This is a genomic window from Burkholderia contaminans (genome assembly GCF_029633825.1).
GTDB lineage: Bacteria > Pseudomonadota > Gammaproteobacteria > Burkholderiales > Burkholderiaceae > Burkholderia > Burkholderia contaminans.
Window position 1 is genome coordinate 275,056 of record NZ_CP090643.1, and the last position, 112,800, is coordinate 387,855.

The 112,800-nt window shown below is 60.2% G+C and carries 112 protein-coding genes and 5 pseudogenes (1 of these 117 only partly in view); 77 read left to right on the forward strand and 40 right to left on the reverse strand.

Features of this window, described 5'->3' with window-relative positions; translation table 11 throughout:
• Positions 1 to 2: 2 nt before the first annotated feature.
• From LXE91_RS40530 to LXE91_RS40540, 3 genes are all read right to left on the reverse strand, one after another.
• Entirely contained in the window at positions 3 to 1,403 is a 1,401-nt protein-coding gene (locus tag LXE91_RS40530; protein WP_052760131.1) for a TraB/TrbI/VirB10 family type IV secretion system protein, read from the reverse strand.
• Positions 1,404 to 1,411: 8 nt separating this feature from the next.
• Positions 1,412 to 2,182: a TrbG/VirB9 family P-type conjugative transfer protein gene (locus LXE91_RS40535; RefSeq protein ID WP_158077529.1), complete on the reverse strand. Its 771-nt coding sequence runs from the start codon at positions 2,180 to 2,182 to the stop codon at positions 1,412 to 1,414.
• A 121-nt stretch (positions 2,183 to 2,303) separates the two neighbouring features.
• Positions 2,304 to 3,017, reverse strand: coding sequence for a VirB8 family type IV secretion system protein (locus LXE91_RS40540; protein ID WP_158077530.1), 714 nt, complete (start codon positions 3,015 to 3,017; stop codon positions 2,304 to 2,306).
• 340 nt (positions 3,018 to 3,357) lie between these two features.
• Between LXE91_RS40540 and LXE91_RS40545 the strand changes: the two genes are divergently transcribed.
• Positions 3,358 to 4,083: a hypothetical protein gene (locus LXE91_RS40545; protein WP_122173891.1), complete on the forward strand. Its 726-nt coding sequence runs from the start codon at positions 3,358 to 3,360 to the stop codon at positions 4,081 to 4,083.
• Between the two features lie 81 nt (positions 4,084 to 4,164).
• Here LXE91_RS40545 and LXE91_RS40550 read toward each other — a convergent pair whose 3' ends face one another.
• From LXE91_RS40550 to LXE91_RS40595, 10 genes are all read right to left on the reverse strand, one after another.
• Positions 4,165 to 5,574, reverse strand: a complete 1,410-nt coding sequence (locus LXE91_RS40550) for a type IV secretion system protein (RefSeq protein WP_158077531.1) — start codon at positions 5,572 to 5,574, stop codon at positions 4,165 to 4,167.
• Positions 5,575 to 5,620: 46 nt separating this feature from the next.
• Positions 5,621 to 6,430: a TrbJ/VirB5 family protein gene (locus LXE91_RS40555; RefSeq protein WP_122173895.1), complete on the reverse strand. Its 810-nt coding sequence runs from the start codon at positions 6,428 to 6,430 to the stop codon at positions 5,621 to 5,623.
• The gene (locus LXE91_RS40560) at positions 6,381 to 8,927 is read right to left on the reverse strand and encodes a VirB4 family type IV secretion system protein (protein ID WP_077233585.1); all 2,547 of its coding nucleotides are present in this window, start codon (positions 8,925 to 8,927) and stop codon (positions 6,381 to 6,383) included. Before LXE91_RS40560 ends, LXE91_RS40555 begins: the two co-directional genes overlap by 50 nt.
• 26 nt (positions 8,928 to 8,953) lie before the next feature.
• Positions 8,954 to 9,280, reverse strand: coding sequence for a hypothetical protein (locus LXE91_RS40565; protein ID WP_046543860.1), 327 nt, complete (start codon positions 9,278 to 9,280; stop codon positions 8,954 to 8,956).
• A gap of 18 nt (positions 9,281 to 9,298) precedes the next feature.
• Positions 9,299 to 9,640 carry a hypothetical protein gene (locus tag LXE91_RS40570; protein ID WP_135370893.1) on the reverse strand — a complete coding sequence of 114 codons (342 nt, stop codon included), beginning with the start codon at positions 9,638 to 9,640 and terminating at the stop codon, positions 9,299 to 9,301.
• On the reverse strand, positions 9,609 to 10,601 hold the full coding sequence (locus LXE91_RS40575; protein ID WP_046543862.1) for a TadA family conjugal transfer-associated ATPase: 993 nt from the start codon (positions 10,599 to 10,601) through the stop codon (positions 9,609 to 9,611). Before LXE91_RS40575 ends, LXE91_RS40570 begins: the two co-directional genes overlap by 32 nt.
• A 393-nt stretch (positions 10,602 to 10,994) precedes the next feature.
• Entirely contained in the window at positions 10,995 to 11,627 is a 633-nt protein-coding gene (locus LXE91_RS40580) for an IncC plasmid conjugative DNA transfer DtrJ family protein (RefSeq protein WP_046543863.1), read from the reverse strand.
• 1 nt (position 11,628) lies between these two features.
• Entirely contained in the window at positions 11,629 to 12,171 is a 543-nt protein-coding gene (locus tag LXE91_RS40585; protein ID WP_122173897.1) for a hypothetical protein, read from the reverse strand.
• Between the two features lie 23 nt (positions 12,172 to 12,194).
• Positions 12,195 to 14,042: a conjugative transfer system coupling protein TraD gene (traD, locus tag LXE91_RS40590; protein ID WP_278068196.1), complete on the reverse strand. Its 1,848-nt coding sequence runs from the start codon at positions 14,040 to 14,042 to the stop codon at positions 12,195 to 12,197.
• Positions 14,042 to 15,244, reverse strand: coding sequence for a TraI domain-containing protein (locus LXE91_RS40595; RefSeq protein WP_046543866.1), 1,203 nt, complete (start codon positions 15,242 to 15,244; stop codon positions 14,042 to 14,044). The genes traD and LXE91_RS40595 overlap by 1 nt, the downstream gene beginning before the upstream one ends.
• Before the next feature lie 1,729 nt (positions 15,245 to 16,973).
• Here LXE91_RS40595 and LXE91_RS40600 point away from each other — a divergent pair.
• The 17 genes from LXE91_RS40600 (at position 16,974) to LXE91_RS40680 (ending at position 30,469) form a co-directional block, all read left to right on the forward strand.
• On the forward strand, positions 16,974 to 18,056 hold the full coding sequence (locus LXE91_RS40600; protein ID WP_232036323.1) for a replication initiation protein: 1,083 nt from the start codon (positions 16,974 to 16,976) through the stop codon (positions 18,054 to 18,056).
• 999 nt (positions 18,057 to 19,055) lie between these two features.
• A complete protein-coding gene (locus LXE91_RS40605; protein ID WP_135370894.1) occupies positions 19,056 to 19,337 on the forward strand; it encodes a hypothetical protein in 282 nt (93 codons plus the stop codon).
• Positions 19,334 to 20,047 carry a ParA family protein gene (locus LXE91_RS40610; protein ID WP_046543869.1) on the forward strand — a complete coding sequence of 238 codons (714 nt, stop codon included), beginning with the start codon at positions 19,334 to 19,336 and terminating at the stop codon, positions 20,045 to 20,047. Before LXE91_RS40605 ends, LXE91_RS40610 begins: the two co-directional genes overlap by 4 nt.
• Before the next feature lie 12 nt (positions 20,048 to 20,059).
• Positions 20,060 to 21,250, forward strand: coding sequence for a ParB/RepB/Spo0J family partition protein (locus LXE91_RS40615; protein ID WP_052760133.1), 1,191 nt, complete (start codon positions 20,060 to 20,062; stop codon positions 21,248 to 21,250).
• An 872-nt stretch (positions 21,251 to 22,122) separates the two neighbouring features.
• Complete coding sequence (locus LXE91_RS40620) at positions 22,123 to 22,446, forward strand: hypothetical protein (RefSeq protein ID WP_135370895.1); 324 nt, start codon at positions 22,123 to 22,125, stop codon at positions 22,444 to 22,446.
• Positions 22,447 to 23,099: 653 nt separating this feature from the next.
• A complete protein-coding gene (locus LXE91_RS40625) occupies positions 23,100 to 23,642 on the forward strand; it encodes a 1-acyl-sn-glycerol-3-phosphate acyltransferase (protein WP_046543870.1) in 543 nt (180 codons plus the stop codon).
• A gap of 54 nt (positions 23,643 to 23,696) precedes the next feature.
• Complete coding sequence (locus LXE91_RS40630) at positions 23,697 to 23,993, forward strand: H-NS histone family protein (protein WP_076841544.1); 297 nt, start codon at positions 23,697 to 23,699, stop codon at positions 23,991 to 23,993.
• Positions 23,994 to 24,074: 81 nt separating this feature from the next.
• A complete protein-coding gene (locus tag LXE91_RS40635; RefSeq protein ID WP_046543871.1) occupies positions 24,075 to 24,476 on the forward strand; it encodes a hypothetical protein in 402 nt (133 codons plus the stop codon).
• Positions 24,477 to 24,613: 137 nt separating this feature from the next.
• The gene (locus tag LXE91_RS40640; RefSeq protein ID WP_135370896.1) at positions 24,614 to 25,081 is read left to right on the forward strand and encodes a hypothetical protein; all 468 of its coding nucleotides are present in this window, start codon (positions 24,614 to 24,616) and stop codon (positions 25,079 to 25,081) included.
• Positions 25,082 to 25,093: 12 nt separating this feature from the next.
• The gene (locus LXE91_RS40645; protein ID WP_135370897.1) at positions 25,094 to 25,909 is read left to right on the forward strand and encodes a hypothetical protein; all 816 of its coding nucleotides are present in this window, start codon (positions 25,094 to 25,096) and stop codon (positions 25,907 to 25,909) included.
• A complete protein-coding gene (locus LXE91_RS40650) occupies positions 25,906 to 26,370 on the forward strand; it encodes an ASCH domain-containing protein (protein ID WP_046543873.1) in 465 nt (154 codons plus the stop codon). Before LXE91_RS40645 ends, LXE91_RS40650 begins: the two co-directional genes overlap by 4 nt.
• 163 nt (positions 26,371 to 26,533) lie before the next feature.
• Entirely contained in the window at positions 26,534 to 27,829 is a 1,296-nt protein-coding gene (locus LXE91_RS40655) for an O-antigen ligase family protein (RefSeq protein ID WP_046543874.1), read from the forward strand.
• Positions 27,830 to 28,186: 357 nt separating this feature from the next.
• Positions 28,187 to 28,612, forward strand: coding sequence for a hypothetical protein (locus LXE91_RS40660; RefSeq protein WP_076841546.1), 426 nt, complete (start codon positions 28,187 to 28,189; stop codon positions 28,610 to 28,612).
• Between the two features lie 193 nt (positions 28,613 to 28,805).
• Positions 28,806 to 29,267, forward strand: coding sequence for a hypothetical protein (locus tag LXE91_RS40665; protein WP_076841548.1), 462 nt, complete (start codon positions 28,806 to 28,808; stop codon positions 29,265 to 29,267).
• Positions 29,268 to 29,292: 25 nt separating this feature from the next.
• On the forward strand, positions 29,293 to 29,796 hold the full coding sequence (locus tag LXE91_RS40670) for a hypothetical protein (protein WP_046543875.1): 504 nt from the start codon (positions 29,293 to 29,295) through the stop codon (positions 29,794 to 29,796).
• Positions 29,797 to 29,831: 35 nt separating this feature from the next.
• Complete coding sequence (locus LXE91_RS40675) at positions 29,832 to 30,200, forward strand: hypothetical protein (protein ID WP_135370898.1); 369 nt, start codon at positions 29,832 to 29,834, stop codon at positions 30,198 to 30,200.
• 23 nt (positions 30,201 to 30,223) lie between these two features.
• On the forward strand, positions 30,224 to 30,469 hold the full coding sequence (locus LXE91_RS40680) for a hypothetical protein (protein ID WP_046543877.1): 246 nt from the start codon (positions 30,224 to 30,226) through the stop codon (positions 30,467 to 30,469).
• A gap of 126 nt (positions 30,470 to 30,595) precedes the next feature.
• Here LXE91_RS40680 and LXE91_RS40685 read toward each other — a convergent pair whose 3' ends face one another.
• Positions 30,596 to 30,841 carry a hypothetical protein gene (locus LXE91_RS40685; protein ID WP_046543878.1) on the reverse strand — a complete coding sequence of 82 codons (246 nt, stop codon included), beginning with the start codon at positions 30,839 to 30,841 and terminating at the stop codon, positions 30,596 to 30,598.
• A gap of 168 nt (positions 30,842 to 31,009) precedes the next feature.
• Between LXE91_RS40685 and LXE91_RS40690 the strand changes: the two genes are divergently transcribed.
• From LXE91_RS40690 to LXE91_RS40725, 8 genes are all read left to right on the forward strand, one after another.
• Positions 31,010 to 31,219, forward strand: a complete 210-nt coding sequence (locus LXE91_RS40690) for a hypothetical protein (protein WP_046543879.1) — start codon at positions 31,010 to 31,012, stop codon at positions 31,217 to 31,219.
• Positions 31,220 to 31,458: 239 nt separating this feature from the next.
• Entirely contained in the window at positions 31,459 to 31,728 is a 270-nt protein-coding gene (locus LXE91_RS40695) for a hypothetical protein (protein WP_220497474.1), read from the forward strand.
• A gap of 128 nt (positions 31,729 to 31,856) precedes the next feature.
• Complete coding sequence (locus LXE91_RS40700; protein ID WP_135370899.1) at positions 31,857 to 32,270, forward strand: GNAT family N-acetyltransferase; 414 nt, start codon at positions 31,857 to 31,859, stop codon at positions 32,268 to 32,270.
• Positions 32,271 to 32,368: 98 nt separating this feature from the next.
• Positions 32,369 to 32,545: a hypothetical protein gene (locus tag LXE91_RS40705; protein ID WP_158077532.1), complete on the forward strand. Its 177-nt coding sequence runs from the start codon at positions 32,369 to 32,371 to the stop codon at positions 32,543 to 32,545.
• 370 nt (positions 32,546 to 32,915) lie between these two features.
• Positions 32,916 to 33,818 carry a TnsA endonuclease N-terminal domain-containing protein gene (locus LXE91_RS40710; protein WP_223274428.1) on the forward strand — a complete coding sequence of 301 codons (903 nt, stop codon included), beginning with the start codon at positions 32,916 to 32,918 and terminating at the stop codon, positions 33,816 to 33,818.
• 1 nt (position 33,819) lies between these two features.
• Positions 33,820 to 36,024 (forward strand): Mu transposase C-terminal domain-containing protein, encoded by a 2,205-nt coding sequence (locus tag LXE91_RS40715; RefSeq protein WP_027813535.1) that lies wholly within the window; start codon positions 33,820 to 33,822, stop codon positions 36,022 to 36,024.
• Entirely contained in the window at positions 36,021 to 37,511 is a 1,491-nt protein-coding gene (locus LXE91_RS40720) for an ATP-binding protein (RefSeq protein ID WP_046196986.1), read from the forward strand. The genes LXE91_RS40715 and LXE91_RS40720 overlap by 4 nt, the downstream gene beginning before the upstream one ends.
• A gap of 5 nt (positions 37,512 to 37,516) precedes the next feature.
• Positions 37,517 to 39,202 carry a TniQ family protein gene (locus LXE91_RS40725; protein ID WP_027813537.1) on the forward strand — a complete coding sequence of 562 codons (1,686 nt, stop codon included), beginning with the start codon at positions 37,517 to 37,519 and terminating at the stop codon, positions 39,200 to 39,202.
• Positions 39,203 to 39,363: 161 nt separating this feature from the next.
• On the opposite strand, the pseudogene LXE91_RS40730 reads toward LXE91_RS40725, so the two are convergent.
• From LXE91_RS40730 to LXE91_RS40765, 8 genes and pseudogenes are all read right to left on the reverse strand, one after another.
• A pseudogene (locus tag LXE91_RS40730) lies at positions 39,364 to 39,804 on the reverse strand (YncE family protein); the annotation flags it as partial.
• A gap of 98 nt (positions 39,805 to 39,902) precedes the next feature.
• Positions 39,903 to 40,652 (reverse strand): IS21-like element helper ATPase IstB, encoded by a 750-nt coding sequence (gene istB, locus LXE91_RS40735; RefSeq protein ID WP_046543512.1) that lies wholly within the window; start codon positions 40,650 to 40,652, stop codon positions 39,903 to 39,905.
• Positions 40,653 to 40,667: 15 nt separating this feature from the next.
• A pseudogene (gene istA / locus LXE91_RS40740) lies at positions 40,668 to 42,220 on the reverse strand (IS21 family transposase).
• A 303-nt stretch (positions 42,221 to 42,523) separates the two neighbouring features.
• Positions 42,524 to 43,084, reverse strand: a pseudogene (locus LXE91_RS40745) (YncE family protein); the annotation flags it as partial.
• Between the two features lie 44 nt (positions 43,085 to 43,128).
• On the reverse strand, positions 43,129 to 44,370 hold the full coding sequence (locus LXE91_RS40750; RefSeq protein WP_027813539.1) for an MFS transporter: 1,242 nt from the start codon (positions 44,368 to 44,370) through the stop codon (positions 43,129 to 43,131).
• A 49-nt stretch (positions 44,371 to 44,419) separates the two neighbouring features.
• The gene (locus LXE91_RS40755) at positions 44,420 to 45,154 is read right to left on the reverse strand and encodes a superoxide dismutase (protein WP_223274430.1); all 735 of its coding nucleotides are present in this window, start codon (positions 45,152 to 45,154) and stop codon (positions 44,420 to 44,422) included.
• A gap of 34 nt (positions 45,155 to 45,188) precedes the next feature.
• Positions 45,189 to 46,373 carry a chromate transporter gene (locus LXE91_RS40760; RefSeq protein WP_027813541.1) on the reverse strand — a complete coding sequence of 395 codons (1,185 nt, stop codon included), beginning with the start codon at positions 46,371 to 46,373 and terminating at the stop codon, positions 45,189 to 45,191.
• Positions 46,370 to 47,350, reverse strand: coding sequence for a chromate resistance protein ChrB domain-containing protein (locus LXE91_RS40765; RefSeq protein WP_027813542.1), 981 nt, complete (start codon positions 47,348 to 47,350; stop codon positions 46,370 to 46,372). Before LXE91_RS40765 ends, LXE91_RS40760 begins: the two co-directional genes overlap by 4 nt.
• A 253-nt stretch (positions 47,351 to 47,603) precedes the next feature.
• Between LXE91_RS40765 and LXE91_RS40770 the strand changes: the two genes are divergently transcribed.
• The 9 genes from LXE91_RS40770 to LXE91_RS40810 all read left to right on the forward strand — a co-directional run bounded on the left by LXE91_RS40770 (position 47,604) and on the right by LXE91_RS40810 (position 58,307).
• Positions 47,604 to 48,293, forward strand: a complete 690-nt coding sequence (locus tag LXE91_RS40770; protein ID WP_027813543.1) for a response regulator transcription factor — start codon at positions 47,604 to 47,606, stop codon at positions 48,291 to 48,293.
• Complete coding sequence (locus LXE91_RS40775) at positions 48,283 to 49,563, forward strand: sensor histidine kinase (RefSeq protein WP_027813544.1); 1,281 nt, start codon at positions 48,283 to 48,285, stop codon at positions 49,561 to 49,563. Before LXE91_RS40770 ends, LXE91_RS40775 begins: the two co-directional genes overlap by 11 nt.
• Positions 49,564 to 49,687: 124 nt before the next feature.
• Positions 49,688 to 49,969 (forward strand): DUF4148 domain-containing protein, encoded by a 282-nt coding sequence (locus tag LXE91_RS40780; RefSeq protein WP_046543880.1) that lies wholly within the window; start codon positions 49,688 to 49,690, stop codon positions 49,967 to 49,969.
• A gap of 161 nt (positions 49,970 to 50,130) precedes the next feature.
• Entirely contained in the window at positions 50,131 to 51,525 is a 1,395-nt protein-coding gene (locus tag LXE91_RS40785; RefSeq protein WP_027813545.1) for a TolC family protein, read from the forward strand.
• A complete protein-coding gene (locus tag LXE91_RS40790) occupies positions 51,525 to 52,592 on the forward strand; it encodes an efflux RND transporter periplasmic adaptor subunit (RefSeq protein ID WP_027813546.1) in 1,068 nt (355 codons plus the stop codon). The genes LXE91_RS40785 and LXE91_RS40790 overlap by 1 nt, the downstream gene beginning before the upstream one ends.
• 65 nt (positions 52,593 to 52,657) lie before the next feature.
• Positions 52,658 to 55,795, forward strand: coding sequence for an efflux RND transporter permease subunit (locus LXE91_RS40795; RefSeq protein ID WP_027813547.1), 3,138 nt, complete (start codon positions 52,658 to 52,660; stop codon positions 55,793 to 55,795).
• Positions 55,796 to 55,858: 63 nt separating this feature from the next.
• On the forward strand, positions 55,859 to 56,359 hold the full coding sequence (locus LXE91_RS40800; RefSeq protein WP_034176083.1) for a DUF2127 domain-containing protein: 501 nt from the start codon (positions 55,859 to 55,861) through the stop codon (positions 56,357 to 56,359).
• 108 nt (positions 56,360 to 56,467) lie between these two features.
• Positions 56,468 to 57,673, forward strand: coding sequence for an MFS transporter (locus LXE91_RS40805; protein WP_046196988.1), 1,206 nt, complete (start codon positions 56,468 to 56,470; stop codon positions 57,671 to 57,673).
• A 31-nt stretch (positions 57,674 to 57,704) separates the two neighbouring features.
• Positions 57,705 to 58,307 carry an undecaprenyl-diphosphatase gene (locus tag LXE91_RS40810; RefSeq protein WP_027813550.1) on the forward strand — a complete coding sequence of 201 codons (603 nt, stop codon included), beginning with the start codon at positions 57,705 to 57,707 and terminating at the stop codon, positions 58,305 to 58,307.
• Positions 58,308 to 58,873: 566 nt separating this feature from the next.
• Here LXE91_RS40810 and LXE91_RS40815 read toward each other — a convergent pair.
• From LXE91_RS40815 to LXE91_RS40825, 3 genes are all read right to left on the reverse strand, one after another.
• The gene (locus LXE91_RS40815) at positions 58,874 to 59,095 is read right to left on the reverse strand and encodes a hypothetical protein (RefSeq protein WP_027813551.1); all 222 of its coding nucleotides are present in this window, start codon (positions 59,093 to 59,095) and stop codon (positions 58,874 to 58,876) included.
• Between the two features lie 198 nt (positions 59,096 to 59,293).
• Entirely contained in the window at positions 59,294 to 60,952 is a 1,659-nt protein-coding gene (locus LXE91_RS40820; protein WP_027813552.1) for an NRAMP family divalent metal transporter, read from the reverse strand.
• Between the two features lie 113 nt (positions 60,953 to 61,065).
• Positions 61,066 to 61,206 (reverse strand): hypothetical protein, encoded by a 141-nt coding sequence (locus LXE91_RS40825; RefSeq protein WP_164531308.1) that lies wholly within the window; start codon positions 61,204 to 61,206, stop codon positions 61,066 to 61,068.
• Positions 61,207 to 61,914: 708 nt separating this feature from the next.
• On the opposite strand from LXE91_RS40825, the gene LXE91_RS40830 reads away from it, so the two are divergent.
• Genes LXE91_RS40830 through LXE91_RS40840 form a run of 3 tightly spaced genes read left to right on the forward strand, consistent with a single transcriptional unit; the run spans position 61,915 to position 63,732 of the window.
• Positions 61,915 to 62,187 (forward strand): metal/formaldehyde-sensitive transcriptional repressor, encoded by a 273-nt coding sequence (locus LXE91_RS40830; RefSeq protein WP_027813553.1) that lies wholly within the window; start codon positions 61,915 to 61,917, stop codon positions 62,185 to 62,187.
• A gap of 9 nt (positions 62,188 to 62,196) precedes the next feature.
• On the forward strand, positions 62,197 to 63,504 hold the full coding sequence (dmeF, locus tag LXE91_RS40835; protein WP_027813554.1) for a CDF family Co(II)/Ni(II) efflux transporter DmeF: 1,308 nt from the start codon (positions 62,197 to 62,199) through the stop codon (positions 63,502 to 63,504).
• Between the two features lie 3 nt (positions 63,505 to 63,507).
• Positions 63,508 to 63,732 carry a DUF1289 domain-containing protein gene (locus LXE91_RS40840; RefSeq protein ID WP_027813965.1) on the forward strand — a complete coding sequence of 75 codons (225 nt, stop codon included), beginning with the start codon at positions 63,508 to 63,510 and terminating at the stop codon, positions 63,730 to 63,732.
• 492 nt (positions 63,733 to 64,224) lie between these two features.
• Here the strand turns inward: LXE91_RS40840 and merE are convergent, their stop codons facing one another.
• From merE to merT, 6 genes and pseudogenes are all read right to left on the reverse strand, one after another.
• Positions 64,225 to 64,461 (reverse strand): broad-spectrum mercury transporter MerE, encoded by a 237-nt coding sequence (gene merE, locus LXE91_RS40845; protein WP_027813555.1) that lies wholly within the window; start codon positions 64,459 to 64,461, stop codon positions 64,225 to 64,227.
• Positions 64,454 to 65,110 carry an organomercurial lyase MerB gene (merB, locus tag LXE91_RS40850; protein WP_027813556.1) on the reverse strand — a complete coding sequence of 219 codons (657 nt, stop codon included), beginning with the start codon at positions 65,108 to 65,110 and terminating at the stop codon, positions 64,454 to 64,456. Before merB ends, merE begins: the two co-directional genes overlap by 8 nt.
• 17 nt (positions 65,111 to 65,127) lie before the next feature.
• Complete coding sequence (gene merA, locus LXE91_RS40855; RefSeq protein ID WP_027813557.1) at positions 65,128 to 66,807, reverse strand: mercury(II) reductase; 1,680 nt, start codon at positions 66,805 to 66,807, stop codon at positions 65,128 to 65,130.
• Positions 66,808 to 66,852: 45 nt separating this feature from the next.
• Positions 66,853 to 67,286: pseudogene (gene merC, locus LXE91_RS40860) on the reverse strand (organomercurial transporter MerC).
• Positions 67,287 to 67,304: 18 nt separating this feature from the next.
• The gene (gene merP / locus LXE91_RS40865; protein ID WP_027813558.1) at positions 67,305 to 67,580 is read right to left on the reverse strand and encodes a mercury resistance system periplasmic binding protein MerP; all 276 of its coding nucleotides are present in this window, start codon (positions 67,578 to 67,580) and stop codon (positions 67,305 to 67,307) included.
• Between the two features lie 14 nt (positions 67,581 to 67,594).
• Complete coding sequence (merT, locus tag LXE91_RS40870; RefSeq protein WP_027813559.1) at positions 67,595 to 67,945, reverse strand: mercuric ion transporter MerT; 351 nt, start codon at positions 67,943 to 67,945, stop codon at positions 67,595 to 67,597.
• Between the two features lie 70 nt (positions 67,946 to 68,015).
• Here merT and merR point away from each other — a divergent pair, with 70 nt between their 5' ends.
• The 20 genes and pseudogenes from merR (at position 68,016) to LXE91_RS40970 (ending at position 75,396) form a co-directional block, all read left to right on the forward strand.
• Complete coding sequence (gene merR / locus LXE91_RS40875) at positions 68,016 to 68,450, forward strand: Hg(II)-responsive transcriptional regulator (RefSeq protein WP_027813560.1); 435 nt, start codon at positions 68,016 to 68,018, stop codon at positions 68,448 to 68,450.
• 68 nt (positions 68,451 to 68,518) lie between these two features.
• Positions 68,519 to 68,931 (forward strand): annotated as a pseudogene (locus LXE91_RS40880) (EamA family transporter); the annotation flags it as partial.
• Between the two features lie 293 nt (positions 68,932 to 69,224).
• A complete protein-coding gene (locus LXE91_RS40885) occupies positions 69,225 to 69,656 on the forward strand; it encodes a hypothetical protein (protein ID WP_174990798.1) in 432 nt (143 codons plus the stop codon).
• Positions 69,657 to 69,834: 178 nt separating this feature from the next.
• A complete protein-coding gene (locus LXE91_RS40890; RefSeq protein ID WP_046543883.1) occupies positions 69,835 to 70,026 on the forward strand; it encodes a hypothetical protein in 192 nt (63 codons plus the stop codon).
• A 20-nt stretch (positions 70,027 to 70,046) separates the two neighbouring features.
• Complete coding sequence (locus tag LXE91_RS40895) at positions 70,047 to 70,229, forward strand: hypothetical protein (protein WP_046543884.1); 183 nt, start codon at positions 70,047 to 70,049, stop codon at positions 70,227 to 70,229.
• 20 nt (positions 70,230 to 70,249) lie between these two features.
• Complete coding sequence (locus LXE91_RS40900; protein WP_046543885.1) at positions 70,250 to 70,600, forward strand: hypothetical protein; 351 nt, start codon at positions 70,250 to 70,252, stop codon at positions 70,598 to 70,600.
• 20 nt (positions 70,601 to 70,620) lie between these two features.
• The gene (locus LXE91_RS40905; protein WP_069301827.1) at positions 70,621 to 71,091 is read left to right on the forward strand and encodes a hypothetical protein; all 471 of its coding nucleotides are present in this window, start codon (positions 70,621 to 70,623) and stop codon (positions 71,089 to 71,091) included.
• Positions 71,092 to 71,102: 11 nt separating this feature from the next.
• Entirely contained in the window at positions 71,103 to 71,318 is a 216-nt protein-coding gene (locus tag LXE91_RS40910) for a hypothetical protein (protein WP_046543887.1), read from the forward strand.
• A gap of 237 nt (positions 71,319 to 71,555) precedes the next feature.
• On the forward strand, positions 71,556 to 71,771 hold the full coding sequence (locus LXE91_RS40915) for a hypothetical protein (RefSeq protein WP_135370837.1): 216 nt from the start codon (positions 71,556 to 71,558) through the stop codon (positions 71,769 to 71,771).
• Positions 71,772 to 71,783: 12 nt separating this feature from the next.
• Positions 71,784 to 72,035, forward strand: a complete 252-nt coding sequence (locus LXE91_RS40920; RefSeq protein ID WP_046543889.1) for a hypothetical protein — start codon at positions 71,784 to 71,786, stop codon at positions 72,033 to 72,035.
• Positions 72,036 to 72,058: 23 nt separating this feature from the next.
• The gene (locus tag LXE91_RS40925; RefSeq protein ID WP_158077533.1) at positions 72,059 to 72,205 is read left to right on the forward strand and encodes a hypothetical protein; all 147 of its coding nucleotides are present in this window, start codon (positions 72,059 to 72,061) and stop codon (positions 72,203 to 72,205) included.
• 23 nt (positions 72,206 to 72,228) lie between these two features.
• Positions 72,229 to 72,558, forward strand: a complete 330-nt coding sequence (locus tag LXE91_RS40930) for a hypothetical protein (RefSeq protein WP_046543890.1) — start codon at positions 72,229 to 72,231, stop codon at positions 72,556 to 72,558.
• A 219-nt stretch (positions 72,559 to 72,777) separates the two neighbouring features.
• Positions 72,778 to 73,020 (forward strand): hypothetical protein, encoded by a 243-nt coding sequence (locus LXE91_RS40935; protein ID WP_069301826.1) that lies wholly within the window; start codon positions 72,778 to 72,780, stop codon positions 73,018 to 73,020.
• A 36-nt stretch (positions 73,021 to 73,056) separates the two neighbouring features.
• Complete coding sequence (locus LXE91_RS40940) at positions 73,057 to 73,341, forward strand: hypothetical protein (protein WP_046543892.1); 285 nt, start codon at positions 73,057 to 73,059, stop codon at positions 73,339 to 73,341.
• A gap of 13 nt (positions 73,342 to 73,354) precedes the next feature.
• Positions 73,355 to 73,615 carry a hypothetical protein gene (locus LXE91_RS40945; protein ID WP_135370838.1) on the forward strand — a complete coding sequence of 87 codons (261 nt, stop codon included), beginning with the start codon at positions 73,355 to 73,357 and terminating at the stop codon, positions 73,613 to 73,615.
• 263 nt (positions 73,616 to 73,878) lie between these two features.
• Positions 73,879 to 74,202, forward strand: coding sequence for a hypothetical protein (locus LXE91_RS40950; protein ID WP_135370839.1), 324 nt, complete (start codon positions 73,879 to 73,881; stop codon positions 74,200 to 74,202).
• A gap of 11 nt (positions 74,203 to 74,213) precedes the next feature.
• Positions 74,214 to 74,531, forward strand: a complete 318-nt coding sequence (locus LXE91_RS40955) for a hypothetical protein (protein WP_135370840.1) — start codon at positions 74,214 to 74,216, stop codon at positions 74,529 to 74,531.
• Between the two features lie 20 nt (positions 74,532 to 74,551).
• Positions 74,552 to 74,797, forward strand: a complete 246-nt coding sequence (locus tag LXE91_RS40960) for a hypothetical protein (RefSeq protein ID WP_046543894.1) — start codon at positions 74,552 to 74,554, stop codon at positions 74,795 to 74,797.
• A gap of 70 nt (positions 74,798 to 74,867) precedes the next feature.
• Positions 74,868 to 75,170, forward strand: a complete 303-nt coding sequence (locus LXE91_RS40965; protein WP_069301825.1) for a hypothetical protein — start codon at positions 74,868 to 74,870, stop codon at positions 75,168 to 75,170.
• 13 nt (positions 75,171 to 75,183) lie between these two features.
• Positions 75,184 to 75,396 carry a hypothetical protein gene (locus LXE91_RS40970; RefSeq protein ID WP_046543896.1) on the forward strand — a complete coding sequence of 71 codons (213 nt, stop codon included), beginning with the start codon at positions 75,184 to 75,186 and terminating at the stop codon, positions 75,394 to 75,396.
• 348 nt (positions 75,397 to 75,744) lie between these two features.
• Here the strand turns inward: LXE91_RS40970 and LXE91_RS40975 are convergent, their stop codons facing one another.
• From LXE91_RS40975 to LXE91_RS40990, 4 genes are all read right to left on the reverse strand, one after another.
• Positions 75,745 to 78,894 carry an error-prone DNA polymerase gene (locus LXE91_RS40975; RefSeq protein WP_046543897.1) on the reverse strand — a complete coding sequence of 1,050 codons (3,150 nt, stop codon included), beginning with the start codon at positions 78,892 to 78,894 and terminating at the stop codon, positions 75,745 to 75,747.
• A gap of 6 nt (positions 78,895 to 78,900) precedes the next feature.
• Positions 78,901 to 80,379: a Y-family DNA polymerase gene (locus LXE91_RS40980; protein ID WP_046543898.1), complete on the reverse strand. Its 1,479-nt coding sequence runs from the start codon at positions 80,377 to 80,379 to the stop codon at positions 78,901 to 78,903.
• Entirely contained in the window at positions 80,300 to 81,016 is a 717-nt protein-coding gene (gene imuA, locus LXE91_RS40985) for a translesion DNA synthesis-associated protein ImuA (RefSeq protein ID WP_046543899.1), read from the reverse strand. The genes LXE91_RS40980 and imuA overlap by 80 nt, the downstream gene beginning before the upstream one ends.
• A gap of 74 nt (positions 81,017 to 81,090) precedes the next feature.
• On the reverse strand, positions 81,091 to 82,002 hold the full coding sequence (locus LXE91_RS40990; RefSeq protein ID WP_046543900.1) for an SOS response-associated peptidase family protein: 912 nt from the start codon (positions 82,000 to 82,002) through the stop codon (positions 81,091 to 81,093).
• Between the two features lie 923 nt (positions 82,003 to 82,925).
• On the opposite strand from LXE91_RS40990, the gene LXE91_RS40995 reads away from it, so the two are divergent.
• The 9 genes from LXE91_RS40995 (at position 82,926) to LXE91_RS41040 (ending at position 94,785) form a co-directional block, all read left to right on the forward strand.
• Entirely contained in the window at positions 82,926 to 84,965 is a 2,040-nt protein-coding gene (locus LXE91_RS40995) for a hypothetical protein (protein ID WP_046543902.1), read from the forward strand.
• A 1,617-nt stretch (positions 84,966 to 86,582) separates the two neighbouring features.
• Positions 86,583 to 86,771: a hypothetical protein gene (locus LXE91_RS41000; RefSeq protein WP_046543905.1), complete on the forward strand. Its 189-nt coding sequence runs from the start codon at positions 86,583 to 86,585 to the stop codon at positions 86,769 to 86,771.
• A gap of 201 nt (positions 86,772 to 86,972) precedes the next feature.
• The gene (locus LXE91_RS41005) at positions 86,973 to 87,404 is read left to right on the forward strand and encodes a hypothetical protein (protein ID WP_046543906.1); all 432 of its coding nucleotides are present in this window, start codon (positions 86,973 to 86,975) and stop codon (positions 87,402 to 87,404) included.
• An 82-nt stretch (positions 87,405 to 87,486) separates the two neighbouring features.
• Positions 87,487 to 89,331 (forward strand): hypothetical protein, encoded by a 1,845-nt coding sequence (locus LXE91_RS41010; RefSeq protein ID WP_070162823.1) that lies wholly within the window; start codon positions 87,487 to 87,489, stop codon positions 89,329 to 89,331.
• An 84-nt stretch (positions 89,332 to 89,415) separates the two neighbouring features.
• Positions 89,416 to 89,868, forward strand: a complete 453-nt coding sequence (locus tag LXE91_RS41015; protein ID WP_172625629.1) for a hypothetical protein — start codon at positions 89,416 to 89,418, stop codon at positions 89,866 to 89,868.
• A 238-nt stretch (positions 89,869 to 90,106) separates the two neighbouring features.
• Positions 90,107 to 90,304, forward strand: coding sequence for a hypothetical protein (locus LXE91_RS41020; RefSeq protein ID WP_135370842.1), 198 nt, complete (start codon positions 90,107 to 90,109; stop codon positions 90,302 to 90,304).
• A gap of 304 nt (positions 90,305 to 90,608) precedes the next feature.
• Complete coding sequence (locus LXE91_RS41030; protein WP_046543909.1) at positions 90,609 to 91,007, forward strand: hypothetical protein; 399 nt, start codon at positions 90,609 to 90,611, stop codon at positions 91,005 to 91,007.
• Positions 91,008 to 91,015: 8 nt separating this feature from the next.
• The gene (locus LXE91_RS41035) at positions 91,016 to 91,570 is read left to right on the forward strand and encodes a hypothetical protein (protein WP_046543910.1); all 555 of its coding nucleotides are present in this window, start codon (positions 91,016 to 91,018) and stop codon (positions 91,568 to 91,570) included.
• 1,289 nt (positions 91,571 to 92,859) lie between these two features.
• Complete coding sequence (locus tag LXE91_RS41040; protein WP_082139527.1) at positions 92,860 to 94,785, forward strand: acyltransferase family protein; 1,926 nt, start codon at positions 92,860 to 92,862, stop codon at positions 94,783 to 94,785.
• Positions 94,786 to 95,126: 341 nt separating this feature from the next.
• On the opposite strand, the gene LXE91_RS41045 is transcribed toward LXE91_RS41040, so the two are convergent.
• Positions 95,127 to 96,131, reverse strand: a complete 1,005-nt coding sequence (locus LXE91_RS41045; protein ID WP_135370844.1) for a hypothetical protein — start codon at positions 96,129 to 96,131, stop codon at positions 95,127 to 95,129.
• 1,751 nt (positions 96,132 to 97,882) lie between these two features.
• On the opposite strand from LXE91_RS41045, the gene LXE91_RS41050 reads away from it, so the two are divergent.
• The gene (locus LXE91_RS41050; protein WP_046543914.1) at positions 97,883 to 98,260 is read left to right on the forward strand and encodes a DUF3592 domain-containing protein; all 378 of its coding nucleotides are present in this window, start codon (positions 97,883 to 97,885) and stop codon (positions 98,258 to 98,260) included.
• Positions 98,261 to 98,281: 21 nt separating this feature from the next.
• Positions 98,282 to 98,854, forward strand: coding sequence for a hypothetical protein (locus LXE91_RS41055; protein ID WP_046543915.1), 573 nt, complete (start codon positions 98,282 to 98,284; stop codon positions 98,852 to 98,854).
• On the opposite strand, the gene tssF is transcribed toward LXE91_RS41055, so the two are convergent.
• Complete coding sequence (gene tssF, locus LXE91_RS41060; protein WP_046543916.1) at positions 98,855 to 100,732, reverse strand: type VI secretion system baseplate subunit TssF; 1,878 nt, start codon at positions 100,730 to 100,732, stop codon at positions 98,855 to 98,857. It lies immediately after the preceding gene.
• A gap of 133 nt (positions 100,733 to 100,865) precedes the next feature.
• Here tssF and LXE91_RS41065 point away from each other — a divergent pair, with 133 nt between their 5' ends.
• From LXE91_RS41065 to LXE91_RS43860, 5 genes are all read left to right on the forward strand, one after another.
• Entirely contained in the window at positions 100,866 to 103,067 is a 2,202-nt protein-coding gene (locus tag LXE91_RS41065; protein WP_082139532.1) for a type VI secretion system Vgr family protein, read from the forward strand.
• On the forward strand, positions 103,064 to 104,197 hold the full coding sequence (locus tag LXE91_RS41070) for a DUF2169 family type VI secretion system accessory protein (protein WP_046543917.1): 1,134 nt from the start codon (positions 103,064 to 103,066) through the stop codon (positions 104,195 to 104,197). The genes LXE91_RS41065 and LXE91_RS41070 overlap by 4 nt, the downstream gene beginning before the upstream one ends.
• The gene (locus LXE91_RS41075; protein ID WP_052760137.1) at positions 104,194 to 106,119 is read left to right on the forward strand and encodes a polymorphic toxin type 15 domain-containing protein; all 1,926 of its coding nucleotides are present in this window, start codon (positions 104,194 to 104,196) and stop codon (positions 106,117 to 106,119) included. The genes LXE91_RS41070 and LXE91_RS41075 overlap by 4 nt, the downstream gene beginning before the upstream one ends.
• Positions 106,116 to 106,760, forward strand: coding sequence for a GAD-like domain-containing protein (locus tag LXE91_RS41080; protein ID WP_046543918.1), 645 nt, complete (start codon positions 106,116 to 106,118; stop codon positions 106,758 to 106,760). The genes LXE91_RS41075 and LXE91_RS41080 overlap by 4 nt, the downstream gene beginning before the upstream one ends.
• An 81-nt stretch (positions 106,761 to 106,841) precedes the next feature.
• Positions 106,842 to 107,054, forward strand: a complete 213-nt coding sequence (locus LXE91_RS43860; protein ID WP_052760138.1) for a T6SS immunity protein Tdi1 domain-containing protein — start codon at positions 106,842 to 106,844, stop codon at positions 107,052 to 107,054.
• Between the two features lie 208 nt (positions 107,055 to 107,262).
• Here LXE91_RS43860 and LXE91_RS41085 read toward each other — a convergent pair whose 3' ends face one another.
• Positions 107,263 to 108,360: a hypothetical protein gene (locus LXE91_RS41085; protein ID WP_141716931.1), complete on the reverse strand. Its 1,098-nt coding sequence runs from the start codon at positions 108,358 to 108,360 to the stop codon at positions 107,263 to 107,265.
• A 216-nt stretch (positions 108,361 to 108,576) separates the two neighbouring features.
• Here LXE91_RS41085 and LXE91_RS41090 point away from each other — a divergent pair, with 216 nt between their 5' ends.
• Together LXE91_RS41090 and LXE91_RS41095 are read left to right on the forward strand one after the other, a co-directional pair.
• Positions 108,577 to 109,047 (forward strand): papain-like cysteine protease family protein, encoded by a 471-nt coding sequence (locus tag LXE91_RS41090; RefSeq protein WP_158077534.1) that lies wholly within the window; start codon positions 108,577 to 108,579, stop codon positions 109,045 to 109,047.
• Positions 109,048 to 109,057: 10 nt separating this feature from the next.
• On the forward strand, positions 109,058 to 109,603 hold the full coding sequence (locus LXE91_RS41095; protein ID WP_046543919.1) for a hypothetical protein: 546 nt from the start codon (positions 109,058 to 109,060) through the stop codon (positions 109,601 to 109,603).
• 194 nt (positions 109,604 to 109,797) lie between these two features.
• Here LXE91_RS41095 and LXE91_RS41100 read toward each other — a convergent pair whose 3' ends face one another.
• Both LXE91_RS41100 and LXE91_RS41105 read right to left on the reverse strand, forming a co-directional pair.
• On the reverse strand, positions 109,798 to 110,469 hold the full coding sequence (locus LXE91_RS41100) for a hypothetical protein (RefSeq protein WP_046543920.1): 672 nt from the start codon (positions 110,467 to 110,469) through the stop codon (positions 109,798 to 109,800).
• A 200-nt stretch (positions 110,470 to 110,669) separates the two neighbouring features.
• Positions 110,670 to 111,671 carry a DNA-binding protein gene (locus LXE91_RS41105; RefSeq protein WP_076841556.1) on the reverse strand — a complete coding sequence of 334 codons (1,002 nt, stop codon included), beginning with the start codon at positions 111,669 to 111,671 and terminating at the stop codon, positions 110,670 to 110,672.
• A gap of 296 nt (positions 111,672 to 111,967) precedes the next feature.
• Between LXE91_RS41105 and LXE91_RS41110 the strand changes: the two genes are divergently transcribed.
• A protein-coding gene (locus tag LXE91_RS41110) for a site-specific integrase (protein WP_046543923.1) crosses the window boundary here: on the forward strand, positions 111,968 to 112,800 show its 5' portion. 124 nt of this gene lie beyond the right edge of the window; the window shows 833 of its 957 coding nt (coding positions 1–833); the start codon lies at positions 111,968 to 111,970; its stop codon lies beyond the right edge, outside the window.

Below are 112,800 nucleotides of genomic sequence, written 5' to 3' on the forward strand. Positions count from 1 at the left end.
CATTACCTCCTGAAGTACGGCGAAAGCGCCAGGTCTCGACGGACCAGGAATGTGAATTGAGTGCCGCCCGATCGAGTAATCGTGGGCGGGATATCCTTGTTCCGCGAAAGCAAATCCGTCAGCACTTGCTGCAGCGTCTGGGCGAAGATGGTTCCACCCATTTGTGTGGTTCCAAGGCCTTGGCTGACCGTGACGTTCTGCTGTGTTCTATCGAGCAGAAGCGTGGCAGCGCCGATCACCAGCGAGCTTCCAAAAATCTTCCAGAAGTGGTTGTTCACGTTGCCTTCCAGCCCACTCGAGCCGTCCATCTCACCGCCAGAAGCGCCAGACAGATCGATCCATGAGCCGTCCGGCCTGACAAGCCTCGTCATTGCGATCAGCACCCGGTCCTGGCCAACGTGGATCTCGTGGTTGTATGAGCCGTTGAGCCGAGATCCCTTCGGGATCATCAAGGCGCGCCCCGTGAACGTGTCGTACACGTCGCTGGTCACCATTGCAGACACTTGGCCCGGGTTGTCGGTATCCAGGCCAGTCAAGAGGACTGCGCGAACCGGTGTGCCTTCGCTGACAATTGGCATTGCAGGCGCCGCGTTCATCTGCATCGGCCCTTGCCCATCCGCCTTTTGTGACGCAAGCCATTGATCCTGTTGGCCGGAGCGGGTCGCCATCGGCACTGCGGCGCCCCCCTGTCCGGCGCCGCCGTACGCCGCGGACAGCTGCATCACCTTGTCCATTTGCTTTTCGGCGACAGACTGGTTCTCCTTCAGCTGGTTCTTCAGTGTTGCAGCGAGTTCCTCAGCCGGTGACTGGGGTTGAGAATTCCGTCCGCTCTCTTCCTTCAGCGTTTGCACATCGTTCGCTTGCAACGGCGATGCAGCGATCTGTGCCTCCCGCTCCGCCCGGGCCTCCGCCGCATCCTTTGCTGCTTTTGCAGCAGCAGCCGCATCAGAAGCTGGGGTAGCTGCGGCACCATTGCCAACGAGCGCCTGGCCGCCAATTGCCGCGCCTGCGGCGGCATTCGGGTCCACCGCCTTCACGCCGGACGCGCCTTGCATGAGCGCGGCTCTACGTCGATCTTCAGCGGTTTGCGCTGCTGCGTCCTTCGCTTGCCCAACAACCAGCGCGCCCGCCTGCTCCGAAGGGGTATAGGTGGCATTCGTCTTTCGACGTTGCGACGGCTTGTCGGGCTGCCCATAGAGGTAGTACAGCCCTCCACCGAGCGCCAGCAGAATCACGAGGAAGCCAAGGGTCTTTCCACGCTTACGCTTTCCGCGAGTGAGGTCTTCCACCGGCTCTCGATCGGGTGCTTGCACCGAACCGGGAATATCATTCCGATCCACCCGCCGGCGGGCAGGATTCCCGTGCTCAAAGGCCGACTCGTCATCCTGAATTACGTCAGACATCTTCGGCCTCAGTATTGGCTATTGCTTCTGGAACTGGTGTCCCACCAGTGCTTGATGCGATCCGACTCGATAGAGACTTCCTGATCATCAAGCTTCAAGACGAAGCGATCCGAGACACGATCTGCAATTACAAAATTCCCCTGAAGTCGGGTCACGATCAGCGTCAGGCGCTTACTGTCATCCGGTACGAACACAGCCGGCATGTCTTGAACGTTCGGTATCCGGAAGAATGTCTTCGTCCCGTCATCGAAAACGTCGATCGGACGAAATGGTGCATCTCCCTTGATCTTGTACCCGTAGTGAAAGGAGGTTGGGTCAAGGGGTGGTGTCAGAAGCTGAGAGCTCAGCCGTTGCTTTTCCGCGATGAACGACTCAGCCTGCACCTGCGCTTGCAGCTGAACGTCCTTCAGCTCGTCCGGGTAATAGAAGCTGACTTGCTGATAAAACTTGCCGCCGGGCTCCGAGGCTACGAGATAGAACTCGTATGTCCGCTTGTTCGTGACCAGGGTCAGACTGGTCGAAATCCCTGGACGTACCGGTTTCACGTACAGGTTCGTCGGACCACCGCTAATCCGCCATTGGATCGTGTCGCCCAGAACAGGCTTCTCAACGACCCCCTCGCCTCGCTCAAGCTGGATGTGAGTACCCTGTCCTGACTGAGTCAGGAGCGTAAACACGGCGTCCGCCGTGTACGGGAACGTCACAATGCGATTGTCGAGCGGAGACGAGATTGCTGTATCCGCGGCATTGCGGTTTCCGCCCGCCTCGGCGGTGCTCACCGCTACAAATCCTACAAATAGGACTACTGACATCAAGATCGCGTGCGCAACCGAGCGAACCGATTTATTCATTGCGAGAGGCCTTTTCGGGTGTCAACAGCTGCCGATACGGCAGCTGTCTTCATTGTTCCTGGTTGACGTTGAAGCTCTTCACGTAGAGGCCACCCGGGTTGATCTTGACCTGCTCGATTGTCGTCGGGGGAATGCGTGTGTACGTGATGGTCATTGCCCAAGCCGAGACTTTCGGGCTAGAGCCCGGACCCTCACGTTCCGTGAGGTTGAAACGAATAATCACGGTGTCGTCGGTAATGAAGTTCGCAGTCAGACGGTTAAAGGTTCTGCGAAGGGTCGGGACGTCGTGGAGGCGCGCGTACGGGTTCTCTTTATGCAGCAGCGAGTTGAGCTGATCCGTCGCCTCACCCACCGTCATCTTTCCCGCGAGGGCGAGGTTGTTATCGATCGTTGACGCGTTGATGTCGTAGACGTTGTTGATCCATTCGGACAAGAAGTACGCGACCGCATCTCGGTCCGGGACATAGCTCGACGTACCGTTCAGATCGGCGATGAGGCGGCCGCTCTTCTCCTGGTTGATCACGATCGTTTGAATCGTCTTTAGAGGGAGAAACACCACCCACCCGATCGCGTTCACGAGCGTCAAAACTGCTAGAAAGACTGTCGCCAAGAACCACCTGTTCGCCGTGATGCGCTCCATCTCGCCACGAGCAAAGTACTTCCGCGTCGCGGACTCACGAATCGGGCCGGGCGTATACGGTGGAACCGGGGGTCCCTTCGACGAATCGGACCGCGGCGCGGACTTTTGGGCAGATGTCTTCATGGCACACATTTTCCCGACGCCCGTCCGGCATCAGGACCTGAATGCGAGCGGCAATCCAGTAGTTTTCTATGAGTAGCAACCCGAGTGTCCGAACCACTTTTGTTGCCGGCGCGTTGCACCGACCTCGTCGGGTCATGACGTGGACCCCAGCGGAAGAGCTTGTATCTCCGGAAGGTTTTAATTCCCCTCCACTTCGATTGGTCGAGCTCGCCATTCGCGTGAATGACAGACCCTGCAAGCTCGCCCCGTATCGGCCGCTTGCTATCGCTCGATAGACGTTAAGATGGGTAGTAGGTCGGGGCGTCCACCCTGGCAGTCACTAACATTCGCTGAGGTTGCAATGTCGATCGTTACCGTTGTTCCTGAGGATCGTGGCCGAATTCAGCGCTATGCGTATGTTTTCGGCGCCATCAAGGCACTTGTTCGCCCGAACGAAAGCACGATGCGTTACTTTCAGCCTGGCGTGCAGATTCTGAGTATCGAGGACGTAAATGGTGTCATCACGGTCAAATATCGAAGCAAGGCAGCACTGATCCAGTACGCGGGCATCTTCCTGATGGCCTGGAAGCACGTCGCGTCGACCATCAATGCTCCCCTGATTCGACATGTATCCCCAGACGGCGGCGTCGTAGCCGGGGATCCCGCGGCGAATCCCGACAATTTCGAGATGAAGCGCGAACCAAACGCCACGTTCCGCGGAACGGTTTATCCCGAGGACGGCGCACGAACATTGTCTCTCGGGATGGTGATCGGCGCACTGCAGGTACCAGGCCTCCCTAGCCCGCTTGCGACCGACGCCCCACCGCTGATCGGTACACATATCGGCGCGATGGGCTGGGAAAGCGGGATTGTCGTGGTGGAGTGGAACACTCCTGAGGCGTTTCTCGCCTACGCCTATATCGTGATGTACGCCTGGCGGGTCGCTGGTGACTCTCCGGTACCCGGCACAATTCGACACCTCCTTCCGGACGGCAGCTTCGTTGAGTGCAACCTCTGGGACGAAGATCCATGGAACATGGTCGCCAAGATCATCGACTCGCGGCAGAAAGATATTGCCAAGGTCTAGGAATTCGGTAAGTACCGCCCCAAACACAAACGCCCGCATCACAAAGCGGGCGTTTCAATTCAACCGTTACCTGCGTAGCTGTCACCGTACGTCCACCTGCCAGCCTCCACCGACATCCTTCCAGCCGGCACCGCCACCAGCAGGGCCCGAGCCAGGCCCTGCCCCACCGTTCGGGCCGCCGCCGGTGCTCCCACCAGGGCCGCCCAGTTGCGGTCCACCACCGTATGACCCACCATCACCACCACTGGCCGAAGTCAACTGAGGTTGAGCTGCAAACGACCCAGTCTCCGTTGCGACAGATGGTCCCCCGCCAGCTTCCGACCCACCCGAGCCGCTGCCCCCACCTCCACCACCGCCGCCACCGCCCATAACGTCTTTGATCGCCTCGCCGACCGCTGCTGGCAGCCCAGCTGCCGCCGCCGCCATTTGCATACCCGCCTGCGCCATGCTGTTCGCCGCTCGATTGAAACTCGCATGTCCGCTAGCTCCACCGCCGAACAATGAACTCGCGATTCGTGGAATCTCTTTGAAAAGATGGGTAAGAATCCACGTAATGCCAAGTAAGCCGAGAAGCCCAGCAATCGAAAGACCTGACGTCGAATCCGCCGTTGCGGGGTTTACACTCGAAATCTGCGTCTGCGCGGCGGTGAGCAAAGATGACACAAGCGTAAGGACAACGCTAATGATCATCTGGTAGGCCGAGGCGCCTAAGAGGAACTTCAGCCAGCCCTTAAAGAAGTCGCTCGACCAGCGGCACACCGCGCACGCCACGAACAGTGGCCCGACGGCAACACCGATAGCGACCATCAGGATACCCGTCAGCATCACGCCGACTAGCTCGCCGACCGATATCACTGCGAGGATCAGCGCCGCAAGGATAATGATCGAGCCCAGTATCACCTGAGCGATGATGCCGATCGTCCACTTGAGCAGTGGAATGCACCCTAGCGCTTGGAGAAAAGCAACAACCGCAGAGGCTAAGGTGTTGAAAATCTGCTGCATGAAGCTCGCGACCGCCCCCGACTGCCCGGAAGATCCCGTCGCGGCTTGTGTGAAAGACGTGAGCACCCCCTGTATTCCCCCATTCGTTCCAACCAACGCGGAGTACGAGCCGAGAGCGGCTGCCACGATAGTCGCCGGAACGAGCGCGCCAACCACAATGCCCATTATGCTTTCGCCGCTGCCCGCAAATGAATCGAGGATTCCCCATAGGAAGTACGACAAAGCAAGAACGCCGGCCAAAGTCAACGCTATCGGCGTCGCACTGGAAGCCATCGAGTTCGCCTTCGACGAAATCGTCGACTGCGCACTATTGATCGGCGAAAGAATAACATTCGAGATGTTTTTGACCGCGGTCCAGTTTGCCGTGTCGCCGGGGGTCAGGGGGCTACATGCGCCACCACCGAGGGCGCCCGCGAGGTCGCCGCCAATGTCGGCACGGCTTTGCACCGGAATGACGGAAAGTAGCGATATCGCGAGCAGTACGAGCATCCGCTTCCAGTAGTGCCTAACCATGCCTATCCTCGATCACGTTGGCTCAATAGCCCAGAATGTTGTTTGCGGAGGAGACCCCGCTGATGCTGTTCGCTGCCTTTTGCGCCATAGCACTGCCGTTCGAGTTCGCCTCCTGTGCGGACTGGGTGTTTGCCGCCTCCACTGATTGCTTGTAGGCTTCCTGTCGTACAAGCGTCTGAATGCCTTGGAGTGCTGCCTGGTTGATCTCGGCGATGTTGTCGAGGGACGCGTTCGTAATCGCGATCGAGTCGTTCGTGCCAAGGAGGCCCGAGTTCTGGCTCGCGATCGACTGCCGTTGGTTCATCGTCTTCTGCAACTCTTCAGTCATGTTCGTATAGTTCGCGATCAGCGATGTCGCGTTCTGCTTGCCCGCCGCGGATTGGTTAGCAAGGCTCTGAATGAAGGTCGTAAAGCTGCCGTTGGAGGGGTTCGCCGCGTACTGGGCCATCACCCCCTGCACGAAATTCGCCTGACCGCCCAGTTGGCTCATCAACGACTTGTCGACGTTCCACTGGTTGAGCAAGCCGGACAGGGCCTGATCAGCGTCAACGATCGAACGGATCCCCGAAAGGTTCTTGATCGTGTTCCCTGCATTCTTGATCGAATTGCCGAGCATCTGAACCTGACGTACCGCCGACTCAATTTGCAGTTGCTCCTGCGCCAACGTATGTACGGCTGTCTGGATGTTCTGCACCAGGTTGGTCGGGTCGAAGACGATCTTTCCCGCTCCGCCGGCATAAGCCGGAGAAATCGCGAAAGACAGTGCAGCCGCCACTAGGCCGCTATGCAGCTTGAGCGTCGACGGCTTCTTCAGTTTCAGGTTCGTTTTCATAGTCAACTCGCTTGATTGTCGCGGCTTCGGCGAGGTAGTCGTCGAGCCAGTTCGGATTCTCTTTTTCGGTCTCCTTGTGTCGGTTAAACACTGTTTGGAGATGCTTCTCCGACCGCAGATAGTTAAGGACCTCAGGAGTGAAAACCGTCTGTACGACTCTTGTGAAGTTGTCCTGGACAAACATGTACTCGAGCCGCGGTCGCAATCTCCCGACGCGATCGATCTGCGTGTCGCTGAGACCGAAGTTTTTCTTGTAGAACTCGCGATGAGACTCCACCTTGTTGTTGTACATCAGGATCGTCGTCTTGATGTTGTCGATAAGGTCTTCGCGAACAGGCCCATTTATCGCGCCCGGGCTCTGGACGGTTAGCCACACGAAAGCGTTCTTCTTTCTGAAGGTCTTCAACCAGTCGCCAATCTTCTTTGCGAAGGCCTCGATCTGGAGCAAAAATGACGCTTCCTCGAGGTAAATGAAAGTCGGTCTTCCATCCAGCGCCAGGTCGATGCTACGGAACGCGTACTCCATGAACATCTCAAAAAGCCGCGGGATCGCCGCAAGTTCCTTCATCTCGATAGCGGTCCACGCCTCAAGGCTGAAGTCGTTCTCCTCGTTGTCGAAGATTCCGTACGCGCGACCGTTGGTCCATTCTCCGAGCGCCTCTGTCATCTCAGGTGAGCAGAGGGTGCTGAAAGTAGAGATGGTGCGAGGACTTGGGAAAGCCTCGTCATACATGCTCGTGAGAATTTCGTCGATGCTTTCCCGGTCTTTGGGCTTCACCACAAATCCAGACAGATCGAGCATTCGAGTGATGAACTCACGAACCCACACTCGGCCAAACTCCGTGCCGTCGTCAAGTGCGAACGGATTCATTCGCAGCGAGCCCGCCCTGTAGTCGAGGTATTTTCCCCCGTGCAAGAACGTGGTGATTTTGACCGACTGGTCACGGTCAAAGATAAACGTGTTCACGTCTCCGTACTTCTGAAACTGGGACAAGCAGAAGTTGACGAAGGTTGTCTTACCCGACTCGGTCGGCGCGATTAGGATCGCATGGCCGACTTGGCCAACGTGGGGGACCCATCGATACTGGCAGCCATAGCTATCGATGAACATCGCGTGGGGTGGTGTCCGTCCTTTGAGGACCTCCGAGAAGTGCGCGTGGATATTTGGGCCGGGGTTCATCGTGTAGATCGGCGCCAAATCCGCCACATTGTCGACGTGCATCAAGTGGTAGCGAGCCTGCCATGCCCAGTTTCCCGGCAACATCGCCGCATAGCTCGGACCGAGATTCTCTCGTTCGCGTAGCGTCAGCAATCGCTTGAGCGAGAAGAGTCGCTCGATGTTCGCGCACCTGCGTTCAAGCATCTCCCGGTCGCGGTCAAACACCATGACCGACAGGTTGTAGTACGCCGCGTTCGGACCGCCTCCAGTTAGTCGCTTCAGTGCCCCTTCCGCGTCAGCGACCAACTCAGCCTTCCCCGGGGCAGATTCCGCCTTTCTGCCTGTGGCTTTCGACATGACCGTCGCGCCCAAGGAATGTTGGGTCATCTTCAAGAAGTTGCGAACTTCCGTCAGAACCTTCTCACTTGCCTCTTTCCCCATGCACCGGACAATCTGCGACACCACGAGCTCGTTATCGGACCGGAGCAGGTTCTCAAGGAGCATCGGATTGGATTGTGTCGGCCAGCGTTTTGCACCGTAGATCGCCGCGTAGCGATCGCCGCTGTTGCCCGTGAAGCGAAGAACATCGGATCCGACGACGACCGAGTCGGCTGGAATCCAGCTGTCGAGCATTTCGTCGACCGGGCGCTCGACAATATCGTATTCGCTAGCGGGATTGACTAGCTGGAACAGGACTCTGTCCATCTCGCGCTCCGGGAGCCTGCGGAAGGACAGCGCCGGAGTTGCTCCGATGAACGCAGATAGAATTTGCTCGAACGACTTCCAGTTCATCTCGAGCTGGCGACGGTCCCGGGCAAGGCCCGAAGCGGTCGAGACCGAACCGCTCATGGCCTTCATATAGGCGAGCGGGCCGGCGATCTGCTCCTCGGCCTCGATGTGGCGCGCACGGTCCATAACTCCGTCCACGCCTGTGTTTCCGGTGTAGAGAACGAAGAGCCAGTGCTTCATCTCGTAGAAGGCGCCGTTTCGGAAAGGGCGCGCGTATGCCTCGTCGACCCGCCGGGCCACTTCGTTCTTGAAGCCTTGCTTCAGATAGCGGTAAGCCTTCTTCCGCTTCGTTGTGAACCACAACGTAAAGCGTTCATCGAAATTTGCATTGATCGCGCGCTCGAGTTCTTCGACGGCACGGTCAACCCGTTCATCGTCGATGTTGTCAGGGTCGAGGCCATAGAACTCATAGCCGCAGAGGATCGAGCCATCCTTGTTGAGGATGGCGTAGTCCGTGAGGTAGGTCATCCATGGAAGGAGCTCTTGTAGGGGCCGCTCTTCTTCCTTCTGCAAGTAAATTGGTTGCAACGGCTCGGCCGTATTTGCCATGACGAATACCTATTGAGACGACCGAACTAGCCCCGCAGGTCCCGGCCAAAGCCCTTCGGCCGTTGCCCCCGCCCAAGAAGCGTCTCGCGTGGCCACGGGTGGTAGCGGTCGGCCATCTTGTCGTAGTTCTTTCGGATCTCCGTTGAGAAGAGATCGTGGCGAAATTGATTCTTGAAGTAGGCTTGCGCGATGAATGCCCCAAGAATCGGAAAGACCGGAGCCCACCAATGCCACTGGTACGCAAGATATGCCCCGGCGCCTGCCGTCCCATAGATCACCGCGGTATGCGCACCGCTGAGGCCGCCCGACATCTTCGGATTGACGATCGCCTGGATAATTGGGCTGGTACGCATGCCTACTTGCTCGTCACGTTAGATCGAGCACTGGGAGTTCAGGCCCAGCTGCGCGATGATCGTGACCGCAATACTTGCGATCACCGTCGGGACGCCGATCTTCACCGTCAGGTCGGCCATGTCGTTCTTGTTCGTGTAGTGCGCGATCGCCCACAACAGGACCGCCGCGACCGCGACAATCGCGACGATCGCTTTCAGGATCTGCGGGATGATGCAAAGTCCCGATACGTTCACCGACCCCTGGGCCATCACCGACTGGCTGGCCAAGAGGACGGTGACGAATACCGCGGCTTGCACCGACGACATCCGGGACACTTTGCTCAGGCCTTTAGCAAAGCGATTCGAGAAGGTACTTTCCATTTTCAACTCCATTGACACGAACGATTTCATTGACACGACGGACGTAGTAGTACTTACCGTCCTCTCCTTGCTTCACCGACCGCGTGACATGCACGCAAACGTGCACGGCACGGGCGATATACCCACGTACTGCTTCAGGCGAAAGACTTGCGTCCGGAGGAAGACTCATTTGATAGAGCATCTCGATCGCGTACAGCATGTCCGTCGCTGAGCTAGCGTGTACCGTGCTCAACGACCCATCATGGCCAGAGTTGAAAGCGCGAATCAGGTCGAACGTCTCGGCACCGCGCGTCTCACCTACGATCAATCTGTCGGGTCGTGCGCGCAGCGTGTGCTGCACGACAAGCTGAGCGGTTACGCCCTTCGTTGCGTTCGTCAGATAGCGAACGTGATGCTTCAGGTTCGGGTGCAGCTCGATTGAGTCTTCGACCGAGATCACCCGCTCGTATGGAGGAATGCGCATACAAAGCGCATTGGCCAGGGTGGTCTTCCCACTCCCCGTTGGGCCGCCGACCATAACGTTCTTCTTTTCGTGCACAAACAACTGCTCCAGGAGCTCCGCCTGGGCATTGGTCAACATTCCCTTCTCGACCAGCTCTCCCAGATTCGGTCGCGCCCCCTCCTCCTGGTGCTTCCGGATGCAAAGCGACGGCCCGCCGTGAGACGCCGGTGAGAGCGCTCCAGCGATTCGGAGGTTTTCGACCGATGCAGAGATGAAGGTCTTCGGTGTGTTCGCTTCAACCGACTCGTCGACAGACTTCGCCAGCGCTCGAATAGCGCTCGTGATATGCACTTCGGCAAGGCCAGCGTCTTCGATATAGATCATTTCGCCGGCGCGCTCTGCGTAGACGATACCGCCGGGGTTCACCATGACCTCGGTCACGGCTGGATCCTCAAACAGGTCTTTTAGCGGCCCAAGATTCTGCTTGAGTACCTGCATCACGTGGGCCTTCGAGGCCATGCTCTCTCCTAGTAGCTCTAGACATCTTTCCGGGGAGATTGTGGTATCTGGAGTCGCCTGAACCCGAACGAAAAGCTTCGTGAAGGTCCCGCTTTTCAGCTTTCACTCTTGTGCGACTTTCCGAGGTGTAATGGAAAATGGCTGCACGCAACCCGGGCGGGTCTGTGCAGCCATTTGTCTGGGCAAGTTCTACTAGAGTCGATCAGTCAGCGGCAGCTTCCGAATTTTCGGCGGTAAGCTCGGACGAGAGTCTGCGGAAAGGCGCGTCGATGAGGCAGTGGCCAACCGGAGCTATCCACCCTGCTCCCCCGGGAGAATGAGGGACGGCCCCGCGAAGCCCTGGAGGGGCAGGGGCGGCCATTCGCAATGGTGAGGTTTTACGGGAGAGGGGCGTTAAGTCCGGCTTTGGAAAGTTCCTACCGTGAACCACGTCATAAGGCCAAGGCCGAGGAACAGCGCAGAAATGATCCAATGCCCCAACGGCCAAGGGCTGAACGGAACGAAGAAGAGCCATCCGATGAATATCGCCGCTGCCGACCCGCTGAGGGTGAAGCTTATCGGGTTATAGAGGCCGAACTCACTTCGTTTGATCGACCGGACAACAAGCCCATCAATCAGGCATGGAACGAATATTGCGGCGAGACCGACGGCATAGAATGGCCAGAACGCCGCCCACCGCCAGATGACTCGGTACATGTATCGCCACACCCTGCTCATGTAGCCATCCATAACTGAGCCCGCCCAAGCATAGCCCTTGTAACCGGATGCTTCGGCCTTTCGGTAGTCGTTGACTGTCAGATGTACGAGTCCGGTGTGAACGAACCACGACTGAAAAACCTCCGTTGCGCTTTCCGTGATTCCGTCCACGTCTGCCCTGCATCCGGCGACAAACTCGAACTCGGAAGGCGCAATCTTGAAGCTATCCTCCTGCATGAAGATCGGGCAGATCAGTAAGGTAAGGATTGGCGCGATGATCCACCAGAAGTAGACCTTTCCAGCAAACGGATTGTCGCGGATCTTCGCCATTTCAGATACCCGTCTTTTTCGCCTGCGCCAGTACGTGCTGTACGACTCGTCGCGCGATCGCTTCCGGCATCAGACGGGATACAAGCAAGACGATGGACTCGTTGCGATCATTCGTAGCGTCTCCCACGGTCTCCTGTCGCACGACGGAGATAGCGGCGTCAGAATTTCTCGTCACGAACGCTTGCAGGGACTCGCGCAAGGGGTCCCACGAAACGATGCCGTCGGCGACACGAGCCTGAACGACGAGATCGAAGACATCTGTCGCCCGGCGAAGGAGAGCCACGAGGTAAGCGACGAAGGCTTCGGCCTCACCCCTCTTTTCGTTCATGCGGAACGCTGATACAGCGTCGATCAGACAGTCGCGCAGGAGCGGGCCGTCCTGTCCCGGCAACGCGCTGCTCAGATGGGCTGCCAGATTGTCAGATGCCGCTTCGAGCAAAGCGTGCTCGAGCCAGATGTCCCGGGCCTTCGGAAAAAGCATCCCGTCGCGCGCCACCTTCGACATTGCGATCGGCACAACCATGGCTGCTGTGATTTCATTCATTCGTCGATTTCTCCTCCGCCGATTCAGCGGCTTATGATTGGCACGCGCCCCTTGTACAGCCAACTTCCCCCAATGAAAGCGAAGTAGTTCATCGGCGGTAGCCGGGTTAGTAAATCCTCGGACACGAGGGCAATGTCCTTCACACTCATGCTTCGCGAACCGGATCCCGAAAAGTCCGTTGGGTGGCTTGTACTGTTTCGCCCCGAGTTGACCGACCTGGATTCCTCACGGAATCCGGTCTGGCCAAACGACTGCGCGACCCACTTGGCGGTTTCGTAGTCTTTCAGACGAAGAGTGATAACGTTGTTGAGGTTTCCAAGTACCTGCATTGCCTTGTCCCTACTCCCCATCCGAGCAATAAAATCGGAAATGGTTTGGGTTGCGATGTAGCACTGCATTCCGGCCCCGCCCCCCTTGTTCAGAATCTGGATCAGCTGGGCATTCAGTGCCTCCGACGCCTCGTCAACGAACAAGTGGACATCGTTCTTTCCCTCGAAGTTGTAGATCGCACCACAAACCGATGCGAGGTCAGCAAGAATGATCGAGCCGATAGCGGATCCGATTGTTGTGTTGGACAGGGAATCTAGACCCACATAGAGCACCGCACCCTCTGCAATGATCTTCCGCGTGTCCATAATGTCGCGCTCGTCGAAGACGTCGGTTGGGTCGGGCGAAAGCATACGGCCGACTTCTTCCGAGCCGAGCATTTCCAAGAGCGGCTCAAGAACCTGAATCATCTTCGAGTAGTGCTCTTTCGAGTGCTTGACCATTGCGCACAGGGCGTCAATCGTCTCGTCAAACGGGATCTCCTGATCCTGGCAAATCCTCGTATAGAGCGATATCCAAGCAAGAATTGCCGACGGATCGTTTTTGTTGGCGTGGCTCTTTGCGTCCTGCTCCCATGTTGAGCTAGCGTGTTCGTGGAACCACTTACGCAAAATCGACTCGAGAAGGTCTTCCACGCCAACTTGAGCCCATCGCTTCACTGAGCGGATCGTCGGATTTCGACCGTCCATCAGTTCGCCGCGGATAATGCCGTACAGCGTCTTCCACGCGAAGGCCTGAAACGATCCGTTTGCGTCGACTTGTTCGGCAATCCGAGAGGCGAGGTCTGAAATGTTGTTCCAGTTCGCAAGAATGCTTAGGCGAATTGACCGCGATGGGTGAGCTGGGTGGAAGTAGTAGAACCTCCGGCCAGTTCGGGCGCACTCGTCTCGCAATCGGTTCTCGATATCCTTGTCGCCTTTTGGATCGACGAAGATGATCGTCTTCCCCATATGGACAAGTTGCGTTAGCAACATTTCGTAGAACTTTGTTTTTCCAGCGCGAGTCGTTCCGGTAACGAGCGTATGACCGGTTAGGGTTTCCATCCCCGCCCCGATCGGATGCTCGTCGGGATTGATCCCATGTATCCACGGTACCCCGATCTTGCTGTCGTCGACGGGCTTCCAACCCGCTGGCTTCATCGATTCGACTATCCGGTTGGGGAGCCAATTAGGAAGTGGTGGGATGTTTGCCTTTCCTCTGCGCAAGAGGTGCTTACTGATTTCTGCTTGCTCTTGATCCCACTCGAATCCGTTCCCGATGTAGAGCTTGCTGGCGCTCGACATCTCTCGGGAGCGTTCCATCAGTTCGTCGACAGTGATCTCCTCGACGCGATATCCACTGAGAGATAGGCGGAAGCGGAAAAGATCAGCGGCCTGGAGCCAACGTTGGCCCGCAAGGAAAAAAAACAGCACACCGAATGCGGCCCATTCAAGCGGCATTGGCCCGAACACCCAACTGATGATCAGTACGGCTCCGCCGGCGCACCAAGCCACCGCAGCTGGGATCTCGTATGCCGGCTTCTGCTTGAAAAAAAAGGTCTTCATCACGGCGTACTCGGAAAAAGAAGTCCGCGCGCAGCTTTTGTCAGGATGGCGCTTCGGCGACTGTCGGAGATCTGGACCAAAAGCTTGTTATCCGCGAGGATCTGGAGGACCTTTGATGACGGCAGACCGTGCTTTGCAAAGATGGTGACCGGTACCACGATCCCGGACTCCGTCTCGTTGCAAGACTTTTTGAGGTGTTCGTAGTCCTCTTGTGCACAGATGGCCTTGAAGATATCGAGGACGATGGGCGGGTACGAAGACACTGATTCGGCAGGCTTCGTCGGCAACGGTTCCGGGGGCGCCTTTTCGATGGCCGCGGCGCTAGCACCCTGCTCGACATTGGCAGTCGGGTTAACAGGTGAGTCGACGGGCGTTGCCGGCGGTGCGTTTGCGGCGTCCGCCGGTTTCGGTACGGCGATTGAGGGAGCCGTTGGCTTTGCCACGAGCTGCTCGCCAAAGCTTTGGATAGTGGCTGGGGTCACGCCATCCGGTGGCGTCGTCTTCTGATACCGGCCGGTCATAGCTCGGGTTTCAAATTCCCTCGCGGTTCGATAGGCCTGGCGGACACAGGTCGTGACGGGAGATTCCCCGGTTGTTGACTCGATTCGATGAATAGCGTCGTGGGCAAGCAAAGCAACTTCTTCAGCGAGGTTCTGCCACGTTCCAATACCCACGACGTCGGCAGCCCATGCGACAGCATTGGACGGGCTGACTTTCAACTCCTCGAGCCGCCATTCAATGGTGAACTTGCTGGTCTGCTGGGCGCGGACCCAGTTGCAGAGTGCCGGCTGCGAGTGAAACGGGGTCCATGTCTTTCCGCCAGCACGGACGATGAGGCGGGAGTGCATGAGCGCTGGAATGCCGGCGAGCGTCGAGTAAAAGACCGCGAACCGGTACTGAGGAACCAGGAGGCGCCGTTGCTCCGCCCCGTGCTTTCCGGTGAAGAACTGCTGGTTCCCAATCTGGAGCGCGTAATAACCGGACATCAGCGCGTATCGAAGGAGCCCGCCGGGCTCAGAGAAGCAGATTTGCTCGAGGGGGCATTCCTGGACGTAGTCCGCGACGGCATCAATCAGGGGCTGCCAATAGTTCTCGAATACCTCCGGCTTCGCCTCAGATGAACTCCGGATTCGGGTAAGAAGGCCAGTCTCTGCTTCGATCCTGCGCAGGAGGTCCGATGAGGGGCGTAGAGAAAAGTCCATGACGGGATGGTATGAATCTGCCCGGCGGGACCTGACCGAAATGGCCAATGGATACGGTTAGTTTTTGTTCTTGCGGCGGCGACGTCAGTACGGTGGGAGCTCCTTGGTTGGCGGAGACTGTGAAAGTCGGTGTTTGGACGACCTTGTTTTTGCGGAGGTTTCTCATTCGTTCGTCACAGGTTTTCGGGTGGCTTCGTTTGAGCCGAGAATGGGATGGAGCGATGGGAGGGGGTTGCCGGAGGCGAACGCACCGTATCAGGGGTGCTTCGAGTGAGCGGTGCGATTGTGTGCCGAAGAATGCGGGTTTTCGGGTTCGCCGGGGAGCGGGTCCGTTCCGGGGGCGTGTTTTTTCTGTGTGAAGACATCTCTCAGTAACAACAACGCTGTTGTTGTTAACTTTCGTATACACCTATAAACCGTTTACGGATCCCGGAGCCTTATGTAGCAAGGCTTTCCGAGCGATTGGGTCAGGGTTTATGGGGTCATAGGTAAGGGTTAACGGGGCCTTTCGCTGAAATAGGTCATGGTCTATGGGAAAAGTCAGGGTCTATGGGAATTAATCCACAGGTTTGACTTCCGGGCGTAACGTCTTGTTGCGTAACGAGATTTTCCGCTGTTCCAGAGGGGAGGTCGTACTTTGCGGGGGCCGAGGTCAGTGTTTATGGGGGGCGGGCAAGGCTCCCCGACGTCAAGTTCGGGGGCTCTGATTCGGCATAAATTGCTCATTGAGTGAGCGCCCACTAGCGTATAAGCCGGATTTTTGCTACTCCGCAGGTCGAATATCCCCCGAAAACCATGACTTTTCTCCCGCCCTCTGCCCCTTGGGCACCGAAAGGTCAGGATATGTGGGGGCGCAGTACCTCGTGCAGCCTTGGATACTGTCATCACCGGCATTAGACGAGATCGATAGGTCATGGTTTGTGGGCGAGCTCGCCCGGAGATCGGCTCTGGACAAGGCTGGAGGCCAGTTTTCCGGGACATTTTTAGTGTGCAGGTGGGGTTTGGGCAGCAAGCGGGCGGCGGGAATGGCCAAAGGTCATGGTTTATGGGGTGGGCGCCGTAGGAGTGGCCCATTCCCGGCTCAAAGGTCGTTGTTTACGGGGGGGAGTGCCGAATCCATGCCCACAAAACCCGACCTTTCGTTGTTGACATGCTGGAATTGGATGGCCGGTTCTCGCTTTCAAAGGTCATTGTTTGTGGGGCGTTCTGGGGAGGCAAGCCGACATTTCTGTTACGTCCGGGACGGCGTCAGTGCCCTACTTCATTGATCCTGCTCCCGCTTTCGTGAGGAAGTAAGGTCATGGTTTATGGGGGTATGTTGTGAGCGGTTGGCCCATAGGTCATGGTTTGTGGGGGCGATCGACTGAATGAGTTGCGAGAGGTCGTTCTTTGTGGGGGCCAGTCGTGTTCTCAAGGTTCTGCTTGGGGCTGGGTTGGGCGATGCGAAAGCCTCCCCGTAAAACCTGACCTTTCAGCCCCATGGTGGAAATGAAGCTTCGTTCGTGCAAGTTTGGAAGGTCAGGGTTTGTGGGTCTGGATGTGGCCAAAAAGCCAAAGGTCAGGGTTTGGTTCAGCGCCTACATGACGTTTGGCTTTAGAATCTCGGCAACGAATGGAGATCATTGTGTCCTCGAAGAACTCACATCCACTAGCTCCAATCCCAAGCGAACTCCGCAAGCACGTTGCTGCGATTCATACGAGCGGGCAGCTCTCTTTCCTCGAGCGGAAGATGTTCAACGTGTTCCTTGCGAACGCGTTCGATACGTTGCTAAGCCAACGGCGCCACGTGATACCGGTGAATATCCTGGCCGATATGATCGGGTTCAATTCGAAGAACGTTGGTGACCTGAAGGACGCGCTGACGGGCATCATGAAGAAGGTGTTGGAGTACGACCTCCTCGCTGAAACTGGCGACTGGGAAGCGGCTCCGCTACTTGCCTATGCCGCGATCAAGTCAGGTCAATGCCACTACGAATTCAGTAGTTTCCTTGCGGAAAAGCTTGCGGATCCAGAGATCTACACGACGATCAACCTTCATCTGCAAAGAAAGGTTTCGGGTGCATACGCGTTGGCTCTTTACGAGAACTGTGTTCGGTTCCGCTCGGTGGGCTCAACAGGGTGGATCTCCGTGCAGAAGTGGCGAATGCTCTTGGGCGCTGATGCCAGCACGTATGATGAGTTCAAGCACTTCAATGACCAGGTGATCAAGAAGTCCATTATCGACGTCAACAAAAATATGGACATCCAACTTACGGCGGAGTACCGCCGCGAGAACCGACGGGTCGTTGAAATCAAGTTTTTGATCGAGGAGAAGGGCGGCGGAGCTCGAGGAGGAGTGAGTAACGACGCTGAGCTTGAGCGGATCAAGTCGACAGAGGCGTTCCGAAAATTGACCGCGTTGGGTGTTGGACAGTCTCTCGCGGCCACGTGGATTCAGCAGGATCCTGAGCGTGCGTTGGCGGCTGCGAATTACACCGACAAGAAGGTGTCACAAAAGCTTATCAAGTCGAGCCCAGCAGGTTACGTTCGGAAAGTGTTCCTTGGGGATGCTGAGATTCCTTTGCCACAAGAGAATGCCTCTCCGGCTGCGGCGGGCCACGCTGCCTCGTCCTCCGGTGATGAGGAGCGGCTCAATGAAGTTCGCGCTAAGTTGGCCGCGCTCAGCGATGCCGAAAGGGCATCTTACGTTGTGGAGTATGCGAGAGAGGGGGGAGCGGTCACCTCTTATAACCCTGATACGGGTAAATTCCGAATCCTGGCCGAGCGCACCGGGTTTACTGCTTGGTTGTCGAAAAAATTCTCGCAACGGTAAGAGAAGACCTTGATGCTCGTTTTGGCCGAGCAGACCTCTGGTGACCCTAAGATTTCGCTACGCCGGCTGTCAAGCTCCAAATACAGCAATGGTCGCCGCGCGATCGTCGGATAGCCAACTCTATAAGTTGGGTCGCTTTTTTAACACCGATTGAATCTGTTGAGGGCTGGGTAGCGCCTTACCCGCCCAGTTTCTTTTCGTCCCCTTCCGGCTCTTTCCGCCCTCCCCTGCCCTCCTCGCCTTTCCGCGCTCCCCTTGCCGTCCATACTTTGTTCGAACAAACTCTTGGCCGGTCTCGAGGCCCGCCATTTCCGTGCTTCCGCGAAAACAGTGCGCTGCAATGACTGTCTCGACATCGCCCTTCGCCGAAGTTAGCTGGGGCGGTCAAATTTGTTTGAACAAACTTGGCCAAGGATCGTCGATCAGGCAGTCGCTTCGAAGAGATCGTCGAGTGTGCTGTTTGGAATGAGAATGGCGTCCTGGGATCTTTGCTTGAACAAACTCGCCGAACGCGGGTGTTAGATCTGTCGTTGCTTACCGTTGTGAGTATTCAATTAGGTGATTGAGGCGAGCCCATGGCCGAACATCCACTTTCGGATTTCGACTGCGTCATAAGCTCTAGAGATCTCCTGAATCGAACGAAGTTTGTTCGAGCAAACCGCGCTCGATTGATGTGACCCTTTTAATGAAGGAGGCGAGGGCGGGCGGGCGTTGCCGGATCCGTCGTGTTTCCCAATGGCAGAGGAAGGGGCTCGTGCCGTCTAGGGGCTGTTTGTTTGAACAAAGGAAGGCCCCGGCGGACACTCTCGGGGGAATTTTGCGCTCGCTTATTGGTAGGGCGGAGGGTAGATCGCACCAGGAGCCCAAGGGGACGGCGGCGGATCGGTCGCCCTCCCCCTAGGCTTCTGCCGGAGTTTGTTCAAGCAAACTCGAGCGCAAAGGCGCCTTGAACGAATCTTCCGAGGGGGCGGTTGTCAGTGGGCGGAGTAGCGGGCTGCCATGACGCCCCATTCGAGCCCGGACTGGGCACCCTTGGTGGGGATCGACGGTAGCGGGATGAAGAGTTTGTTCAAGCAAAGTCCCCTTCCGCGCCGGAGCGCGAAAAAGATCCAGATAGGCTTGCAACTCGCCGGGTTGAAACCTATTATCTTATCCAATTCGTCGAATTGGGTTTTCAACTTAGAGGTTGCGGTGGCTTCGCGCCTGGAGGCGGCGCCTAAGTTCGGCATTGAGTTTGTTCAAGCAAACTTTCCCATCAGTGTTTCAGCGAGGAACGGATGAGTTCTATTGATGCGAATGGCTCGGAAGCCAAAGTGATCTTTGTGACAAATCAGAAGGGGGGGAGCGGGAAGACGATGACGGCGATGAACATCGCTGCCGGCCTCGACCAACTTGGCGCCCGCGTCATGGTCATTGACATCGACCCGCAGAATACGATCGTTAGTTGGTTTAACAACGGGGACGAAATTCCGTTTCCGTACAGCAACCTCGCTGCGGCAACTGACAAAGCGCCGGCAGAGATCAAGAAGCTCATGGCGGCGTACGACTTCATCATCATCGACGGGCGCCCGCAGGTCGACGTGAGAGTGACCCAGATGTTGATCATCTGCGATCTTGTCGTAATCCCGCTGCGTCCAAACACGATGGACTTTGGTGCAACCGAAGTGCTGATCAATCAAATCCGCAGGGTTCAGCAAGACGACCACCCGGATATCAAATTCTCGTACCTCCTGAACCAAGTGGCGGACGAGCGACGAATGCTCTACACCCTTTGCCACGACGCGATTGTGGAAAAGGGCTACCCGTTGTTCAAGACGAACATTCGTATGCGGGAGTGCTATCCCCAAGCTTTTGCAATTGGTGCTACGGCGTTCGCGAAGGTCCGATCGTTCCGGCCTGCAGCAAAGGAAGTGGCGGAGCTTACCGCTGAAGTCGTGGAACTGCTTGGTGTCGGCGATCAGTTCCGTGCGCAGAAGAAGGCAAAGGCCTGACGAGGAGGAAAGATGTCGAAAAACCCGCTTGCTGCGAAGATGAAAGAGTCAATGAACCGGAGCGCGCAGACTCCTGGGCCTGAGTCGGTGAGTGCCATCGAGGCACCGCTTGCGCTCCGCGATCGATTCGCCAGGGCCGAGGATCTTGCAGCGTCACCGACACCGCGGCCGGCGCTGTCGGGGCGCGATGAACTCGGGCCCATCCAAATGCCGGACGATACAGAGTGGAGTGTCGAGTACCAGCGCTGGTGCATTGAAAACCGCTACACCCCGGGCGCAACGATCGAGGTGAATCTCAGTCAGATAAAGCCTTCGCCGTTCAACCCCCGGCACTTCTATTTGCCCCGACGTCTCGAAGACCTTGTAGCAAGCATCGCTGAGAACGGCCAGCAGCAGCCAATTCACGTGGTTCCCGACTATGAGAATCCGGGCCAATTCTTTCTTCACGATGGTGGGCGCCGCGAGCGAGCACTACGCACACTGCGCCACGCAAAAGCAAAGGCGATAGTTGTCGATGTGCCGGTTGGAATCCAAAGCTACAAGCTTGGTTACGAACTCAACACGCGCCGCGAGAACCAATCGCCATTCGACAATGCGGTGAAGTGGACATATCTGCTGGAAAACAAGCATTTTTCCAGCCAGAAAGAGCTTGCGGAGACCCTTGGGCAAGACGAGTCCATCGTTTCGCAGACCCTCGCGATCGGCAAGCTTCCCGAAGACGTTATGCGAGAGATGCTGGAAAACCAAGAGCGGTTTCCGGTGCGGATAGCGTACGAGGTTTCGAAGTTCTACCAAGATGTCGACGGTGACGTAGAAACCACCCTGAGTCTTATCGAGCTAATCGTGCGGCGGGAAATGTCGGTGCGGAAAGTGGTCGAGTACCGTTCCGCGTATAAGACTTCACGCCGCGAGGGCGGCGCAGCGGCGGCGACCCGGCGAGCCCGTCAACGGCCAGGTCCGACTCCCCCGCAATTGAATGGGCACGCAGTGCATGGGGCCTTCGCTGGTGCAGAGGGGGGGGTGACAGGGAATGCGACGTCGTCGGGTGAGGAGTTTGTCTGGCCCGGCGGGAAAATTCGGGCGGTCCTGAGTGAGCACGTGGGAGGTCTCGTGGTCGATGTTCAGGGCGAAAGTGGTGAAGAATTGGAGGGCCTTGTTCAGGCCGTACGCCACCTTATGCAGACAATGAGCCGTCAACGATAAGCGCCCTCAATGTTGCTCTCCAGCGGAAACTGCAGAAAACCAAAATGGCACAACTGGATCTGAAATTACCGACTGACCGACGTGCATCGAGTAGCAGGTTGATCAGCATATGTCTCGGAGTCGCTGCGACGGTTACCTCGCTTTTCATCACGGCTATTGCCGGTGCGGAGCGAGGCTCGACGACCGCCGAAAAGGGAGTCTGGGTGGCAACAGGCGTCGTAATCCTTCTCGCGGCGCACTTATTGCCGGCCCTGAGCAAGGGGGCTGGCGTTGCGGTCAAGTGCGCGGTCTTGCCGATCTGGCTCGGTGCTTTGCTTGCCACAGGCTATACCCACGCAACCTTCTTTCTGAACGCGCAGGGGAGGGTGGGCGAGCAACGGGCTTTCGCGGTTGCGCAAACGAGCGCTGGGGCGTCGCTCCCGAATGTCCCCGTAACACGCAGTAGGACTCAAATTGCGACGGACGTTGCGGCTACGCGGCGCTGGTTGGCGCTCCTTGATGCCCGGCGGTGTACTACGGATTGTGGGGCCGCGAGTGCACGCCGCACTGCTCTTGCAGCTCGTCTTGAGGCGCTCAAGATTGAAGACGGGGAGGCCATCCGAGCTGAGAGGGCATTAGATGCTCGCGCGGCCGCTGTAGACCGGCACCAGAGGGCACAGGACGAGGCTCGACAAGATCCATTTGTAGCGAAATTGGCATCGGCTGTTCGGCTTGGGGCGGACCAGGTAAGCCTGGTCGTTGCCATCCTACTTGGTTGGCTCGTCGACGCGGTTGCGGTGATCTCATGGGCGTCGGTGGCGAGATCGCAGCGTCATGGCGATGCCCGGCAGTATAGCCAGGGGCGGACTCTCGACGCGGTTCCGCGCCGGGCGGTGGAACTCCCGTCGCGGCCGGAGGTGATTGTAAGAGCGGCCGCGAACGAGCCGCTGCTGTCTGGTCGCGGCGCCGCGATGGCCAGTCGAGCAGTGGACGAGATCACAGAGCCTGCTGCGGTCTCCGCCATCGATGAGTTGCAGGGTGAGGCTGCCGTGGATCTTGCTGATCTTGCTGAGGCGATTCGTGCGGGTCAGACCAAGGCGACGCTGCCGGCGATCCGCGCATTTCTCGGCTGCGCTGACGGTGCGGCGATGGCGCTTCGCCGGCGCTTGGCCGAGGAGCACCCGGATTTGTTCCGGCCGAATGCAAGAGCCGGCTGACGGCGGCAGTTAATATACGGACAGCTGCTTACTAACCCCAAGTACGCGCCCGGTGGGCGCGCACTTGCCGCCAAGACGTCGGGGCGAGGGTACACCAACCTTGGTGCCGTGAAACAATCGCCAAAAAATAATTCTTGCAGCCGAGCCCGTCGTGGCGCCGTTTTCCGACGAAAATCGGACTTTATAGGCTGATTGTTTCACGGGCTTGCGTAGATTATTTGGCGCCCGGAAGCCAATTTTTCGCCTGCCTCACGCCTTGGTGCGGATATTTCTAGATCTGTATTGTTTGATACGTATTTTGTAGTTTTGATTTTTTTTGCGCGGAGGGGGTGAAACCTTCGCCGTCAATGTCGTATAGGAGGGCATGGACTCTCAATCGACACCTCCTTCCATTTGCACAACCCGTAAGCGACTAGACGCCGCTCGTCGTGTCCTCTTTGTGGCTGCGGGCTATCTAGGTCTCCCCGCGAGTTGCGTCCCCGTCGCTCCAATGGCGAGATTCGTCGATCCAGCCACCGAGATCGGTGCTGACGATGACTTTTCCGTGACCTCGCGCCACGGCAGCACTACTGAGGGAAGGGATCCGCCGACCTTCTGTTCGCCCGTTCCCTCAACTGGTCCCGATACCGGATTTGTACCTCAGTGGTGATCGCATGAAGCCCTTCGACTTCAAAGTAACGTTGCGCAGTGCGTTGAGGCTGGTCTTGCTGCGAATGCTGCGCGTTCGAGTTATCTATCAAAGGAAGACCTCGGAAGTACTGAACTCGGGTAGGGCGTGCATCCTCGTCTGCAATCACGTGTCGATGCTAGACGGGGTGATCATCGCACTCGCGTCGCCGGTCCGACTCAGCTTTGCCGTAGACACCGAGTATTCGCGCGGAACCGGGCCGGGAACGTGGGTGATTCGGACTGTCTCTTGGCTAGGGTACGGGAAAATCATCCCTGTCGATTCGACGGCGCCGTTCGGCATGCGGTGCTTACTCACGGAATTGAAGCGCGGCGGTCAGGTGATGGTTTTTCCGGAAGGCCGGATTTCGGATACTGGCCGGCGTGGTGTAGATCAGCCTGGCGTGAGGTGGCTTGCTGATCGCTCAGGAGTCGCGGTGACTGAGTTGGAGATTTGTGGTGCGGAGGATAGCCGCCTCTTTGCAAAGAACGGCTCATCTCTCTGGCCAAGGATCCGTCTTTTTTTCTAAACTGCGTGTCCGGGCTTCTGTGAACCCGTGAATTCTCAATCGACTTAGGTGCCTATGACCACGCAAACATATAAAGGCCTGAAGGCGCAAATTCATGCGCTCGAAAAGCAGGCCGAGGAACTTCGACAGGCAGAACTCCAGACTGTGATCGCTGAGATCCGCGAGAAAGTCCACGAGTACCAGCTGACTCCTGAAGACATCTTCGGCGGCCGGCGCAAGAAGCCAAAAGCAAAAGTCACACTCCCGCCGAAGTATCGAAATCCGAAAACAGGCCAGGAATGGTCGGGACGTGGGCGCGCTCCCCTATGGCTTGCAAACGTGAGGAACCGGGATAAATTCCTTATTGGGTGACTAATGCATTGCGCGGGGTTGGCGCGGTCAGCATGCATCCGCGTTTGTATTCCGCCTGCGCTCAATCTTTCAAGGATGATCATGTTCAAGTACTTTGCTGCAGTCCTCTTCGCGTTGACGCTTGCGGCTTGCGGCGACCGTGCCGCCTCGAGCGATCCGCTTGTCGGCTCCTGGGGTGTTAAGGACGGCGACGTCGTTAAGCCGTTCTTCAAGGTGGAAAAGAATGGCGAGCATTACACCATTTCCGAGTACAAGGATGGCAAGTGGCAGCCTGAGAATGAGCAGGTGGCTGCGATGACTCCGGCGGACTTGGAAAAGGTGTCGGGTCGTAAGGAGTCTGGCGACGTGGTGGGCGTCCAAGGCAACTCGTTCGCTTTCTTCCGGGTGCCGGTTGGTTGGTCCGTCCCAGGCTTTGCTTCGAAAACTGGCTACGTTCTGTTTGTGCCGATCAAACTCGTGGATATGCAGCGAGTTGCATCTTAATGCGTGCGGCGCCAAGAGCTTGATTCATGGCGCCGTTCGTCCATGCTCCTCAAGGACGCCGGGCACGCTCATCTCTCTTTTCGACCACGCGCGGTCGCGGTACCCAGGCGAGACCTCAATCATCCATTCAATTTCACATGAGACATCCGTACATCCAGGCGGCCGGAAGGCTTGAGGTGAAAGCTCGGCACGTCGCTGCTGTCCTCACTGTCATCGTCGTCGGCTTGGCTATTGCATGGACCTGCTCCCGCGAACTCTCCCGCCAATTTATGGCTGCTGAACGGAGCCCGAACATTGTTATCCCACCCGGGTACAAGGTGCAGATCGATGGCCGAGCGGTGGTGGTCTCTGGACACGACCGCTGCCCAACGGATTCGAACCCTTCAGTCAATTTCTGGATTGGCGGACGTCCGGATGGTGACCTGCGGCCGACAACCGGATGTGTTGTTGTCGCGCCGAGCTCAGACAGTGTTCGTGTCCAGGTGGGGGCCCGCGGCGGATTGGCAGATGAAACTTGGCGCATCGAGCACGGCGAACGTGACGGCTTGCAGGTGACGCTGGTGCGTCGTCCGAACGGAGACCTCGTTGTCCCCGCCGCTAACTAAACAGGTGACGTGATGTCGAGAAAGCCGATCGCGCCGACAAGAGCGACCCTTCTTGATCTGGCCTGTCGGTCTGCGCTGTGGAGGATTAGCTGGACGCGTGACGGACGGTTGGAGGCGCCGGCAGTCAGTCACCTTGAGGCGCTTGCCACTGATATGGAGGAGTTGGGGCGCGCAGCGCGTGAAGCAGGCGTGGACGTACGGGACAATCCAATCTGGGAGTCGCTGGAATGTCAGGAGGCATACAGAGCAGCTTTCGACCGCAACAGGCGAATTTCCGTTATGCACCTCACACCGATGGCCATTTACGACGCGCTATGTCGCGGTAGCCAGCTGTGTTACTCAGATTGGGTCATAACGGTGGGCGGGTCACGAGAAGTGACTGGCGACTATGGTGAGTCGGCGTGGGAGGCGAGGGTCTGGCTACGAGTGCCAGGGGCAGAGGCTCTCGAAGAATACAGCGGCATCACGCGCAGCCTAGCGCGGACGCTCTTTAAGCGGATTGTCGGCCGGGATTTCGAGTTCGTCGATACACTCGGTATTGATAGCCCGCACCCCGCGGAAGGCTACTCACTCGTTGAAGTACTCGACCACTTGGAGTGGGAGGGAAGGCTTCCGCTCGTCGCTTCCGAGGAGCAGGGCCCCAGGTGGGAGGCGTTCGCCAAACTATCTGTCGAAGACCCTTCTGCGTGTCTTGCCCTGTTTGATCGGCACGGTAGGTACCGAGAGCTACAGAGTGGATTCTGGGCGTCGCTACGTTGCGAGCGATATGACGGTGCGACCGGCCAGTGGTATAGGAGGGTGGACTTAGTTGATAGGGAGCATTCTTGAAAGCGATCTCGATTTGGCAACCCCATGCGTCGCTGCTCCTCCTCGGAGCGAAGCCCTTCGAAACCCGTAGCTGGCCTGTGCCGAAAGCCTTGATCGGCCAGCGAGTCGCCATTCACGCTGCGAAGGCGGACGGTGACCTTTTTGAGATTGGTCAGTACGTCCTCGATCGGATGTCCGGCAGCCAGCTCGACGAACAAATGGAGGCCTATGTGAGCGCAATTCTGGGTGCCGGATTCCGGAACTGCAGAGAAATGCCGCGTGGTTGCATTTTGGGGTCCGTGATCCTGTCGGAGAGTCTGGCGGCAGAAAGCGCGGAGAACCACCACGGGTTTGGGGACTTCAGGCCGGGAAGGTTTGCGTGGCGAGTCGCTGATTCAATGGTCCTCGCGGATCCCATCCCTTTCCGCGGTATGCAAGGGTTCTTTGATGTGCCGGACGACCTGCTGAACGACGCAGCGTGAAAGATCGTTGGCTGCCACACATACAGCAATTCCGTGCATGCGTTGACGTGGTCAGCGCTCCTAGTGGTGGGAATTGCATCGCGTATACTTCGGCCTCTCTGCAGATCGTTACGTCCGCGTCGACGCATCGATAGCTGCAACAGCCCAACTGCATATTCACTTGATGCTTCCGCTCTCGTTTCCTGTCTCCCGGCGCCTGACTGTGGCGCGCGCGTGTGCCGTGACCGCGCTGTGTATGGTCCCGGTCTCAACCGCGCTAACCAATGTGTTCTGTGCACTCTTCGCGGTTGCTTTGATTGCATCCCCCGAGTTTTGGGGCAATCTCCGGTTGTCAGTGACCAACGGCGCGTCGCTCGCGGCGCTACTGCTGCTTGGTGCCCTTATGCTCAGTATTACCTACTCGATTGCGCCTCGCGAGCAGGCGTGGAGCTGGGTTGGCAAGTACGAAAAGCTGCTTCTCCTACCTTTTGCGGTCATCGCATTCCGCTCGTCAGGATGGGAGTCGATTGTCAGTCGCGCCTGGTTCGCAACGCTCTGCGTGATATTGCTGTTGTCAACGACAAACTACCTAGGGTTGACCGCGATTGGCCCAGCACATGCTTCTGCTCTACCGGTTTCCCGGGCGTGGGTGTTCAAGAATCACATCGCAGCAGGGATGTTCGGAGCGCTGTTGTTCTACCACGCGGCCGATCTCGCTTTGGCGGCGTCCACCCTGCGGTGGCGAGTGTCACTTGCGGCGATTGCAGGCCTTTCTCTGCTAAACGTATTCGTTATGTTGCAGGGGCGTACTGGCCAAATCATCGCGCTGTTGCTTGTGTTCGTTGTGGTTGTGCGCCTGGTGCTCGCGCAGTATCGTCGATCGCCTCTGAGGGCGGGACTGTTGGCTGGTTCGCTGTTGACGCTTGCAGCAGTACTTGTAGCGATCGCGTGCACGATGCATGGAGGACGACTCGTCGAGGTCGCGGCTGAGGTTCGAGAGTATCGGCAGTCTGACGCGGTGACGTCGTCCGGGCTGCGCCTTGAATGGTACAAGAAGAGCCTCGAACTCTTTCGCGCTCGGCCGCTGATTGGCTACGGTGCTGCGGGACTTGAATATGAGTTCTCGAGGCTTGGTCAAGGCAAGACAGCGGTTGAAGCAGCTTTGACAAAGAACCCGCACAATGAGTACCTGCTGATGGCTGTCCAACTGGGCGCGGTCGGAGTACTGCTCTTCCTGAACCTCATCGTTCAGATTGCTCGCGGTTGCCGAAAACTGGATCCGCGATCGCGCCACTTGTTGTTGGCGTGGCTAGCAATTTTCGCTATCGGCAGCCTTGCGAATTCGCTATTGCTTGATTTCGCTGAAGGGCACTTACTCGTATTGCTTGGTGGGATTCTCCTAGGTTGCGGCACTGCCGCAAGCAAGGTGACCGATTCAGACGATGACCGCGGTACTGCTGTAGTCCAGCCATCGCCATAGACTTTGCGGTCTGCTTGAAGTAACGAACGTCGACCAATTTCGCTACAGATCGATGGATCGGCTGCGGATTCAAATGACTGGCGTAAAGCTCACCAATTGCGTGCGCTCGTGCTCGCCGGGCACGCGCTCATTCGCGTTCGCTATATCAGCAAGCAGTGTATTGCCGGCGCCGCAGTGAAGATGAGGACGTGGTCGGGATCGGCCAACGCAATTTTCACGATCGCGGTCGATAGAATAGTGGCGGCCCGACATATGTCGCCAACCGCTATACACCCTTCATCAACCTGGAATTCGGATACACGATTTGTGAAGAAGCAACCGACAAGCCGCCGCACACCCTTACCGAGAACGAAGTCGATGCTACTACCGTTGTCGACGGAAAAGGTGCGTTCGCTCTCGCTGGAGAATCACCTCGCACTAGCAGCGATTCGGTCAGGACGGGGAAATTTGGATCAGGTTTGTTGCCTGCTGAGAGTCGTGTACCTTGCGTTTTACATGCGCAGCGGTTCGGCCGACAGCGCCGAGTTGGAGCCCTATCGGAATGCCGAATGCGCGCTTGATGCGTGTATAGGGCGGATGGAGAGCGGCGGGACTTGCATGCTGCTATCTGCGGAGCAGGAAGGCGTCGAACGCATTCTTGTCTTACACGACGAGCAGCTCGCTACAGTTTCCAGGTCTCGATATCTGGAGGCGTGGGAAAAGTTGCAGCGATTCGTCGGTAGTGGAAGACGCTCACCGATTCCCGCAGGGTCGACCGCTGGCTCTTGTTCTTCAGGACGTTGATGGGCCGGCTCGAAAGCGACTTTCAGACGCGGCATTCGGGGGCGCCAACGCGCAAAACGGAGAACCGAGAGTCGCTGACTGACTGACACCTAGTGGGCGATTCGCTCGGTTAGCGTCGTGGCGTTGTGGGAGTCCAGTAATCGAAACTGGTGGTGTGTAGGCACGCAGAAATTGCGCTCACGGAGAGGGTAGTATGGATGAGAACCACGCGGTTTTGACTTTGTTGGCACAAGCGAAGCTAGTTGCTCGAGACTACTACAAACTAACGGGGAAGCCGCTCGGGATTACCGGAGAAGTGGCGGAATATGAGGCCGCTCGTCTTCTCGGTGTTTCACTCACTCCCGCGAGGCAAGCCGGCTATGATGCGACAGAGATCGTCGACGGAAATTTGCGGATGCTGCAAATCAAAGGGAGATGCCTCCCGAGCGGCAGCAAGTCCAGTCAGCAGCTCGGCTCGATACAACCAGGAAAGGAGTGGGACGCTGTGTTGATGGTTCTGCTCGATTCCGAATTCAATGCCACTGAAATTTGGGAGGCAGATCGAGCTGCGGTCCTTGATGCCCTCGCACGCCCTGGCTCGAAAGCTCGAAACGAACGAGGTGCTTTAGCGGTCGCAGCGGTGAAATCGATCGGGCGTCGTCGATGGCCGACTTGATCAGTAGATTGCAAAGGAAAACGTGATGAAAACCAGAGGGTACGTGGCTGCGGCGGTGCATGTGATAGGGTTCGCCGTTGCCCTGACGTTGCTTTGGCAGGCTGTTCGTTTCTGCAAGGGGAAGGTTGGAGCGCCGTTGGTCGACCAGGCGATCGCTATTGCGGACCTGCTCTTTCCCTCTCTGTCGAACGGGGATCCGTCGCCAGTCGTACTCGTACTCGGCTGGCTTGGCCAAGCCTTCTATTATCTCTACGGCGTTGCGGCGTGGGTCATGATTGCCTTCTTAGTGTCGCGTTGCTTGTATGTGATCGCACGCGTTATAGCGGTCGGACTTCAGCAGTATTGCGCGGAAGTTGCCGCTGCATGGGCGGAAGATGCACGGAGGGAGAGAGTCACATCGGCCCGCAGCCGCCGGCTCGAGCTGCGTAAGCGGCGCGACGAGCCGAGGACTGGTGGTGCACTTTCCGCTGCTGCGATCGGGACACTCTTCGGTTTCGCCATCGCGTTCCTCAGTAGCGGCAGTCGGTAATCAGCTGCACGGAAACCGGAAAATACGGAGAACACATGAGCCTGCCGTTGAAGCCCCAACGAAAGACGAAGCGCATTCATCTTGCATCGGAAAGAGTTGGCCGTTGGAGTTGCCGCTACACGTCACGCTCGAACGCGCAAGTTAGATCGGTTCCGCTTGCTGAGTTTTTACGGTTGCCGGTTGAGTGCCGATGCATGGACTGTTCGAAGGTTGCAGAAGTGGAGACTGGTGAGGTCATCCACACTTTTGAAACCACGTTCTATGATCCGCTGCTGAAGTCGCTTAGAGAATTCTACGAGAGTGACGAAAGCGGAAATCAAGGCTTCGAGGTGGTCAGTGGTGAGGATTACATGAGGCAGCTTACCGCCGACATGAACAAACGTGATGCCGTGAAACCCGGTTGAACCCTAGGAAAATAGGATCGGTCATGGACGAAGAAGACAATCGGACGTTTGAGCAGCGGTGGCTGTCTTTGACAGTCGGGGTCTGGTGTTGGCTAGCACCTGTGGCGGTGGTTGTTTGCGCGGTTGCCAAACTGGCATCGGTCGAGGGCGCAGAGTCGATGCCGTGGGGCGCAATCATCGTTGGTCCTGCGATCGCGGTCGCGCCTGGCATCGCGATATTCTGCGCATGGCTGACGTTCATGACACATCGCTGGGACTGGCACGACTAGGAAAGCGATCACGATCGAGAGGCGTGCTTGTAGGGGGGGTAAGACGGAGCCGTGCCGGATGTCCGATATCGGACATGCGCAAAAGTGCGTTGGCTGCGGTACGCAGGTTCGTGATGACGTGGTCAATCACGGCGCCTTCTGCCCTGCGGTTGGACGCCCCAACGCCGCCGCCCCCAAACTGGCCGCGTCGCCGGCGTCGAACTGATACACGGGAAAAATCGCCGCCACGCACGGCACTGGAAAACCGTTTTGTAAGTGAATGCCCCGCACCGGCCGGTAGCCGATTGGAATTTCAGACATGCTCGAACCACTGAAAAGGTCCGCGAAGCGGATTGCTGTATCGGCCGCCATCTTGACCGGCGGCGGTTTCATTCTTGGCTCGGGAATCTTCCCTGCGCCGCTTTGGTCGCTCAAGCTGGCAGGTGCCGGGGTAATGATCGGCGTCCCTTTACTTGTTCTTGCTGTCGGCTTTCTTATTGCCACGAGTTGGAGCGCGCGTCGCAAGGCTGCCCGATAACCCACGGAAGATTCGGCGAACACATGGGTAAGGCAACGAAATTTGCTCGGCACACCGAGCGGCTACCGCGCTGGAAAGACTGTCTGAGCTTTGCAGTCCTTGGACTATCGGTGTTGCTGGTCATGCTGGTGTCGAAGCGTGCGGACGCTGCGCTTTGGTTTGGCATCCGTTGGGGCGGGATAACATTGTTGTTGCTGGCGGTCACGGCGTTCCGTCAACGCCAGCACGCCTAACACGACGGAAATAGACGGGCCACGAGGCTAACGCTCAGGCGGCGACTGCTGAAGAGATCAAGGCTTTAGTGAGCGCACGTGAACCGCACGTATGGCCGCTCGATCCGCCCGAATTCTCGTAGGCGCGGTATCGACAGGCATCGATGGAACATGCAGAGGATGCACTTCGCGAGCAGCGTGGACGGCAGTGCCCTGCTTGTCGCACGGCGCTGGAAGGCTAGGAGAACTGGAGTAAAACGATGAGCAATCACGGTGAGCCACCGGAATTTCCGTCGCAATGGGCGGAGCAGCAAAGCCTTCGGGTCGTGAGCGACGAAGACGCTAGAAAATACGTGTTGGCGGATCTCAAGGCGATCGTCGCGGAGAAATTTGCTGCCGGCGAAGGGGTCGTCACGATCGGCCCGGACACTCCCGACGAAGTAATCCTTCGAACGATCAAGCAGGCGGTTTCGCTCGGCAAACCCTTCATGGTCGTGCCGCCACATCCGCTCATCCATGAAGACTTCTGAACCCACGGAAAACGAGTCCATCGATGGCCAGCTTGCGAGCGCTGCATCGACTGGGCGAGGCGGCGGATCGACAACAATTACCGACTCGGCGTGAACAAGGTGCCACATAGATAACGGAAAATTGCTCGATGGACTTGACCAAGATCGACTCTACCGGTGGCGCAGTTTCACCGACTGACGTTGACGGACGATGGGTAGTTCTGCAAAGCAGGCTGGACAAAGTTCGTGCCGAGGTGCCTACGCCTCTAGCGTCGGGCACGTCAGCGGGTTGCGACCTGACGTTCTGGTCTGAGGACGCTTCAATCACCGTGTCGGCGACACAAGGCGAAATGCTCGTAGGGTATCTGGTCGTCGTTCGGAAAAGCGATTGGCTTCTTGGCGGTGACGTGGCGGTCAAAAAGGCTTATCGCAGAGCCGGTATCGCAACCGCGATGTACGACTTTGCAGAGGAAGTGATGGGCGCGAAGTTTCGCCCTTGTACGCCGCACTCGGTACACGCGGCGGCGTTTTGGTCGGGTCGGACGCGTAACACTAACGCATAGATATATTCCTGGACGCCTGATCGTTGCCGCTCATGGCGGCAACCGTGAGTCGTCCGACTCAAAACGACAGCCGGCCGCGCCGGCGAAGGAAGCGAGAAATGCTTATCAGGATTGAAGTGTCGGACGCGGACCTCGAAGCAATGGAGTGCGAGTCCATCGAAGAATTCGAGGAACAAATCCGCAATCAGCTGGATAACGGGGTTGTTACGAGCGATGGCGGCGCCGGAGCCGATTGGATGGCCGAGTACGATCTAGAAGTCGTCAAGGTTGATTGAGACGTATCGGAGAACACGACGATGGACGCCAAGACAATGATCGATGACGCGCGTCGCTACCGCGAGCAGGAAGCGCTGGTAGGTAAGGGTGGGGTTGTGGTGTTGTTTCAAGGTGAGGTTCAAGGTTAGGTGAGCCAATTGCGCACCCCTGAGCATTGGCGACCCGGCTGCGTCGCGGTCGATGAGCGAGGTCGCATGTGGACGAGCATCGCGGGTAGCGAGCGTGATGGCGCGCTGATGTGGCTCGCGAATCACGAACTGTAGGAAAACTGGAAAGGCTATGAAACCCACTGCGATGAACTCATTGGTGGTGTGAACCGACAATAGAGCTCGACACAAGACAATAGTTCTTGACACAAAACAATAGAGTTTGACACAAACGAATGCCTCGCTATACTGCACGATTTTGTTCGACCGGGCGGATATGCGAGGGCGACGTTTCAAGACGCAGAACGACATCGACAGGTACGTGGCGCAAGGCTACGGACAGGGTTCCGGTGTGGACTACAAGCCGTGGCTTCGCGTACAGGACGTGCCATCGCGTGGCCGTTCTCGAAAGGTTAAGGGCCTCAAGACTGGGCGCGTCCACCACGTGCTCTCCGATCTCGAATACGCGTACCTTGTGGTACTCGAATTCTCCGAGCGCGTGATCGATATCCGGGAGCAGTTCCCGTTGCTCCCAGTTTCGCCGATCCAGGATGTCGCGACGCAGCGTGGCATTCGATATCCGCGTTATGCTCAAACAACGGTGCCGTTCGTGATGACGACCGATTTCGTCGTCACCGTCAGGACAGACGACGGTTTGGCGCGTGAATACGCTCGTACCGTGAAATACGCGGACGAACTGTCGTCAGGGAACAGGCTCCTGCGCACTCTGGAAAAGCTCGAGCTCGAGAGAGCCTGGTGGTTGCAGCGCGGGGTTGACTGGCAGATCGTCACCGAGCAGAGCGTGGATCCCGTGCTCGCCAGAAATCTCATCTGGCTTCGCGGCAGCGCGCAGATCGAGCGAGACATGCAAAGTGATGAGCTACGCGCCCGGTTCGTTGAGGGCATTGGGGATGCCGGAAGCCATGACCGGACCCTGTCGTCGCTTCTGCGCACGGTCAGCTATCGGCTGCGCATGCCTTATCCGGATGCCGTCAAGCTTTTCAAGTATCTGATCTGGCACAAGGTACTCCTGGTTGATCTCAGGACGCCGATGTTGTTGACATCGCAAGCACCTAAGATTCAGGTCATGGCGAGTGGTGCGGCGCCCATAAAGCGGGCGGCGTGACATGGCCAATACGATTGCATTGCCCAATACGGTTATCGAAGCACTGTCTGATCAGCTACCGTTTGAAGGGATCGCCCGTATTCTCTGGATCGACGAAGCGGCTGCAAAGACCACGTTGATTACGATAGCGGAGACGCCAAGGAAGCCGTGGGTCGTCGCGAGTGAGGATGTTCGCATGTGGTTCCGGCGCGGCGACGTCCGGCCCAGTCAGTTCCGGTTGCCGGCCTATATGCTTCAGGTTGAAGAGGATATCCCGAAGGGCGAACGGGAAATACGGGATCGCAACTGGGAGCGCATTGCTCGTCTGGTCGACACGGCAGTACCGGGTGAAATTTTCGAGGGACGCGCGATGGGCGCGCTCGTCGCGCTGCATGCCGAAGCGACAGGGGCGCAACGCAAGACCCTGTACCGCCTTCTCTATCGATACTGGACGTTCGGGCAAATTCGCAATGCATTGTTGCCGAACTACGAGAACGTCGGAGCACCTGGTAAGGCTCGCGTGTTCGCTGCCGGCAAGCGCCCCGGGCGTCCGCCGAGGCATTCCGCGACGCGCGGCGCACATTGCGGAAAGATTCTTGGCGAGGACGACAAGAGCTTTATCAGGATCGGGTACTCCCTCTTCAAGAACAACGAAGTGGCGTCCGTGACGGACGCTTACCATCGCACCTTGAGACGATTCTACGTCGAGGAACACGTTGTACCCGGCACATCGACGGACGATCTCACGCTCAAGCCGCTAGACCAGTTGCCGAGTCTGCGGCAGTTCAGCTACTGGGGGAAAAAGGCGTTTGACGATCTGACCGTCCAGCGCTCGCGTGCGGGCGAGCGGCGCTGGCAGAAAGATCATCGCGGGCTGACGGGACGCGCTGGCGACGGGGTGTATGGCCCCTGTCACCGCTTCGAAATCGATGCGACGATCGCCGACATTTATCTCGTGAGCCGGTACAACCGGAACTGGGTGATCGGTCGTCCTGTGATTTACGTCGTCGTCGACGTGTTTTCGACCATGATCGTCGGTATCTTTGTTGGCCTGGAAGGACCGGGCTGGAACGGCGCCCGTCACGCGCTGTTTAACGCGTTCACCGACAAGGTCGCGTTTTGCCGCACGTACGGCATCGAGATTGAGTCGTCCGCGTGGCCCTCGCACCATCTTCCGCACGAACTGATGGCCGACCGGGGCGAAATGCTCGGGCAGGCGGCCGAGGGCCTTGTGGCTGGGCTGGGCATTGATATAGCGATCGCGCCACCGTTCCGGCCCGACTGGAAGGCGATCGTGGAGAGCCGGTTTCGCCTGCTGAACAAGACGTCGCAGATCCACTGGATCCCGGGCGCAGTCAGGGAGCGGATTGCCGAGCGCGGCCAGCGCGATTACCGCCTGGATGCCGTCCTCGATCTGGCGGAGTTCACCAACATCATGATCAGCAGCGTGCTGCATTACAACCACCACAGCCGCCGACCGGACCGGCTCACAACGGACATGATTCACGAGGAACTCGAACCATCGCCCATCAATCTGTGGCGTTGGGGGATGGAAAATGGGCTGGCAACTCCCAATACGCAACCTCATGACCTCGTGTATCTGCATCTGCTGCCACGCGAAAGCGCCTCGATCCAGCGCGGTGGGATCTGCTTCAAGGGCATGTACTACACGTGCGCCTACGCGATTGAGCAAAACTGGTTTGCGAGGGCGCGCAGAGACGGGCGCCGCACCGTAACCGTCTGGTACGACCCGAATGATACGACGCACGTGTGGCTCCAGGACAGCAAGCGCAACTTTGTGCGCTGTGACCTGCTCGCTTCGGAGGAGCGGGTCGCACAACGCCGGCTGGAGGAAGTGCTGGACATGCTCAAAATGACTGGATCGCCGACAGGCGAAAGCACATATGCGGCGCTCAACGACAGGATCCGCCTGGACGCGCATATTGGTGCGGTAGTTGGACAGGCCCAGATGGACAAGCGAGCGGCGCAGCCGGTCGCGCCAGTGCCGGTCAGCAACCAGGCAGCGGACATCAAAAGGCATCGGGCGTTCGAAAAGGCAGCCGAGCGGCAACGCCCGGTGACGTTGCCGGGCCCCGATCAGCATGCGGTGGATGTGCCCGTAACCACGCCGGCTTCGTCGAGTGTGGCCGAGGCTTATGCTGGCGAGCGCGGCGGCGAAGTGTTAAGCCTGCTTGGACGACTACGCGACAAGGGGACGAGGTCATGACGCCTGCCGGAATACTCGTTGCCGCCGAATATGCCGATTCGCCCATTGCGCAATATCAGGGCAATCCCCTCATTGAGGCATTGCCGCCGATCCGCTCGGAAGCGGACGCCGCGGCTTGCATGGCGCTGTTTCCCGATGAGCCCGGCGGCGAAACCGGGCTGTCGAAGGAAGTCCGCCTGCACTGTATCGACCGGTTGCTGCACCTGGTTCAGCCACTCCCGATTCATCTGGAACTTGAGTCGGCGTTGTCCGCTTTGATACGCAGCGGCTATGTCGGCCGCAATCCCCTGTCGCAGTCGACGTGGCGGCACGTGTATTCGCTTGCCCTCGGTCAGGCAAAAGAAAGCGGCTTCCGTTCGACGGCTTCCACGCTGAGTGTCGTGGGCTTGAGCGGGATCGGCAAATCGACGGCACTGGAGTCCATCCTGCGACTCTACCCGCAGGCGATTCGCCACCGGCAATACCGGAGGCAGGAACTGGTTCAGGTCCAGATCCCGTGGCTGAAGATCGAATGTCCATTCGACGGTTCGCTTACCGGGTTATGCCACGCGTTCTTTCGCGCTCTCGACCGGGCCATCGGAGAGGAACGGTATGCCAGACGCTATCGTTCGATCCGGGGCATTGTCCAACTCGTCCATCAGATCGAGCAGATCGCGAGTACCCATTTCGTCGGCGTGTTGATCATCGACGAATTGCAGCATCTGCGGGTTGCAAAGACGGGCGGCAAGGAGAACATGCTTAATTTCTTCGTCAACCTCATCAACAGCATCGGCATTCCGGTCGTGTTTGTGGGGACCAATTCCATGATCGAACTATTCTCCGACGTGATGCGTAATGCGCGACGCGCCACAGGTCTGGGGCTGAGCGACTTCCGGCAACCGAAGCGCGATGATCCGGCGTGGGCACTGCTAGTCGATGCCGCGTGGCAATACCAGTGGGTTCGTCATGTCGAACCCCTGACGGACGAGCTTCGGAAGGTGCTGTACGATCTAACTCAAGGGGTGACGGACTTTCTGATCAAACTGCTCGTGCTCGCCCAGCGACACGCGATTCACACGGGTGAAGAGCGGCTGACGCTCAAGCTGTTGCGTACGATTGCCGACACCAGGATGCAGTTGCTTAAGCCGGCGCTCGACGCGTTGCGAAGCGGTGACACGAAGCGCATGTCGAAGTTCGAGGATCTGCTTCCACCCGACAGCCAGATTGCCGCGATGATGGGAGCGATCGATGGGGATGCGCGCGTTTCGTCGCGCCTGGCGATGCTTCAGGACATGCGGCGTCCTCCCGCCGGAAACGCTGAGGCATCCTTGTCCCCCATCGCGGTAACGAGCGGAATTCCATCGACCGGTGTAAAGCAATCGGGAGTTCCGGTTCCTTCCGAAGCCCGGCGCCTCGTTGAATGCGATGCACCGTTTGTCGCCCTGCGCGATGCCGGATGGCTGCAGGCAGACGCGCTGGAATTCTCCACGGCATATGCCGATTGCTAGTGCCGATGCGGAATCTGCTGTTCTTTGTCCCGTCTTTACCTGACGAGACCATCCAGTCGCGCGTTGCCCGACATCATGTGCTGTCGGGCAACCGGGTGGAGAGCGACACCTTTCTTGACCTGTTCGACAGTGCGCCGTTTTCGCTCGAGCAAATCGTACCGCCATCCCTCATGCGGCTTGCGGATCGTGTGAACGACGGCTCGCAGGCAGCCCTGCAAACGCTTCTGGCAGGCAACACCCTGTGGCCGCTTTTCGAGCCGTTTCTGGACGGCGTGTTGCAGCCGCTGACGGCTGACGTTGGAGCGATGATGAGCCGGTTACCACGTCGTGTTGTCGGCCTCTACGGCGAAGCGCATCTCTGCCCGGCCTGCGTTGAAGAGGACATTCATGCGTTCGGGATGGGGTACTGGCACCGGGCGCACCACGTCCCGGGCGTGAGCATGTGTTGGCGGCATGGCGCGCGCCTGCTTTCGAGTTGCCCGCAGTGCCACCGGCCTTTCCAGTTTCGCCAGCGACTACTACGCCAACCGTGGCTAGCTTGCCGCTGTGGCTGGCAGGTGACTGCGGCGGAAGATGATGGCATGGCAGGCTCACCGATCCCGCTGCAATACGCGCGCTTTGCTCGCGATCTGCTTAACCGTCCCCTGGGCCGGGTGGACCCCTTTCGCCTGCGCGTGGCGTACCAGAACCGCATTCGAGAGCTAGGCTTCAAATGGGGGGCAAGGCTACAGGCGAAAGCGTTCCAGGAACACCTGATTGAAGAACTGGGCGAAACGTTCCTCTCTGCAGTGGATCCGGCGTTCGCCGCGAAGCGGATGAGCTTCTGGATACGCTTTGCACCGGGCAACAGCACGGTATGCGATATGCCGATTACGCGGCACCTGTTGCTCGCGATGTATCTGTTTGGTACGCGGGACGAACTTGCATTGAGCCTGCAGCGTGTGTCCCAGGAAGAGACTGCGATTAGACGCACCAGGACAGTTGAGGAAGGCCCGACACTTGAGGGGGCGGCGGTGTCGATGCCGCGTATAGCGCACCGGCGTCGAATACGGGACGAGCTGAGAAGAAACCCGCAAACGACCATCCAGGATCTGTGGCGCAAGGTATATCGTGTCACCTCGTGGCTCTACGAGCATGACCGGGAGTGGATACAGGAGACCCTCTCGATTTCGGCAGCAGATAGAGTGGGCGGTGGTCAGTCCGCAGCGAAAACCGTATCTCCGGACGACGAGCGCTTCGCCGCACTCGTCGACGAGGCCGCCGTTGCGATGCTCGCTAGGCCGGGAAAGCCGCAACAGGTGACAAAGGAGCGATTACTCGCGGTTCTTCCGGTGCGCATTGCCGACACGCCCCGGCAACGCGAGCGATATCCCGACACGCTAACGCGGGTCACGGATAACCGGGAATCCACGTGGCACTTCAGGGCGCGGCGACTGTGGTGGGCATACGCACTGATGAGCGCACGGGGCGACGCCGCGCCGGCGAGAGAAGCCGTGATCTTGTCTGGCGTTGGCCATTACGCGGCCCAGGCAATCATTGAACATTGCGGATGGGAACCTGTGTTGCCACTTGCTGCGAAGTTTGATGCGCTGGCGAAGCTGTCTGAAGCGGGAATTACGCCGAAATGGGAGGGGCCGCCCGCGTGGCAAGGCCGAGCCATTGGAGGGCGTGCCTATCAACGTCGGCCGTAAGGCGATTCGAGAGAAAATCAAGCTCGGCGTCTGGTGATCCTTGGCTGGCGGGGGCGGCTACCGTCGCCACCCAGATCCTCAACGAAAGGTTCCTGCGCCAGGCAAAACTCGATCGCGATGCGCCTCATGCGGCAATCTAAACTGCGCTCCGCGCCTGTCCCTCATCGCGGCGCCATGATCCGTAACACGGGATGTCCATCGACGTCCTTGAGCGCAAACCAGGCATCGTGTGATGCTGCGTCGACACTGACGACGTGGGCATCCGGTCCCACACGGCCATCCCCGATTTTCACCACGTGCGAAGTGTCCACGTGGAACATGGACACCACGCCCGCCTCGCCCGCGACATAGACCGTGCGCAGCGCCGGATCGTACGCCAGCACGTCCGGCGTGCCGCCGACATCGAACGCCGCGATCTCCTTCATTGTGCGCATGTCGAGCACTAGCAGACGATCGTTGTCCTCGCAGGCAATCAATGCCAGACGGAATTCCGGCACGATCAGCAGACCGTGATTGCCCCGCGCGCCAGGCAGCTCAGTGCGGGCGACCACGGTGTCGGTGCGGGGATCGATCTCCACCAGTTGGCGTCGCGACTGCACATTGCGTATTTCGGGGAAGTTGAACGCCCGTTTCGGTGAAGTCGAACAGGCCAGGAGGGAGGTGCTGCGTTGTGCTTAGATTGTACTGCAGGTGTTCGAGATCAGGCTACTTTTTGATCAGGTGCGTTCTTCTTGCGCATCGAGTCGCCCTTCAATGCAAGCTTGTGAGCCTGATGGACGAGGCGGTCGAGGATTGCGTCGGCGAGAGTCGGGTCTTGCAGCCAGGCGTGCCAGTGTTCAAGGGGCAATTGCGATGTGATGATCGTGGATCGCGTGCCGACGCGATCGTCGAGCACTTCGAGCAAGTCGTTGCGCGCGCCCTGGTCGACGTCCTGCAGTCCCCAGTCGTCGAGCAACAGGACGTCCATCTTGGCGAGCTGCGCGAGCCGACGTGTGAAGCTGCCGTCGCCATGGGCGATCTTCAATTCCTCGAACAGCCGGGCGACGCGCACGTACAGCACGGAGAATCCCTGTCGGCAGGCCTGCTGGCCGAAGGCGCAGGCGACCCATGTTTTTCCGGCGCCAGTCGGCCCTGTCAGGATGAGGTTCTGTGCATTGCGGATCCAGTCACAGCCGGCGAGCGTAGCGACGATACCCTTGTCGAGCCCACGGCTCTGCCGGTACTCGATGTCCTCAACGCAGGCCTGGGGATTCTTGAGCTTCGCAGACTTGAGCAATCGCTCGAGCCGCCGGGTATCGCGCCAGGCGATCTCACGATCCACGACCATGCCGAAGCGTTCCTCGAACGACAGGCTCGTGCTGGCCGTCAGCGCCGCCTGTTCCTCGAACGCGCGAGCCATGCCGTCCAGCTTGAGGGCCTTGAGCTGGGAGAGGGTTTGCTGCATCAACATCGCGACCTCCTTGGGTCAGTGGTAATACTTGGGCCCTCGCACGTTCTCGTGCAGGGGCGACTGCCATTCGGTGGCCCCGCTTTGTGGCAGTGGATGCTTGTCGGCGCCGGTTTGCAGGATGGTGCGCACGGACCGCTGGGTCGGCGCGCCAATCACGAGTGCGCGCTGACACGCCGCTTCCAGCCGCTCCTTGCCGTACTTGCGCGACAGCGACAGCAGACCCAGGCAGGCCCGGTATCCCATTTCCGGGTGCGGACGGTTCGTCAGCAAATGCCTGACGATCGCCTCAGCGCTGACGCCGATCGATGTACCCCAGTGCAGCAGCCGGCTCGGGGTCCATTCCATGTGGGCGCGGTAAGCCGCAGGCATATGCTCGGCCACGGTGGTGTACTTCCCCTGAGCCGACTGCGAGCGTGGGCGGCAACGCGCTTGCCGCCGTGCAGGACTTCTACACCGTAACGCGTCACGCGCGCGTGGACTTCCTGACGCACAAGACTGTGCGGTGCGCTGTAGTAGTGACCGTCTACCTCAATGTGCGCGTCAATGTTGACGCGGCACTTCTGGAAGGTGGCGATTTCGTAGCGACGCGTCGGCAACGGGCGCAGCGCCGGTTTGTCGAGCCGCTCGAACCACTCGCGTCGAGTGCCATCGAGCTTCTTGAACGGCCGCGTATTCAGGTCATTGATCAACCCGGCGATCGCCTTGTTCAGTTCGGCCAGACTGTAGAACCGGTAATTCCGGAGGCGGGCGAGAATCCATCGTTCGACGATCTGTACGCCGACCTCAACTTTCGCCTTATCCTTCGGCTTGCGCGGGCGCGCGGGCAGCATCGCGGTACCGTAATGGTTCACGAAGTCCTGCGTGGTCAGGCCGAGCGTGGGTTCGTAGCGGTCGGCGTTCGAGATCAGTGCCCTCGGGTTGTCGGGCACAAGCAGAGCGGGCACGCCGCCGCAGAACTCCATCGCGTCAATGAGGCCACCGATCCAGTCGGGTGTCGCTTCCGATCGCGTAGCGCACGCATACGTGTAATTCGATGCGCCGAGCACGGCGACGAAGATGTGCGCCTTGAACGCAATGCCGCCGGTGCGATCGAGAATCGGCACCGTTTGCCCGGCGTAGTCGGCGAACAACTTCTCGCCGGCGTAATGTTGCTGGGGCATCGAGCGCTTCAACGTCTGGGCCCAGTCCTTGTATCGCTGACAGAACTGCGTGTAGCGCAAGGTCTTCTGGCCGGGGTTCGCGCCGACGTACTCCTCCCACAGCAGTTGCAAGGTTACGCCTTTGCGGCGCAACTCCCGATGAATCCAGGCGCAGTCAGGCTCCATGCGCTTGCCTGCGGCCGTCGTCGGAACGGCGCCGTTGACGAGCAACTGCTCCAGCTCTGCCTCGGACAGCGGCTCGATCTTCGCCCAGTCCAGGCCGGCCGAGGCGGCAAGCTGCAAATATTGGGTAATGGTACCGAGCCCGACGCCGAGCGCGCCGCTCACTTGCCGGTGAGACAGATTACAGGTCCATTTCAGGCGAAGCACATCTTTTATTTTGCGCATGGTCGTCCGGTGAGCCGGCATAGTCGGTTTCTCCCAAAAGGAGCAACCTTAACCGCCGGCCGATTGAGCCATCCGCAGTACCGCCAACCGAAACCGCGCCTTTCGTTTCGGCACGCCGAACACACATTTCGGCGCAGTGAACAGCCGTTTCGGCGGGCTGAACACCGATTTCGGGAAGATGAACACGCGTTTCGGAACGCCGAACACCAATTTCGGAATACCCCGAAACTGTTCGACTTCAAGCGAAACGGCTGTTCACCTTCCTCCGGAAACCCTGTTCGACTTCAACCGAAATCCGTGTTCGGCTTCGCCGAAATACGCATGCACATTGACGAAAACGTGCCGCGATACTGGATCGTACTGCGTGTTCCCCACTTCACCGCCGAGGGACACGGTCGCGACGCGCCGGTTCGTCGAGCCGTCGATCACGGTCTCTGTCTCGCCGGTTTCGTCCGATACGTAAAGCTTCTGAACGTCAGGCACCCAGGCCATCCCATCGGGATAGACGCCACCGGGCGTCCTCGCGACAATCTTCAGCGTGTCCGCGTCGATCGCGACGATCTTGTTCGTGCCGGTGGCCGAGGCGTAGACACGGGACAGCGCCGGAACAGCCAGCACACCATGTACGGCGGACACACCCGGAATGCGCGCGACAACGCGCGAAGCGAGCGTGTCGAAAACGACGACTTCGCCGTCGCCCAGATGAGCGATGAACAGCAGGTGCCGCTGCGGGTCGTAGCTCTCGTAGTCGAACCGCGACGCGCAGCCGGGTAGTGGCACATCGCCGATCAGCTTCAGTGGCAGGGTATCGATGGCCGGGTCATCCGAACCGTGCGCGACGCACCCTGTGCCGCCCCCGGCGATCACCGCGAACCAGACGACCATGGCGACCCTCGCCGCAAGTTGCCCACACAATGAACTGCCGCGAATCATGGCGCGCCTCCATCCGGCCGGATATGGCGGAAGGCGGCAAGCACGGCGAGATCGTAGGCAATCTTGAGCGTCCCGCACGCGATCAGCGGCGCAGCAAGCCATCCGGCTGCGAGCATCGCTGCGGCAATCGACGGCGCCACGGCCGCGGCAAGGCTGCGCGGCACAGCCGTGAAGCTCGCGGCAGCAGGCCGCTCAGCGGGCGTCACGACGGCCATCACGTAGGCGCTACGCGTCGGCACATCCAGCCGGGAAAGTGCACTGCGCAGGAGCAGCAACGTCAGGGTCAGCGGCAGGGATGCCGTCAATGCCGCGGCAATCAGGCACACGCTCGACGGGATGTGGGTGAACACCATCGTGTTGAGTAACCCGATCCTGCGCGCGATCGGCGCCGCGGCAAGCAGCGAGCCGGCACTGAGCAGCCCCGACCAGAAGAAAAACTGCCCGGCCGCAGCCAGCGAAAGTCCGAAGCGCTGGATCAGCCACAGCGTCAGCAGCGAGTTGACAAGCAGGCCGCCGGCGAACGCATCGACGCTGAACAGGAGCGCCAGACGCGTCACAATCGCGCGCGATGGACCCAGTGGCACGTGCGCCTTCGCGGCGTGCACTGTCTCCTTTGGCAAACCCAGATACAGCAGGAAGACCACGCTGCCCGTCAGCGCGTAGACGACGAACATCGCGCGCATGGCGAACAGTCCGGACATGCCGGAGCGCACCGCGAACCATTGCGGCAAAGCTGCGAGCAGCGAGCCGAGCGCCGCCGACAGCCCGCCCACGAGGCTGTAACGCGCGAACAGCGCTGTCCGGGAATCGGGGTGCGACGCTTCGGCGAGGCGTGCGTGTTCCAGCGGCAGAAAAAGACTGACGTCCCCTGAACTGGGATTGAGGGTGCCGATAAAGGCCACCACGAGCAACGGCCACAGGGTTGAGAGGCAGCCGAACGCAAGCCCTGTCGCGCCCATCAAGGCCGCGGCGAACAGCAGCAGCGGGCGGTGCGGGTAGCGGACGCTGGTCACGCCGACCAGGATCGTGGCGAGAGCTGATCCCAGCAATGTGGCCGTGCCAATCAGGCCGACCGTGAGTTGCTCGAAGCCGAGGGCGAGAAGATACGCGGGCAGCAGTACCGCAACGAAACCATCACAGACTCCGCGCAAACCTCGCGCCGCGAGCAACAGCCGCGCGCTGCGATCGATGCCCGGCGGCCGCAGCAGGTCCGACAGGGGTGCACGGACAGGGGGCATCAATGTCTCCACATTCGGGCCTGCATGCGGCCTTGTACCGCCCCCCTTGTCAGGCCAGGGCGTGCGACTGCATTGCGGCCTGCAGTCTCAACGCTGCGTTGTCCCAGTTGAGGATGCTGAACAGCTGGTTGACGTATTCGTTGCGGCGGTTCTGGTACTTCAGGTAGTAGGCATGCTCGAACACGTCGAGCACCAGAATCGGCTGGATGCCCCACGCGGTGAGTTTCTGGTGGTTCTCGCACTGCAGGATCATGAGCTTGCCGGTCGCCGGCAGATAGCCGACGACACCCCAGCCCGAGGCCTCGGTGGCAATGGTCGCAGCGACGAGTTGCGCCTTGAATTTCGCATACGAGCCGAAATGGCGGTCGATCGTTCTGGCGAGCTCGCCTCCCGGCTCACCAACCTTGCCAGAAATGCTCGTCCAGTAGATCGTATGCAGGATATGGCTGGAAAGCTGGAACGCCAGTTCTTTCTCGTGGAATTTCACCAGCGCAAAGTCGCCGGTTTCCCGTGCCCGGGCCAAGCCTTCTTCCGCCTTGTTCGCCGCAGCGGCGGCGGGCTTGTGATGGAAGTTGTAGTGGAGTTCCACCGTGTGGGCGTCGATTACCGGTTCGAGCGCATCGTACGCAAACGGCAGCGGTGCCGCCGCGTAGTTGCCGTCCGCGTTGACCAGTCTGTCGGTAAAGCCCGACGCACTAGCCGCGTGAACCAGCTGCGCCTGGGCCAGCATCATGCCTGCCCCCACTGTGGCGGAATCATGCAGAAACGTGCGACGTGTCTTCATTTGCAATCCTCACAGTTTTCGTGAACGCACCCGATTAATGGGCGTGCAGATGGACAAGCGGATAGAGGGCGAGACCCGTCAGGGCCGCGGCAACCACGATTGCGGGTTCCGGAAGCTTCTTCACACGCCAGAGCAGCAACGCGGTCGCGAGCGCGATGAGCGCGGTCGGCCAGTCGATGACCGAGCGCTTTGCGATCACAATGACCGAGCCGGTAATCGCCCCCACGGCTGCGGCGGTAATGCCGTCGACAAACGCCTTGACGGCGGGGAGCCGCCCATATTTCTTGAAGTACGGCGCAGGCAGCACCGTGAACAGGTAGCACGGGATGAACGTCCCTAGGGCAGCGATGCAGGCGCCAGCCAGCCCGGCGACGAGATACCCAATGAAGCCCACGGTAATGACGACCGGCCCCGGCGTGATCATCGCAACGGCCACCGCATCGACAAACTGTTTCTCGTTCAGCCAGTGGTGTTCCGTCACGACACCGCCGTAGAGGAAAGGCACGATCGCGAGGCCTGAGCCGAACACGAACGCGCCCGCCTTCGTGAAGAAAAGCGCAATCTGACCGAGCAGCGGAAGGTCCAGACCGCTCAGCGGCCCGGCAAGGGCCGGTGCCTGTGTCGCGGCCAGCGCGTTGATCCCGCCTTTGCCCAGCCATTGAGGCGGCGCGCGGCGTAGCCAGTTGACGATGCCACCGGCGATAAAAAGCCAGGCGATTTCAGACTCGGTCACGACGGTCACTGCCGCGAGGATCAGGAAGACCGCCCAGAGCAGCCGGTCCTTTCCGAGCGTCTTCGTCGTGAGCTTGTATGCGCTCATCGCAATGATGCCGACGACCGCCGCGCCGACGCCGTAGAAAACGGCCTGCATCCACGACAGTCCGCCGAAATGCGCGTAGGCCCAGCCCAGCACCACCACCATCAGGAACGACGGCAGCACGAAGGCGAGACCGGCGATGGTCGCGCCCAGCAGCCGGTAGTGCACGAAGCCGAGATAGATGCCGAGTTGCGCCGCAAGCGGGCCCGGCATCATCTGCGCGAGGGCCAGCCCTTCGCGATAGTCTCCCTCGGTAATCCAGCCACGCTGTTCGACCAGATCGCGGCGCATGTAGCCGACCAGCGCGACCGGGCCACCGAATCCGATCGTGCCGAGTTTGAGCATGTAGAGCGCCATCTGGCCCAGGCTGTATCCGGGCGCGTGTGCGGTGGTTGTGCTCATGAACGTTTTCCCGTGTCGCGCGCTTTTTCGACCGCGGCGAAGTGTGTGTACATCGAGTCGAGGACGGGACTCATGTCACTGAGCAACTGGTCGTCGTCAGCTGCACGCTCGCGCGTGCCCGCAATGATCGCTTCGAAGCCGATGGCCTCCGGCACCGGCGTGCCGCCCACGTCGAGCGCATGCACCATTGAGCTAAGCCGCATGAGCGCCGGATCACCTTCGAGTCCGAAGCTCGCCAGCAGCACTTCGAACGTCACACGTTCTCCCACATGCGTGAAGACCGCGCCGTCGAAATCGAAGCCGAGCGCGTCCTTCGGGCAATCGTCCGGCGAGGGCAGCCAGACGAAGCGGGCCTGCACGTCGATAAACCGGCGGATCAGCCAGGCGCTTGCCACGCGATCCACCCACAGCCGTCGGCGGGTTGCCCACGTGCGCCCCTGGTAGTCCAGGACGGACAGCAGGCGGATTGCGCGGTCCGCCGAGTGGGGCTCGCCAGGCGAGAGCACCGTATCGACGTGGGCCACGAAATCCTGCCACGCCACCTCCGCGCGCGTAGTCGCTTCCCCAGGGAAGAAGTCGATCGCGACAATGGTCTCGTAGTCCTTGCGCAGGCGTCGCTGCAGTTTCGTCAGTTCGGTGGCGGACTGCCCGGACACGGTCTTGCGCGCTTCGGCCAGTGTCCGGATGAAGCCATCGTACTCATCGGCCAGGTCGAAGAGTCCGCGGAATTCCGCGTCCTGCGAAGCATCGAGACTGGGGGCGCGCAGAAGGTGCGCTGCGCCACCGCTCTCGCCGATCGCCGCGACCAGCTCGCGCAGCATGTTTTCCCCTTCAGGACTGTAAGGAAGCAGATAGATGCCGTCGCGCAACACCGCGCAGCCTTTCCCCTTCAGGGCGCGCCAGAAGCGCATGCGGGCTGTCGCATTCCCGGTGGGTAGCGTCAGGACAAGGACGGACCAGGTCATCAACGTATTCATGTAGACAATGCTACGTTTATGTAGCGATATCTACAAGTTAACTTTGTGGGCGTGATGCAGAAGACTGACCAGATGCGATGTCATCCGGCCGCGCCAGTCCGCTCGTTACACTGATGAACCACAGGCCACGGATGCCCCAGCGCTGCCACAATAGGGATGTGCCCATCGTCTATCCGGCTTTCCCGACTCCAGTACACGCAGTCTGCGGTAGCATCAAGCTCTCTTCCAGCCGAGACGTGACGAACGCAAGTCCATGAAGGTTCTTATTGTCGAAGACGATTCCGCGATCGCAGCGAACCTCTACGACTATCTCGAAGGTAACGGCTATGAGGTCGACATTGCTTCCAATGGCAAGGCAGGACTGCGGATGGCGATCGCCGACTCGTGGGACGCCATCCTGCTCGATCTGGCGCTGCCCGGCATGGACGGACTCACGCTCTGCCGCAGGTTGCGCGAAGAGGCGCGGCGGGACACACCGGTGCTGATGCTCACGGCCAGGGACGCACTGGACGACAAGCTGGAGGGCTTCGTGCACGGTGCCGATGACTATCTGGTCAAGCCGTTCTCGCTGAAGGAGGTCGGTGCACGTCTTGGGGCCCTGATCAAGCGCTATCGCGGGCAGGTCGCCACCATGGATCTTCTATTCGCCGACGTAAGACTGGATCTGTCGACGATGACCGTCGAACGGGCCGGGCATCCGGTCAAGCTTCCCCCAAAATGTCTTCAGTTGCTGCGCATCCTGCTGCAGTCGCCTGCGCGCATGTTCACTCGCGCCGAGCTTGAATCTGAAGTCTGGGGTGAGGAGCTGCCCGACAGCGACACACTGCGCACGCACATCTACACCCTGCGCAGGGCGCTCAGCGAGCAGGGCGAGGCCGACCTTGTCGAGACCATCCATGGCGTCGGCTACCGGCTCGTTGCACCTGATCAAGATGCGAAATAGCCTGCGCTTCAAGGTCGCGCTTTTCTTCTCGGTGCTGACCATCGCGTTGCTGGTCGCCCAGGCGCTCGGCGTGAGGACACTGGCCGAGGCACAGGAAGAGCGGCTGATCACGGCACTCATCCATGACGACATGACGAATGTGCTCAAGAGTTACGAAGCCAACCCGTCCCTGCTGCCGCCCTTCGATGTCCGAATGAATGGCTATGTTTCGGGCGCGGACAGCCGGACCATTACGCTGCCGGTGACGATCGGGAGTCTGCCTGCCGGCACGCACGAAATCATCATTGACGGACGGGAGATCCACGTCGCGATCGAGCCGCTCGGCGCGGCGCGGCTGTACCGCGTTTACAACTTCAGTATTTACGAAAAGCATTTCAAGGAAGTCATCAATGCCCTGATGGCAGGCACAGGTGTCTTTGCATTGCTCACGATCTGGCTGTCCTTCGGCCTGTCGGGTCTGTTGGTGCGGCAGGTTGCCGGTCTCGCGCGGCAGGTCAAGGAACTGCGGCTCGGCGGGGCGGTACCGATCCAGCCCGGCAGGTACGATGAGACGGAACTCGTCGGGCTCGTGGAGGCTTTCAACGACTACCACCGGCGCATTGCCGACATGATTGCTCGCGAGAAGGAGTTCACGGGGAATGTGAGCCACGAACTGCGAACGCCGCTTACGGCAATCAAGACGAGCTGTGAACTGCTTGAACAGGATCCGGCGATCAGCGGCAAGTCGCGCACACGTCTGCAGCAGATCGAGCGTGCGGCCGACAACATGCGCGAACTCGGCAACGCGCTGCTGACGCTCGCGAGAGAGGATTCGGCACGCGAGGTCGAGCCGATGGCGCTCGCGAACCTGATTGAAACGTCGCTGACGCGTTTCGCCGACCGTTTTGCCCGAAAGGACCTGGCGGTCGTCAATGCTGTGGAACGCGGTGTTTGTGTGCTGGCAAACCGGTCGGCGCTCGCGATCGTGCTGTCCAACCTCATCGACAACGCCGTCCGGCATACCGAACACGGACGCCTTCAGTTTCGCTACGCAGACGGCTGGTTGCACATCGAAGACACCGGGCCAGGCATTCCGGCACACGCACTCCCCCATGTCTTTGACCGGTTCTACCAGGCCGGGTCGCCGCGCACTGCGACGCCTGGCGTCGGAATCGGCCTGTCGATCGTCAAAAAGGTCTGCGATCGCTATGGATGGTCGATCCGGATCGACAGCGAGCCAGGCGTTGGCACCTGCGTCTCGCTGCGCCTGCCGGCGACGAGCCGGACCTGAGTCGACTGCACGCTTGCTGATGCGTTCTTGACGAAAACTTCACAAACCCCTGCGTAGCATGGGCTTATGGGCTGTTCCGTAAGTTACCGGAACAGATATTGACCAGATTGTGAAGGAGTCGCTCATGAAATCGCTAATCGCTGCACTCTTCGTCGCATCCTCTGCGATTGCCCCCTTACTTGCATTTGCCCAGCCAACCCCCGGCCCGACGCGCGCCGCGGTCCGTGCCCAGTTGGCGTGTGCGGAGCAGTCAGGATTGATGCGTCTACCCAGAAATAGCTACCCCGACAAGATGTCCGAAATGAACTGCGACACCTCCGGTTCCGGGGCATCCATGAACGGGAACGCCCAGGCGGGCGCGCCAACGTGGCAGCAATCGAACCCGACCCTGTTCAGGCACCACTGAGAGCGGCACATGTGGCGTTGACAGAGCTGGCGTCAATACCGCATGCCCGCCCCGGCGGCGTCCTGGCCGTTCCTTCTTGACGAAAACTTCACAACCGGTGGCGTAGCATCCGCCCCGGACGCTGCCCGGGTGGGCGGCACACCATCCGATGGGATGCAAGAATGCGCCGCACATTATCGTTTGTCTTTATCGCCTTCGCCGGGATGGCCGGTTGCACGACCTACCATCCCGAGCCGATCGCCCCCGCCCAGCTTGCCCGGCAATTCGAGGAGCGCACGCTGGCGAGCGAGGCGCTGCAGGCCTACGTGGCGCGCGAGACCGGTCACGACGTCACGCCCTGGCCGCCTGCAGTCTGGAATCGTGAGATGCTCACCCTGGCGGCCTTCTACTACAGCCCCGCCCTCGACCTTGCCCGTGCGCAATGGAGCACGGCCAACGCCGGTATCGACGTCGCCAACGCGATTCCCAACCCGGTCCTGCAGTTGCCGTTCCAGTACAACACGCCTAACCCGGGGCCGGGAGCGCCCTTCACCTGGGGGCCGTCGCTCGATATTCCGATCGAGACCGCGCACAAGCGCGGCTATCGCGTCGATCAGGCGAACCACCTCTCGGAAGCGGCCCGGCTGAACATCGTCAACGCAGCGTGGAGCGTTCGCGCTCAGGTCCGGGATGCCATGCTCGCCCTCTACGCCGCCCGCGAACGCATGGCCTTCCTGTCCGCCAAGGCCGACGCCGAGCGGCAGATCACCGTGATGAGCCGCCACCGCCTCGCTGTCGGCCAGTACTCGCAGCCCGACGTCGACGCTGCCGTCCTTGCCGACACCCAGGCCCAGAGCGAGCTGGCCGCCGCGCGAAGCGCCGAACAGGACGCGCTCGCACAACTGGCTGCCGCCATCGGCGTGCCGGTCACCGTGCTCGACCGCGTCACGCTCGACCTGAGCGCCTTCGATACGGTTCCGCCTGCGCCGCCCGCAACGGATGCGCAGCGCGCGGCGATCTTCCATCGCGCCGATCTGCGCGCCTCGCTGGCCGATTACGCCGCGGCCGAATCGGCGCTTCAGCTCGAGGTCGCGAAACAGTATCCGGACATCCACCTCGGCTCCGGCTACACGTACGACACGGGCACCAACAAGATTGGCTTCGGGCTCGCCGGCATTACGTTGCCGATCTTCGATCAGAACCAGGGCGGCATCAGGGAAGCCGAGGCGAAGCGCAAGGAAGCTGCCACGCGTACCGGCGCGTTGCAGGACAGGATTCTCGGCGATCTTGCGCACGCGCTGGCACGCTACCGGGCGAGCCTCGAAGCGCTGCAGCTGTCCGACGCCCATCTGGCAAGTGCCCGCCGGCAACTCGAAAGCCAGGCGGCGGCTTTCGCCAGCGGCAATGCGGACCGGCTGACCTTCACGCAGGCGAAAGCTGACTACCAGACCAGCAAGAGCGCCCACCTCGACGCCGTAGTCGCGGTCCAGCAGGCCGCTGGCGCGCTCGAAGATGCGATGCAGCAACCCCTGGGTCATGAGGCGGTGAGCGATACCCTCAGTGAAGAGACACCATAATGAAACTCCGGCTGATCCTACTTTCCGTCATTTCGCTGGCCCTCGCTGCCGGTGCAGGCTGGTACATCCTGAACCAGGCGTTTGACGACGCCAGTGCATCGACCGCCACGGCAGCCCGGTCGGCTCCGACGCCCGCCGTACAGACGGTCAACGGTGAAACGGTCGTGGTCGTGAGCCCCGAGGCCCAACGGGCCAGCCACATCGAGGTGGCGCCGCTTGCCGCCGTCATGAGCCAGTCCGGCATCAGCGCCGACGCGATGGTCATCGATCTGCAGCCGCTCTTCGATCTGCGCAACCGGCTCGCGAGCGCGCGCGCGGACGTTGACACCTTCACCGCGCAGGCGGCCAGTTCGAGGACGCAGTACCAGGGCAGCCGCACACTGTTTGCCGACGACCGCAATGTTTCGCAGAAGAGCCTGCAGGCTGCACAGTCGACGATGCAGGGCGACGAAGCGAAACTGCAGTCTGCCCGGGTCACGCTGAACGGGCTGGACGGCGCGATGCGGCAGCAGTTCGGCGACGTGCTCGCGAATGCCGCGGCCGCACCGGCCTCGAGGCTGTTCCAGCTCCTTCAGTCGGGCCAGGCTGTCGTGCTGCGCGTCACGTTGCCCACAAGTTTTGGTATGGCGCCACCCGAGCGCATCGCCGTCGATACGGCTGACGGCCGCGTGGTGCCGGCCCAACGGCTTTCCGCCTCGCCACTCGTTGATCCGGCCGTGCAGGGGAGCCCCTGGCTCTACGTCGCCGACGCCACGCTGCCCGCCAATCTGCGCACGAGTGCACGCGTGCCGACGTCAAGCGAGGCCGTATCGGGGCTGCTGATCCCGGCGCAGGCGGTGGTGTGGTACGGCGGCCAGACGTGGGCCTGGGTGCGCACGGCCCCCGAGCGCTTTACGCGACGCTACGTGCCGGCCGGCAACGAGGACGACCGCGGCTTCATGGTCACGTCGGGCTTTCACGCCGGCGACCAGATCGTGACGCAGGGTGCGCAACTGCTGCTCTCCGAAGAGCTCAAGCCTCAGGGCATCGCCACCGCGTGCAAGGATCCGCCCGAATGTGATGACTGATCCTGCGACCGTACCGTGCATGACCTGCCCAGAACAACGCGACTCCACGTCCCATTCCACGCCCCATGCTTGACGCGATCATCCGCTTTTCGCTGCGCTTTCGCGGCGTCATCTTCTCGCTGGCCGTGATGGCGGCCGGCTACGGGCTCTTTACGCTGACGCGCGCCAAGCTCGACGTTTTTCCCGAATTTGCGCCGCCGATGAGCATCGTGCAGACGGCCGCTCCGGGCATGACCAGCGAACAGGTGGAGAGCCTCGTCACCCAGCCGGTTGAAAATGCCCTCGGCGGCATGACGGGCCTGAAGTCGATTCGCTCGCGGTCCATGCAGGGCCTCTCCTCGGTCACGCTTGTGTTCGATGACCACGCCAACGTGATGCAGGTCAGGCAGCTCGTCACCGAGCGCATCGGCGGGCTTGCGGGCTCGCTACCAGTGGGCGTCACCGCACCCCAACTCCTGCCGCTCACCACGACAACGAGCGTCGTGCGCACCATTGGCCTGACGTCGACGACGCGCTCGCTCGCGGACCTCTACGACATCGCCCAGTGGACGGTCAAACCGCAGCTGCTCGGCACTCCCGGCGTGGCCGACGTGATTGTGTTCGGCGGTGAGACGCGCCAGCTGCAGATCCAGGTCGACCCCGCGAAGCTGATGCGCCACGGCCTGTCGATCCCGGACGTGATTGCCGCGGCGCGCCAGGCCACCGGCGTGCGCGGCGCCGGGTTCATCGAGAACAGCAACCAGCGCATCGCCGTCAACGCCGATGGCCAGATCGCGACACCGCAAAAACTGGCCAGTGTCGTGCTGCGTTCCAGCAACGGCGCGGCGGTTCGTGTGGGTGACGTCGCCAACGTGACCTGGGGCAGTGCACCTGCTGTTGGCGCAGCATCGATCATGGGCAAGCCCGGCGTGATGGTGGTGATGGAAAGCCAGTACGGGACCAACACGATGGCCGTGACGCGCGACATCGAAAGGACGCTCGCGGGACTCGGACCCGCGCTCGCCCGGCAAGGTGTGGACGTAAACACCAACGTCTTCCGGCCCGCCAACTTCATCGAGGCCGCCGTCGGCCACCTGCGCACCGCGCTCATCGTCGGCGCCGTGCTGGTCATCGCGGTGCTGTTCCTGTTCCTGCTCAACGTGCGCACCGCCGTGATTTCCGCGGTGGCGATTCCGCTGTCGCTGCTGGTCGCGATCATCGTATTGACGTCGTTCGGCGTCAGCCTGAACACGATGACCCTGGGTGGGCTCGCCATCGCGCTCGGCGAGGTGGTCGACGATGCCATCATCGACGTCGAGAACATCTACCGGCGCCTGCGCGAGAACCGCACGCTGCCCCAGCCGCTGCCCGCTTTCCGGGTCGTGCTGCGTGCTTCGCTCGAAGTTCGCAGCGCCGTGGTGTTCGCCACCTTCATCGTAACGCTGATCTTCCTGCCCGTGCTCACGCTCACGGGTATCGGTGGACGGCTCTTTGCGCCGCTGGGTATCGCCTACATTCTCGCCGTGCTCGCGTCGCTCGGCGTCGCCCTGACGCTCACGCCGGCGATGGCACTCGCACTGCTGGCGAAGGGACCCTTGCCCGAGCGGGAGCCGCGCCTGATCGGGCGCCTCAAGACGCGTTACATCGCGCTGCTGACGAAAGTCGAACAGCATGTGAAGGCGGTCATGGTGATCGTCGCGGTGATGTGCGCCGCGGCGCTCGCGTCACTGCCATTCATGAGCGGGAGTTTTATTCCGCAACTGCGCGAAGGCCACTACACGGTTCACATGGGGCTCGCACCGGGCACCTCGCTCGCCGAATCGCTGCGCATCGGCACGCAGGTCTCGAACGCGCTGATGCAGGTGCCGGGCGTGCGTCTCGTGGCACAGCGTGCGGGCCGCGCGAATGGCGTGGTCGACCCCACCGGCGTGCAGCTCTCCGAGTTCGAAGTCGACCTCAAGCCGATGGGGGCATCGGGCCAGAGCTGGGCGCTCTACCGGATTCGCCAGGCGCTGGCGCGCTTTCCGGGTCTCTCCACCTCGGTCAACACGTTTCTCGAGGAACGGATCGACGAAACCATTTCGGGCACCACGGCCCCGGTGGTCGTGAATGTGTTCGGCAACAATCTCGACGTCATCGATCGCACGGCGCAGCAGATCGCCCAGCTGATCGGCACGATCCACGGCGTCGCCAGCGTGCGGGTGGATTCGCCGCCCGGGATTCCGGAACTGGACGTGCGGCTGAATCCCGACGCCCTGAGCCGCTGGGGCTTCCGGCCCGTCGAGGTGCTCGATGCTCTCCAGGCTGCCTACGCGGGCGTGACCGTATCCCAGATCTACGAGGGTAGCCGCAGCTATGACCTCGCCGTTGTGCTCGACCCGGCCCAGCGTCAGACCGTCGGCGACATTGGCAAGCTCATGGTGCGCAATGGCGACGGCCTTGCCGTGCCGCTGGGCTCGCTCGCGACGATCCGTCAGGTCGCGGGACGCTACCAGATCACACATGACGGTGGCCAGCGCGTGCAGACGGTATCGGTCAATCTCGGCAGCCGGCCCGTCAGCGACTTCGTAAAGGAAGCACAGGCGCGTGTGAATCACGCGATCAGGATGCCGCCGGGCACGTATGCCGTCTTCAGCGGTGAGAGCGAAGCGCGCGCGCAGTCGCAACGCGACCTGCTCGCATACGGCGGGATTGCGCTGGTGGGCATCGCGCTGCTGCTGTTCCTCGCAATGAAGAGCCGTCGCGGCGTGCTGCTGGTCATGATTAACCTGCCCTTCGCGCTCGTGGGCGGGGTTCTGAGCGTCGTGCTGACCGGCGCGAACCTGTCGCTGGGCAGCATGGTGGGATTCGTCACGCTGCTCGGCATCTCGCTGCGCAATTCAATCATGCTGATCAGCCACTACGAGCATCTGGTGCACGTCGACCGGCTGGCCTGGGACATAAATACGGCGGTGCGCGGTGCGTCGGAACGGCTGGTGCCGATCCTGATGACTGCACTGGTGACTGCGCTCGCCCTGCTGCCGCTCGCCGTGACGAGCGGCGCGCCGGGTAACGAAATCGAGGGGCCGATGGCGATTGTCATTCTTGGCGGCCTGCTCACCTCGACCGCACTGAACCTGATCGTACTGCCCACCTTGGCACTGCGTTACGGGCGTTTCGCGCGCGAGGAACTGGTCGAACCCGGACAAGCAGCGGTATCAGGAGAAACGGGCGATGGCCAGTGACGAGGTGTCACGGTAAAGACGAAGCGAACGCGACCCGCATTGCGAACCATTGGAGAGATCCCCGTGATTGGTCTGAACAAGCTGCTTGACGGGAAGAAGCTCCATCTGGTGTTTGAATTGAGCCTGTGGTTCAAGGCGATTTTCGCGCTTTCAGAAATCGCTGCCGGCGTTGTCACATACTTCGTTCCGCAGCGGCTTTTTCTGACTTTTGTGCGTTTGGTCACGCAGGATGAGTTTGCGGAAGATCCCCATGATCTCGTCGCCAACTTTCTCCTTCATACCGTACAGCACCTTTCTGTCGACACCCAGAAATTCGCGGCGATTTATCTGCTCGGACACGGCGTGATCAAGCTGTGGCTGATCATCGGTTTGCTGTGCGAGAGACTTTGGTACTTTCCCATTTCCATGATTGTTTTCGGCCTGTTCATTGGCTACCAGGTCTATCGATTTACATTCACGCACTCAGTCTGGTTGTTGCTCGTCACGGCCTTGGACATCGTCGTTATCGCCCTCACCTGGCACGAATACCGATATCTCCGAAACGGGCAGAAGGCGGTAATGTAGAGCGCCTGGCTGGGATCCCGTGTCGGGCGGAGCTGATACAGTCCGCGGCGCCGCACCGGCCTGATGCCCGGTAGAAAACAGCTTTCTCCCGATTCCAGACAACGAACGATGCTACCTGATACATCTACCATCGACCGCATTCCGATTCCCCGTGCAGTCCGGATGCTGGGGTTTGTCAGCCTCTTCATGGACTTTTCGTCCGAACTGGTTCATGCGTTGCTGCCCATCTTTCTCGTCACCACGATGGGCATGAGCGTGAGCGCGCTGGGTGTGCTCGAAGGGGCAGCCGAAGCGACCGCAATGATCGTCAAGATCTTTTCGGGGCCCGTAAGTGATTGGCTTGGCAAACGCAAGGCGCTGTTGTTGCTCGGCTACGGGCTGGCCGCGCTTTCCAAGCCGCTTTTCCCGCTGGCCGGCACACCCGGGATTGTCGCGGCCGCACGACTTGTCGATCGCGCGGGCAAAGGGATTCGCGGTGCGCCGCGTGACGCCCTCGTCGCAGACGTCTCGCCCCCGGAGATTCGTGGCGCCTGCTTTGGACTGAGGCAGTCGATGGACACGATCGGAGCATTTGCAGGACCCCTTGCCGCAATCGTATTGATGCTCGGGTTTTCCGATCACATTCGCACTGTCCTGTGGTTCGCGGTCGTACCCGCGTTCATCGCGGTCGGCCTGATCCTGTTTGGCATTGAGGAGCCGGTCGGTGAAGGTGCGCCTCGTCGCTTCCGGTCCCCGCTGCACTGGCGGGCATGGCGTGAATTTCCGGAGCGCTACTGGTTCGTGGTCGCGATCGGTGCCACCTTCACGCTTTCGCGCTTCAGCGAGGCCTTCCTTGTCTTGCGCGCGCAGCAGACCGGGTTGAATATCGCGTGGATTCCCGGCGTGATGGTGGTCATGAGTCTCGCCTATTCGCTCTCCGCCTACCCCGCGGGAGCACTTTCGGATCGCATCGATCGCCGGTTTCTACTCGCCTGGGGGCTCGTGCTCCTGATCGCGGCAGATCTTGTGCTGGGCACGAGCGCGTCGATCATCACCGTCCTCCTCGGCGTTGCGCTCTGGGGCCTGCACATGGGTTTCACACAAGGCATTCTCGCGGCGATGGTCGCAGAAACAGCGCCGCAGACACTTCGCGGAAGTTCGTTCGGCCTTTTCAATCTCGCGAGCGGCGTCTGCATGCTGGTCGCGAGCGTCATCGCCGGTTGGCTGTGGGATCGCCATGGCGCGTCGGCGACGTTCTTTGCCGGAGCCGGTCTGGCTGTCGTCCCACTGGTGATGTGCCGTTTCGCGCCACGCCTGGAGAAGCGCAACCGCTGACCGATCCTGATCTTCACGACAAAAGCCTCTTATGGAAACGCTCGAAGCGCTCAATCAAACCATTTTTCTCGTGCTCAACGCCACGCCAGCGACGCCGCATTGGCTCATCGGAATGGGAGTGATCATCGCCAACTATGCTATCTGGGCGGCTCCTGTCATACTTGTCTGCCTGTGGTTGGCGGGCGGCGACGAGAGGCGGGAAATGGCCCTGCGTGCATGTTTTGTTGGCTTCCTGGCACTCGGCATTAACCAGTTGATCGGAATGGTGTGGTACCACCCCCGGCCATTCGCAATCGGAATAGGGCATGCATTCCTCGCGCATGCTCCTGACTCGTCATTTCCGAGCGATCACGCCACATTGCTTTCTGCGATCTCTTTCACACTCTTCTACGCAGGAAAAAGACGACTTGGACTGCTTGCACTGATCGTCGATATCGCCGTTGCGTGGGCCCGCTTGTTTGTTGGCGTGCACTTTCCGTTTGACATGATCGGGGCGGCAATTGTCGCCTGGATCGCCTACATGCTTGGCAGCCCGTTCTGGCGAGTCGGGGGCAGGGTGGTAACCGGGGCTTCGATTGCCTTGTACAGGAAGGTATTGGCTATGCCGATTGGCCGACGATGGCTGCGACCTTAACGGAGCCGTACATGCAGCAAACAGGTCCGCGACATCCCTTGGTTGAAGCAGTCCTATGACGAACTTGCGAGCGGTTTTTGCGGGTGGGCCAGCGCTGCCCTATCACTCAACTCACTTTTCTTGGACGCCATCGACTTCGGCGATCAGATGCTCCGTCTCTCGCGATCGCTATTTCTGTGGGCGCGGACGCCAAGTTGCCGTTGGTACTGTTAGCCATGCCTGAACTCATTGGGGGGCCAGGTTCCTCAAACCCCTGGAGCGAGCGGGCATGTCTTTGCCGAAGGGGGCACAGTCTCCAGAATTCAGTATTGCGAGATACCACGCTCCTTCGACGACAACGAATTTCTTTTACTCACCAATGCGTTAAACCGCTTCTGGCGAAAATTTACGAATCCCGGCCGATCCTCATCACGGCATCAGCCGGGCCGAACTAGAGGGTTGGCCGTGATTCGTTAATACCCGAAGCTTCAGATATTAACGATTACCCGCACCGGGAAATTAGGCGTAGGCGCGTCGCGCACCCTGCGTTCAGGTGCGAGGCCGGGGCATACCCGGCTCGCCACTGCTCAGCCCTGGCTTGCACGTAACGACTCGCCGAGGCAGTACTTCCCGTAAATCAGGCAGTGGGTCGTAACCTGATGCGGTGCAGGCGCTCTCGCACCCGCGCTCGAGGTGTCTCCCAATGTGATATCGCCGGTGTTTCTGGCTGCGAACATGAAAGCCAGGACCACAAACCCGGCCAGAAGCATCGCGATCCACGCTGCATCCCGGTTTTTCAGGTACTTCACGACAATTCCTCCTCAGCAAGATCGGCCACTGCGGTTACCATTTCCTGTCGCGCCCCGCTCAACGGCCATCCGGCCGGCATCTGGCGTCCACCGGGCGTCCCGCTGTATGCTCCGGCGGGATTGAGGTGCGGGTCACAACAAACGCGCCCTGAACTGAGCTGCGTGCAGCTGCACGCGTGAAACGACTGATGCAGCGCGCTATTTCAACAGGGTCATCTGCACGACCTTGAGCACGACGAGCCCCACGGCCAGCAGCAGGTAGCCGCGCAGGACTCCCATCCAGACACGCTTGGCCAGCGTCAGGTTCGGCGCCGGCAGATCGTTCAGCGGCGGCATGCGCCACGTGTCGCGTGCGCCCTCTGGCCATGCCTGGGTTGAGCCCACGGGGTCCCTGCTACCTCTGCGCAGCGCAGCCGTCACGGCATAGCCAGCGATGGCCAGCACGGTTCCGCCCGCGAGTACTACGAGAATCGTCTCACCGCTGATATCCGGGTACATCACCGACGCGGTCAGGATGATCGACAGCATCACCAGCACCCAGATCACCGCCCCTGTGAACAGGTTGAGCTTTCTGGAGTTGACCCATGGTCCGAGCACGGCCTTGTCGTTGCACAGGAGCAGCAGGAACACCGTAGCACTCGGCAGCAACACGCCGGCGAGCGTCTGGACCGCTTCGGTCAGCAGTCCGAGGGGGCTACCGGGAATCAGTACGATTACGGCAGCCAGCGCGACAATGCCGAAGTACACAAGGTAAAAGCCTTTCGCGTCCGTCACGCCCCGATGCAGCGAGTGACGGATCTTGAACACGTCGCCAATCGCATAGGCGGTCGACAGCGAGACTGCCGCTGCGCCGATGATCGCCGCATCGAAGAGCGCAATCGCAAACAGCACGGCCGAGGTACGGCCGGCGTATTTTTCAAGGCCGGTGATGACGCCGCCCGCATCCGTAAAATTGCCAAATTCGGGCTTTCCCGAGAACAGCGCGGCACTGAACGCCATCATGGCCACTGCGCCGATCAGCACCAGTGCGATGCCGATCCACAGGTCGGCTTTCTCGTACTTCATGAAGCGCGGCGTAATGCGCTTGTCGATCACATAGCTCTGCTGGAAGAACAGCTGCCAGGGTGCGATCGTCGTACCAACGATACCAATGACGAGCAGCATCACATCCGAAAGCTTCGAGTGCGCAGGCCAGTTCGGGATGAAGAAGTCGCGCGTCATCTGGCCAACCGGCGGATGTATCGACACCAGCACGGGAACAAGGAGCAGGCTCAGCGCACACAGCACGACGGCGAAGCGCTCGAAGCGCCGGAAATTCCCCGTACTGACAGCGGCCATCGTCAGCGCTGCGGCGATGCAGACGCCCGCGATACGGGAGAGGCCGAAGAAGTCGAGCACAAACGTGATGCCAATGAATTCGGTGACGATCGTGAGCGCGTTGAGCAGGAAGAGATCGATCACGCTGAACGCCCCCCAGAACTTGCCAAAGCGCTCGAAGATCAACCGCGCATGCCCGACGCCGGTGACCGCACCGAGCCGCAGGACCATTTCCTGGTTGACGAAGAGGACGGGCACGAGCAGCAGAAGCGTCCACAGCAGCGTCGTGCCGTAGTTCTGGCCAGCCTGTGTATAGGTGCTGAAGGCGCCCGCGTCGTTGTCGCCGACCATGACGATCAGGCCCGGGCCCAGAATAGCCAGCAACGTTCGAAAGCGCGCCCACCATGTCGTGCGCGGGGCGGTGTCGTGGTGGGCAATGGTGCCGAGCGCTCCCTTGATGTCGCCCAGATGGGCCGAATCGAGGACTGCGGTGCGTTCCCGCCCGAGCGTGGGTGGTGAGAGATCAGTTGGCGTAGACATTTTTATGGTTCCCGGATTGCGCTGGAACAACTCTGTGGCGGTCAAGCATGCGCGAGCGGACCGGTCGCTGGAAAAACGCGTCCGTCGCGCATGCCGAAATGGCTTACGGCCTGTTACGAGATGAGTCGGCTGACGCAGCGCCAGAATGCAGCGAAGCGGTTCGGTGTGCGGGGCTGCAGCGACAGCATGGTGTCGTAGCAGGCACGCGAGTCGTCGATGTGCGGGTTTTGCGACACGAGAAGGCCAAAGTTCATGATGTTCTCCGTGCGTCTGGCAGGACGCGAAACGTGGGGCGCGGGCAGACACGGAGACCGGCGCATCATGGGCGCCGTGAGGTGCGTGCTACCCGTTTGCCCTGATGAAAAGCAGGGATGAGCGGCATATGGGGTAACTGTCACAGTCCGGCATTTCGGCTCCTTTCTGGCGCCAGATGCGCCCGTACAGGTTCACGCGCTGCTCACAGGGAGCAGATGCGCACGCGAGTGGGACTCGCGTCACGATGCCATTGACTTCGCGCAAGCACGCGGGTCGATGGCGCTTTCTGGGGTGCACGGGGCTGCGTTACTGCGGCGCGCACCGTCTGCCTGACGGCAGGACGGCGGCTGATAGGTGAGCGCGGGGACGTCCTGCCAGTCAGGCAGCGAAACGGATCAAAGGTCGACTACTGCAGGTGTCCAAGGCAATTGCCCCGTCCGTGAAGATTGTTGGATTGTAGGGGGTGGGGGTATCCTGAGTCAACCGGATCTAAGCTGGGGGCAAAAAATTCGTGTTGCGTGCCGATCCTGGCCCCATGAATCGCCAATTCAGGCGGTTTTGTGGGTGACGCGGTCATCGCCACGGGTCCAACTCGATCAACGAACGGGCATGATGCCGGAGAATTTCCGGCCAAATAATATACCTATACCCCCTATATCTTTGTAAATGTGCTACAGTCCCGTCCAGTCTTCACGGAGATGCCTTTCATGAGCCACACAATTCGCGAGAAACAGAAGCTGCTCAACCGGGTGCGCCGCATCAAGGGGCAGCTCGAAGCGGTGGAGCGCTCGCTCGAGGAAGAGCGCGGTTGCTCCGAGGTGCTGCAGCAGATTACGAGCTGCCGTGGCGCGATGAATGGTCTTCTGGCAGTGGTGCTGGAGGACCATGTCCGAACTCATCTGGTCGATGCCGATCCGTCGCACGGGCATGTCAGCGGCACAGAGGAGCTGATCGAAGTGATCCACAGCTATTTCAGGTAAGAGGGCAACATGAGCGATTTCCAGAGCGCAGCCTTTGGCGCCGGACACGATCACATCTATCTCGGCGCGGCACACGCGCAGAACGAGCGGCGGACCTGGGCAGTCATTGCGCTTTGCAGTGCGATGATGGTGGCCGAGATTCTTGGCGGCAGTCTGTTCGGCTCACTGGCGCTGGTCGCCGACGGTCTGCACATGTCAACGCACGCGGGTGCCATGCTGATCGCGGCGCTTGCTTACACTTACGCGCGCCGGCACGCGTCGGATCCGCGCTTCGTGTTTGGAACCGGCAAGCTTGGCGATCTGGCGGGGTTCACCAGCGCCATCGTGCTGGCGATGATTGCGCTGCTGATCGCCTATGAGGCGGTATCCCGTTTCTTTTCGCCGGTGCCAATCCATTTCGGGGAAGCGATTCCCATCGCGGTGGTCGGACTGCTGGTCAACCTGGCGAGCGTCTGGCTGCTGAGCGGTGACCATCACGGTCATGGCCACGGGCATGCGCATGGACATGGGCACGGTCACGGTCACGGCCATGGCGACGAAGATCACGGCGACCATGCTCATGACGATGAGGTCCGGCGCATATTCACTCCGTCTGGCGTGTTCGAGGTTTCGGTTTTCGAGGACGGCGTGCCGCCCGTCTTCCGCATAACGCCGGCGACGGAGGATTCGCGCCTGGCCGCAGACGGGGTTTCGGTCACGACGGTACGCCCGGACGGCGCACGTCAAGCGTTCACGTTCGTTGACCGGGGCGGCTACCTGGAGTCAACCGACCAGATTCCGGAGCCGCACGAGTTCAAGGCCGTCGTCCGGTTGAGCGACGGCTTGCACGAACTCGCCTTCGAGGAGCATGAGCACGACCATGACGACGCAGTCACCGCTGCGAACCGGGATCACAATATCCGTTCGGCGTACGTCCACGTGATCGCGGATGCAGCCGTCTCCGTGCTGGCCATCATTGGGCTGGTGCTGGCGCGTACGTTCGGCTGGATGTGGATGGACCCGCTTGCCGGCGTGATTGGCGCACTGGTGATCGCGAACTGGTCGTGGGGTTTGATGCGCGACACGGGCGGGATTTTGCTCGACATGAATCTGGACCGCAAACTGTCTGACAATGTCCGTCGCACGATCGAGGGCCATGGCGACCGGGTAATCGACCTGCACGTATGGCGCCTGGGACCCGGTCACATGGGCGCGGTGGTGTCGGTTGCGACTACCGAGCCGCAACGCAGCCCTGGCTTCTATCACGCAGCACTCAAACGCTTCCGGGGCTTGTCGCACGTGACGGTGGAAGTCAACCCGACGCGTGTCGCAGCCTGAGCGATGGCCGTCAGGTCACCGTGCATCGACGTGTGCGTCATGGATGGTCGGACAGGGTTCTGCACCGGCTGCCTGCGCACACGCGATGAAATCCGCAACTGGAAGACAATGACGGACCATCGGCGGCATCAGGTCATCAACGATCGCGCGCGACAGCAGGCAAAACTTGTACGAGGGCCGGCGCACGGCGATGGCCGGGGCGCCACGGGCTCTGGAACTCCGGAATGACGAAGTGCGGTGTAGCGCCGTGAAACACACTTGCCTGAAGGGCGCCGCAGCCGCCTTGTACGGCCACACTAACACTACCGGCGACGCCCCGTTGCTATAGCAGATGGCGTCAGACCCGGAGCATATCAACCTGACCGGCGACTCCCGGCGGCTTCCGCAGCGCCAGGACTGGCTTGCGCGAATTCAGGCCGTTGCTGCCGCGGCAGCAGGCTTGACGTGCCTTATGTTCTCTGAGGCCGCCGCTGGAGCCAAACCAGCGCGATGGTCACGGCGCAAAAAGCGGCGCCCGCATAGGGGTGCCGTCAAGATTCGGACTTTTTCGTACGTTTAGCGGCGAGATCGTCAGGTTAGGGTCTTCGACACGGAGAAACGTGTGTCCACCAATGAGGAAGTCAACCCTAACGTGACGCGCTTTGGTCGCAGGCCTGACGTCAGGTTGAAGCATGCCTCAGCCTGACACCCGACGCGTGACTGAGCGCACCGATGCGCAGATCACCGGGGCGCCCGGAACGCGCGCAGCGCCCATGTGAGCGACAAGGCAAAAAACGCCAGCAGCACGACCACGGCGATGCCCTGATGCTGGCTGACGAGTGCTCCGGCCGCCGTGCCGGACAGTGCCAGCAGCACGATCGGCAAATGGCATGGGCACGTGAGCGCCGCGAGCGCACCCCAGAGCCAGGCGCGCCAGCGGGCGCTACGAGTTAATCCGGGTGCAGTTGGATCACGCACGGTTTGTGCTCCCCGCGTTTCGCAGGCAGGTGGCCCCCAACAGCCGCTCGGCACACTCGCGGCCCACGGCGAAGGCGTCCCGGACGCTCACAACCTCGATGCCGGGGCGTGTCGCGGCCCACTGCTGACCCGCGGCGGCAGAGGCAAAGAAATGCACATGACAGCAGAACGCAGCGCGGATGTCAGGCGTGTTCTGCGGGAGGATCAGCGACACGGCCGCGCCCGTCGGCTCGATGTCCTCTATCGCGGTGGGCGTGACCGTGAGCGAGACCGGTGTGCCGGTGGCGGCACATCGCGAGACCACGTGGGCCGTCCGGTCGATCAGCGCCGGGAAGAACAGCGTATCGAAGGCACACCACGTGTACAGGCGCCGGCCGTCGACCTCGAAAGTGTGCGGGGTCTCACGCAACGTCAAGCCGTAGCCGACGACGTTGCCATAGTCGTCCCACTCCGTGCTTACCGCCTGTTCGAGTGCCACGCTCACCCGCTCGATGGGCCAGTCCAAGGCCAGGGCCAATGCGGCCGGAGAAACCGGCGCCCCCTTGCTGAGTTCACGCAGCAGCACGACAAAGAGATCTGCAAAGCCTTCCAACTGGTTGGCCATCGCCAGGCGCTCGACCAGTTCGGCCGTATGGCGCGCAAGGTTCATCGTCGTCCCCCCACAGGTTATCCCGCGCAGCATGAGAGCTGCTTCACATCCTTCGAGAAGGTCTGCGCAGCGAGCTTGAGCCCCTCGACCATTGTCAGGTACGGGAACAGCTGGTCGGCGAGGTCCTGCACGGTCATCCTTGCGCGGATCGCGATCGCGGCCGTCTGGATGAGTTCGCCCGCCTCGGGCGCCACCGCCTGCACGCCGATGAGCCGGCCGGTGCCGGCTTCCGCCACCAGCTTGATGAAGCCGTGCGTGTCGAAGTTCACCAGCGCACGTGGGACATTGTCGAGCGTTAGGGTGCGATTGTCGGTCTCGATGCCCGCCCGGTGCGCCTGCGCCTCGCTGTAGCCAACCGTCGCAACCTGTGGCTCAGTGAAGACGACCGTCGGCATCGTATCGAGATTGAGACGTACATCACCTCCGGTCATGTTGATCGCCGCGCGTGTACCGGCAGCCGCCGCGACATAGACGAACTGCGGCTGGTTGGTGCAGTCGCCCGCCGCATAGATATCCGGTGCGCTCGTGCGCATGCCGCCGTCGATCACGATGGCGCCGCGCTCGTCGAGCTGCACGCCGGCGCCCGCCACATTCAGACTACCGGTGTTGGGAGCACGACCTGTTGCCACCAGCAACTGGTCGGCCCGCAGCTCGCCGTGGTTCGTGGTGACGACGAACTTGCCATCGGCGTGCGACACGTGGGTTGCCTGGGTCTGTTCCAGCACCTCGATGCCCTCGGCGCGAAAGGCGGCCGTCACGGCTTCGCCGATCGCCGGGTCCTCCTGGTAGAGCAGCGTGTGACGGGCCAGGACCGTAACATGGCTGCCCAGCCGTGCAAATGCCTGGGCCAGTTCCAGTGCGACTACCGACGAGCCGATCACAGCCAGTCGCTCGGGAATCGCGTCGTTCACCAGCGCTTCGGTCGAGGTCCAGTACGGCGTGTCCTTCAGGCCCGGAATCGGCGGCACTGCGGCAGTTGCACCTGTGGCAATCAGGCAGCGATCGAACGACACCGTACGTTCGCCGCCGGCGGTCAGCGTGATCGTGAGCGAATGGCTTCCCGTGAACCGCGCCTCGCCGTGCAGGACGTTGATGTTCGGGCTCGTGTCGAGAATGTTTTCATATTTGGCGTGGCGCAGCTCGTCCACGCGCGCCTGCTGCTGGGCGAGCATGCGCGGCCGGTCAATGGCCGGTGCCGTCGCGGTAATGCCCGCGTCGAAGGGACTCGTCTGCCGCAGATACGCGATATGGGCGGCACGGATCATGATTTTGGAGGGCACGCAGCCGACGTTCACGCAGGTGCCGCCGATGGTGCCGCGCTCGATCAGCGTCACCTGCGCGCCGTTTTCGGCAGCCTTTAGCGCAGCCGCCATGGCAGCGCCACCACTGCCGATCACGGCGACCCGCAGCGCGCTATCACCGCCGCTACGCTTCCCACCAGTTTCCGCCGAGCCGGGCGTCTTGCCGGGCAGGCCTGCTGAGTGGGGTGGCACGTCAGCCACCCTGGCGTGATAGCCGGCTGTCGTCACCGCGGCAGTCAGCGTGTCGTGACTAACCCCTTCATCGACCGTCAGATCGGCTAGGGCTTTGGAATAGGAGACCGCTGCCGAGCGCACGCCGGGCACCTTTTCCAGCGCCTGCCTGACATGCTCGGCGCAGGAAGCGCAGGTCATCCCGTCAATCTTCAAGGTCATCATCGCCTTGCTCCGTTCTTTCATGGATTTAGTTAGATGCGCCACTACTCAACCCTTGCGCACGCTGCCCGTGCACGAATCACACGTATCGGTGGCACAGACGCGTTGGGCCGGGGAGAACAGGTCCCAGAGCGATGTCGCCACCATAATGGCGAGACCGGGATAGAGCAGCCAGCCGCTGCGCTCGCCATAGGCGCGCATCACAAACACGGCTGCCAGCACCAGCAGCGGCCCGATCAGGCCGGGCACGGTACGGCGCCACTGCCGATGCTTGAGCCAGCCGACCGCATTGGCGAACAGCGCGACGCCGGCGAAGGCCGGTAGCAGGATGCGGATGAACAACCCTTCGTACTGGCTCAGGAAGCCCAGACCAATGGTGGCGCCCAGACTGGCGATCGCGGGAAGCAGCTCGCACAGCCCATCGCCGACACGATGCTGCCAAGCAAACCGGCCTTATCGGCCGCGCGCGTGACGAATGACATTGCAGTACCTCTGTAGTTTCAGGGCTTGACCGACGACGGATAGCCCGCGTCCGCCGTAGCCTTGGTCAGTGCCTGGACGCTCGTCTTGCCATCGTCGAACGTCACGACGGCTTCGCGCTGCTCGAAACGGACATCCGTTTTTTCGACGCCCGTAACTTGGGACAGCGCGTGTTTGACCGTAATGGGGCAGGCGGCACACGTCATGCCGGGCACAGACAGCGTAACCGTCTGCGTCGCGGCCCAGACCGGGACGGCAACAACGGCGAGCGCGAGTGCTGCAAGCAGCTTTTTCATGATGAACTCCAGGTTCAATAGAACAGGGGCAGTACGTAGGGGAAACCAACCGCGATCAGTACCAACGCGACAACGATCCAGAAGATGAGCTTGTACGCGGCGCGCACCTGTGGAATCGCGCACACCTCGCCGGGCCTGCACACCGCAACGGGCCGAAAGATGCGTCGGCCGGCGAAGAACAACGCCACCAGTGCCACGCCGATGAAAGCCGGCCGCCAGGGTTCGAGCAAAGTCAGATTGCCGATCCAGGCGCCGCTCACACCCAGCGCGACGAGCACCAGTGGCCCGAGGCAGCAGGTCGACGCGAGGATAGCGGCCAGTCCGCCGGCGGCAAGTGCGCCGCGCCCATTCTGCTGTTCCGCCATACGCTGCCCTTCCGAATATCCACTGAGTAGCGTAACCTTACTTCCGTACCTATGTACGGAGTCAAGCGGTATGGATAACGGTAGCGAAAGCCTGACCATCGGCGCCTTCGCGAAGGCCGCCGGCGTCAATGTGGAGACGATCCGGTTCTATCAGCGCAAGGGATTGCTGCTGGAACCGGATAAGCCGTATGGCAGCATTCGCCGCTATGGCGAAGGCGATGTGACGAGGGTTCGGTTCGTCAAGTCGGCCCAGCGGCTGGGCTTCAGCCTCGACGAAATAGCGGACCTGTTGAAACTGGAGGATGGGACGCATTGCGACGAGGCGAGCAGCCTCGCGGAGCACAAGCTCCGCGACATTCAGGACAAACTCGCCGATCTCGAACGCATGGAAGCCGTGCTCACCCAGCTCGTGTGCGCGTGCCATTCGCGCAAGGGCAACGTGTCGTGTCCGCTGATTGCCTCATTGCAGCGAGGCGAAGAACCACGTGACGTCGGCGCCGCGTAAGTGCCATTCGCCATTAACGTACGCAAAAGTCCGTTTCTTGAGGGCACCCGTTACCGGGCGCGATCACGGTCGCTGCTGCGATGCTGACCGGGCTTGCCGGCTACGGCGTGAGTCTGGTGTTCTTTGTGATCGCGCTCCGGCACCTCGGTCAGCCCGGGCCGGCGCCTACTTCTCGGTTGCGCCGCTTTTCGGCGTGGCGCTATCGTTGCTTATCTGGCCCGAGTGGCCGTCCGTGTCTTTCTGGATCGCCACCGCCATGATGGCGCTGGGCATTTGGCTGCACGTGCGTGAACGACATGAGCATGAGCATACGCACGAGCCTCTCGAACACACGCATCGCCATCGCCACGACGAACATCACCAGCACGAGCACGATTTCCCATTCGATAGCGATGAACCCCATACCCATCCGCATGTGCACCTGCCCATCACCCATTCGCATGCACACTTCCCGGATGTGCATCACCGGCACAAGCATTAGGTGCGCGAACTGAGCGCGTGCAGAACGGCGAGCAGGCGATATGCCACGGGCAAGACGAAGATTACGAGGTGCCGTTCCCGCTCTGATCAGAGGCTAGAAGCTTCGGCAGTCGGCGCCGGTGTACCCTTGGGGCATTACAACTTGTGTCAAACTCTTTTGTCGCAAAATGCTTCTGCGAATTGTGTTGGATTGCGTTAGTGTCAAGCTCTATTTCATCGGTGCCTAACCCAGTAGATCGCTAAGCATCTGATTTTATTGTGCGCGCTGTGTCAAACTCTATTGTTCGTTCACAGGTGGCACTGGTCGTGTTGAGCGCGCTGAACGGCGCACACGCGGCGTCGTACGTCGTTGATGTTCAGTTCCCCGGCGACGCGAGCGCAAAGCCCGCCACGCTCAATCTGGAAGACCACGGTAAGCCACAAACGGCTAAAGGCCCTGGCGGTCTGTTCGTGGCGGTCGCAGCGCAGCAGGCGCTCGAAAGCAAGCTGCTTGAATCGCGGGTTAACGTGATCGACAACGTAGGCACCGACCGGGCCGTGGGTACAGGCGTGACAACGCAGTATCTGGCGCTGAACCGACCTCTGACGCTGCAAAGCCCCGCTGGGGCCGGTGTTGTGTTAACGCTCAAGCAGATTCGCGAATTACCATCGGAAAAAGCAACATGCGCGACTTCTTTGAGAAATGCCTGGTCTTCGGGGGAATCATTCTCGCGTTCTGGCTGTTGACCTTCGACCGGCGCAGCCCAATGCAAAGGCGCAAGGAGGACGCGCGACAGCGCGCGTGGGATGACGAACGACGACGCAACGACGACGCTGCTGCCGCTTATCAAGCACAGCACAATCGGCACGATCACCACCGGTAGGAAAACGGGGAACATCAATGCCAACTATTCAAGGAAAGCATGTGAGCAAGAAAATCTCGGTCGGACTGACTCCGGTCGTCGCGCTCGCGTTTACGGCATTCGGGTTCGGATTTGCAGTAGAAGCCTCGCTGTCGGTTGGTCCGAAGATGACCGTGCCGCTGCTCTGCTCCATTTTTGCATTCGGCGCGGTGATTGTCGCGGTCGTCCTGAGCGCACGGGAATCCAACGGCTGATGCAACGGAAAGCAGAAAGCATGGATACGAGCAACGAGAAGACCACCGGAACAACGGCAGAGCGGCAAGCGGTTCCTCCACTGAAGGTCTATCTGATTGCGCTCGCGGTTGTCGGCGCGGGGATCATGATCGTCCACGAAGGGCCGATGCACATCGCAGGCAGAGTGATCACGTCGCTGCAAAAGCTGGTTCTTGGCATCTGAGTGTGCATAGGAAAAAGATCATGGCAAGCGAGCGACTGAATTTGGAGCAGGCTGCGAACGCGATTGGCGATGCCATGTACGCAATGCTTCCGGGTGGCGAGGTTCAGGTTGAGCCTGCGAGTGACGGCTTTGGCGTAGAGATTGTGCGCATCATTGCCGGGGTAGAGGGGCGCGGCGATGGCACGCGCTCGATGCTGGCCGCAACTGCACTTGCAGACCGGCTCGGTGTTTGCGTGACGCTGACCCCGGACGGCAGCTACTACGAAGATGCGGATGCGGCAGCAGCGCGGTTGACCGAGTTCTATTCGCGATTCGGATTCCGTCAGCACGCCTTCGGTACGATGCTGCGCGAACCCGTCAACTTCAATTGAACGGAAAACAGGAGCAACAGGTGGACCGCATAATTCTTACACCGGCGATCGTGGCGGACCTCGTTAGCGACTGTCTGGGAACAACAAAGGTCCTTGCGATCGTCGGGGCGTGTCAAACCGGCAAGACGATATCGCTGAAGCAATGGACGGAAGCATGCTGCGCGCAAGGGACCGCTCGGGTGGCCTACGTGGACTGCCACACTCTCCTGGTCAAGGACAAGGTTGAAGTCGCCTTCGAGGGTCAAACGCGAGATGCAGCGGTCGGACACTATCCTTTGTTCGACCTCAACGGCGCCGACATCGTGGTTGTCGATGAGCCGCTACAGAACCGTGAGCTTGTGGGGCGGTTATTCGCGCATGTCGAACCGAGCGGAAGCGCTTTCATGCACCGGCTGTTGGTGTTGCCACTTCAGACGGAGAAGGCCATCGATCGCTTTGCCATTCCGCGCTCGGCGGTCCGTGTGTACTCGGTCGCCGGTTTGCCTCTGTAACCACGGAAAACATGAGCCAAAGCACAGAAGCTGGCAAGCTGCCCGGATGGACGGTGTTGGTGTCGCTGCTCGGGTGCGCAATTGCCCTGATGATCCTGCTGGCGTGCCGACACATCGGCCTGTCGTGGTGGATCGGCGTGCCGGCCGCGATCGCGGTTACGGTTGCCAGCGTCTTTTTGGACCGCGCCATCGAGCGCAGGTGCGCCCCGTCAGGGCGCACGAACTGATCGGAAAATTCGAATGACTCAGATTTGTGCGGTATGCAGGGCGAGGCGTGGTGCTGGGATTCGCATTTTGGCCGCAATCGTCGTGGAGATCGCCAGTTTTGCGGTTGCTCGCCACTTCGATTCGGATCTGATAGCAGCGTTTGGCGCGGCCACCACGATCATGATGCTTTGGTCGCCGTGTCGAGTCCTTTGGCGGCTGAACGAGACGACCTGCAAATAACCACGGAACACACGACGATGAAAGGCAAGTACGTATTGTCATGTGGCGCGCTCGGAGGCCGCAGCCCGAAGACAGGGAAGCGCGTCGGTGAACGGCATCGCTGGAGCGGTGGCGGATGGGGCAAAGGACACTGCGAGTTTTGCTTCAGGACGCTCGATCAGGTTCTCGTCGACGACATACCGAAAGCGGGCTCGACGCAGCACCTTGAACGTGCGCTGGCCTCAGCCAAATGACCAAGGAAAAACATGGACTGCATTGACGAGAGAGCCGTGCCCGAGGGTTGGTCAGTGGAACAGCATTCGGGCTTCCCGCATGTTGTCGTCCTCTCCCGGCCGGCCGGCGGCTGCGTCAGCATCAACATGAAGAAGCGGATCTTCGGGCCCGGTTACGGTTGCCCGCACGTCGCGATGGGCGGTGCACCGACGTATGAGGGACGCGCATGGAAAGCGCGCATTGTGACGGACGCCGTGGCGTGGCTTGATCGCCAGATGGCATGACGCTGCGGAAAACAGGAAACGTGATGACCTTGAACATCATTCGAACCGTTGAAGTCGTCGGCCTGATCGCGGTGAGCGCTTGGGGCATCCGGGTAGGCAAATGGCGACTTACGGTCCTGCCTCTCACGTGCGCCGCTTTGCTGGGTGCGGTGATGGCCGCCGGCTACTAGGAAAACGCAGCGAGAACGCAACCATGGCAAACGGCTATACCGCACTGTACGGGAGTGCTTTCGAGAAGGTCGAGCGGCAGCTACTCGCCGACGGCTACGTTTGCGCATTCGCCTGTACATACGGCGAGCCCGCCGGTCCGGTTCCGAAGGACCTGGGAAGGACCGGTAAGGAGGGCGGTTGGGAGATGCGGCGCAAACTGAAAGATTGGTCTTCGAAGCATGGGGTCCGCGAGTACAAGATCGTCCGCAACACAAGTTATGTCCGCGACTTGCATGGCGACGTCTATGAGCTTTGGGTGAAGCGCTCAGAGATCGACGTGATTGATGCAATCGTGCGAACAGCTAGCAATTAGGAAAAAGTCATGAGTATCGAGACACCCGAGAGCCAGTCCGCTGCAGAGGCTGCGGACGATAAGGCGCTAGTTGATCTAGCCTTGAAAAAGGACTGTCCTGCTAATTGGCTGGCCAAGGCGTGCCGTGTGGGTTGCGTTGCTGCGGGTCGCCGGGAACGTTTGAGGGCCATGCTGTCTCAGCGGCTGGCCGAATCCGCGCCGAACTGATCGGAAAACGCAATGAATCTGCTACAGCCAAACAAACAGTGGATCGAACTCGCCGACGCCGCGATCCGAAAGGTCAATCCGAGTGCCGCCGAAGTCGTACAAGCGACGCGTGGTTTCGCTGTGCTGGGGCGTGAAGGCGTGCTTACCGCGCGTCTCTCCGATGGAACCCAGTGGCGGATCGACGGGCAGGACGTGCGACAGCTTACCGCCGACGAAATCGCCGCTCGAGCTCGGCTCCACGAGTCGTTTCAGTGAGACGACGGAAAATTACTGTAACGAAAGGGCATCCCCATGAGTTCACTGAAAGAAGTCTGCATCACCGCTGCAAAGAAGGTTTTTGACAACCGCGCCGATGTCGAAGAATTCGCGCAAGGTTATCTCGAATCCGCAATTCATCGTTTCGCCAAGGATACTAGCGAAATACCGCCCAACGTCCTGGCAAACATCGCAGAATGCGCAGCATGGTTCATTTACGACGAAAGCATCGAGAAGCAGATTTCGATTCCTCTGCCCGCGCGGCGAGACATGGTCGCAGCGCATCTCCGTGAGCGGTTCCCGCTGTACGCTGCAAGCTAACGCCGGGAAATTCATGGCGACGATTCCACGACCCCGCAAGCCGCGTTATGTCGTTCGCGATAGCGCAGGGCGAGCGTTGCGCGAGACCGATTCGAAGCTGACCGCCTGGTGGGTCTGGTTCAAAAATCGACGCGATGGCGCAATCGCACATGACCGCCTTAGCTGGATCGAGGACGAAAGAAGCTGGTTGCGTTGCGGCGTTGTTACAAGCGATGGCGGCGCCGGAGCCGATTGGATGGCCGAGTACGATCTAGAAGTCGTCAAGGTTGATTGAGACGTATCGGAAAACAATGGAACAGAGCAACTGGCGCGAGTTTGTCGCGGGCGAAGAATGGTTCTCCGGACGGGCGCTGTGGTTATGGGCGCCATCTTGGGAAGCCCCTCGCTTGGCGACAGCGGATCGCGGAGACGATTTCGAGTGGTTCTACGCGAGCGGACCCAAGCTTGAGGACGCTGGGTGGGAGTTTCCCACGCACTGCTGCGACCCAACGCCGCCCGCACCGCCGGCAGCCTGCAAATAGAACGGAAAATTACTCCATGAAGAAACTTGCTGCGCTACTCGCCTGCCTCGCGCCACTTGCGGCAACGGCGCAAGTGCAATGGGCGATCCCTGGCGTCACGGTGCCTGCGCCGGTAGATCGCTCGCCCCCCGCGTCGGCGGTTGACGCAGACGGCGCGTACATCGAATACAAGGCCATGTTGTCGGACGGAAAGGCCGCGACTGAACTAGGGCGTTATTCGAGCGCGTCTGATTGCTTTCATCGGCTTGAACGTGCATCTGCTTCGCCCGAATTTACCAGCGCAATCCGTCAGCATCCAATTCTCGAATTGGTCTGCGTCGCGACGCGCCAGAAGGCTTAGGAAAATAGACGATGACAAATACGGATCAAACTGGCTCAACGCCGCACGACAGCATGTCGCGGAGCGAACTGTTTTCTCGCGCTGTTTGCGTGGTTGCCACAGGCGCTATCTGGATTCTCACGGTGTGCGGCATCGTGATAGTGGGGCTTGCTGTCGCAACGTCGCTGGTCGGCCAACTGAACGTTCTGGCGATGCTCTGTATTGCGCCGGTCGCTGTCTCGACGTGCCTGGGTTTCGGCGTGTTGTCGAACGGCATTCATAGCTGGCTTCTCTCGCTGTTCGGCATGGAGCCGATTCAGCAGGCCGACCGTGTGTTACCTGCGGATTGAATCGGAAAATAGGATCGGTCATGGACGAAGAAGACAATCGGACGTTTAAGCAGCGGTGGCTGTCTTTGACAGTCGGGGTCTGGTGTTGGCTAGCACCGGTGGCGGTGATTGTTTGCGCGGTTGCCAAACTGGCATCGGTCGAGGGCGCAGAGTCGATGCCGTGGGGCGCAATCATCGTTGGCCCTGCGATCGCGGTTGCGCCTAGCATCGCGATATTCTGCGCATGGCTGACGTTCATGACACATCGCTGGGACTGGCACGACTAGGAAAATTCGCCGCCATGCGCGGCACTAGAGAACTTGGTGACGCCTAATTTAGATGGGAACGGGAGGGGCGATGAACACGGACGGAATGAAGCTCCCGCGTGGGGTCAATGCGCGATTCATTTCCGGTATGCTCGAATGCTGGCAATACCAGGACCACGATGCTTCGTACCACGCGCGCTGGGACTCGAACGTCAATGGCATGCGCATGGTGTTCGGCGATTATCCGCCTTCCCTTTTTAGCAAGGATTCCGGTCTGAATCAGCATGGTCATACGATAGAGCAATGGCTGGAGATCGGTCGCAATATCGCCCTTGGCTTCTTCGGAGCCGCCGAAGTGGTTGCGCGCGCACGCGGCGTCACTGGTAAAAAATAGAACGGGCAATTCGATGCCGCACGACCTTGCTATTTGGGTGATCTACGACAGCCCGATCGATCTGCCGGGCCGATTCGTTGCGCGGAAATGGCTGCTTGATCGGCCGACCAGCGAGTTGCTGCAGGGCAAGACACTTACCGAGTTGCGCGGCAAGCTGCCGGCCGGATTGACCCGCCTTCCGCGCGATCCGAGCGACGACGCGAAGATCGTAGAGTCGTGGATCTAACGAGAAAAACACGATGAATCCGCTGTGACCAAACAGACTATGGATCGAACAGGCTGACCTCGCGATCCGAAGGGTCGACCCGACGGCTTCGGAAGGCGCGCCTCGCCGATGGAACCGAGTGGCGGATCGACGGGCAGGACGTGCAGCAACTTACCGCCGACGATATCGCCGCTCGAGCGCGGCTCCGCGAATCGTTTCAGTGAGACGACGGAAATCACGCGAGGGGCTGATCATGGAAAACGGCGAACCCGCGCTCCACGGGAGTGCTTTCGAGAAGGTCGAGCGTCACCTGCTCGCGGACGGCTACGTCGACTTCCACTGGCGATGCTCCAGCGACTGATCAGGGTTTCAACAAAACTCCCGTGACGTTGTCGGAAGCGCACCGAGCAACTCGGTTCTGTCGACGAGTTTGCTCGCGATCAGGTGTCGCACTTTCCCTTCGGCCTGCCATACGCCGTATACCGCCAGCAGCGCAGCGCCGAGCGCCTCCTTCCGAAACTTCTCAAGCAAGCCGGGCCAGAGGATCACGTTCACCTGGCCTGTCTCGTCCTCGAGCGTCATGAAGAGCACGCCGTTCGCCGTTCCCGGTCGCTGTCGTACCGTGACCAATCCGCACGCGCGCGCGAGCTGCCCGCTTCGCAGGGTTGCCAGCTGCTCGGCCGACTGCAGGTGATCCAGCGCGAGGCGATCACGCAGCAGCGCCAGCGGATGCCTGCCGAGCGTGAAGCCCATCGCGCGATAGTCCGTCACGATCTCGTGGCCCTCAGATGCTTGAGGCAACGCCGGCACCGCGTCGTCACGTTCGGTGCCGCGCAGCAGATCTCGATCAGGAACGGCAGCGGCGGCCAGCCAGAGCGCGTCGCGTCGGTTATCGCCGGCGAGCGAGCGAAGTGCGTTCGCGCCCGCGAGCACCTGCAGGTCGTGCCGATCAAGCTGCGCGCGGCGCGCGAGGTCCGAGATATCGACGAATGGCCGCGCTGCGCGTGCGAGCTCGATGCGGCCGGCGACGTCCTCGCGCATGCCGCGCAGCAGCGAGAAGCCGAGGCGCACGGGCGCCGACGTGGTCGGCCCTTCGATCGCAGAATCCCACGTGCTCACGTTGACGTCGACGGGCAGCACTTCAACGCCGCGGCGCTTCGCGTCCTGCAGGAGCTGCGACGGTGTGTAGAAGCCCATCGGTTGGCTGTTGAGCAGTGCGGCTAGGAAGACGGCTGGTTCGTGTCGGCGCAGCCAGGCGCTCGAGTAAACGAGCAGCGCGAAGCTGGCCGCGTGGCTCTCGGGGAAACCGTATTCACCGAAGCCCTTAATCTGCGCGAAGATCGACTCGGCAAACTCGCGATCGTAGCCGCGCTCGAGCATGCCGTTCACGAGGCGTTCGTGGTACGGCTCGAGCCCACCCTTGCGCTTCCATGCGGCCATCGCGCGGCGCAGCTGGTCGGCCTCGCCTGCGGAAAAGCCGGCCGCCAGCATCGCGACCTGCATCACCTGCTCCTGGAAGATCGGCACGCCGAGCGTGCGCGCCAGCGCCCTCTCCATGCCTTCCGACGGAAACGTGACGGGCTCTAGTCCCTGGCGTCGGCGGAGAAACGGGTGCACCATGCCGCCTTGCACCGGGCCCGGCCGCACGATCGCGACTTCGATCACCAGGTCGTAGAAGCACTGCGGCCGCAGACGCGGCAGCATCGACATCTGCGCGCGCGACTCGACTTGGAACACGCCCATGCTGTCGCCGTCGCACAGCATGTCGTAGGTCGCCTTGTCCTCGGCCGGGATGTCCTGCAGCTCGAATGTCTCGCCGCGCTTCTCCGAGATCATGTCGAGCGCGCGGCGCACCATCGAAAGCATGCCGAGCGCCAGGACGTCGATTTTCAGGATGCCGAGCGCCTCGATATCGTCCTTGTCCCACTGGATGATCGAGCGATCTTCCATCGCTGCGTTCTCGACTGGCACGAGGCGCGTGAGCTTGCTGCGGCTGATCACGAAGCCGCCCGAGTGCTGCGACAGGTGCCGTGGATAGCCGAGCAGCTGCGCGGCAAATCCGGCCCACTGCTGATTCAGCGGCGCTTCGGGATCGAGGCCAGCCTCGGCAAATCGCTGCAGCAGATCGGCGCGCGAATCGAACCACCTATGCTGCTTCGCGACGCGGTCCACGATCGCCGGATCCACGCCGAGCGCCTTGCCGGCTTCCCGCAACGCGCTGCGCGGCCGGTACGTCGTGACGGCGGCCGTCAGCGCTGCGCGATCGCGACCGTACTTGCGGTAGATGTACTGCATGACCTCTTCGCGACGCTGATGCTCGAAATCGACGTCGATGTCCGGCGGCTCGTTGCGCTCCTTGGAGATGAATCGTTCGAACAGCATCGATTGCCGCGACGGATCGACTTCGGTCACGCCGAGGCAGTAGCAAACGGACGAGTTCGCAGCCGAGCCGCGTCCCTGGCACAAGATGCCTTGCTCGCGCGCGAACTGCACGATGTCGTAGACGGTCAGAAAATACGCCTCGTACTTCAGGTCGGCGATCAGTTGCAGTTCGTGCTCGATCTGCGCCTGAACGTCGATCGGGATGCCGGCAGGGAAGCGCCGCCGCGCACCGATGTAGGTCTGCTCGCGCAGGTATGTCGTCGCGTCGGTGCCGGCCGGTACCAGTTCGTCGGGATACTCGTACTTCAGGTCGTCGAGGGAAAACGTACAGAGCTGCGCGACGCGTACTGTTTCCTCAAGCGCGCCGGCGGGATAGATGTTGGCGAGCCGCAGCCGCGATCGCAGGTGACGCTCCGCATTCGGTGCGAGCTCATACCCGCACTCCGATACCGGTCGGCCGACCCGGATTCCGGTCAGCACGTCCTGCAGCGGCTTGCGCGACCGGACGTGCATGAGCGGCCAGCTGGTGGCCACCACCGGCACGCCGTGGCGCGCGGCGACGCGCTCGACCACGCCGCGGTGGATGTCATCCATCGCGCGTGCGTGTAGCGTCAGCGCGACCCATGCGCGATCGCCGAACACGCGCGTTAACCATTCGACCTGCGCGTCGAGGCGCCGCTCGTTGGCGGGGAAGTCGGGCGACAGGATCGCCAGGCAATCTGGCAAACCGCGCAGGTGGCTGTGCGGCACTTCCGGGTGTTCGAGATCGAGCCGCCCCAGCCGGTACGTGCCTTTCTTGCCCCGCATGCGGCCGAGCGAAATGAATTCGCAGAGGTTGCCGTAACCGACGCGGTTCGTCGCGAGCGCGGTGAAGGCGAGCGCGGGCAAGCCATCGGCGGCCGTCAGCCGGAAGTGCGAGCCGACGATCAGCGGCACGTTCGCCGCCTTCGCTTCGACGTGCGCGCGCACGACGCCGGCGAGCGAGCATTCGTCGGTGATCGCGATCGCGCTGTAGCCGAGCTGGGCCGCGCGCGCGACGTATTCCTCCGCGCGCGATGCACCGTGCAGGAAGGAGAAGTCGCTTGCGACTTGGAGTTCAGCGTAGGCGGGCAGGGCGCCGAAATTGCCGGCGTTCATGGTGGATCAACCGAACAGGCCGTGCAGGAAGAAGCGCGCTTCGCTCTCGTCGCTGGCCGTCGGCCGCTCCTTGTAAATCCAGTAGCAGATACCGTTGTCGTCCTCGGCGACGAAGTAGTCGCGCGTCACGGTCTGCCCATCCTGCCAGCCGCCTTCGATGCGCTCGCCGGGCGATACCATGCGCAGCGGCGTGCCGTAGAACGGCCGATGCTGGCGCGTGAGCAGCGGCACAGGCTTGGCAAGCAGCCAGGCCGGGCGCGGCAGATCCGCCGGCAGCGGCGAGGGCTTCGGCGCGTCGCGCATCGGCACCCATCGGGCGGCCGGCTCCGGACGGTAGTCGGCCATGGGAGCCGGGACGAGCACGTTCTCGGCGCCGAGCCGTGCGGTCAGCAGTTCGAGCAGCCGCGCGTGATCCTGCGGCGTACCGCCGGGGTCCGGAAACAGCGAGTCGCTCGGCGCGGCCGCTTCCTGCACGCTACGGGCGACCAGGCGCACCGCGATCACGGGCCCGGCGAGCTCGACGTGGCCGAGCCGTTCCTTGACGAGCCGCGTGAGGTGTTCCTCGAAGCGGGTCGGTGCACCTAACGCAATTTCGATCTCGGTCGGCGCGATCGCGTCCCGCCCGCGCTCGTGCTCGAGCAGCAGGGCAAACGCGGCGACGTCCAGATGCTTCGCCGTGAGCCAGCCGGTCAGCTGCAGGATCAACCGGCGCGCGACGAACAGCAGCGCCTCGACGTGCTCGACGCGATCCATCAGTTCGACGCGCGTGTCGAACGACGGCGGCATTTCGAGCCAGTCGTAGGCAGCCGGCGCGGCGCCGGTGACCTGGTCGAGCCAGTCGAGCAGATGCGTGCCGCAGCGCTTTTTCAGCCCTGCGCGCGGCAAGCGCTGCAGATCGGCCAGTGTTTCGCAGCCGAGATCCTCAAACCAGTTCGCGTAGCGCCGAGCGTCCGGCGCCACGACGAGCGGCACGCGCGCGAGTGCGCGGCGCAGCGATCGCGCGGACAGCGCGAGGCCCCCGCGCAGGCCGCGGGCAACCATCCACGCGGCCGGGCCCGACGACGCGACGGATATCGCCGCGGTAACGCCGAACGACGCGCCGACGTCGCGCACGCGCTGGCGCAGCGCACGGATGCCGTGGAAGAGGCGCAGGCTCGCGGTCACGTCGAGGACCACCACGGCTTCGTCGGCGTCGACGACGCTCGGTGTGAACTGGAGAAGTGCATAGGCAACGCCGAGCACGAGCTCGCGCTCGCGCGCGGCGTCGCGCTCGCGGATCTGCGCGTCCGGCGCGAGGGACAGCACGCCACCGCGGCGCATGCCGGCGACCACGCCGAGCGCACGCGCGGCGCGATCGAGCGCCACGACGCGGCCGCCGTCGAGCACGACGAGCCCGCGCCCATCGTCAGGCGACGGCGCCGGCGATCGCGGCCGGAACACTTCGAGGTTGAGGTGCGGCAGATGCACGCCGATCCAAACTTGCATGGCGGTTCAACAAAATCGGCGAGGGTGACAAGGGAACGAACAGCGGCGTATCACGTGCCGGCCCGCGGCGCTTCACGAACGTGACGTCGATGCCGTCGCGCTTGGGCGCCAGCGCGAGCCGCAAGGGTGCCGGCGACGCGTCGCGCGCGGCGGCCGCTGGGCGGAAGAGATAGAAAAGCGCCTGGCCACTCTGCGCAGCCAGATTCAGCCGCCGCAATGCGTCCGCACGGACGTGCTGCTGCCAAAGCAGCACGGCAGCGCACGTGCCGGCACGCAACGCCTGCTCAGCGGCCCACAGCGCGTCGGCCGTGCGCGGCGCCGGCAGCGTTACGAACCCGGACGGGTCGATGCCCCAGTACGCGAGCGCCAGCGGTTGCAGCGCATGCGGTGGCTGGATCAGCATGACCGGCTTGCCGGCCGCGCGCTCGAGCACCGGCGCCAGCAGCCGAAGCTCGCCGATCCCAGGCTGTGGCGCGAGCAATTCGATCAGCGCGCTGGCCGGCCAGCCGCCGCCGGGCAGTTCGGCCGACAGCTCGGGATGACCGGTGTCGACGCCGCGCGTGCTCGATCGGGGCAGGCTCGATGCCTTCCAGAGACTCGGATGTATCGCTTCCGGATGCGCGAGGGCGGGGTTCATGGGGTCAGTTTCTCAAGCACTGTATGTTTATACAGTATATGACAGAGATAACCGCGTCTCCAACCCCCTGCCGTTTACGCCGCCAGCTGGTGCTCGTAGTAGGGCCGCTCGCGATCGGCGAGTATCTCGCGCAGCTGCGCGCGCTGGGACGGGCCCGGAGCGAGCCAAGCGTCCACGTTCGACGACTTGATGGGGACGATGCACCTATCGTGGCCAGCTGCCGCCACTTCCGGCGGTGGGTCGTCGGTGATCGCCGCAAACGACCAGAGGTCGTCTGCGCCCGGGATCTCGGTGCGCGTCCACAAGCACGCCACCTGCATGTGTTGCGGCGGTGTTGGATCGAAGCGAAGCACGACGTTCTGGCCGTCCCGCTTCACGTTTTCGAAGAAAGCGTTGACGAGCACGAGGCCATGCGTGAAGCCGAAAACCTTCCGCCATGCGGTACTGAGCGAGTCCGCCCGCGCGTTATAAGTTGCAGGCTTCTGTTTTTCGTCCGCTTCGGTCCACCCTGGTATGCGGCATCGATACCGCATCGGTACGACCAGGCGCTTGCCTTCATGCTCGATCAGCACGGGTGCATACCAGCCGGGGAAGATCCGCGAATCGCGCTCCTGCAGGTCCTGCCGGCGGAGATCGTCGAGCCCGCGCGTCGCGGCAGTGATCTTGTCGGTCGCGATCCGGACGTCCTCGCTCGCCTTCTTCGTGATCTTCTCGGTCAGCTTCTTCTCAGCGGCCGCCAGCCGCGTCCGCTGCTCGAACAGTTCGGTCTCCAGCTTCTGTGTTCGCTGGTTTCGATACGCGGCGATCGCCGCAGTGATCTCGTCGTCAACACCAGCGAATGCGGCGTCGACCGCTTTCGGGATCTTGATGTCGGCCCCGGACGCGCGCGCGTTGAAGATGCTCCTGAACGTCTCGATGTCCATGTCGGCACCATAGCGCCGCACGTACTCGCGATAGTTGGCTTGGATCTTGGCGGAATAGCACATCTGTGTCTCCGGTGAGCACCAGCATCAACATACAGTACAGCAAGTTCTCGCATCGAGCGAAAAAGCGATGTGCCAACCGTCTCGATGGGATTGCGACAGCCGCCATGGACTCAACGACAACAGTTTCCGTTCCGGATTCGCTGATCACAGCAACAAGCGAGGATGTTGCATTCGGGAAGGCCGCTCATATGGATCCGATTCCTATCGGGAGCATGGACAGTGACAGTCGCATCGCGAGCCACGGTGTAGCGCTCGTCGGAGTCGCGTTCTACAGGAGCGTGAGGTCCGCCGTGGAGCCAATCTAGCAATCGCTTTTCGCAAGCTCCTTGACGATGCGAAGGAGCTTCGGGAGATGAAGGTCGATCTGAACGGCGACTACTGACCTTGCGGAGATGTCGCTGACTCTCCGGCGCGGAGAGCCGCTGTATCAGGAGGTGCTGCGCCGGGTTCGTAACCTGGCGGAGGTAAGCGTTGCGTCACTCGGAACGAAGGAGCGTGAGATAAGCTTCCACGCTACTCCCTTCGTAAAGAGGATGTGAAGAGTCGCTGTAATCGCCCGCTAGTCGCCCCGATGTGCGGGGGCGCAGGCGGGCTTATTTTTTCCAATCACGCAACCCAGAAGTTCGATAGGCACCGACTACTAGGGCGCGAGTTGCGCCGCCATTTCCTTGGCCAATCATAGGGGCGTTTAGTAACGTGCGAGATTGCTGGCGGCGCTCCTTGACCACTGACATAGCGCGCTTTGACTTGCATGCCCCCATGCTACTATCAGCTAGACGGTCCCTCTCGATCGTGCCGCTGGTAATGGCAAAGGCAGTGCCACGAGAGATGCACCACCACATTCCGTTAAACGCACACAACTCACGTAGCGCATAACGGTGAACCAGCCACTGTGTTTTGCCCGCGCTACGGACGGAGTTGATATGCGTATACCTCTGCTCCATGCCGACCTCGAGCATGGTTCCTATACGAAAGTCGCAAAGGCGCTTCGAAAGGCTTGGCCGCTCGGCGAGCTTTCTCTCATGCAGGCTCAGAATACGTTGGCAATCGTGCTGGGCTACAACAGCTTGCACCACGCGCAGAACGAGGCGACCACATCGTTCTCGATACCGGACGGATCGGTGAGTTTGAAGAGCATCTCGAAGGGGGTCGCGTGGCGCATGTTCGTTCGCTACGGCATCGAACTGCTGCTGGCTCGGCGACTTGTCGCAAGGCTACATCTCGACGAACTGGCGGTGGCCGGAATAAGTGTCGAGGCAAAGATGCGACGCACCTTCGAAGACGCCGCGAAGAAGGGCTATATCTACGACGAGGCATCGGATCTCCTGAACCACCGTGAACCCTGGCCGGACGAGACACCACGGCTGCTCGAGAAGGGCGTCCCGGCGTATAAGTGGGCGATCTTTCCTGATCGCCGGGTCTTTCTTTGGTCGAAACTTGTTGCGCAAATCGAAATGCTGCCAGAAGACTTCGCTAAGGATCTTCGGGAAGCACGCAGGTTGCCGATCGATTCAGATGTCGTTGAGTCGTTCATGATCGGTTCGCTTATGCCAGCGGCGTGCCAACCTTTAGCGGAGGCTTTGGCCAGTGGAGATCTGGCCGCATCGAATAATGGGCAGCAGCAATGGCAGGTAAAGTGGATCGTCACTCGGCAGGCCGAGGTGCTAGGTTGTTGCATCGTCGCCGAGAAGCTTGGCGGGATGATTCCGCGAGTATTCGATCCGGACGGGGCGGAGGCCTATGCGGCCCTTGGGAGTCTGCTGTGTGGTGACGTCGTGCCGCTTGTCGAGACTCGGAATGCGGGCGCTCTTGTGTCTGAACGCGTCTGTCTCATCGGACGCAATCGACTCGAGCAGTTGAAAGACGATAGAAATGGCGATCCGCTGGAGACGCAGTGGTTCTACGACCAGTGGCCTGCCACTATCAACCTGTATCGCAATGGGATGGGTTGGCTCCTAGCGGGCACGCGCGAATTCTCGGAGCGAGGTCAGCGGTATCTCGCGACGACGTCGTTTGACGCACGGGAACAGCAACGCTTGCTGCGCGAGGAGCCTCTATTCGAAACTTTCACATTGACCGCGGCGCTGATTGATCAGATCGGCACCGAGGAAGGCGTTCCTGCTCTGGGGAATCGCTGGCATGACGCGGTTGAGTTGATGCTCTCCACTCGGAAGGCTGAAGTCGAAGCGGTAGGAAGAACACAGGCGGGTACGGAAAGGCTGTTGGTAGCGGTACTGGACAACATTGATTCGTCGGCGCTCGACGCGTTTGTCGATCGTGCGATCAGCGATTGCTTGCCGTTGCGATACGACGGGGACACCGAAGATAACGAAGTCTTGGTCAGCGAGAGACGGCACACCGTGAGTCTCACCGAGCATCTCGGCATGGCAGTGATCAAAAATATGCCCGGCTTGAAACCCTACTCGGCGTTGTCGATCGGGTACGTATTGCTCATTGCCAATGGCGAGTATCCCGGAAGTCGGTATCAAGGGATGGTTGATGCACCGACCCAGACAGATTGGGCGGCCCAGTGTCGGTTGCTTGCGGCAATGCTGATTTACGAGCCATTGTCAGATCACCGGGTGTCGCCGCTGGCAATGTCGTGTGCAATTGCGCCAGTTCTCGGTTTGGGTAACGGCACATGGTCAAATGACGAGCTTTGCGTATGGTATCGAAGCGCCTGCGCAGTCGAGCGCCGGTTGAAAGACGCGCAAAAGCTGTTGAAGGCTGTCGACGATTGGCGCGCGACTGAGGTTCAGGTTGAGCACGTTCGCGCTCAGGGTGAATTTCTTCGGGCGGGCGACCCTATTCCAGTGACGAGACCGAAGTCTGCCGTCGAAGCCCTACGCGAGATGTACTCAATGGCGAGAAGCGCCGGCTTCGCAGTTTCCGTTGGGCAACAGGATTTGCCGAGTAAGAAAGAGGTGCTCCGCGAATTTGAAATGCCCCCTCGTGTCGACTGAAAAGGTTCTGTTCGTGGTGACCCAAACTGAAAGAATGCCCGCGGACATTCTGAAGCTGCAGGTCGCCTATCCGTCGACGGTCGGCCTGGCTATCCGAGCGGATGGATCCGCCGTCGCGAGCAATTCCTGCGCGACGTGCCGATGCGCGCTCGCTAGGGAAGTGCGGCGGCAAACGGTGGGGCATTGTCTCGGGTGTGACCAGATACTCCACGAAACCCTGCTTATGGATTGATCGACCTCTTCACGCTCCCTGAGAGGCAGATCTAAAGATCGCATAGAACGCTGCCGATAACTCAGGTGGGCCGAATCTGCGGGCCGAGTGACGGCCGATGGCCGATTCCCTGGCTCTCCCGCTGGGAATTAGCTGAAGATGCCCTGCGTTCATACAATGTGACAACGCGCTGATGTAGCTGCCACTAGCAATGATCCGTTTGACTCCGCTCGTTCGGCAGATAGCATGGCAGTTCACACTATGAGGATACTGTATGAGCGATGACGCTTTTTTTCTGTTTCTGATGTGCCGCGCGCTCGCGCGAAGCGACGCTGAAGTTCGAACCCACCGGGCGGTGTACGAGACGCATGCACGGAGACTAGCTGGACGCATTATTTCGGCGGGCATGGCGGTCCACTGACTGTCATTGCACGAGTTCGCTGTGAACATGCAAGCTGACCTGTAGCTGCCGACCGCGCGCAGGATAAAGACGCCCCGGGGTGACAACTACGGGGAGACGTAGCTACGGAGCGGCTCTACGGGAAGGAAGGGCGATCCCGGGATAGTCCGCGGAATGGGATGACCTTGAGGCGAAGGAGTTGAAATGTTGATTGGATTGCTCGTGTTCCTTGGGCTCGCACCCCAGGAAGCCGTTCAGAACCCTTGCTTTGGTCCAACATGGGCGCTATCTGAGAGCGTCGCGTTGGCTTGCGACTTCCATGATGCCACGGGGGCCTTCACGATACTTCACGAGCCTCGCTATATCGGCCGCAGAACGCACGCCGCTTTTTCTGCGCATCCTTTGTCATATGGACGTGGGGAGGCGATACTCGTCAGCGACAAGGCTGTGAGCGAAGCAGACGCACAGAAGGCCGCGTTGGAGATTGGCGCGAGTGGCGGGTGGGTAGATCAGGCTGGGGTAGCGCGTGGAGCTGGCGGCAGTTGGTCGGTCGACCTCAGTCACGTTGGGGTGACGGCGAAACCTGGGACACTGGTATTGCTATCGGGCGCCGCAGCGAAGTGAAGGTGTGACGGGGCCAGGTAGATCACCTCAATCCTGACCGACGGGTCGCCGGACATATTAGGCAATCGCTGGATCGATTCGGAGGTTGCGAGACGGTCATGCGCGGCGGCGATGGACTGAGTGATGGAGGGGCGCGCGACGTCGTCGGAGTCTGGCACGGCCACTACTGGGTAGAAGGGGCGACTTCGAGTGGCACCCCGTTCCTTGCCGACATTAGCGCTGACCAATTCGGTTGGCCGTCGGTCGTCGTGTTGCCATTGGCCGAGGCCAGGTCGCGATACGTTCCAGGGAATGACAAGCTATGCGGTCAGGCCGTTGAAGACGAGACCCGTCGAATGGTACAAGCGCTTGAGATATAACCAATGATCAACGAGGGTGCGATATGACATTTGGGGAAATCTGCCTTGCTCACCCTGAGCAACGTCGGGTGGCGCACGTGGCCGCCGGCGGTGGAGTCACGTTGTCGTTCGGACTGACGTTGGTCGACTGGCCATCGGATTGGCCGAAAGCAGGGATTGATCGCCAGTTCTTCGAGTCTCGTGGTTTTGAAATCTTGCGCGAGGAAGGTTGAGCGAGCTCGTAGCCAACGTCCAGTTCATGGCCAGAGAACTTGCAGCAATGACTGCAGCGCGGCTGTACCACGATCATAGAACACTAGCGGAGAGACCAAAGTTGAGGGGTATCCGGTTTACGCGGTTGATGAGGCGCAACATCATCCGGACGGGAAACAGCATTTTGCGGTTGATCCCGCATAAACGAACGGGAAAGTGACATGACGAGCGATATCAACATCTTCCGCGATCCACCGACTCAGGCGGAGATTGATGGAGCGTTACGCGCAGACAGCAGGCGTCTCACGACGGGCGAAAGGATTGCGCTTGGCCCTGGCGTGCTCGGTCTTGAAGTCCTAGTCGGTGCGGCCGTCGATGCGTTCAACGGCGAGTCGAATTTCATGACAGGCAAAAGTTCTCCGTGGGAAGTTGCACCGGGGGCCATTGATTGGAACTGGTCGAAGTCGATCTTTACGGAGAGCTACGCCAACAAAGTGCGTGCTATGAAGCGCGATCTGGTGCGCTGCGAGGTCGCTGCGCTGACACGCCAAATTAGCCTCGAAGAAAAGGCTGTGTCGGCCGTGAAGGACGCCGGGGCAATCGCAGGGAACATTGCCGAAACGATCATTTCCAATGTCGTCGGCAAGAAGTAAAGCCGAAGCTGTCAACACAAATGCGGCTGATCGGCAGTAGGCTCAATCAGCCCGAATCAACCGCGTAAACCGGATACCCAAGTTGAGCTCCATTCGTAAATTGGCGCCCCTGATGGCGAACAATTCAAGGCAAGCGGTGCCGTCTTTCAAAGGTTACGATTACCAGATTTGGCGGACCGTTCAGGCGTGGCTCCAGCTGAAGCCAAGCGAAGAGCTGTACGTTGAATGTGCTGAGGACTACGACGTTATTGGGCCGGACGTCGCAACAGTAGTCCAGGTTAAGAGTTCACCGAACAACATCACGCTCGGCTCGAAGGATACGCTAGCTGCGATCGCAAGTTTTTGGGACTTGTCGCAGCGAAACGAGGGCCGCCCACCGATCAAGATGGTCTTTCTAAGCCGCGGGAGCATCGGATGGGAAAGGGACCCCGCGTTTGGCCAGCAGAAAGGCCTGGAAGTCTGGCGAGCAGCTGCGGAAGGGAATTCCGCAGCGATCGATAAACTGCGGACCTACTTCCTCGGGCGCGACGAGGTTCCTTCTTGCCTTAAGGAGTTCTTACGCACTGGGAATTACACGAACCTGAGGCAGGCCTTGTTTTCGAGGATCGACTGGTGTCTCGATCAGCCAAGCTCGGAATCAATAGTCAAGTCGGTCCGAGAAATCGTACTGCGCATCATCTCCGAAAGAAGATGGGACCCTACTGTAGTAGACGCTGCGGTCAATGCGCTTTTTGCGCACTGCTATACCGCTGCGACAAAGTCCGAGATCGAACTTCGGAGGCTGACGGTCGTCGCGTTAGATCTCGTGCTGGCGAATGCGACGTATCGCAAATACCCGCCGATGCTCGAGCATCTGAGCAGTATGCAACTCGCACCAACGACCGCGACCGCTGCCGAAGTGCTGCGGAAGTTCCGTGAGACGTTGGGTGCAGGCATGGCACCCATGCGGACCGTACCTCACAGAGCAGGCCATAAGCCGAGGTCGCCGGCGTTCGCTCAGGCCGTTGAGTCATTGGTTGATGCTTTACACCAAGAAGTCTCGTCGGTTGCCACGGAGCAGTTTGACTATGCTCGCTTCCACGCGTTCTGGCGCCGGATGATAGTGGAAGTCGTCCAGAGGTGGAGGAAGTCATACGGAATCGAAATGACAGATCCAAGGGGCTGCATTTATCACGGTCATCTGCAGTTGGCGGCCCGCGATCCGATTTCTAATGCTCTCAGTGATCGAGCAATCGAGGTGCGAGCTAAGGTGATGGAAAGCATGACGTACACGCCAATCGACGGCGAGCGCATCACGCTGAATGTCACGTCGGAGCCGGACCGTATGAATAGTCTGAGGTGGAACCTAGATGTGCGCATCGACGGAGGAAGCTATACGACGACAAGCACTCTTCACAATCGCTTCTTCTGGTACCCATCGCACACAGATGAGTGGTACGAGCACGAGCAGTTCTTGAGCTACGCCCATATCGTGGACAAGTTGATATTGGGTTGGGAGCCAGTGGGCTATGTCAGCTTCAACGTCGGAGAGGGAGCCCCTACAAACCCGGTACACCCTGAGTTGATTCCTATCGTCTCTCATGTCACCACTGAGGAACTTTTATCGATCCAATCCCGTGTAGCAAAGATCCAAACGGCATACCGTGTCTCTGAGGCAGTGACCTTTCCGCTGGGTTTTTCGGACGAGTACTTTAACCCGGCCCTTAGTGAGGATGCGATCGAAAGAGCGATGCATACGCTGACAGCGAAGTTGCGGGCCGGTCCTGGCCCAGGGTTCGCGACCCGTATCCCTGTCGTCTCGCTGGGCGCCGGGAGAGGCATCTGGCTGACTGATCGAGGATGGTATTTGCAATTTGAGACCGGGCCTCAAATCTGGCCGCCCACCGCGGTCGCCGAATCGATTTGCTTTCCAGAGATTCGGACATAGCATGATCAGGCCTATCATAGTGGTCATCCACAAGACTGGGCAATCCGGCTGCGGTGCTCGCTTATCAATCGATTCGGCGCAACTATGAAGCTTTCCGAGAAGCAGAGAGAGGTCCTCCGGGACGCCAAGACTGGTGGGGGAAAGATTTTTCAGACAGCGGTGTCGACATCTACGAAGGGAAAGCACAGCCTGACCACCCTCGCTAGCCTGGTCAAGCGCGGGTTACTCGAGCGTGCTCCGGTCGGCGTGGTGTGGACCTTGACTGTCGCTGGCCGTGCTGCGATTGATGAAGACGCTATTGGCGCTACTTCGCCGAAACTGACAGCCGCTCAACTTCGTGTCATGCGATGGATGTCTCAGGGTTGGTCGGCTGAGCCAGGCGCGGGCTCAACAGTGATGATCAACGGCTCACGCATCTGCAACGTCGACACGATGCAGGCGCTCTATCGCGAAGGCTTTGTAACTCGCGACCGTCACGGTAGCTGGCGCGCGACAGGCGCGGGGCAAGCGCTCAAGGATCGGCTTGGAAAAGTGTAGTTCATTAAGAGCATTTCAATTTTCTCGATCGCCATCGCCTTTGCTCCGTCAGGCGCGTTGCACGTTGTCGATGCACAACTTCGGTCTGCGTAACCGGTACTTTGCACCGGCGATCACCGCTGGGCAGCGGGGCGACAATGATGTCGTCTTCGCCTAGCCGTTAGATCAGTCCCAATCGACTAGAATTTGATGCGCAGTGTGTACTGCTTGAATGACTGGAATTGTGAGGGAGGCCAAGATGTCTCAGATCAAGAACTTTGCGGTCCGTGCGACGTGCCGCAAGGTTTCAGAGGAAGCCGTTGAGGTTGAGAACGCTTGGAATCGATATGGGCGAGTTGCCGCGTTGATTGCTTGTATTGCTGGGGCGGTGTACTTGGCGCATGGTGATCATGAGGGCTGGGGGTGGTTGATCTTTTTGGCGCTTGTACTCGCCTAAGGTACATCGAACGATGTTGCCGACCATAATCCTCGGGCCCTATTCGAATAGGGAGCGTTTTCTTTACGCCAGACCTGGGAGGCCATGTATGGGAACTCAGAAAGTGGATCCTAGTGGGCACCAACTTACGATTGGTAGGGGTTATCCGTGCTGAGCGACGGCGAATACACTGCCACGTGTCGTGAGTTGACGATTGTTGGTGCCACAGCTCGAGGATATGGCATGGTCTATCCGAGTGCGACGATGACTGTCAAGGACGGATGGGCTACATTTTGGCGCGAGGGGACGGAGGTGTGGAACTGCAATGCGCGATTTGCTGAAGCACACTTCGACATTCGGCCGGCACAGGACGGGGCGCGAGATGCCGATGAGCTTTCCTAATTCACGTGAGCCGTTGGATAGATCGGGAGAGGAACTCGAGAACTTCATTGCCCAGGTCTATCGGGACCGCGACGCTGCGATTGCGGTGATCGACCGTGTTTCGACCCGGACCCGCTGCCGGATCTCGTGGGGCTATCACAAGCTGTTCCCTCTTTCGATGGCGACGCTCTTCTTTGTCGGTCCGGCCGAGTACAGGCGGCGGACCGACCGCTTTCAACGCTTCACCAGGCTCGCCTTGGAGTCACAAGCCCGATTGGGTAGGATCGCGCGCGCCCTGGACACCGAGCAAGTAGACCGTAGCATTGAAGGCAACGACAGATGACAGCACGAATGGACGTACGCGACCTGGTCAACGAGATTGCCAGACCGTTCTACCAGCAGGGGGCGAACTTTGTCCGTTGTGACTACGACGCGCGAACCGATCGAATGTCGGTGAGGCATGCAAGGGCTGAGACGGGTGATTTCGGAGCAGGTTTCTCCGTACCAGGAGAAGTAGCCGTACAAGGCTGTCGATACATGTACAACAATTTCGCGTGCGAGCGGATGTCGCATCCAGTTTTCCGCGAGACCGAGCGCCAAGTTGCTCGCCTCGGAGTTGACACGGACGGGGTACGGGTTGATCTCGAGTTTGTCTCACTTCCACGAGGAAGTGGATTCACGATACTACTCTTTGCGATTTCAGCTGCACCGATCCTGATGGCTGACCAAATCGCAATCGTCGAGCGGGAGGCGGCTCGTAGGTTGAGGGCAAGGGTGGTCGCTGACGGTATAGAGCAGGTCGTTCCGCTCGGCCAACTTGAGCGCGCAGTCCAGGAGATGTGCGGGGTCCCGGGGATCGGTAAGCGAGTCGCCTTTACTGTCGAATATTTCGAATCGGAAGAGTAACGCGTCCGCGTCTATATCTTCCACACACATCGATCAGGAAGTTATATGGGTCGCAATCTGGGACGCGTCGAGTTTGGCGATGGGGAGCCAGATCGGTTCTTTATCCATTGCAATACGGCGGGATGGTCGTTCTCTCCTCTGTTTACAGATCCGGCTGATGCCTGGCGGGTCTACGACGCAGACGAGGGTAGCGAGGCTTTGCACAGGGCCGTTCCAACGAGTAGCACGCTCATCCACGTGGTACGCAAGTCGCTTGCTCATGGCCGAAGCTTCGGGCCAGACGGCGCCGCTAACGGCGAGCCGCTGTTCGGACTGGCGACGATGGATCGTCTTCTCTATCCACTCAGCAGCGGATTCGAGGAACGTTCTCTGTGCCTCTTGATGGTAGGTGAAGTACTCCATGTCGCGAGTGACTCGGACATTGGATTTGGAGGCGTTTACGAGCACCCTCTCTGCGAGGAGAGCTGGACGTGGAACGCAGCTGATCAGCGTCTGTCGTTCGACCAGATGTTCGGACAAGCACTCGATCTTTGCCCTCGCTGTGCCGCTGCACTGCTTCCAACCTGCAGCTGAGTGGTTGGTGGTGTGGGGTGCTCATCGAAGAGACGTACAAGCCCTCTTGAATGGCGCTGCGTGCTCTCGTGGGAAGTCCGCGCCTCCCCGAGGCTCGGCATGGTTCTCTGTTCAGGAGCGTTGGTCAAATGCTCTATCCTGAGCATTTTCCTCGCGACAGCGAGGGCGCTCATAACTGCCGCTGTTGGCCTGGCGCCACCCGCGCAAGATAAGGGGCAAAGATGATGATGGCACTCCGTCAGTACCCGGCTGGAACGAAGATTCGTATCGGAACGCGGATTTTCCGCAGAGTTAGCACTGGCACTTTCTGGCGTGAGGAACATGACGTACCCGGAAACTGCGTGAGCCGCCCGTCTTGCAGTTTGGAGAACCTCGAGCAATCTAGCGGTATGACGCACGAAGTACTCACTGCCGCCGAAGCGAATTGATGGTGATAGTTCCCCAGGCCGGCATGCTTGCAAGCGCTGCGCTATCAACGGTTGTTCGATGCGGTTTGCTGTTCCAACGCCGTTTCGAGGAAGCCACGACGGGGCCGTCCTTCAAGGGAAGCGCGACCTCATCTGACGAAAGCTATTAGAATTGCGCGGCGCGCTCTGTCAGAAGGGGCGCCAAACCGGGATGTTGCATCGTTCAGGGTGAATCAGCCGAGTGCCACGGCCCATCACAAGTACTGCGCGGCGGTGCCCGCCAAATGCAGTCCAAACCTTAGCTTCATAATGACCAGCGTAGAACAAAATCCTGTCGTTGTCGTCGCGTGCCCGCGCGGCTCGACGCCTCACGCCTTGCCGCAACAGTCCGGGTACCGACCCGATATTGATGCGTTGCGTGCCCTGGCTGTTGTCAGCGTTGTCCTGTATCACGCGTTTCCGTCACTGCTTCCTGGTGGCTTTGTCGGCGTTGACATTTTCTTTGTAATTTCGGGGTATCTGATCACCTCGCATATTCTGCGCGAGCTGAGCGACTCGACGTTCTCGATTGGGACGTTCTATAGTCGACGAATCCGTCGAATTTTCCCAGCACTGTTGATCGTCCTTGTGGCCACGTACTTCATGGGCTGGCGCAATTTGCTTCCTGAGGAATTCAAGTCTTTGGGCAAGCACATCGCAGGTGGCTCACTGTCCGTATCAAATCTCGTGCTTTGGCGTGAAGCAGGTTACTTTGATGCGGCTGCTGATCAAAAGCCATTGCTGCATCTCTGGTCTCTCGGCGTTGAGGAGCAGTTCTATCTGTTCTGGCCGGTCATTTTGTGGGTCGTTGCACGACTGAGGCGGTCGCCATCCTGGGTGATCACAACACTCGGTGCGGCTTCCTTCCTCTCGTGCGTCATTGTCGTGCGCACCGACCCGACGTTCGCGTTCTACCTTCCCGTGACGCGTGCGTGGGAGCTCATGGCCGGCAGTATGCTCGCCTATCGGGAATTTAGTCGCCCGAGCGGGCAGGTACGCTACGCTGAACTTGGGGTCGTTGCAGGGGCCATCGCGCTTCTGCTCTCAATTGGTTTCCTGAATTCTCATGTCACGTTTCCGGGTTGGTGGGCACTGGGCCCTGTCGTGGGCGCGTACTTGGTCATCCGTGGCGGGCGTGACTCTGCTCTGATGCGCCGCGTCTGTACTCGGCCGGTCCTTGTCGTCGGGCTGATCAGCTACCCGTTGTACCTCTTCCACTGGCCGATTCTTTCGTTCCTGCGTCTGCTTTCGAGCGGCGTGCCGGCATGGACGCTTCGAGCAGCTGCAGTCGCCGTGGCCGTTCCACTCGCTTGGCTGACGTATCGCTTCATCGAGCTACCGATTAGGCGAGCGCGGCGGTCGAACCTCTATGCGATCTCCCTCCTGATCCTGGTCTTGGGTGCTGGGTTCGGCGGCTACAACGCATATGATCGGAACGGTATGGAGTTCCGTATGAACCGATTGGTGTCGCAGTTTGCAGACGGCATCCATTTCGATCTTGAGAAAGAATGGCGTCGTGGTGCTTGCTATCTCGAGGGTGCCGGTGAGACGTTTGCACCCCAGTGCGTGCCCGAAGGTCCCGAGCCGCTAATCTTTCTTTGGGGTGATTCGCGCGCGGCCGCGGTCTACCCTGGATTCAGGGATGAGCAAGTTAAGTATGGTGTTCGCGTAGCAGAGTTCAGTGCATCAGGTTGCCCGCCGCTGCTGGGTGGAGATAACCGGTGCGGGAGAATCAATGCGAACGCTCTTTCGGCCCTACGGAAAGCGGTGCCGCACACGTTGATCTTGACCGCCAACTGGTCACCGGACCGGCTCGCTGCCGTAAAAGATACTGTCGCGGCCGCACGAAGTGCCGGGGTAAAGCGCATCGTTTTGCTTGGCCAAGTCCCAACTTGGGAGAGCCCGCTTCCGAAGTTGTATTGGCTCTATTGGCGTGAATATCACGAGGAGCTGCCGGCGAGGACGCGGTTCGCGCTTGACCCGAAAGCGGCTGAATACGATCGACTTGGAGCGGCTACCGCTCAGCAGTTGGGTATCGAGTACGTCTCGGCATACAGCGCGATGTGCAACGCAGAAGGGTGTCTGACGCGCACTGGCGAGGGCCGTGGGATGATCGTGACCTTTGACGACTCGCACTTGACACCGTCGGGAGCGAGAGAAGTCCTGCGGGTAGCGGGGCGGAATCTCCTGCACTAGTGTTTAGGTCCTCCCGGGCGTTGTTGAGGCGCCCGGAGCACTCCAACGCGCAGGTGGTTTTGTATGTTGACAGTCCGTGAAGCTGCAGTCGCGCGGGGTCTGTAGTTGAGGCGAGTTGCGGCTTGCGGGGAATCTGGCAAGCTGACTGAATCAGACCCGGCGTGGATCCCCTGCTCGTCGCGCAGTTGTTTCGCGTTTCCACGGGCTAGATGCGCAGCGCGGAAGGCACTTCACCAGGCCAACTTTGGTCTCAGCCGCCAAAACCAACGTCACCCTTTGGTGGTTGGTCTAACTGTGCGACGTCACTAGGCATATCCACCTTGCCTGACCGTAGAGGCTGTTCACTGTATGGCATCGGCGGCTTGCCAGACAGTGGCGAGTTGATCATGACCGTGGGTCTTTGCCTGCGCCGCCAGGACAAGTGCTTTATGCAGCGCAGGTAGAATCGAGTTGTAGGCTGCCACGGCGCGCTCAAAGCCCTTGCATGGCCCCATGTCGGGTCTCACGTGGTCCGAACCAGTGGAGCCGGCACCAACGCACTGGGGACGCCGTTGTGCAATCTCTGCGTTCAGGGTCGCTTCCGCAGCTTTCTCGTCATTAATCGCACGCTCGATGGTGTCGTCCGTGATGGATATCTGGGCCTTGTCTACACCCATCTGGCCGACAATCACGTTCGCTTGCCCCTGCGCGACCGAATTGCCGGTCGACGCCAGTCGGCGGGCGCGATCGAGTTTTGCCTCTTCGGTAGCGATCGCTTGGTCGTAGTAAGCCTGCACTCTCGGCAATCGTTCGATGCGCTCCTGAGCCTTCGAAACAAACCGTTCAAGATTGGTCGATAGAGAGGTCACTCCGCGGTTGAGGTGCTCGACCGCTTGGCCCCGCTGTCTGGCGGCAATAACTGGTTCGCCAGCTCGACTTAGTTGCGCGACAGCCGAATCGAAATCGGCGGGCTTGCTTTTCGCGAAATGCTGGACTGCGGTCCGGTTACCGTCAGATAAGGTGAGTTCAATGCCACCGGAGGTTACGGTGCCGCTGAAGTTCTGGCCGATCGGAAGTGGCGTAGCCAAGAGTGTGAGGGTGATGCTGTCGCCATCGACTGAACCGGAAACGTTCGTGCTCCCGGATGAGAGGGTGCCGTCGTTCCCAAGGACGGTATGGCGCAACGTGCCGCTGAAGTGGTGATCTGGGGTTTCGGTGATCTGGAGGAGATCGGCTTCGGTCTTAGACGACAGGACGTATGCCCCTGAGATGGACCGGTCACCGCAGCCGGTGAGGAGGAGCGCGCATCCAGCAACGGCACCGCATTGCACCAGCGTACCGCGAAATCCCCGTCCCATTGCTTTCATTATTTACACCTGGTCGTCTTGTCTTTGGCGAACAGTATAGCGGTCGCAGTCGCGGATCGGTGTTTGCGGCTTGATGCGTAATTTGACTGACGCCCCGCTAATTCGATCACAAACAAATCCAATCGGTCATCGCGATTGTGTCGGAGCTTGCATGTGCGGTGGTGGCCATGGGCCAGGCGGAGACGCGAACCGATTGCGGAGCGTCGTATCGACTTGATCAGGGTGTACCTGCCGCGATGGCGAAGTTGGCATTTTGGTACGAAAATTCGAGTTCAAGATGACACTATGCATCGGATGGGGTCGGAGAGCGTGCGGCAGATATCCATGTAGTTTCAACAATCCCTCGTCTCGAATTGAGATCGAGAGGATCCGCCCTTTTCGACGGAAGTCACTTTCGCAACCAGCAAGGAACCGCGTTGTCCGTCGACCAGTTGAAGCGATTGCGCAAGGCGTTGGTGCCTTACGGACTGAAGCTACTCAGCGAGGAGTGGGAAGGATGGCACGCGCAGTATCGGATCCGGTGCCGGCGTGGACATGAGGTCAGTCGTTCTGGCGCGCATCTGCTGTATCACCTTGTCACCTGCCCGTCGTGTCGAGAAGACGAGGCGTTGCGAAAGCTCCGGGATTTCGCTCGTCAGGCGGGGGGGAAATGCATAACGAACCGATACGCAGGTAGGAAAGCGCGGTACCGATTCGTATGCCGCCACGGGCACGAGTTCGAGAAGTCGCCTGAAAGCCTAGAGAGGGGTTCCTGGTGCATCGTCTGCTCCCGCGCGGAGCGTGCACTGCGCATGGCCGATCCAGGCGGAATGAAGCGGCTTCACGCCGCGGCTCGCTCGCATCGTGGTGAGTGCTTGACGAAGTCGTACACCAAGCTCGGCGACCGCTACCGCTTTCGATGTGCGGCGGGGCATGTATGGTCAGCCGTAGGACAGGAGGTCGTCCGGGGCGCTTGGTGTCGGATCTGTTCGAATCAGAAGAAGGTGGAAGGGTATCGGCTCCATGATGGGTTGGCCCGTCTCCAGCGGTGCGCTAAGAAGCGAGGAGGCGTCTGCCTCTCTGAGGTCTACGAAGGCAGTAAGGCCCATTACCGTTTTCGATGTGAGGCGGGCCACGAGTTCGATATGTTGGGCGCCCGGACATTCCGTGGATCGTGGTGTGTCGAGTGCCAGCACGAATCGAAACGGTATGGCATGAGTCTCATGCATGAGGTGGCCAAGGCGCACGGCGGTCGGTGCCTTTCGGGTATCTATCGCAACGCGGCTACGCGACTCGAATGGGAGTGCGCGCGCGGTCATCGTTGGTGGGCGTATCCCGGAGCGATCGTCCGCGGTCATTGGTGCTCTGCGTGCGCGCACGACGCCGGGAAGCTCGGCATTGACCTTATGCGAGCGATCGCGAAGGAGCGAGGCGGGGAGTGCGTCTCGAAGACTTACGTCAACAGTTCAACCCGGTTGGAATGGGAATGCGCGCGCGGCCACCGCTGGTTCGCCACGCCGAACACGATCCGTCGTGGGCATTGGTGCGCGCGCTGCTACTTCATCAGCATTACGGCGACCGAGGAGACCAGGAGAAAGCGGCGACATGAAGCCGCCAGAACGTGAAACTTGACCCGCGGGCTCGGTCGCCCTGCGCATACTTTCGGGCGTCACATGGCTTCCGGCAAGTGTTCGCCAATGCGCTAAAATCCCGCTCGGACACGCAGTGACAGGGTGCTGCCGCGTGTCGAACGACAAAAATCGAGAGGGCTCATGTCAAAGGCTATTGCAGGCATTGCGATCGGGGTCGTTTTTCTCGTGATCGCGGCTATCATCGGTTGGTCTACCCGAGGTTTTTTGCAGACTGCGATCTCCGTTCCTGGCGAGGTGGTCAGCCTTAATGCCGGCGGGAGCCATCCACAGATCGAGTTCGTGACCAAAACGGGCGAGCGCGTGTCCTATCCGCAAGGCGGGATGATCTACGGCACCAAGGTCGGCGACAAGGTCACCGTCCTTTACCAGCCCGAGGCGCCGGCCCGCACCGCGACGATCGACCGGTTCGGCGCCGTATGGAACTGGACATTGATGGCGACGATATTCGGTCTTGGATTCATCCTCTTCGCGGCGATGAATCTGGCACCAAAAAAATAACAGCATCTGAGAGGATCGGCCGTGTCAATTCTGAGACCAAGCAACTGGAGCTACAAGACGGGTGCGACAGGCGGCGTCAGCATCGAGTTCGTCGTTGCGTCGGGCGGCACGATCGTTCTGGCCGACCCCGCTGGAACAGAAACCGATTTCTACTACGGCGGCGTAGGCGTCGGTATCGGTTTCGGCCTGCGTGTTCCGAAGATCAAGCTTCCGCGATTTTCCTTGCCGGAGCTCAAGATTCCCAAGATCGCCGGCCGCGAGGTCGGAGGCGCAGGGTCTGCAAAGTCATTCGACAGCGCGGGGCTCATCTATATGGCACCCGCGTTCAGTGGCACCGAGCTGACCAAGAGCGACTTTCAAGGCGCCACGGTCTACCTCGACGGTGGTGTGGGCATCGGTTATGGCAAGGCTGGTTCGGCAATGATCCTCGGGATCAATTCCGCGCAGCTTGCCCTCGGGCTGTCGAACCCAGCGATGACATGGCTCGCCGAGATAGCGATCGCGCATGCGCCTGCGATCTTGCTGATGGGCGGAACGACGGTTGGCTTGCAAGCGGGCGCTGGCGCCGGGATCCTGGTCGGTTATCTGCATTGACTAAATTACCGGGCGGGTCCCGGATCGGGCCGGGCAGCGATGCAATTCCTGCTCGGTTTGAGACGACCGGAAGATCAGCTGCACGTAACTGTTCGTCGGTGCATACGGGGCGAAAAACCGATCGAGCGTCCGAGCAAAGAGATGCAACGTGACGTCGCGCAACGCGCTTTCCTCAAGCGTTACGACGATTTCGATCCCCCTCACGAATGACGGAAACTGGCCGTCGAGCGACATCCACTTCATTGCGGATTGGTAATCCAGTCCGACGATCGCGTCGATGCTGCGTTGGGCGACGATGTTCGTGCGCGGAGCGTGCAAGCGCAAGAAGTCCTTGAACGCCTTCAGCCCGGTCTGGGTGAGATCGAAGGGGTGCAACGACAGACCCGCCACAACGCGCCACAACGCGCCGTGTCCGCGCGAATGCGAGCACGGCAGGGTCGGCTGCGTGAGCAATCGAATAGGGCAAGCCAACGCGGCGCCTTCATGAACGAGGTCGCTGTCCGGCGCGTTGATCGGTAGCCGCGAAGGTAGTTCTCCATTCGTGGCGAGGACGTCGACGTCAATTTGCGGGTGCGTTACTCGGGCGGTGTTACCTTCCAGCCCCACAAGCGACAGGAGAAGCGGCGCGCGCGCGTTGCTTGCCGCCGCATGCGGGTCCCTGAACGCAGTCCAGTAGGCAACTGCAGAGTCAGGTCTCCGACCATGGTTGAACGCGCGGTACGGCAGCACAGTTGTGCGTGAAACCGCAGCGGACGACGGCGTTCCCTTTTCGAGATCGGACTGCGTGCGATCACCCAGATGAACAGCGTCGATCGAGTACACGTCAAGCGGCGTACCGGTCTCCAGCGGCTCGGGCGTGACGGGGTACGCTCGATCGGTGGCTGTCACCTGGATGGGGATGGCGTCTCGCTTGAACAGATTGACGACAGGCGTGCAAAAGAGTTTGAACGGCGAGGCGTCGAGGTCGTGCAGTGCCTGGGCGACAGCCGATCCCATTGGTGTGTCGCGAATGGCGAGGTGAAGCGTCATTTGTCGCGCTTCCGGCGCGCGCGCGGCTCGGCGCATTCGCCCTAGGTCGATGTCGACGAAATCGAATTTCTCGGGGAACGCAAAAGACTCGATCAGGCTTTGGAATGCGTCCGACGTGCCGGTCGATTCTTTCGGCAACAGCTGTTCGTTCTCGCCGAACCCAACCGATTCGATCGGGATCTTCGATAATTTCGACCACCGGCCGCTTTGATCGATCTCGACAAACGCAGCGCCGGCACGCAGATGCATCGCGTCGGCAAGCGCGGCGACGCGGGCGCGGTCTCCCGCGAGGTGAATACGAACGGCAGCAGACGGGATCGCGTCATCGAACGTCTCGGTAGGCGTTGCGCTGGCGAATGAGATCGAAAGGACGGCAGAGATGTTGGCAGGCAGCCGGACAGCTGCCGGGACCATCGTGGCCGGGGCAAATCGTGCGGAGTGGATGCGCAGCGGCGCCAGGGTGACATCGTAGGTGGTTTGAAACCGGCACGGTGCGGCGTTCGCATCTAGCAAGGTACCGCGCTGCATCGTGAAGGGCGCTGTAAGCTGGCCGAACAGGTTGGTCGGATCGAACTGGGCGATCGCGCAGGCGGGCACGGCGCGCAGGTACTGCGGGTACAGAATTTCCAGTAGCGATTCGGTGAACTCCGGATAGAAGTCCTCGAGCTTCGCGTCGACACGGGCGGCCAGCAGGGCGAACGTCTGGATCATTCGGTCGACATGCAGATCGCCTCGGCCATTGGCAATGCCCAGTCGAGCGCCAATTTTCGGGTAGCGCCGGGCAAATTCGGCGACGCTGCGCAACAGCAGACCGACCTCGTATTCGTAATGGGGCAGCAGGTTATCCATTCACCTTCCGTGCAGTTCCGTCCCTATATTCAAGGTACAAGAAACGCAAAACTTGATCTTTCCCGGGGCAGGCAGTTTAAAATCCGTCGACGAATAATATCCTGCTGTTCCGATGCGGGGTTCCGAGGGCGCCATGCAACTGTCAGATATTCCAGGCTTTTTTGGGCTACAGAGCAATCGGTTATTCACCATTCAGACGCCAATGAAAGGGCGGTCTGATCTGGTGTTGGTCGATTTTCACGGGACCGAAGGTTTATCTCAAAATTTCGAGTTCCACGTTCGACTCGCTTCGCAAGATTCGAATATCGAGCTGAAAAAGCTGATCGGCCAGCCTGTGACGATTACGTTACAACTCACCGACGCGTTGGCGAGCTCGGAAGAGCGATATTTCCACGGGTACGTGGCAAACTTTTCGCACCTCGACCACGACGGCAGCTTCACGGTCTATAGCGCGACCATCGTGCCATGGCTCTGGATGCTTTCGCGCAGCCGCGACATTCGGATTTTTCAAGAAGAGAATACCGAAGCGATCCTTTCGAAGGTGTTTCGCGAGTACGGAAAGATCGCATCGTTCGAATTCAGGTTGTCGAAGGCGACGAAGAATCGGAGCTACTGTACGCAGTATCGTGAGACGGATCTCGAATTCGTCGAGCGGCTGATGCAGGAAGATGGGCTGTTTTTCTACTTCGAACACGCTAAGGACAACCACAAGCTCATCATCACTGACAACTCGATCGCCGCGAAACCGATCAGCGGCCGCAGTCCGGTCCTGCAGTACACGACGGGCGAGGCGCTCGACAACCTGGCGGTGATTACGTCGCTTCAGGCGAGCCGTCAACTCGAGTCCACCAACGTCGGTCTGAAGACCTTCGACTACAAGGTGCCGCACGCGCGCCGGTTTGTCTCCGGGGGCACGGAGGTCAACCAGGGCGAGGTTCCGTCGTACGAAGTCTACGACTACCTCGGGGAGCACGGCTTTCCCGACAGCGATCGCGGCGAGGCCTTGACCCGTTTCAGGACTCAGGCGCTTGCCGCCCATAGCAAGATCTTCATCGGGACAAGCACGAGCCGCCGGTTGTCGCCTTGCCAGTACTTCGAACTCGATGATCACTACGACCACAGCGACGCCAAACCGGAAGACCGGCAGTTTTTGTTGACAACTGTTACGCATAACGGAACGAACAACTATCAGGCCGGCGAGGGCTCAGCGACGTACCAGTGCAGCTTCACCTGCATCCGCAAGAAGATTCCGTATCGTCCGGCGTTCACCATCGAGCGGCCGTCGATTATCGGGCCGCAAACCGCCGTCGTCGTTGGCCCGGAGGGCGAGGAGATCTATACGGACAGTCTGGGCCGCGTGAAGGTCCAGTTCCACTGGGACCGCCTGGGCAAGCGCGATCAAGGCAGTTCGTGCTGGGTTCGCGTGGGGCAGCCTTGGGCCGCCAGTGGATTCGGGATGATTCAGATTCCGCGGATCGGTAACGAGGTGGTCGTAATTTTCCTCGATGGAAATCCGGACCGCCCCCTGATCATCTCAAGCGTTTACAACTCGGCAAACATGCCTCCCTGGGGTTTGCCGGCGAACGCGACCCAGAGTGGGATTCTCACGCGCTCAACCAAGACCGGCAACGTTAACACGGCCAACGCAATCCGGTTCGAGGACAAGAAGGGCGCGGAAGAGGTCTGGCTGCACGCCGAGAAGGATCAGCGAATCGAGGTTGAGCACGACGAGTCGCATTGGGTCGGCAACGATCGCACCAAAACGATCGATCGAGATGAGACGACGCAGGTCCATCGAAATCGCACCGAGACGGTGGACGGCGACGAGACGATTACGATCCACCAAAACAGAACTGAGCGGGTCGACCAGAACGAAACGATTTCGATCGGGGAAGACCGGCAAGAAACCGTAGGTGGAAGCGAGACCGTGACGATTCACGGCGCTAAAGCCGAAACAGTTTTTCTCGCGGCGGCCGAGACAATCGGGCTTGCAAAGGCGCTTACTGTCGGGGCGGGCTACCAGGTGACCGTTGGCGGCGCGATGAACACGACCGTCGGAGCGGCTCAGCTTGAACAAGTCGGGATGACCAAGCGCGTCGACGTCGGCCAAACCTTGACCTTGCACGCTGGCGACAAGATTGAACTCGTGGTTGGAAACTCGCGGATTGTCCTGACTTCAGACGCTATCTACCTAAGCTCGACGGACATCCACCTGACGGCTAGTCAGACGATCCGAGCTGACGCACCGCAGGACGTCCACTTGAACAGCGGGTCGGCTCAATCCGCACCATCACCGACTCCGGCGCCTGATGCCAGCGTTGACGGTGGTGAATGATGGCCGCGGTCGAGAATTACTCTGGTCTGCCGCATGCCTGGTTCCCGAAGGTTGGCGATAGTGGCCACACCTTCGATGTCCTCGTGGTACGTGGCACGTTCGATCTGGGCGCGAATGGCGTGGTTCCTACGCGCGCCGCTCGACAAGTCCCGGTCGTCGACGGCGACCTGTACGATGAGCCACGCGGGGCCGACCCGATGAGGGCAATGCTGATTCAGCCGGGAGACCGGGTGCTGCACAAGCCGCAAACTGATGTTTTCGTAATCGGCCATGCGCACGCGCCCGACGGGCGGCCGGCCGGGAGCTGGGCAGCCGGGATTCAGGTGGGTGATCGCGAAGTTTCTTTGCAACTGTCTGGGCCGCGACGATTCGTAAAGCGATTGCTGGGGTGGCGCCTGACGGACGCCACGGAGGTCACCGAGGTGCCGCTCAGTTTTGAGCGCGCGTTCGGTGGGGGGTACGCGATTACACTCGATCGATCCGACGCGATTGTACGGATCCACAAACCCGACAATCCCGTGGGGTGTGGATGGTTGCCGGACGCCAAGGCACTCGATGTGTTGCCCGCGGAAGAACGAAAGATCATGGCGGCTGCGGTTGCAGGTGTGCGGGAACTGCCGGCGCCACAAATCGAAGATCCCATGGCTCCGGTACGGTCGCCGTTTCAGCAGTCGCCGGCGTTCGGATCGGGACCGATCGCGCCGTGGTGGGCGCCGCGGGTGCACCGCCAAGGTACCCTCGACGACGACTGGTTCGCGACGCGATGCCCGGCGGTCCCAGACGACTTCGACTCCGCCTACTATCAGGTCGCTCCAGCTTCTCTCACGCTGTCGAAACACCTCCAAGGAGGCGAGCAACTTCGGCTTACGAACCTCTTGCCCGACAGTCGCTATGTCTCGCGGCTACCAGGCTGGACGGTCATGGCCGTCGCCGCCTACGCTGATGGCAGCAGCAATGTCGCATTCCCTGTCATCGATACCCTGAGCATCGATCTTGATAAGGGACGACTCTCCCTGGTTTGGCGCTGCTGCTTCGACCGCTTCAACCCTGTCCGGTCGCTTGTAATCGGTGCAACGGACCAACCGGTTGCGCGACCTCCTGCAGGCGAGCTCGTGGAGGATGTCGCATGAGCGAGCCGCTCCAGATCGAGGTGACCGGCGACGGCGCCGACGCATTCCGTGAACATTTCCAGATCGACAGTCTCGAGCAAGCCAAAAGCGCGCTCGCCCATGCGGATTCGCTTTGGAACGATCCGGGCCCCCCAGGCTCGCAGCCGAGAGACGTCTACGACTGGGCAGCCAAGGAAGTCGTGCATCGGTACGAAACCGGCCGCTACAAGCCAGGGACATTGCCTAAGGCGACGGCCGATGAATCAAGGTCAGGCAGTTCGCAGCACATTGCCAACGAGAGTGACTGGAAGGCCTTCTGCACCCAGCCGGACTTCTGCCGCGTAGGGAATCAGATTGTCGGGTTCGAGACGTTCGCGACGATCAACAACAAGCAGGTAGCCTCGCCGAACGTCAAAGCTCAGGGCAAGCCGGTCTATAGAGTGGGCGACACCCATCAGGGTGTCCAGGGCGATGCCGGACAAGGCGTTGTATCGCAAACGTCGGGTGGGAGCGGGTACGTCAAGATTCTTTCCGGTCAGAGCAACGTCAAGGTCAATGGACTCCCCGTCGCGCGCAACGGAAGCGCATGCCTCATCAATTGCAATGCGGAAGGCGTTGGCGGGACAACTGGCACGATCGAGACCGTCAACAAGTCAACACAATCGTCTGCAGACGATGTGCTGAACCCCGATGCGCCGCCCGGCCAACGGACCAGCGCGAAGCTTCAAGATCTTGAGCGCCAACGCGCCGCCTTGAACGACAAGTTGATCAACGTCGACGAGGCCGATAAGGTCGTCGATTTCGATAGCACGAACAAGACCCTGGACGGTTGGATCGGCGAAATCAAAGGCACGCCAGGTTCCTACGCGGATCAGGCCGCACAGGCTGGACGAGGCTTGCTTGGCTTTGGGAAAGACGCCGTCATGGGCATCGGCAACCTCGCTTACTCAAGCGCGAAGGGAGCTGTAGGATTGGCGCAGACCGTGATCACGCCGGCGGGCCGAGAGGCGGCGATACTGGATGCAAAGATCCTGGCCGAAAACATTCGAGTTGGGAACATCACGCCCGGGACCGTGGGCAACTCGGCGCTGAACATCGGCAAGGCAATCGTCAAGCCCGTGACGGACCCATGGAGCAAGGGGCAATATACCGAGTCTGTTACTCGTGGCTTGGCAGAGGTGGTGACGCTGCCTCTAGCGTCGACGAAGGTAGCGAAGCTAGCGAAACTGGGGGAGGCTAGTGATGCTTCGAAGGCGCTGAAGGCAGAGAAGGCGATAGAAGCTGAGAAGGCCGCGGAGGTCAAGAAGGTACCGCCGGAAGAAAGTCCGAGGGTGCCGGAGACTGAACCTGGCGTTCACGTGAAGCCTAAAGAGCGGCTGCCCGAGAAGAAGGTTCCGTGCTTCCATCCGTACGACAAAGCTGGATTCAAGAAGCTGTCTCCGGCGGAGCAACGGCAATATCTGCGAGAATATGCCAAGCAGCTGCGCGGCCAGCAGGATGCGATCAATAGCTTGACAGCCAATGAGTTTCAGGCCGCCCGGGACGCATACAAAGCGGTTGGTCGAAACCCGTTGGCCGACGCGATGCAAGAGGCCACGCGGAGTGAGTTTGTCGATCACGTCCGCGGAAGCATCTACGATTCACTAAGAAGCTCGGGTATGGGCGCGAAGGAGGCGATGAGCGCGGCGACCGAGCGTGCCAATACGGTTGCAAGCAAGCTTGCAGCGCTGCATGAGCCAGATATGGTTGCAGGTGGCTGGGCGCATCCAGATCCGACTCGCATGGGAAGTACGAGCGTCAACTCCTCTATTGGTGGGAGTTGGAACCAAGGCGATCGCCTCTCGACCATGGAGAGAGGGGCGAGCGATGCCATTTCGGGCGGCAAGGGTGACGCCTTGATGAACGTCAAGCTAGAGCCTTGTCGCGGAAAGGGAATGAGATGAGAGACGAAGATTTTGAGTTGTTTATCGAGAGCTTTGGGGAGGCCACGAGCCGGGTCGAGGTGCCTCGGTCCAGCTTTGAGAACTTCGAGAAGAAGTTGCCCGCACAACTCCTGAAGTACTGGTCGGAAGAAGGCTGGGCGAGCTACTCGGATGGTTTGTTCTCGATTGTGAATCCAGAGGAATACGAAGACGTCCTCGACATGTGGCTGGAAGACACAATCTTTGAAGAGGTCGACAGCTATCACGTCATCGCACGGACGGCGTTCGGGAAGCTGTACGCGTGGGGCGAGAAAACTGGGCCTAGCCTGACCGTGTCCTGTCCCACGCATTCTCTCATTGCTCTCGAGAAGGATCTCAAGGGGCAGCTCAAGAATCCGGACTTTCGTGTTCAAACGTTCTTTGGCGCCAAGACGCAGAATGAATGTGATTTCAAGGATGAGTCAAAGCAGCCGCTGTTCAAACGGGCTGTTGGCAAGCTTGGAAAGCTTGAGGCGAATGAGATGTATGGCTTCGAGCCAGCCTTGATCGCCGGTGGTCAAATGAATCTCGACCACCTCAAGAGAGTGAATCTGGACGTTCATTTGACCATTCTGCGGCAGCTCGCGCCGCCGAAGATCCCGTTCCTGAATACCCCAATCTGACGAGGCGCGACCGTTCGGGCGCTTTATGAACGGCCGAGGGAGGGGAGTGGGGGAGATGAGGGAGACGAAGACCGGCCCCCGATGTTCGAGCGCGCGCTAAAGAACCTCGGGCACGTAGAAACCGATGAGATGTATGCGTTCGAGCGAGCTTTGGTCGCTGGCGGGAAGATGGTTGTCGATCGTCTTGCGAAGGTCAGGTTGCACCAACATTTGACGATCTTGCGGCAACTCGCTGCGCCATCGTTCCCTGCGAGCATTTTTAGCGACATCAAGCAGATGAATGGGCCGAGGTAGCATCCGTGTTAGGCGCACAGATAAGTCGACGCGACGTGCCCTCTCAATCGCGAACTCGCTGTCCGGAACCGCCTACGTACCGATGGCACCCCAACGCCATTTGCACCACCTCGATCGGCACCGTCTCCTATCTCTACCTTACCTTTTCATTCTAGGGCTCGTGCGACGCAAAGATGGGACGATCCATGTTTGCCCACTCGGAATACCCTCACTGTCCCGCTTGCTTTGCCGGCGCAGCAGCCGCTTTCGAAGTCGCGGGCCATGCGGCCTTCGCTTCCTTTACCGCTTCGGCCAATACATCAGCCGTGGTTGACGTACCCGGTGGCTGACTCGTGACTTCGGCTCCGCAGTCATTTCGCAAGGTCACCGTTCCTTTCGCGGGTAGAGCGATGGCCTCTAAATAGTTCGGATCTGCGACCCGGAAGCTGCTCTGCAAAGTCCCGATGGATGGGCCAGAGGCGCTGGCCTGGGGAGCGATAGGAGCCATGGGCGGAATGACTACGCCTGTCTTTCCCCGCGCGGCTTTGGCGACTGGTGATGGGGCAGCTTCATGCGCCGATGCATGCACCGGCGCAGGCGCGGCGTTCGCCTTCAGCGCAACAACGATGTCCCGACAGGCTGAGTAGTACACGGATGGCTCGTCGGTGTTTAGGTGCGAAGCCTCGAAGTCGGTGGTTTTTATTGCATCGGACGGCGCGGGGTAGATGGTGAACGTGACCGTCCAATCCGCCTGATCCTTCGACGGCTTGAGGAGGGTGCATTTCCGTATGCGATCTGTGTCATCGCTACACATTACTCCATTTGCGGGGTCATTAGGTGGGGTCGCGGCCAGGTATGGGTCCATCGCGATATTGATTGGAAAGGCCGATGGACCGCCTCCACCTACCAACGGAACCACGGCAGCTGCGGCGCTCCCAAGTGCATCGATGATTTTGATTCGGTTGTCTTCCATGGACACGTCAGCCGTGTCCAGCAACTGCGTATTTGTTTTGTACTTGAAGCCGATGTCGGTTTTGACGCCCCAGATCTTGCTCGAGCCGTGGGCGGTGTAGAACGGGTCGGTTGGTACATCTACAAGCAGGGCTGACGCACTATACGCACCGGATTTCGGATCCTGCGCAATGCTGATCGAAGAGTGCGCAAAGCGAAACTTTTGCCAACCCTGCGGATTTTGCGGAGTTGGGGTTTGAGCGCCTGGCGCAGCCTTTTCAGAGGGTTGTAGCTTGGTGTACTGCACCGATGGACTGGCGCAGCCAAGAAGGAGGCAAGACAGTGTTGAAGTAAGCATTGCCCGAGAAGCTGTCATGACCGGCTCTCCTTTTCACTTCGTTATTTTTGGACTATCGTCTCTGATATTAGGCAAGAATTTCCGGAAGAACAACGTCGTATTCAAGCTGTCGGAACATTTTTCATGCCCTCGCTAACTTCGTTGCCGAGCACACCCCTCGAACTCACATACCAGGAACCGCTCGTCGGGGGCGGGGAACCGGCGCAGCCGTCGATAGTGCTGCAAGACTTCTCCATGCCGAAGCAACTGCAGGACGAATGGTGTTGGGCGGCCGTTTCTATTGCGCTTCGATCCTTCTACGGTCGTAACGGGAATGCGATGACGCAGTGCCAGTTGGCATGCAAGGTATTATGTAATCCGAATTGTTGCGATAGTTTGGCGGACTGCAATCAACCCGAAGACTTGCAAGTCGCTTTGGTTGCCGCAGGCGTCACCGCGCAGCTGTTTGCCGGACCGCTGAACGAGCAAGACATCACAAATCAGTTGCAGAACAATCGGGCCATCGGCGTTCGAATAGCTTGGAGCTCGTCGAATGCGCATTTTGTTTCGGTGTTTGGCATCTACGATACGCAGACCCAAGGTGTCTGGGTGGACGTCGGCGATCCGGACGTCGGAGGAGGAGTGGGTACAACGTCTCTTGATGCGCTTACGTCGAACTACCGTTCCGGTGGCGGCGTATGGACCCACACTTACCTGACTGCGTGAGGCTGACCTCGTGGACCTAAAGCTGCAACCAGCGCCCGAAGGCATTCAGGCCGCATTGGCGCGACAGTTATCACTCCTGGTTGCGCACTCGAAGCTGTGCGCGCAACATCTGAAAGGTAAGAAGCTTTTTGCCCAGGGGCCGCTACCGATCTATGTCGGCGACATCTCAGTCGCGGGCGCGGTCTCCAGGCCGCGGCGTGTCGGTTGGCGGTTCTTGATCAGCGACGACATTGAGCCTTTGGCGGTCGCCGATCTTGAGCAGCGATCGCGCACCGAGCTAGCGTTATCCAGTGTCGGATACAGGCACGCGGCGGTGCATCTGGAGCAAGTCTTATCGCGGTTGGAGCGTCTGCCTGGAGGATCGAGGGAGGTCCGGGTGTTCATGATTCCGAGGCTGCATCTTCATGCATTGTGGCTTGCCGGCCGAACTTCACTGTATGTCATTTCTGGTGGCGGCGACCAGGGCGCGGACGTCACGCTAGATCGAAAGGCGATGCAAGGATGGCTGGTGCAGCAGCATCACTCGATTCTCGGTCGGCGCAAGCTCACCAACTGATAGCGTGCGAGCGTGCTGACGTTGCCCAGCTTCGCGGGCAAGCTCGCCCGGAGGATGCTCACCGCCGCAAATTGTGTTGAACTGTTGGCTCGCACTCACCGGTGCGAGCCGCCCACAAGGCAAACGCGTTACGACGCGACGGTACTATGTTTCCTCGGCCTCCCGCAGGGTGACAATCGACCGCGGGATTGGCGCTACAGGACAGACCAGAAATACGCGAGGTGGCCAACCTTTTCGCCGTCCCTCACGCCGAACGGCGGCGGATGCATTTCGCCCACGGCTCTTTCGAAGACAAAGCCAACTGGGGTGTAGACCACGTCCTCGATTTGCGCTATCCGCACGCCGCCGGCGTGCTTCTTGGCGTCTTCATATCGCTGTCGAACCTTCTCAACAATATAGTCACGAACCTGTCGGCGATCGCGGAGATCAACGGGCCGCACTGTTGGCCCAGTGAACGTCAAGGGTTGCCCTTTTTCGGAGGCAGACTTCATCACTGCGTCTACCGCGGCTTCGAGATTCGAAGGATCGAATCCAATCACTGCAGCCATTCGTTCGGCGGCCGCAGTGTCGGTTTCAATCCATGCCGGGAATTGCTTCCCGAACTTCGCTTGAGCGGAATCGAACGTGTCGTCGTTCACGTACCCGAGCTGACTCAGCCGTTCACGGAGGCGGCGCAGATTCAGGGCGGGTAAAGGGTGATTTGTACCCGGCCGAACTAGCTCAGCTTTCAGGGCAGCGTGTGTTTGGAAGCCGAGCGCGAACGCGAGTCCTTCCGAGAGATGAGCTGATTTGACGGTCGGGAATTCGTTGAGCAGGGCGCGCTTCAACGTATCGACCGACGAGCGGTCAAGAAGAGGGGCAGACATACGGCGCTCCAAGACAATGCGATCGATGGTTCCCGATTACACATCGATCCGGAATGGAGTCCGTTCGAATTCACAAAGGTGGTTGTCTGCTTTAACCCGGGAACAGGTTCGGCCCAGACGCCAAGTCAGATCATATGAGACTGAGAGCGCGGATGCAAGATGGCCTGCGCGATCGCGCTATCCGCGGAATGCTGCCCCGGTCAGCTTGTGGAACCTTGCTGGCCCAATCGCGTCCGATAGTCGTCGAGCAGCAGTTGCTGAGCTTCGAGTCGTGCAACCAGCTCGATACGCTCGGTCGCGACTGCGCCGTGCGCTTTTCGAACCTCTGCGAGGTCCTCGGCCTGCTCACTCAGCCTCTGCCGAATTGCAGTGCATTCGGCCTCAACCCGTCCATAGTCGACTTTCACCTGCGTCAGTGCTTCCTGCTGTCGACCGGCGTGCTCCTGTGCCTCCCGCAGTAGCTTTGTCGCGGCAAGCGATTCCGAAACGAGCCGTCCGTTCTCCTTGTTCAGGTGGGTAATCTCGTTCTGCTTCACGATCGCCGTCTCCCGGACCTGGCGCAATTCGGCCTGCAGCTGCTGCACCTGCTGCTCGTGCCGGCGCGCTTCCTGATCGCGCTGCTCCCGCGCGGCTTCGCGGAAGTGTTCGAGGGCGTCACGGGCGTGCACCAGCTTCTCTTCGAGCGATTGGCGGAAGCCCTCGTGCTCGGCCGCGCGCTCAATCTGATCGCGCAACTGCTGGCCGAGCCGCTCGCACTCGAGGGCGCGCTGCTGCGCCTCGTCGCGTGTTTCAGCGTGGGCCGCCTGCTCGCGCGACAACGCGGCATTCGTCTCCGCGAGTTGCACACGCAGCCGGTCGAGTTCTGCGACCAGTTGCTCACGCTCAGCCAACGCCTGTTGGCGCTCGATTGCCGCCGCCGCCTCTTTCGCGTCGACGATTTTTTGTGCTTCAGCTTGGAGTTCAGCCGCGAGCTGACCGACAAGCGTGAGGATCGGGGCGGACAGCGATTCGGTGCGTGCGAGCCGCGCGCCTCCGACCTCGTCCTCTTCCTCGAGCTCCTGCAGATACCGGTGGATCGTAGATCTCGACCCGGTGTTGCCGAGCGCGACGCGGACCGCGTCGATCGACGCGTGCTGCCCTCCGGCGATCAGCGCGTCGCGGGCGCGTTTGACGTCGAGGCGGGTGATACCGGCGCGGGCCATGGGGTCTCCGACAATAGCGTACTGTGATACGTACCATGTATATACGTACCGGAAATGCCTGTCAACCGGCGGTCTGGTCTGCGTGAATTCATATGCGATAATAGTTTTTATCCAATGTGATCTACGGGAAGGCCGGCCGGCGAAGCGAAGGCGGTACAAAACGCGGGGCGGCCGCCTGATTTGGACGGGAGGTGGCCGTCGCGTGGGGGCCGTTTCAGGCGTACCGTGACAGCCCGCCGTACAGAATCCCCGCTGCCTAGCGATCTGAGCCCTGTTTTCTACGTGGACCTGCAACCATGTCTTCCATCGACCGCTACATCGAGGCCGCGACCCGCGACAACACCCGGCGCAGCTACCAGTCCGCGATCCGGCATTTCGAGGTGGAGTGGGGCGGACTGCTGCCGGCGACCGCCGATGCGGTCGCGCGGTATCTGGCCGATCACGCGGAGAAGCTTTCGGTCAATACGCTGCGTGCCCGGCTCGCGGCGTTGGCGCAGTGGCACCAGAGTCAGGGGTTCCCGGACCCCACCAAGGCGCCGCACGTGCGCAAGGTCCTCAAGGGCATCGCGATCGTTCATCCCGTCGACGAGAAGCGGGCCAAACCGCTGCAGCTCGCGCAGCTCGAGTTACTCACGGCCTGGCTCGACCGGCAGATTGAGCACGCCGAGCAGGTCGGCGATGGCCGCCTGTACCTGACGCATCTGCGCAACCGCTCGCTGGTGCTGCTCGGCTTCTGGCGGGCGTTCCGCTCCGACGAGATGAGCCGCCTTCGGGTCGAAGACGTGACTATCGAGCGCGGCCGCGGCATGACCTTGCATTTACCGCGCACGAAGGGCGATCGCGCACTGAAGGGGACCGAGTTCAAGGCCCCGGCGCTGCCGCGTCTGTGCCCAGTGAGTGCGTATGAGGCTTGGGTTGCGGCCGCGGCGCTCACCGAGGGCCCGGTGTTCCGACGCATCGATCGCTGGGGGCATCTGAGCGGTGAGGGGCTGCACGCCGGCAGCTTCGTGCCGCTGCTGCGTGGGCTGTTCGGTGCAGCCGGGGTGCCCGCTCCGGACAGCTACAGCAGTCATTCGTTGCGCCGGGGCTTCGCGAGCTGGGCCAACAGCGCTGATTGGGATCTCAAGTC

Coding starts and splice junctions, on each gene's coding strand:
- LXE91_RS40530 (WP_052760131.1), bottom strand. CDS start 1,403: ATGTCTGACGTAATTCAGGATGACGAGTCGGCCTTTGAGCACGGGAAT.
- LXE91_RS40540 (WP_158077530.1), bottom strand. CDS start 3,017: ATGAAGACATCTGCCCAAAAGTCCGCGCCGCGGTCCGATTCGTCGAAG.
- LXE91_RS40545 (WP_122173891.1), top strand. CDS start 3,358: ATGTCGATCGTTACCGTTGTTCCTGAGGATCGTGGCCGAATTCAGCGC.
- LXE91_RS40550 (WP_158077531.1), bottom strand. CDS start 5,574: ATGCTCGTACTGCTCGCGATATCGCTACTTTCCGTCATTCCGGTGCAA.
- LXE91_RS40555 (WP_122173895.1), bottom strand. CDS start 6,430: ATGAAAACGAACCTGAAACTGAAGAAGCCGTCGACGCTCAAGCTGCAT.
- LXE91_RS40560 (WP_077233585.1), bottom strand. CDS start 8,927: ATGGCAAATACGGCCGAGCCGTTGCAACCAATTTACTTGCAGAAGGAA.
- LXE91_RS40565 (WP_046543860.1), bottom strand. CDS start 9,280: ATGCGTACCAGCCCAATTATCCAGGCGATCGTCAATCCGAAGATGTCG.
- LXE91_RS40570 (WP_135370893.1), bottom strand. CDS start 9,640: ATGGAAAGTACCTTCTCGAATCGCTTTGCTAAAGGCCTGAGCAAAGTG.
- LXE91_RS40575 (WP_046543862.1), bottom strand. CDS start 10,601: ATGGCCTCGAAGGCCCACGTGATGCAGGTACTCAAGCAGAATCTTGGG.
- LXE91_RS40580 (WP_046543863.1), bottom strand. CDS start 11,627: ATGGCGAAGATCCGCGACAATCCGTTTGCTGGAAAGGTCTACTTCTGG.
- LXE91_RS40585 (WP_122173897.1), bottom strand. CDS start 12,171: ATGAATGAAATCACAGCAGCCATGGTTGTGCCGATCGCAATGTCGAAG.
- traD (WP_278068196.1), bottom strand. CDS start 14,042: ATGAAGACCTTTTTTTTCAAGCAGAAGCCGGCATACGAGATCCCAGCT.
- LXE91_RS40595 (WP_046543866.1), bottom strand. CDS start 15,244: ATGGACTTTTCTCTACGCCCCTCATCGGACCTCCTGCGCAGGATCGAA.
- LXE91_RS40600 (WP_232036323.1), top strand. CDS start 16,974: ATGTTCAACGTGTTCCTTGCGAACGCGTTCGATACGTTGCTAAGCCAA.
- LXE91_RS40605 (WP_135370894.1), top strand. CDS start 19,056: ATGACGCCCCATTCGAGCCCGGACTGGGCACCCTTGGTGGGGATCGAC.
- LXE91_RS40610 (WP_046543869.1), top strand. CDS start 19,334: ATGAGTTCTATTGATGCGAATGGCTCGGAAGCCAAAGTGATCTTTGTG.
- LXE91_RS40615 (WP_052760133.1), top strand. CDS start 20,060: ATGTCGAAAAACCCGCTTGCTGCGAAGATGAAAGAGTCAATGAACCGG.
- LXE91_RS40625 (WP_046543870.1), top strand. CDS start 23,100: ATGAAGCCCTTCGACTTCAAAGTAACGTTGCGCAGTGCGTTGAGGCTG.
- LXE91_RS40630 (WP_076841544.1), top strand. CDS start 23,697: ATGACCACGCAAACATATAAAGGCCTGAAGGCGCAAATTCATGCGCTC.
- LXE91_RS40635 (WP_046543871.1), top strand. CDS start 24,075: ATGTTCAAGTACTTTGCTGCAGTCCTCTTCGCGTTGACGCTTGCGGCT.
- LXE91_RS40640 (WP_135370896.1), top strand. CDS start 24,614: ATGAGACATCCGTACATCCAGGCGGCCGGAAGGCTTGAGGTGAAAGCT.
- LXE91_RS40645 (WP_135370897.1), top strand. CDS start 25,094: ATGTCGAGAAAGCCGATCGCGCCGACAAGAGCGACCCTTCTTGATCTG.
- LXE91_RS40655 (WP_046543874.1), top strand. CDS start 26,534: ATGCTTCCGCTCTCGTTTCCTGTCTCCCGGCGCCTGACTGTGGCGCGC.
- LXE91_RS40660 (WP_076841546.1), top strand. CDS start 28,187: ATGCTACTACCGTTGTCGACGGAAAAGGTGCGTTCGCTCTCGCTGGAG.
- LXE91_RS40665 (WP_076841548.1), top strand. CDS start 28,806: ATGGATGAGAACCACGCGGTTTTGACTTTGTTGGCACAAGCGAAGCTA.
- LXE91_RS40670 (WP_046543875.1), top strand. CDS start 29,293: ATGAAAACCAGAGGGTACGTGGCTGCGGCGGTGCATGTGATAGGGTTC.
- LXE91_RS40675 (WP_135370898.1), top strand. CDS start 29,832: ATGAGCCTGCCGTTGAAGCCCCAACGAAAGACGAAGCGCATTCATCTT.
- LXE91_RS40680 (WP_046543877.1), top strand. CDS start 30,224: ATGGACGAAGAAGACAATCGGACGTTTGAGCAGCGGTGGCTGTCTTTG.
- LXE91_RS40685 (WP_046543878.1), bottom strand. CDS start 30,841: ATGAAACCGCCGCCGGTCAAGATGGCGGCCGATACAGCAATCCGCTTC.
- LXE91_RS40690 (WP_046543879.1), top strand. CDS start 31,010: ATGGGTAAGGCAACGAAATTTGCTCGGCACACCGAGCGGCTACCGCGC.
- LXE91_RS40695 (WP_220497474.1), top strand. CDS start 31,459: ATGAGCAATCACGGTGAGCCACCGGAATTTCCGTCGCAATGGGCGGAG.
- LXE91_RS40700 (WP_135370899.1), top strand. CDS start 31,857: ATGGACTTGACCAAGATCGACTCTACCGGTGGCGCAGTTTCACCGACT.
- LXE91_RS40705 (WP_158077532.1), top strand. CDS start 32,369: ATGCTTATCAGGATTGAAGTGTCGGACGCGGACCTCGAAGCAATGGAG.
- LXE91_RS40715 (WP_027813535.1), top strand. CDS start 33,820: ATGGCCAATACGATTGCATTGCCCAATACGGTTATCGAAGCACTGTCT.
- LXE91_RS40720 (WP_046196986.1), top strand. CDS start 36,021: ATGACGCCTGCCGGAATACTCGTTGCCGCCGAATATGCCGATTCGCCC.
- LXE91_RS40725 (WP_027813537.1), top strand. CDS start 37,517: ATGCGGAATCTGCTGTTCTTTGTCCCGTCTTTACCTGACGAGACCATC.
- istB (WP_046543512.1), bottom strand. CDS start 40,652: ATGTTGATGCAGCAAACCCTCTCCCAGCTCAAGGCCCTCAAGCTGGAC.
- LXE91_RS40750 (WP_027813539.1), bottom strand. CDS start 44,370: ATGCCCCCTGTCCGTGCACCCCTGTCGGACCTGCTGCGGCCGCCGGGC.
- LXE91_RS40755 (WP_223274430.1), bottom strand. CDS start 45,154: ATGAAGACACGTCGCACGTTTCTGCATGATTCCGCCACAGTGGGGGCA.
- LXE91_RS40760 (WP_027813541.1), bottom strand. CDS start 46,373: ATGAGCACAACCACCGCACACGCGCCCGGATACAGCCTGGGCCAGATG.
- LXE91_RS40765 (WP_027813542.1), bottom strand. CDS start 47,350: ATGAATACGTTGATGACCTGGTCCGTCCTTGTCCTGACGCTACCCACC.
- LXE91_RS40770 (WP_027813543.1), top strand. CDS start 47,604: ATGAAGGTTCTTATTGTCGAAGACGATTCCGCGATCGCAGCGAACCTC.
- LXE91_RS40775 (WP_027813544.1), top strand. CDS start 48,283: ATGCGAAATAGCCTGCGCTTCAAGGTCGCGCTTTTCTTCTCGGTGCTG.
- LXE91_RS40780 (WP_046543880.1), top strand. CDS start 49,688: ATGAAATCGCTAATCGCTGCACTCTTCGTCGCATCCTCTGCGATTGCC.
- LXE91_RS40785 (WP_027813545.1), top strand. CDS start 50,131: ATGCGCCGCACATTATCGTTTGTCTTTATCGCCTTCGCCGGGATGGCC.
- LXE91_RS40790 (WP_027813546.1), top strand. CDS start 51,525: ATGAAACTCCGGCTGATCCTACTTTCCGTCATTTCGCTGGCCCTCGCT.
- LXE91_RS40795 (WP_027813547.1), top strand. CDS start 52,658: ATGCTTGACGCGATCATCCGCTTTTCGCTGCGCTTTCGCGGCGTCATC.
- LXE91_RS40805 (WP_046196988.1), top strand. CDS start 56,468: ATGCTACCTGATACATCTACCATCGACCGCATTCCGATTCCCCGTGCA.
- LXE91_RS40810 (WP_027813550.1), top strand. CDS start 57,705: ATGGAAACGCTCGAAGCGCTCAATCAAACCATTTTTCTCGTGCTCAAC.
- LXE91_RS40820 (WP_027813552.1), bottom strand. CDS start 60,952: ATGTCTACGCCAACTGATCTCTCACCACCCACGCTCGGGCGGGAACGC.
- LXE91_RS40825 (WP_164531308.1), bottom strand. CDS start 61,206: ATGAACTTTGGCCTTCTCGTGTCGCAAAACCCGCACATCGACGACTCG.
- LXE91_RS40830 (WP_027813553.1), top strand. CDS start 61,915: ATGAGCCACACAATTCGCGAGAAACAGAAGCTGCTCAACCGGGTGCGC.
- dmeF (WP_027813554.1), top strand. CDS start 62,197: ATGAGCGATTTCCAGAGCGCAGCCTTTGGCGCCGGACACGATCACATC.
- LXE91_RS40840 (WP_027813965.1), top strand. CDS start 63,508: ATGGCCGTCAGGTCACCGTGCATCGACGTGTGCGTCATGGATGGTCGG.
- merB (WP_027813556.1), bottom strand. CDS start 65,110: ATGAACCTTGCGCGCCATACGGCCGAACTGGTCGAGCGCCTGGCGATG.
- merA (WP_027813557.1), bottom strand. CDS start 66,807: ATGATGACCTTGAAGATTGACGGGATGACCTGCGCTTCCTGCGCCGAG.
- merP (WP_027813558.1), bottom strand. CDS start 67,580: ATGAAAAAGCTGCTTGCAGCACTCGCGCTCGCCGTTGTTGCCGTCCCG.
- merT (WP_027813559.1), bottom strand. CDS start 67,945: ATGGCGGAACAGCAGAATGGGCGCGGCGCACTTGCCGCCGGCGGACTG.
- merR (WP_027813560.1), top strand. CDS start 68,016: ATGGATAACGGTAGCGAAAGCCTGACCATCGGCGCCTTCGCGAAGGCC.
- LXE91_RS40895 (WP_046543884.1), top strand. CDS start 70,047: ATGGATACGAGCAACGAGAAGACCACCGGAACAACGGCAGAGCGGCAA.
- LXE91_RS40900 (WP_046543885.1), top strand. CDS start 70,250: ATGGCAAGCGAGCGACTGAATTTGGAGCAGGCTGCGAACGCGATTGGC.
- LXE91_RS40910 (WP_046543887.1), top strand. CDS start 71,103: ATGAGCCAAAGCACAGAAGCTGGCAAGCTGCCCGGATGGACGGTGTTG.
- LXE91_RS40915 (WP_135370837.1), top strand. CDS start 71,556: ATGAAAGGCAAGTACGTATTGTCATGTGGCGCGCTCGGAGGCCGCAGC.
- LXE91_RS40920 (WP_046543889.1), top strand. CDS start 71,784: ATGGACTGCATTGACGAGAGAGCCGTGCCCGAGGGTTGGTCAGTGGAA.
- LXE91_RS40925 (WP_158077533.1), top strand. CDS start 72,059: ATGACCTTGAACATCATTCGAACCGTTGAAGTCGTCGGCCTGATCGCG.
- LXE91_RS40930 (WP_046543890.1), top strand. CDS start 72,229: ATGGCAAACGGCTATACCGCACTGTACGGGAGTGCTTTCGAGAAGGTC.
- LXE91_RS40935 (WP_069301826.1), top strand. CDS start 72,778: ATGAATCTGCTACAGCCAAACAAACAGTGGATCGAACTCGCCGACGCC.
- LXE91_RS40940 (WP_046543892.1), top strand. CDS start 73,057: ATGAGTTCACTGAAAGAAGTCTGCATCACCGCTGCAAAGAAGGTTTTT.
- LXE91_RS40945 (WP_135370838.1), top strand. CDS start 73,355: ATGGCGACGATTCCACGACCCCGCAAGCCGCGTTATGTCGTTCGCGAT.
- LXE91_RS40950 (WP_135370839.1), top strand. CDS start 73,879: ATGAAGAAACTTGCTGCGCTACTCGCCTGCCTCGCGCCACTTGCGGCA.
- LXE91_RS40955 (WP_135370840.1), top strand. CDS start 74,214: ATGACAAATACGGATCAAACTGGCTCAACGCCGCACGACAGCATGTCG.
- LXE91_RS40960 (WP_046543894.1), top strand. CDS start 74,552: ATGGACGAAGAAGACAATCGGACGTTTAAGCAGCGGTGGCTGTCTTTG.
- LXE91_RS40965 (WP_069301825.1), top strand. CDS start 74,868: ATGAACACGGACGGAATGAAGCTCCCGCGTGGGGTCAATGCGCGATTC.
- LXE91_RS40970 (WP_046543896.1), top strand. CDS start 75,184: ATGCCGCACGACCTTGCTATTTGGGTGATCTACGACAGCCCGATCGAT.
- LXE91_RS40975 (WP_046543897.1), bottom strand. CDS start 78,894: ATGAACGCCGGCAATTTCGGCGCCCTGCCCGCCTACGCTGAACTCCAA.
- LXE91_RS40980 (WP_046543898.1), bottom strand. CDS start 80,379: ATGCAAGTTTGGATCGGCGTGCATCTGCCGCACCTCAACCTCGAAGTG.
- imuA (WP_046543899.1), bottom strand. CDS start 81,016: ATGAACCCCGCCCTCGCGCATCCGGAAGCGATACATCCGAGTCTCTGG.
- LXE91_RS40990 (WP_046543900.1), bottom strand. CDS start 82,002: ATGTGCTATTCCGCCAAGATCCAAGCCAACTATCGCGAGTACGTGCGG.
- LXE91_RS40995 (WP_046543902.1), top strand. CDS start 82,926: ATGCGTATACCTCTGCTCCATGCCGACCTCGAGCATGGTTCCTATACG.
- LXE91_RS41000 (WP_046543905.1), top strand. CDS start 86,583: ATGACATTTGGGGAAATCTGCCTTGCTCACCCTGAGCAACGTCGGGTG.
- LXE91_RS41005 (WP_046543906.1), top strand. CDS start 86,973: ATGACGAGCGATATCAACATCTTCCGCGATCCACCGACTCAGGCGGAG.
- LXE91_RS41015 (WP_172625629.1), top strand. CDS start 89,416: ATGAAGCTTTCCGAGAAGCAGAGAGAGGTCCTCCGGGACGCCAAGACT.
- LXE91_RS41020 (WP_135370842.1), top strand. CDS start 90,107: ATGTCTCAGATCAAGAACTTTGCGGTCCGTGCGACGTGCCGCAAGGTT.
- LXE91_RS41030 (WP_046543909.1), top strand. CDS start 90,609: ATGCGCGATTTGCTGAAGCACACTTCGACATTCGGCCGGCACAGGACG.
- LXE91_RS41035 (WP_046543910.1), top strand. CDS start 91,016: ATGGACGTACGCGACCTGGTCAACGAGATTGCCAGACCGTTCTACCAG.
- LXE91_RS41040 (WP_082139527.1), top strand. CDS start 92,860: ATGACCAGCGTAGAACAAAATCCTGTCGTTGTCGTCGCGTGCCCGCGC.
- LXE91_RS41045 (WP_135370844.1), bottom strand. CDS start 96,131: ATGAAAGCAATGGGACGGGGATTTCGCGGTACGCTGGTGCAATGCGGT.
- LXE91_RS41050 (WP_046543914.1), top strand. CDS start 97,883: ATGTCAAAGGCTATTGCAGGCATTGCGATCGGGGTCGTTTTTCTCGTG.
- tssF (WP_046543916.1), bottom strand. CDS start 100,732: ATGGATAACCTGCTGCCCCATTACGAATACGAGGTCGGTCTGCTGTTG.
- LXE91_RS41065 (WP_082139532.1), top strand. CDS start 100,866: ATGCAACTGTCAGATATTCCAGGCTTTTTTGGGCTACAGAGCAATCGG.
- LXE91_RS41070 (WP_046543917.1), top strand. CDS start 103,064: ATGATGGCCGCGGTCGAGAATTACTCTGGTCTGCCGCATGCCTGGTTC.
- LXE91_RS41075 (WP_052760137.1), top strand. CDS start 104,194: ATGAGCGAGCCGCTCCAGATCGAGGTGACCGGCGACGGCGCCGACGCA.
- LXE91_RS41080 (WP_046543918.1), top strand. CDS start 106,116: ATGAGAGACGAAGATTTTGAGTTGTTTATCGAGAGCTTTGGGGAGGCC.
- LXE91_RS43860 (WP_052760138.1), top strand. CDS start 106,842: ATGTTCGAGCGCGCGCTAAAGAACCTCGGGCACGTAGAAACCGATGAG.
- LXE91_RS41085 (WP_141716931.1), bottom strand. CDS start 108,360: ATGACAGCTTCTCGGGCAATGCTTACTTCAACACTGTCTTGCCTCCTT.
- LXE91_RS41090 (WP_158077534.1), top strand. CDS start 108,577: ATGCCGAAGCAACTGCAGGACGAATGGTGTTGGGCGGCCGTTTCTATT.
- LXE91_RS41100 (WP_046543920.1), bottom strand. CDS start 110,469: ATGTCTGCCCCTCTTCTTGACCGCTCGTCGGTCGATACGTTGAAGCGC.
- LXE91_RS41105 (WP_076841556.1), bottom strand. CDS start 111,671: ATGGCCCGCGCCGGTATCACCCGCCTCGACGTCAAACGCGCCCGCGAC.